The sequence below is a fragment of the Staphylococcus sp. ZWU0021 genome (assembly GCF_000798895.1).
GTDB classification, from domain to species: domain Bacteria; phylum Bacillota; class Bacilli; order Staphylococcales; family Staphylococcaceae; genus Staphylococcus; species Staphylococcus saprophyticus.
The window spans coordinates 173,014-288,356 of sequence record NZ_JTLN01000030.1; the positions used below are offsets into that span (position 1 = coordinate 173,014).

Consider the following 115,343-nt stretch of genomic DNA (forward strand, 5'->3'; position numbering starts at 1 on the left):
TTTTATAATAAGCTATTAAAAATAAATCCATTTGAAATTAATATCTGTTTTTTCTATATAAATATATTTAATAAGAAAGTCCAAATACATACGAAAACCAGTAAAGCCACACTATAACGAAGTGTCATTTTAAGTAATTCTGATTCTTTACCTACTTGTTGTACAGAGGCTGTTGCAATAGCGATTGATTGAGGTGAAATTAATTTTGCTGCAACACCACCCACGGTATTTGCAGAAACAAGTAACGCACCACTTGCACCAATATTGCTTGCTACCGCGGCTTGAATTGGCGCAAATAAAGTATTGTTATTCGTAACTGAACCAGTTAAGAATACACCAATCCAACCTAAAATTGGTGATAATAATGGGAAAATACTACCTGTTTTCGCAATTCCCTCACCTACTGCATTACTCAAACCTGCATAAGTCATTAATTTAGAAATAACTAAAATAAAACAAATCGTAATGATTGGTAACCATAACTCTTTAAATGCGTTCTTGAATAAACGCACACCATCTTTAAAATGTACTTTATTGGACATCAAAATTGTAATAACAATAACGATTAAAATAGCTGTTCCTGTTTGACCTATGATGTTTAACGGTAATGTGATCGCCTTATTAGCGATTTCACTATATGTACCTGGTAGTGCAATGTTGAACACGAATGATTCTAGCGCACCACCTGGAACAAACAACGCTTTAAAGAAAGATGCACTCCAAATCATTACAACTACTGTTAAAATGACGAATGGACTCCATGCATAAATAATCTCTTTAGGTTGATGTTTGCTGATTTTTGGAGGTTCTTCATCTTTATTAATTCTAAAGATATGTTTTGGCTGGAATTTTTTAGAAAATATTGCAAGTGCCATCATTGCACCTAATGGTGGTATGATATCTGCTAATTCTGGGCCTATAAACACCGTAATGATTGCTTGTAAAACAGTGAAAGTAATCGCAACTACAAGTATCGCTGGTAGTGTTTCTTTAATACCTTTAAATCCGTCTATAATCCATATTAATAAAAATGGAATAAGCATATTCATAAGCACAAGTGTTAAGGCAGACATAGAAGAAACTGCCATACCTGTCACACTATCGTGTAAACCTAATGTGTCTATAACTGTAACTGGTAAACCAATGGCACCAAAAGCACCTGCTGAAGCGTTTGCAATCAAACACAACATGGCAGCTTGCAATGGCGCAAATCCTAATTGTGTAAGTAATAAAGCACAAATAGCGATAGGTACACCAAATCCAGCAGCACCTTCTAAAAATCCATTAAATGCGAATCCAATTAATAGCAATTGAATACGTTGGTCCTGAGAAATGCTCGATATACTATCTTGAATCGTATCGAATTGACCAGTTTCATTCGTAATCTTATAAAGTAAAACTGCCATTACAACGATATAACCAATGGGTATAATCCCTTGGAAAAATCCTTCTACAACAGCACCTGATGCAATATTTACAGGTAGTTTAAAGAAGACGATAGCAATAATAACTGTAACAACAACAGTTGTGATTGATGCATAAATGCCTTTCATTTTAAAAATAGTTAAACATAAAAGAAATAAAACAATCGGCACTGCTGCAACAATTGATGATAACAGGACGTTATCAAAGGGGTTAAACGTATCTACAAACATTTTGACTCACTTCTACTTTCTACATATATTTATGATTGTGTATAAAAACGATTCCTTATTGTGAATTTTTTCACAATTAAATTATAGCATTTTTTCTACCAAATTCAATAAAAATTTAAAATATTATTTTTAAATGCGACAACTTATACCCTATAATTACATTTAATTTACATTGCTGTAAAGAATAAATTTAAATATAGTGAGTTTTGCTCGGGGTTTTTTATTCACGGATATCTTTTGTCTCACGTACGCAACATGGTAAAATAAGATTATTAACTATTAAGTAGAGGGATATTCATGATAAAACAAATTGAAATTACTGCAGTTCATGATTTAGAATCTGAGCTGGAGAAAGCTAGACACGAAGACTGTACACACTTTGTCTTAATAAATGACAGCATAGACATATATCAACCCATGCTTGAGGCTGTATCATTAAAACCGTGTACGATTGTAGCGGACTATACAGTGAAAAATCAATATATCAACGATTGCACATACTTCGGTAAATCAGACATTACATTTAATGATTGGATAGAAAATATTAATCATTTTCCAAATGTGATATATCATATAGAAACAACACAATCTATCTTAAATAATTACGATATTAATAATATATTCGATTTGGCTCTGATATCTTTAATGCAAGATGATGTCATTACAGATAGTCATGTCGTTTTTAACTTTAATTCTGAATTTATAACAAGTAGGCGCATTTGGCATGATATTAAAAATCTAACGCCATTAAATACTACAAAATTCAATTTAAACAAATTAGCTTATACGCATAATCACCCGTTGCCCTTTAAAAACAACGAAATATTAGCTCCTGATCAAATGCGTTTTACTGACAAATGTTTAAATCGCACGCATTTTAAATTACCACATTGGTTATTTAAAATGATTCAAAATCACTTTGTAAAGAAACACCAAAATATGAGCTACATATATGAAAAAGATAAATCAAACATTAAAGACCATATTGTATTCTTAGGTTTTGATTATGGTTTCAGAGGTAATTCTCGCTATTTGTTCAATCACTTTGCAAAACATTTTTCTAAGTTACCCATATATTTCATTACGAATGATGTAAATGGACCCAATTTTATAAAACCAGATGACCCTAAAGCCAAGTCTCTCATAGAAAGTGCCCAGGTTGTTATTTTGGAAAGCTATATTCCAGACAATTTAAAACCAAATGGTACCATTATCCAACTATGGCATGGCACACCAATAAAAAAATTGTTTTTAGACAGTATGGAACCAACGCAAAATCTTAACATTTATAATTATCGAGCACGTAAATATAATAAATGGTTACAGCAAGATTATTTTATCAGTGACTGTGCCCCAATTATTGAACACTTTAAATCTGCTTTTCCACAACAACAAACTCATATTTTAAATTGTGGCTATCCAAGAGTTAGATATTTAATGGACAAACAATCTGATAAACATTATATTTCTTTCATCAAACAAGAACTTAAATTGGATCCTGACAAAGAAACACTATTATATGTTCCAACTTGGCACTCACATTTTGATGAAGTTGATTTATTGCCTATAAGTGACGGGTTACTTAACAAATATAATGTGATATTCAAAGGACATATTGAAGATCAATCAGATTATATGCCTGAAAATGCAATCATTGCACCTACGCATATTGAAGTTCAAGATTTATTGTTAGTATCTGATATTGTATTGACTGATTATTCATCGATTATATTTGATGCCCTATCGATAGATAAAGTTGTATGTCAATATACACCAGATCATGAAAAATATGTAACAGAACGTGGTGTATATGATGACGTGATGCACGCATTATCAACTGTACGTTATAGTGATTCAAAAGCATTGTTAAATGATTTAATCAGTCATCAAATGAAAGATGTTCATCATACTGAATTTATTAATAAAGATAATCATGCCTTTGAAACAATTTCTCACATCATTCATAAATGTATTAAATCTAAGTAATTGAGACTATGTCATAACTAAATAACAAACAAAAAAGTGAGCCAGACTTCATTAAAAGACTGGCTCACTTTTTCTAAACCTAAATTCAATATTATTGTTGATAAGCAGGGTCCACTACTCTAACAGTACCTTGTTGATCAACTGTAGCTATTGTATATGTTCCAGGTTGCGCTTGATTTTGGAAACTGAAGATATAGCTATAATTTCCTTCGCTACCTTCAATTGCATAATCATTATATGGATTAGATTGTCCATTTAAACCATTCACTTCAGTTGTAGCATTATCTAAAGCATTTTGGAAATTCGGTAAGTTTTGTAATGCAGCTTGTGAATCAGGTGTACCAGATGTAATATTTTGTGCTACTGGCACTGCATTTTGACCTTGATACGGCGCTACGTATTGCGATGTGTTGGCACTAGAAGCACCATTATTTGCATCTGCACTTGCATTATCATTTGAATTACTACCATTAGCATCATTCATAGCACCATTCTCGTTGCCATTACTTTCTGAAGATGTGGCATTGTTAGCATTGTCATTGTTTCCTGATGCATTATCTCCATCAGCATTTGAACTTGAGCCATCACTATTTGCGTTACTGTCATTGTTACTTGATGAACTATCTGAACCTGACGCATTATCCGAGCTGTTTTCATCATCTCCATTATTGCGATCACTTGAACTACTGTCATCAGATTTACTATCTGAATTTTTGTCTGAATCTGAATTGTTATCTTTGTCTTTATCAGAATCATTGTTCTTTTTGTCATCGTTCTTAGAATCTTTGGACTTATCATCAGAAGATTGATTGTCTTTTGAACTATCATCCTTTTTACTGCTGTCATCATCACTACCATTTGAACAAGCAGCTAGTGCTAATGATAAAGTCAAAAACCCTGCTAATAATTTTTTCATATATGAAAACCTCCTTGAATTTATAATACTCATGACACAAAGGTTACTTAGTATGTATCACGCTATCATTTAGGGTTGATGAGAATTATTATGTTATTCACTATAAATTCAAAAATAAACATCTTTCATCAAAATTCTTTCAAAAGAAAATATAAATTTAACAAAATCAAAACAATTTTTAAGTTTATATTGATAGATTACACATCTTCGACAATTTAAATCATTACACATGTTAAATTAACATACCTAGGTCAGATGTCTCTCTCCATTATCAAGTCGGTATCTACAACATTCCCTGTATAAAATTGATGTTCACCTGTCACCGACAATCCTTGCTTTTTATAAAAATTAAAAGCCTGTGCATTATGTTCCCACACGCCTAACCATATTTTCTTTTTATTTAATTCACGCGCTTTCGCAGTGGCAAACTCAATTACTTGTTTGCCCCGCCCACCACCTTGGGCATGTGGTAAAAAGTAGATACGTTGAATCTCAAGATACGCATTCCCCTTTGGTTCAGTTTGTGCTTCATTAATGTTTAATTTAAAATATCCAACAATGTCACGATTTTCCTTATAGAAATAAATGAATGAATTGTCATCTTTTAACTCTTGTAGTAATTGATCTTTTGCATAAGCCTCATCAAAGTATGCGTCGAAATCTTCATCTGTATATTCACCATGCTCAAACGTCGTCCTAAACGTAGTGATACTTAATTCTCTTAATACTTTAACTTCATCTAGTTTAACCATTTCTATAGATTGATCCATTCCGCTTTCACCCCACATTATATTTTATTGTCATTATACTAAAGTCGAAGACAGGTTACTATTTTAAAAAGCACCTGACTCAGTTCTAACTTATTCACTCTATATAGAATAAATCTACGAATTTTATGTAATTTAAAAGTTTTTTTAAATTAAAACGCTTTCTTATAAATACTCTAGGTTTGGCTTATTGTGTAATATTCAATTACATGATAAAGTAGGTCTTGTTTTTTAATTGTTCGTAATTTTTATACATAAGGGAGTGCCATTCAGTAATGACTAACACATTCAAAGCCTTTGTAGTCGATGAACAAGACGGCAAAGTCGTGAATCAATATAAAGATATTTCAGTAGATGCTCTACCAGAAGGCGATGTACTTATTAAAGTAAAATATTCTGGAATCAATTATAAAGATGCGCTTGCTACAGTAGAAAATTCAAAAATTGTTTCTTCTTATCCAATGATTCCAGGTATTGATTTAGCTGGTGTTGTAGAACATTCAGATACACATGCTTTCGAAAAAGGCGATGAAGTCATCGTTACGGGTTATGACTTAGGGACTAGCCATTTTGGTGGTTTTAGTGAATATGCACGTGTTAAAGAAGAATGGATTGTACCATTACCAAAGGATTTAACATTAGAAGAAGCAATGATTTATGGTACAGCTGGATATACAGCTGGATTAGCTATTGAAAAGTTAGAACATAACGGACTTTCTATCGAAAAGAAAGATATACTCGTACGTGGTGCTACCGGAGGTGTTGGTACATTAGCGATTATGATGTTAGATTCAATTGGATTTGATGTTATTGCTAGTACTGGCAAAAAAGGTGCAGAGGACAAACTAAAAGCGCTTGGAGCTAAAGAAGTTATTTCCCGCATTGCTAATAGCGATCAAAAAGCACTTGGCAAACGAACTTGGCAAGGTGTCATTGACCCAGCTGGCGGAGAGAGTTTATCACAAATCGTGAAACAATTGGATTACAATGGTATGGTTGCTGTTATTGGTATGACAGCAGGTGCAAAATTTGATAGCTCAGTATTTCCATTTATCTTGAGAGGCGTAAGTATTATAGGTATTGATTCAGTTTATACTGAAATGAGACAACGCAAACATATCTGGCGCCGTTTAGCTAAAGATTTAAAACCAGATAACTTACATGATATTAAAAAAGTAATCCACTTTAATGATATTGAAGATAATATTAAACAAGTACTTGAAGATAATAATTCAGGTAGAATCGTCATTGATTTTAATGCTTAATCCTTAATCCTTAATCCTTAAAATAAACCTTAGTTTTCTTTTAAAAAGGAAATTAAGGTTTATTTTTTTATCGATTTAAACGCGTCCCTTTTTTATTCGTATATGAATAAAATGATATCTAATATAAATAGATATGAATAAATAAAAATCTTATATTTTAATATTTACAACCAAAATATGAAAGCGTATACTTATTGATATCGAAACTTATCAGGAGGGTTTTTATGGGAATTAAAGTAGATAAAAAACTCATCTTTTTCCTTGGTGCATTGGGAGGTTTACTCTATGGTTACGACATGGGAGTAATATCGGGTGCTCTATTATTTATAAAAGATGATATACCATTGAATAGTGTTACAGAAGGATTGGTTGTTGCATCTATGCTTGTCGGTGCCATCTTTGGTTCTGGTGCAAGTGGGCCATTATCTGACAGACTTGGCCGTAGACGTGTGGTATTTGTGATAGCTATTGTTTATATTGTTGGTGCACTTATCTTAGCATTAGCACCTTCAATGCCCGTATTAGTTATAGGTCGTTTAGTTATCGGATTGGCTGTTGGTGGCTCTACTGCCATTGTTCCAGTTTATTTATCTGAAATGGCACCTACGGAACAACGTGGTTCTTTAAGTTCTTTAAACCAATTAATGATTACGATTGGTATCTTATCTTCATATTTAATCAACTATGCTTTCACACCTATCGAAGGTTGGAGATGGATGTTAGGTCTTGCAGTTGTACCGTCACTTATTTTATTAATTGGTGTCGCATTTATGCCTGAAAGTCCTAGATGGTTACTTGAACATAGAAGTGAAAAAGCAGCACGTGATGTTATGAAATTAACATTTAAAGACAGCGAAATCGATAAAGAAATCGCAGATATGAAAGAAATTAATAGTATCTCTGAAAGTACATGGAATGTTTTAAAATCACCATGGTTACGTCCAACACTGATTATTGGTTGTATATTTGCTTTGCTACAACAGATTATCGGTATTAACGCCATTATATATTATGCACCTTCTATCTTTAGTAAAGCAGGATTAGGCGATGCTACTTCTATTTTAGGTACTGTTGGTATTGGTACTGTGAACGTTATCATTACGATTGTTGCAATTATGATTATTGATAAAATTGATCGTAAACGCTTATTAGTCATTGGTAATATTGGCATGGTTGCTTCATTACTTATTATGGCCGTATTAATTTGGACAATTGGTATTCAATCTTCTGCTTGGATTATCGTGGCTTGTTTAACGTTATTCATTATATTCTTTGGTTTTACTTGGGGACCTGTATTATGGGTAATGTTACCAGAGTTATTCCCTATGCGTGCACGTGGTGCCGCAACGGGTGCCGCAGCATTAGTATTGTCAATCGGAAGTTTATTAGTTGCTCAATTCTTCCCAATATTGACTGAAGTCTTACCTGTAGAACAAGTATTTTTAATTTTTGCAGTGATCGGGATTTGTGCACTAATATTTGTCATCAAATACTTACCTGAAACACGTGGTCGTAGTTTAGAAGAAATTGAAGCTGATTTACGTTCTAGAACAAATGCCACAGATGCAAATATTCATGAATCAAAATAATTTATAAACTGACACACATAAGGGTGAATCGCCATAATGCGACTCACCCTTTTTTATTGCCATACTATGCTTAAAATTTGATATACATACCACAAGAATGAGGTTCTGTAGTGATAAATCCATATTGTGCGTATAATTGATCTGCTGGATAATCAGCCATTAAACTAACATAAGTACCTTCTTCAGCTTCATTTTCTACATATGACATGATATGCGACATAATCGTTTTACCATAACCTTGTCCTTGAAACTCAGGGTTTACAGCAATATCAATAATTTGAAATGCTGTACCACCATCACCGATGACACGTCCCATACCTATCAAGTCTGTTCCATGATATATGGTCACATTAAAACATGCATTGCTAATGCCCTTTTCCGCAGCTTTTTGTGATTTCTCACTTAACCCTGCTACTTTTCGCAAATTTCTATAATCAACTACACTAGGTGCTTCATGCTTTATCTCTATCATCGTGCCACATCTCCTATAACTTATGTTTTCTATATTATGATATAGTCCGTAATAATTCTCAAACTATCCTTCATATAAATAATGATTTTTGTATAAAAAAATCGACAACGGTTTTTCCGCTGTCGTTTAAAAAGCATCATGTGCTGTAAGCTATAAATATTTTTTCATAACTACCTTATTAGATTCTTTGAAAATCTCATTATGGCTAGAAACATAGCCTTCTGCTTTTGCTTTTGGTTCTATATAAAGTTTAGCTAGGTTAGCTGCATTCGCAGCGTCACTAAATGCACTTGCAATTAAATGTGCTTTAGCTTCATGATAAATAATGTCACCACATGCATATAGACCATCGATGCTTGTAGCAGTATTACCAAAGCCCTTAATGCTATATTCATTAAACATATCTACTTTAGCAGAAGATTGTTCAAGTAATGTATTCTCTCTATCAAAGCCATGACTAATGATGACATCATCAAATGATTTTACAGTATGTTCCCCAGTTTCAATATTCTCTAAGATGACTTGCTCAATCTGCGTTTGCGTTTCATCACCAATTAATTGATGTATATGTGTATTCGGTAATTTTTTAACGTTTAATTGTTCCAATTTTTCTTTCATGACTTCATAACCTTTAATATCAGCTTTTCTATATATTAGCGTTACACTTTTAGCATAGCCACTTAAATCATTTGCCCAATCCAATGCTGAATTGCCAGCTCCTGAAATCAATACATGTTTGTCTTTGAATTTTTTTAATGACTGAACGACGTAATGTAAATTTGTCAATTTGTATCTCTCTGCATCCTTAATATCGAGTTGCTTCGGATTAATGATGCCGCCACCAATCGCAATAATAACTGATTTACTAGAAAATACATTACCTTTATCAGTTTCAACTTCAAAGTGTTGTTGTTCTATTTTCCTGATATCAATCACACGTTCTTCTAAATTTACTTCTGGTTCAAAATGCAAACCTTGCTTAACTGTATCTTGAATTACTTCAAAACAAGGTTTTGGAGCTAACCCACCAATATCCCAAATAATCTTTTCTGGATATACATGCATTTTACCACCAAGTTTATCCTGGATATCTATAATACGCACACGCATACCCCTTAAGCCTGAATAGAAACTAGCAAATAATCCTGCAGGACCTCCGCCAATTATAATAACATCATCCATAAAGCATCCTCCCAAAATTCAGCTTGTGTCTTTCCTACATTATGCTATAATTGATAACGATTATCAATGAAAACCTTTTAATTTTCAAAATTCTTAAAATTTAGGAGCTGTTAATCTGTGAAGAAATTGTTATTAATTTTAATTTGTTTGACATTATTTGTAGGCGCTTGCAGCACACAAGATTCAAGTAAAAAGAACGATAGTGAAAATAAATCCACTGAAAAATCTTTTAAGGATGATACAGCTAAAGAAGTTAAAATTCCTAAAAACCCTAAAAGAATTGCTGTTTTACACCCAACTTATATCGGCGCATTGGTAAAATTTGGCCATAAGCCGATTGCCGTACCAGAATTTGTAGAGAAAAACAAAGTATTAAATGATGCTACAAAAGGCATTAAGCGTATTGATAATACCAGTGTTGAACAAGTTACTAAACAAAAACCGGACCTTATCGTAACGACAATACAAGATAAAAATATTAAAAAATTACAGAAAATTGCTCCAACCGTAGCTTTTGATTCAGAAAAATCTACTTATAAAGACCATGCAAAAAAACTTGCCGCTTTAGTCAATGAAGAGTCGAAAGCTAAACAATGGATTAAAGACTGGGATAAACAAATGGCCGACGATAAAAAAGAATTGTCACCATTAATTAAAGGCAAGACTGTGTCAGTATTGCAACAAACTCCAAAAGGTACTATGGCATTTAGTGATCATTTAGGTAGAGGCACAGAAATCTTATATGATGGTTATGGTATGAAGCAACCTAAAGCGCTAGAAAAAGCAACTCAAGACAAATTTGCCACACCTATTAATCCTGAAAATTTCAAAGATTATATAGGCGATTTTGCAGTTATTGCGACAAATGGTGATCAACCTGCACCGTTCGAAAACACTAATTATTGGAATAATCTACTAGCAGTTAAAGATAATCAGGTGATTAAATTTGATGTTACAGAAACACAGTATAATGACCCTATTTCTTTAGAAAAACAACGTGATATTTTTTATAAAGCATTAAAATCAAAAAAATAATATAGTACATCTCGTTTCATTTTTACTAGTACTGTAGATAAAAATTATTTATAAAAAAGCAAAAGCTGCCAACAATGGTTTACGCATTGTTAGCAGCTTTTTAATTAATCCCTTGGGTCTTTCACTATTGCATTTCTTAATAAGAAGAATAATAGTATAAAGCCAGCAGTTAAAATCGTATGACCTATACCTGCATATCCCGCAAAAGATTCAGGCACAGTCAATCCAATGACTTGGTATGTACCTTTTGTAAACATCATACCTATTGTCGTTAATACGCCAATATTATAAACAATAAAGAACCAATTAAATAAATAATAACTACTTAGTTTAAATACTTTTACAACAGGCAATAAAATCAAATGCATAAACATCCCTAATATAAGGGTATGAGTATGTACTACAACGAGTTGTGTATCACCAGTGAAATGATGTGCAAGCGTCAATTCACGATAATAGAAACCACTGAGTAAGCCTAAAACTGTATAAATTAAAAAAGCATATAATACTCTACGCATAGATAATCCTCCTCAAGCATATTATATGACAATTATCTTAAAATTACAGTGACAATTCTTCAAACATATAGAAATACTACGACGTCTTTGCTTTACCTTATATATAACCACGTCTTGTTTATCACATAACTACAAATTAAAAACTAAGCATCCTATTTTTAGCGCTAGTATAGGATGCTTAGCCTTTATATTATTAATCCAGTTATGTTTTACTTATTTTCACTTTCTTCCACTTTATCGATCTTATCAACTTTGCGCTGTGAACCACCTTCCCAACTCACATTAAGATAAGCTTCAACATTTTTTTTAGCAACTTCAACACCTATAATTTGTGCCCCCATAGTTAAAATCTGTGCATTATTGCTTAATTGTGCACGTTCTGCAGAATAATAATCGTGTGCTAATGCTGCACGTATGCCTTTTATTTTGTTTGCAGTAATTGCTACACCAATACCCGTACCACAAATCAAAATACCGCGTTCGTTTTCACCTTGTTGAATGCTTTTTCCAACTTCAGCCGCTACATCAGGGTAGTCCGTTTCAGCACATTGATGACAACCAAAATCTTCAACTACATGTCCTAAATGCTCAACATGCGCTTTGACCGCTTCTTTTAAATCATATCCATTATGGTCTGCACCAATTGCTATTTTCATTAAAATTCCTCCTTAAATTTTCTTCATACCTTATATAAATGTTTTAAATGTATCTAGCATCAAATAGGCAGACATTGCGCCAGGATCTACATGTCCTTGGGAACGATATCCCAAACGTTTTGATCTTCCTTTATTCGATACAATATCTTTAGTACTTTCCATACCATGTTTTGCTTCACCTAACGCTACTTGAAATGCATCAGCAAACGATTCCCCTGATTGTTGTGCATGTTCTAATGATTTGTAAAAAGGTTCAAGTGTATCTATCATCGTTTTATCGCCTATTTTAGCTTTACCTCTATCCTGGATTCCTTTACAAAAAGCAATCCAATATTGATAGAGACCTTCATCATCTAAAGATGTCTCATTTTTAACAGCAACGGCACCTTTTAAATAGCCAGAAGCGTACAATGGTCCGACAGATGAACCGACAGCATCTAAGAAACGCTTACCAACTGCTACACTAATTTTTGAAATATCATCTTGGTCTGCCAATTCATTTTGAATTGTTTCTTTAACAGCTTGATAACCGATATCCATCGTTACGCCATGGTCACCGTCACCAATTTTTCTATCCAATTCGCAAAGTTCGTCTTTTTTATTTTCAAAAAGTTCGGTTAAAGCTAAAATATACGCTTTAAATGATTCATTTGTTAATGTCATAATGCGCTCCTCCTAAATGACTTTGAAATTTGGACAATCTATAGGATGATCTATACAGCGCTTCAATGTATCATCAACTTTCATCAATGTAATTGAAAATCCACCCATTTCCATTGAAGTAATGAAATTCCCTATAAATGTTCGGTATGTGTTGATATGATTATCTTTTAAAATTGCATCTACTTCTTTATTGGTAATATAAAGTTCCATTTGTGAAGTGGCGCCCAAACCATTGATTAAGACAACAACATCATCTTCAGCGTGATAGATGTCTTCTTTTAAAATATTTTGCATAATAACTTGAACCGTTTCTTTAGCTGTGCGAATTGTTGTTTTTTCAATACCAGGTTCACCGTGATGACCTAAACCGATTTCCATCTCATTATCTTTTAAATCAAAGCTTGGTTTACCTGTTTGCGGCAAATAACATGGACTCAAACCAATACCCATTGAACGCGTTTGATCGTTTGCCAATTGCGCAATACGTCTAACTTCTTCTAAATCATAACCAAAGTCTGCAGCCGCACCAGCCGCTTTATAAACTAATAATTCTCCTGCAATCCCCCTGCGATCATCTATATCTTTGGAAGAAGCGACGTCATCATTACCAATCACTGCCTTAGTCACAATATCATCTTCAATTTCCGTCATTTCACTCGCCATTTCAAAATTCATTAAATCTCCTGCGTAGTTTCCATAGATATAAAGTACGCCATGGCCATGATTTATTTCTCTTGTAACTGCCTGTATAGGTATTGGCGAAGGTGAAGCAAAAATATTTCCAACGGCTACACCATCTGCCATACCTTTACCAACATATCCTAAGAATGCTGGTTCATGACCAGAACCGCCACCTATCAATATGCTAACTTTTCTTTTGTCATTTCTCTTTTTGCCTATTAAAGCTCTCTTATGGAGTTCAGAACGTCTAATATATTCTGGATAAGCAATTAGATAACCAGACATTAGTTCCTCAATCACATTATCTGGGTTATTAATCATTTTTTTCATTTTAAAACGCTCCTTTTACGACGTTGTGTTTGACAATATTAATTTATGGTACTAGAACCACTTTTAGCGATTGATCTCCTTTTTTCATCAATTCAAATCCTTCTTCAAAATCTTTTAAAGGTAGTTGATGTGTGACAACGCCATCTGTAGAGAAGTCGCCTTTTTGAATACCATCTATAACCAATGGATAACAATAAGGTCCTAAGTGACTACCCATTAAATCTAATTCTTTACGGTCAGAGATAATACTCCAATCCACCGTGACTGGATCTCCAAAAACAGAAAATTCTACAAAACGACCTAATTTTCTAATTGCACTTAAACCTTGTTCTACAGACTTAGGATGGCCAGTTGCTTCAATATACGTATCACAACCATATCCTTCTGTCATATCTTTAATTTCTTTTACAACATCCACTTTTGATGGGTTCATAACAATATCAGCACCAAATGCTTTAGCTAATTCTAATCGATCATCTTTCATATCTAAGACGACTAATGTTTCCGCACCCGCTTTTTTAGCTACGCCAACCATACCTAAACCTAGTGTACCGGCACCAGATAGGACAACAAAGTCACCTAATTTAATATTGGCACGTTGAATGGCATGCAAGCTACATGCATATGGTTCAATTAAAATGGCTTTTTCAATAGGCATATCTTCTGGTACTTTGTAATTAATAGCCTCTTTAGTAAATTTCATATATTCCGCCATACCACCGTTAACATTGTTTTGGAATCCATAAAGATCATGTTTTTCACACATCCAATATTCGCCGCGGTTACAGAATCTACAATTCCAACAAGGTACGATTTGTTCTGAAATCACACGATCTCCAATTTCAAAATCTGTAACATCTTCTCCTTTTTCTACAATGCGTGCTATAAATTCATGTCCCGGAATCATAGGTGCTTTAATGTATGAAGGTTGCTTTTCATCACCCCAAAAACTTGGTGCACCGCCATAAGCCTTTATATCACCAGCACATATACCACATGCTTCAACTTTCACAACAATTTCTTTAGGATGTTCTATCGTTGGCGTTTCAACTGTTTCATATTTATATTCTCCAGGCGCGTATGCGACTACTGCGTTCATTGTTTCAGGATAATTTTTCTTACTCATCATTAACAGCTCCCTTATCATTTTTAGAAAACGCTTTCATCTATATGTGTAATTCTAATATACTTTTTCATTTATCACAAATATTTTTTCATTTATTTTCGTTTTGTTTTCTTTTTGTTTTCTTATATAGAATTTATGTTAATATAAAAGTGATACTAAAGAGGATGTGAAGCACATGAAAATGTATGCAGATGAACGCAGAGAACATATATATTCGTATATTAAATCTCATAAACGCGCAACAGTAAAACAACTATCTGATTACTTAAGTGTTACTGAAGCAACAGTAAGAAGTGATTTACGGAGACTAGAAAGTGAAAATAAATTAACACGTACACATGGTGGCGCTAAAGTCACAGAAAATATAGGCTCTAAATTTAACTTTTCTTATCGTTTAACACAAAAACACGGTGAAAAATATAAAATAAGTAAGTCCGCCTTAAAAAAAATCAAACCGCAACAATGTATTATGATTGATGCAAGTTCGACTACTTATGAACTCGCCAAATTACTTGCAGAAACTACGATGGAACTGACAATTATTACAAATGGTCTAGAAAATGCCGTACTATTAAAAGAAAATCCACATTTAACCGTTCTCGTAGTTGGTGGTTTTGTTTCACAAGATTCAAACGCGATAACTGGGAATATCGATTCTCAAATTCTAGAAATGTATCACATTGACTATTTCTTTTTATCTGCAAATGGTTTTACGTTAGAAAATGGATTAACTGATTTTTCATTACCTGAAGTACAATTAAAAAAACAAATGGTACAAGAAAGTGAAAACGTCATCGCTCTCATTGATAAAAGTAAATTTGGTGTTTCTTCAACACTTTCCTTTGCGAAAATATCTGATATTAATGAAGTCATTACGGATGAAAAACCAGAACATAAATGGCTTAAACATGTCCCGTTTTCAGTAACCGTTGCACAATAACAATAATGAAGTTTCACTGAATCGCACATGCATATGGTATATTTTTAATTTCAACATCTTACAAACGTGATCACTAAATAATTCGCGACATATAAAACGCCCTACAAAGTAGACATGCATAAATGCAAACTTTGTAGGGCGCTTTTCATTTCTATAACCCATATGATTCAATTTTCAGTTATACGCCACCTGACCAACCAACAGCTGTAAATATAAAAAGTACGATGGAACCAACTACTAGCCATACGATGAATAATGGTATCATAAATTTGAACCATGAGCCAAAGTTTGCTTTAGCAATCGCAATGGCACCTATCGTAGCACCTAAAGTAGGCGTAATTAAGTTACCTAGCCCACCACCAAAAGATAAAGAAGTTAATAAAATTTGATCATTAACACCTAATGTTTCTGTTACCGGTTGTAATATCGGTACCATGACACTCATTAGACCTGAACCTGACGGAACTAAGAAGTTAAAGACCGTTGCCACTAAAAATACGATTACGGAAACAATACCTAAAGATGCACCATCAAGTTGTGTTGTAAGTGTATGAACAATCGTGCTAAGAATTTGTCCTTTTTCCAAAATAACACTTATCGTATTCGCCATGATAATAGCAAACGCAACGACCAACATTGGCTTTGCACCTTCTAAAAATCCATCGACCATTTCGCTAGGGGTTTTGCTTTTTACAATATAAGCCAATACAAAACTTATTCCGAAAATAGTAATAAATACACCATTTCCGTATTTTTCTGTCCATCTAAACAAACCATTTCCTAAAGCTAAGACAATTGGCGTTAAGACAACTAATGCAACGACGATACTGTCTCTCCAATTGACTTGTCTATCCTCGGTAGCCATTTCATGATGCGCTGTTTGAGTTATATCTTGTCGCCATTCACTTGTATTCATCACACTCTTACTGGGATCTTTTATTACTCTTCTTGCATACCAAACAACATACAATAAAGTAACAATTAAGAATACGCCATACATAATCGCTCTTCCACCATAACCCGAATACAATGCAACCTCAGGATATACAATTTGTCCTATCTTTGCCATACCGGATGGAGATACTGAAAAAGCCATGTACAATGGTAAAAAGGTAATCGCTAATGCCATGATTGGATCTAGTTTCAATCGATTCACTAAAATGACACCTAATGTTACAAATACAATCATTTGATCTCCGCCAATAAAGAAACCAATAAATGCCATTAATGAAAATAAGCCAATAATAAGTGGCAATGCGCCGGCATGTTCAAAGCGATAAATCATATAATTCGTTAATTTTTTTACAGAATCAAGATATAATATACCTCCCATTGCGCCGCCGATAAACAGTAATAAGGTTACTGTTTGTGCTGATTGAATACCGCCGTTTAAAATGAGTGTTATAGCATAAATTGGATTCACTGGATTTTGATCAATAGCATGATATGTGCCTTGGATAATTGAACCATCTTTATTAGTATCAAATGCACCTGCAGGAATAATATAGGTCAAGAAACAAGCAAACATCATCATGATTAACATGATTAATAGAACGTGAGGTAATTCGAATTTTTTCTTAGTCTTTACTGCTATATGATCAGAAGTCTGATTTACATTTTGATTACTGACATTTTGATATGATGTTGTGCTTGATTCTGACATACGGATTCACTCCTTTTATAATATAAAAATAGACACAACTGTATATAACATAGATGTGTCTATCTATATAAGTACGTATATTTAATTATTGCGTTACATGTGACTGACTATATCTATTTTCTTTAAATGGAATACCTATGTGATCACGTAATGTATCACCTTGATACTCCTGAGTGTAATAACCTTTTTGTTCTAATATCGGTAAGACATGATTGATAAATTCATCATAAACCGCACCATAAATATGTGGTCCAAATATAAAGCCATCTGCTGCACCATCTTCAAACCATTCAATAATTAAATCGGCAACCTTTTCATATGTGCCCATGAATGGAGAACGGCGGACAGTCTCTTCTAAGGCAACTTCTCGTAAAGTAAGCTGATGTTCTTTAGCGCGAGCTGCGATCGCATCTGCAGTAGCACGGAAACTATTTTGTCCAACTTCGCCAAGCTCTGGGAATGGTGCGTCTAAATCATATTGACTAAAATCATGATGATCATAATATCTTCCTAAATAATCTAACGCCTCATCAATATTAGCTAATGATTTTATTTCCTCAAATCGAGATTCAACTTCATTTTCAGTTTCACCAATAATCGGTGCTAATATAGGGTATACTTTCACTTCATTAGGATTACGTCCAAATGCTTTTGCTTGCGCTTTGATACTATCATAATTGCTTTGAGCGATTTCTTTGGATTCACCTAACGTAAATACTGCATCCGCATATTTAGCTGCGTAAGCCTGACCTTTCGGAGATGCACCAGCTTGGAAAATGACCGGTTGACCTTGTTCAGAACGGCTTGCATTTAGTGGACCTTTGACCTGAAAATACTTACCTTTGTAATCTAAAGTATGCATTTTATCTTTATCAAAATACTCACCTTTTTCCACATCAAAAGTAAATGCATCGTCCTCATATGAATCCCATAAGCCTTGAACTACTTGAATATGCTCTTCGGCAATATCATATCTAATATCGTGTTCCGGATGGTCACCTTTACTATAATTATCTGCACTACCTGCAAGTGGTGATGTAACTACATTCCAACCTGCACGTCCATGGCTAATTCTATCTATTGTTGCTAACTGACGTGCTACTGTAAATGGTTCACTATAAGACGTTGAAATTGTCCCTACTAAACCGATATTTTTTGTAACTGGTGCAAGGGCAGCCAGCAATGTAAGTGGTTCATGTCGATCTAAAAAATGAGGTATAGATTTCTCATGTATATATAAACCATCGGCAACAAATACAAAGCTAAAACCTGCTGCTTCTGCTCTCTTAGCAATTTCCAATTGAAAATCAAAATTTGTACTCGCATCATCAGGCACTTCATTCGATTTCCAAGCATGCATATGACTACCTGGCCCGTTAAGCATAATTCCAAAATCTATTTTCCCTTTAGTCATACTATCCCTTCTTTCTCGTTAATCACATGCTTTGCAGGTGACATTTGTTTAACTGTTTTCATTCGTAATTCATGATTTTGAACCGGTATGTGTAACATAAATTCATCTATCAATCCATCGACATTTAATTGTTGCAATTGTTGTTTTACTTCGCTTGCTAAACCATCTAATACTTCAATTTTTTTAGTTTCAACTTCAAATGTTTCCGTACTTTGTTCTGTAAATGTGTCTAATTGTTGTTTCGTATTGACTGTAATTTTCCGACCGTCTTTAAAATGAAGTGCATAATTTGTGCGCCCTTCTTCTACCAAAGCCTTATCTGATTCACTTTCAGTTACTACTGTAGCTACACCCACGATAACTCTTCCCTCAGGATATTGTGCTTTATATGCTTTAATCGACTGATGTAACACGTCAATATTAGAATTAATGAAAAATGCATATACAAAACCTACTTTTTCGTCAGCAGCAAATTGTGCTGAATTTTCACTTCCTCCAAGTAAGTAAAGTTCTGGTGACGGAATTTCATTATTACGTATAGATGTTTGTAGCTGACTATATGCTTCTTCATCTGTGAAATCATTTTTATTAAAACGATTTAATAAGTGAAATTTTTCGTTAAAAGTTGTTTGCGGAGATTTTAATTCAGATTGTAATGCTTGGGTTGCTAAAGGAAAACCACCCGGCGCCTTTCCTATACCTAAATCCACTCTTCCAGGTGCAATATTGCTAATCAAATGAAATTGCTCAATCACTTTAAACGGACTATAGTGTTGTAACATAACGCCACCCGATCCCACTCGAATACGTTTCGTTTGATTTAGTAAATGTGTCACTAATATTTCTGGACTCGTTCCAGCGACTTCAGGTATATTGTGATGCTCTGCAACAAAATATCTTGTGTAATTTTCTGTATCGGCAAGTTGAGCTAATTCAACTGTACGTGCGATACCATCCCTAACAGTTTCATCAGTATCTATTGGACTTTGATCTAAAATACTCATTGATGTCATACATAAACCCTCCCAATCAATTTTCTGAATATTATATTAATAGTAATACTATGCCTGCCTCGCACATTTGTCAAGTATTCCTATCGTTTTAATAAGGATTAAAATAACAATAATGACAGGTCATTAATTCATGTTCATATCTGATTAATGACCTGTCTTATATAGTTTCATTTATTTATAAATATTGTTGGTTGGTATATTGAATAGACCTTACCAAAACTCACATATATGAATTTAAATAATCTATACTATAACGCTGTATAACCGCCATCGATTGTAACAACACTTCCCGTCACAAACGATGAAGCATCAGACGCTAAATATAATGCAGCACCTTGTAATTCTTCTGGAACCCCTGGTCTACCAAGTGGTGTAAATTTCATCCATGTATCAATCATATCTCCGCCTTGTGCGAAATAATCTTTTGTAAGTTCTGTCTTCATGTATCCTGGTGCAATAGAATTTACACGAATACCATGTTCAGCCCATTCACTTGCTAAACTTTTCGTAAACATAATGACAGCACCTTTCGATGTATTATAGGCAGCTTGAGGTTGTGGCGTATTCACTATAATACCTGACATTGAAGATGTATTAATAATTGATCCTTTTTTCTGTTCTATCATCACTTTACCAACTGCTTGTGAGACTAATACCATACTGTTAATATTCACATCCATATTTTTTACCCAACGATCGTATGGCATATCTTCAAATTTCACATGTTCATTAATACCTGCATTATTAAATAAAATATCAATACGGCCAAATGTATCCATGACATCTGTAACCATTTGTTCAACATCCGATACGCTTGTAACATCTACTTTACATGCGATTGCTTTGTTACCTGTTTCATTTTTAAATTCAGCAGCTGTCTCCTTGGCCAATTCTAAATTTATGTCAGCAATGACTAAGTTTGCGCCCGCTTCGGCTAACCCTTTACCCATAGCTTTACCTAATCCAGAAGCACCACCCGTAACAATTGCCACTTGGTTATCTAATTTAAACTTATCGAAAACACTCATATTGTAACCTCCATTATTTCCTTATGTTATTACTAATTGTAGGATAAAATAATTAATTAAGATAGTGCAAACGCTTACTAAATTTAAAATTAATAAAGTGAGACCGGCATCACAGTTTCTAAAAGTGATTCCAGTCCCACATTCACCTCATTAAACGTAATTTAATGTGACCATTCTAATGCATGTTCCGTCTCTTCATTTGTCTCAATTTCATCGATGTCTATCATTGATTCTGAAATATTTCTCGAATGATAACCGATACGTTCTAATATACCTATCATATCAAGATATAATAAACCACCTTCTGGTGTACACTCACCTGAACTTAGTCTCTTAATATGTTTTTTCCTTAAATCATGCTCTAAACGATAAGACTCATTACTTATTTTCACAATTTCATCTCGTTTGACCCTGTCATAGACATCAAACATATCGATTGTTTTGTCAAAAGATGTCGTTACATGATCATACAATCGATTGATACTCGCTTCTGCTTTTTCAGAAATTTGAACTTGATTCGTTTGTTCTTTTTTCTTATCTAATAAATAAGCTTCAGATAATCCTGCCACTTTCAATATTGTTCGGTTTACATCTTGAAGTACAGTCATTCTTTCCGCATCTTTTTTAGATAATTTCTTTTCAGATATCTTAGTTAAATATTGACGTACATTATCATTCATATTATCTATAGCCGCGTGTTTATGCATGATGTCTCTTTCTTTTTTATCATCATATTCATTTACATTCTTAAGCATAGAAAATGTCATGTGCCCAATATTTTGAATTTCTTCTTGAGCCTCTTGGAGAGCAATGCTCGGTGCTCTATTAATAAGATTTCTGTCTAAATTTCTAGGTTTATATTTTTCATTTAAATCTTCACCTGGAACAATTTTAGTCACTACCCATGCGAGTACAAAAATAAACGGTAATTGTATTAATGTATTGGTAACGTTGAATGTACCATGTGCAAAAGCAATAACCATTTCCGGTTTTAAGTTGAGCAGACTTTGCATCCATTCAATAGCCATTTGATACAGTGGCAGTATAATTAAGAATATAGATGCGCCTATAACATTAAACATGACGTGCACCGCTGCAACACGTTTAGCTGCCAGTGAGCCAGCAAGACTCGCTAATACTGCAGTGATCGTCGTACCTATATTATCACCAAGTAAAACTGGTAATGCGCCATGTAAACTAATCAAGTCATTTGCAAAAAAGCCTTGCAAAATACCGATTGTTGCACTTGAACTCTGAATAACTACAGTCAATATTGTTCCTGCGATAAGGCCATAAATTGGATTAAAAGACATATCCAACATCAATTGTTTAAAACCTTCTAAATCAGCTAAAGGTTTAACTGCGCCACTCATCAGTTCTAAGCCATAAAACAATGCACCGAAACCAAATAGGATCATCCCTATATTTTTCACTTTACGTTTTTGAATAAAGAATATTAAAAATGCACCAATAGCTAAAATAGGAAGCGCATAAGCACCAATGTCTATACCTATAATAAATGCTGTAACCGTCGTACCTATATTGGCACCCATGACTACTCCTATTGCTTGACGCATGGTCATAAACCCTGCACTTACTAGCCCAATTGTAATTACAGTAGTTCCCGAGCTACTTTGAATTAAAATCGTTACAATCATACCGGCAAGTACACCCATGATTGGATTACTTGTAAATGTATTTAAAATGTTTCTAAGACGATCACCCGCAGCTGCCTGTAGGCCATCACCCATTTGTTTAATTCCGTATAAAAATATACCTAAACCACCTATAAAAGTAAAAATAATCTCCATTACTGAAGAATCCATCATTACACCTCTTTGAATTATTTGTAAACCATGTTAATTGTATCTAATTTTTGTTAAGTCAATGTTAAACAAATATTAAAATATAAGGTCAGTTAGTCAATAAATTTGTAATCATATTGCAAGGAGATAATAAATTTCCTTAAAAGACTGGCGCAATCGAACTTTACCTTATTGATTATTTTAATTAATATTAAAAATCCGAATCGATTTTTTAGTATCGACTCAAATTTAAAACTTGCTTATTTTTATTGATGCCGCTTTACGTTTATGACTGTCATCATTTTATCAATTGAAGTGACACATAATGATAAGTGCTTTCCCCAATTTTTTACGTAAACAAAAAAAGAGCCTGGGCATCAATAGATGTCTCAGACTCAAAAATTTATTATATTTATTTTTATGACGGAATTTCAGTACGTTTACCACTATGTTTTCTTATCATAGCAGCACTAATAGAAGATACAATACCAAAGATGATAAATCCTACAAACATCCACATTGTAGCATTCATTTCTAACGGTTGATTCATATAAAGTAATTCTCTTAGGTACTCACCATAGTGTGTAAATGGATTCCAACTTACAATATAATCTTGATAGAACTTAGGTAGCATTTGTTTAGGGAACATAACTAATTGCATACTAAAGAACATTGCAATAAAGAATATTGGTATTGATTTCATACCTAACCAAGTCATTACGCCTAAAATAAGTCCAATAAATCCTAACAGTGCAATTGAGACAAATACGGCTATTTTATTAATGTCAGGAAAATCAAACCCTTGGACGGCAGACATAAAGTAAACATAGCCAAAGCCACCAATAAATGCTGTAAGTACACCCACACCTAATTGACCTAAAGATGCAATTAAACGGTGAGAAATTTTAATATTGTCAGATGTTCTAAAGGCAAAGAATAACAAGATTGATGCCACAATTGAACTGATCCACACTGGCATAAACATTAAGAAAGAAGCATTACCATTACCTTGATGATCTTTCACTTTGTGCACTTGTTTATCAGCTACTTTTACAGGATTTGTCAGTCCTTCAATTTCATTAGCACTCACTTTTACATCTTGCTTTTCTAAAGTATCTAAACTTTGTTGCGTGATTTGTTTATTTAAATTGTCACCAATACCGTTTAGTACATTAGATGAAATTTGAGATGCCTGCATATTTGCACCCTTATTAGTTATCGTTTTAAACTCTGCACGTTTAACTTTAATATCTTGAGAAGCACCTGATTTAGCCATTTGACTTTGCATTTGTTTGGCTTGTTCTGGTGGTATTTCACCTGATTTAACTTTATCTTGCATTTCTTGTTTTTTGCTATCCATCACTACTTTTTGAGTTTGACTCATAGCATGTTTTGAAAAATCTTTTTCGAAAATCGCTGCGCCATAATATTTTTGTTCGTCTAGTCCTTTTCGAACGTCTTTTTCATTATCAACCTTTACCCATTTTACTGTATCAGAATCACTATCTAAGAGTTTATCCTCTAAATTTTTCCCTATATTAATATCTTTATTTTATATAGAAGTACCTTCATCATGATTAACGATTGCTATTGGTAATTCCTTAGGTTTTGGATTATATGCTGGATAAAATGCAATTGAAAAAATTGCAAGTATGATTAGAATTGCAATAGGTGCAATCCATAATAATTTACTTTTAAAAATATTCATATTAACTTACCTCCTTCTTAAACACCTTGTTGATTAATAACTACTTTGTTTATTATAATGAGATTGTTTCAATAAACAATATGCAATGATAACCATTATGTCCGTTTTTGAACATTTTTACTTAAATTGTCTATTAACGTACAAGGAGTTGACAATATATGATTGAAGATCGACGCGTTCGTAAAACGAAACAAGCAATTAAAAATGCATTCATTAAATTATTAAATAAAAAAGATTTAGAAAAAATCACGATACAAGATATCACAGAATTAGCAGATATTAACCGTGGCACTTTTTATTTACATTATGAAGATAAATATATTTTATTTTCAGATATAGAAGATGAGTATATCAGTGATTTAGCAGATGATATGCTTTTCTACAAAGATATGACAAAAGGGCTCAACATTGAAGCTTTCGCTAAAGTCTTTTCAGAGAAAGTGCTAAAAAATATCATGGTTTATATCAATAAAAATATCGAATTTTATCAAATTATTTTTAAATTAGAGCGAAAGAGTCATATAGAAGAAAAAATATCAGAACTCAAGTTTGAGAATATGTCTAAGAATGTTAATGATGACCATAGCATTTCTGGTATACCGTTAGATTACTTTCATAGTTATGTTTTTGGTGCTACGATTTCTTTTATTAAACACTGGGTTCAAGATACAAATAGAAAGGAACCTGACATTGTCGTTGGCTACTTATTTAAAATTATTTTTAATGGTCCATTGCGCTTAATGGCAAACGGACAATTAAAATAATGAATTGTATGCTTGTCAATATCATGTTTCTTCGCTAACATTAAAAAGAATTTCAAAGAAAGGACATCATTGTCTTATGATAACTGCTTACAAGCATTCACAAACCCAAGAAATTGTTCATACTGAATTAGATCAAACCGCTTCATGGATAAATGTTGTTGATCCAAATTGGGAAGAAATAGAAACTTTAATCAATCGTTATGATATTCCTGAAGATTTCATTCGCGATCCACTAGATTCAGAAGAAAGCGCCCGTGTAGAATACGATGAGGATACACGCTACTCGCTTATCATACTAGATTTACCTGTTGTTAATGACACAAACTTGAAAGTATTGTCATTTATTACGATTCCTTTAGGTATTATTATCGGTAATAAAAAGATTATTACTGTTTGTAATGTAGAAAATGAATTTCTTGATAATTTTGCACGCCAAAATATTAACTTACATTTTCACAGTCGTTTTGCATTAAATATATTATTGACCATTTCAAATCACTATAACAGAAACTTGAGATTACTCAATAAAACGCGTCTACGTATAGAACGTGACCTAAAAAATAACGTCACAAACAAACAGTTATATAATTTAATGGAAGTAGAAAAAAGTTTAGTCTATTTTTTAGCCGCGCTAAAAGGAAACGAAAGCATAATCAAAAAATTATTTAGGTTGCCAGCCATTAAACGTTTTGATGAAGACGAGGATATATTAGAAGATTTAGTTATAGAAAATAACCAAGCATTAGAAACAACAAGACTTTATACAGATATCTTAGAAAGTATTACAACATCATATGCTTCCTTACTTTCAAATGAAATGAACAATACCATGAAGACATTAACGCTTTTTACAGTATTTTTAACTTTACCAACATTGGTATTTAGCTTTTTTGGGATGAACGTCCCATTACCAATCAATGATCACAGTTACATCTCATGGATTATTGTGATCTGTATTTCACTTATCATTGTATCAATTGTCGGCGCATTTTTATGGCGAAAACAAAAGTTATGATGCTTAATTAAAATGTAGTAATTAAATACACAATCCTCATTTTAAATATGATTTCGTATGAATGCTTTAGCACATATATGATCAAAAAGGTTTGTTCATTTTTAGAGTAATAAAGAAAACGGTAATTTCTATTTTATTTCAATAGAAATTACCGTTTTCTTAGTTTATGTTTTCAACTTGTAATCTATAACAACTTTTAGCTATTTTGAAATGGCTTTATTCCCTTTTCTATAAGATAGCCCATATGTTAATCCAAATGCTACGATAAAGGCGATTAACATGCCTATTCCATAATGTAACCAACCATTATGTTGGCCACTTATAGAAATAAAACCAGGGATTCCTGCCGTACCTAACGCGATTGCTTTCACTTTAAAGAAAGATATATAGGCTGCTCCTATACCTGAACCTACTATCGCACCAATAAAAGGATATCTAAGTTTTAAGTTAACACCAAACATAGCTGGTTCGGTAATACCTAATAATGCTGATATACCCGCTGCAGATGCGACGCCTTTAAGTTTTTTATTTTCTTTAACAATAAAGAAAGCTGCTAGTGCTGCTGCACCTTGCGCAATATTCGACATTGTCGCAATTGGGAAAATAAATGACCCACCTGTTGAAGCACTATCTGCAATCAACTGTGTTTCAATCGCAATAAAGCTATGATGCATACCAGTAATTACAATAGGCGCATATAATAATCCGAAAATCAGACCGCCAATCGCACCACCAAATTCATACAGCCATGTTAAACCATCTGACAACCAATAGCCTAATGTCCGTGTAATTGGTCCTACAAATGAAAATGTAACAAATGCAGTAACTAATATAGATAATAATGGCGTAAGTAAATTATCTAAGACAGTTGGTACTACTTTACGTAGTGCTTTTTCAATTGTCGCAAGAATATATGCAGCCACTAACATAGGAAGCACTTGCCCCTGATAACCAACTTGGTTAATGTCTAAACCAAAGAGATTCCAGTGAGGGATTGCCTTACCTTCTTCTACAGCTTTCGGATAATCATAGGCACTCATTAAATCGGGATGTACCAATATCATCCCTAAAGCTGCACCAAGAAAGGCGTTGCCTCCAAACCGCTTCGCAGCACTAAAACCTATTAATATAGGTAACAATGTAAATGGTGCATTAGCAAAGACATTGATCATCTCAGCTAGCCCTTTAAACTGGTTATGTACGTCAATTAATGATTGACCATCATAAAAAATACCTGGTGCTGTTAAAATATTATTAATACCCATTAATAGACCACCAGCTACAATTGCCGGTATGATTGGTACAAAAATGTCCGATAACATTTTGACAAATCGCTGAAATGGATTCATATTTTTATTACCTTGTGCTTTCACTTCAGAAGTTGTAGAAGCTTCTTTACCTGTTATGTTTTCTAATTCATTAAACACTTTATTCACAGTACCAGAGCCAATAATAATTTGATATTGACCACCTGTTGAAAACGTTCCCTTAACGACATCCATATCATTCAATACTTTCTCATCAACTAAACTTTCATCCTTAAGAACAAGTCGTAAACGCGTAGCACAATGCGCCATTGCGTCTAGATTGTCTTCTCCTCCTATTGCATTTAATAGTTCTTCCGCAGACTTTTTATAATTCAATTAAATCCCTCCTCATTAAATGGAACCGGTACCAAAAATCTTTATCCTTATTGTAACCGGTTCCAACTAAGAACGCAATATCCCACTTTAATTATTTATTATTACATCTATGGCAACTACAACATATTACCCTACTGTTTTTAATTCTTCATCTGATATACAACTAGCATAGGACTTAATTCTTTCAATAAAATAATCTTGTAATATTTGTATCGTTTGCTGATTTGTTTCTACGTTACCTAAATGAATTTTCCACGCTCGCGCAGGACATTCAGTGTCAAAAAATTCCTTATGCAATCTCACTGTTTCACGGTTTATAGGTAAATGATATTTGTTCAATATAAGTGCAGCCATTTTGAAACTAGCTTCTTCATTTCTCATAAATGCCTCATCATCTAAAACACCATTTATTTTAGATTGGCAACGTTCTATACCTACATAATGTGAATTAGCAAATGCGTTACCACAGTGCCATTCTATATATTCAGATGGATGAAACCAATAGCACGTATTAGCGTCTACATAGAGACATGCCCAGCCTTTCTCTAATTCATTTCTATTTATTCTGCGCTTCAACCACTCAATGTATGCTTTAGCCGTATAATTTTCAGCATCATCATGAAGTACTACGCCTAATACTTGTAATTTAGGTTCTGTGATCTTTTCTGTTTGTCTATAAAATTCAGAATAAATATGTTCCATTGTGAATCCTCCTTCGTATTTTTGAATTTGTTTTAAAAATTAACTCTCTTCATTCAGAAAAATTATCCAACCTTGAAATTGAATTGTGGTAAATTTAATTTTTAGCTTTAAATCACTTTGTAAGATTTAAATTTATTTATATTTAAAGGATTAAAATTTTCAACTTTTTATAATATAATGTATTTTGTTCAATATATTTATAGCATGTTATTTTATTATCAGGAGTTGCTTTTACGATGGATAATACAACTTTATGTATTCATGAGCATTTAAACACCATTACACGCCGTTGTATCAATCAAGTGATCTTATTGTTTTCACTGAGTAATCATTTAGACATAACTTTAAATGGAAGAAAAATCTCAGCTGGAAATAACATTATTATCATTAACCATAGTGATTTATATCAAATATCGAATGCACAACAAGTAGTTGAAATATGCATACCTATTAGACATTTTATAAAATTAGAAAAACACTTTTTCAATTCCAATTATAATTTTAAATTACTAAATTCTGAACCATATTTAAAATATCAAATTTTGACAATGGCGCAACAATTAAACCAATCATTTACTATTGATACTTCTCTAATGACAGAAATTATCACGAAATTAAACAAAGAAGCCAGAGTCGAATATGATGCGCCTTATATTCCAACGATAGACACTGAAAATAGTTTATTAAATAAAATTACTGAATTTATTAAAGCTAATATTTCACTACCTCTTTTATCTAAAGACGTGTCTAAATCATTCTATATCTCGGCATCTTATATTTCAATTCTGTTCAAAAAACATCTAGGCATGAGTTTTAAAAATTATATTACGAGCTTGAAAATTGCCCTTTCACTTTCCGAACTTGTTCAGAATAAGCAAACCATTTATCAGGTTTCCGAACAGTTTGGTTTTAATCATTATTCAAACTATACGCAACAATTTAAACATTTTATGCAAATGACACCAAATGAATTCAGAAAAAATGTTCAATCTAATCCTAAAATGATTGTTCAACTTGTTAATGAAGATATTAGCCCGTATCAAAGTGCTATAGATACTTATACCTCAGATAAACCGCAGACCATAAATCAAATCAACATTGAGTTAAATCAATTAACTTTTAATGATGCTATTAAATCACCTACTGTTTTTATACACGTTGATAATTTGATGGATATTGTGCAATCTGACTACAATACAAAGCTTAGCTTTAAAGATTTAACGAATGCCTATATTTTAATAAATAATAGTCGTAATTTAGCATTAGAAAACCTAAGTCTTACAGGTATGATTGACTTTATCGATGCTTTATTTTCAAATTATGTTGGTATTGCCATAAGAATTAAATCCTTAAATCAGTTTGATCTCATCGAAGATAGTATCTTTCAATTTTTAAAATATAAACCTGAGTACGTCAAACAAAATCGTGATTATAATTTCCTATTGTTACTAGATGCGACACATTTATCTCTAACAGATATTAATCGTTTATATATTAAAATCAAAAACTTCAATGTGAAGCTCAATATTAAAGTTGGCATCACAGTTGAAGGTGTCATAGAGCAGACACACTCATTAAAGAATGCGTCAAAATTATTAAATCGGTTTAATTTTGATTTTCATTTCATCGATATTGAGCAAGACAACGTACAAACATTACTTAACAAAAAAAGTACGCATTTCAATAACTCAATGAGTCATTTTGAATACTATAATAAACTCATCGAAGAAACACAAATTGATGCTTCAAAATTTGTTTATACGAAACTATCTAAAAAAGGTTTTTTACTTTATGACGGAAAACATCCCTTACAAATTACAGATTTAATGTGCCATATGCTTATCATGTTAAAAAGAGGCAGTGGCGTCGGCTATGAATTAATACGTAAAGAAAAATATGATATCGCCTTAATGAATAACCATGGTATTTATGAACCATTAATGTACTTATATCAATTTGTTAAACCTTTCATTAGTAAATATACAGCCATTCATCAAAACTATATTATTCTGCATGAAGATCATTCTATTCATCTTTTATTGTTTAACGCACCATATCAAAGATCATCAACACAAGATGTTCAAAAATTCATTTTAAAAGAAAAACATCTACCAGCTAAAACAACGTTGTTCATTCAAACATTGAACAGAGAGCATGGATTTGTTGATTATGCATTACCTTCTTCATTTAATGACACTTATATTGAAAGATCGTTATTACGCTATATTGAAGATTCCACAATTCCTAAAGCTGAAATAAGACACTTCTCTCGTTCAGATTCACCATTATACTTCACTTTACATCATGATGAATTGAAATATATACGTATTTTACCATCTTAGAATCACACTAATGTTAAACTTAACTTAATTTACATCCCAATGAATCTGTACAATTATAGATTATTAACAAGGTATCTGAATCATTTCATTTTGAATGGCAATGTTATAGAATGTTATTTGTAACAGAAACAAATAGTTCGAAAAGGAGCGTTGCACATTGAAAAATAGTAAAGTATTTGCTATATCGTTAAGTGTAATCATGTTAGTTATAGCTGTTGTATTGATTATAATGATGTTCACAAGTGGACAAAAAGAAACTTATTACGGATATATGAAAGATGCTACGACAGCTGATAAAGTCATAAGTGAAAAAGATCATAAAATTGAGAAGAATGTTAAGTTACCATCAAAGTCTGATTTTTCACCTAAAAAAGGAGACTTTGTTAAATTAGTAAAAGCTGACGGTGATGACACTTATAGTAAGATGGAAGTTGTAGATCATGACGATATTCCACATGGCTTAATGATGAAAATCCATGATATGGGCGGCATGAAGGGTATGTAAATATATATTCCACATATCAAATTCGATATACTAAAATAGCTATGAAGAAATCTATAGTAGTAGATTTTTTCATAGCTATTTTTACATTTATAGAAATATGTCTCACTCAAATTAATTATAAAAGCGTGAGAAGTAAAGTCAGTTTAGGAACTAAATGGCCTTCCACAACAGCTTTTTATAATTAAATCGATTTTAAATATGCTTGTCCTTTTTCTTTATCATAAGCATTCTCTCATTTTGCTATAACAATTGTAGACAATGCATTCCCCATGACATTTACGCATGTTCTAACCATATCTAATATACGGTCAACACCTATAATTAATGCAAGTCCTTCTGCTGGTAAGCCCATAGATGTCAATGTCGTTATCAATACGACTATAGAAACACCTGGTACGCCTGCCATACCTTTAGACGCTACCATCAAAGTAACCATCAACATAATTTGCTGCTCTATGGACATATCGATACCATACATTTGTGCTACAAATAATGCTGCGATTGATTGATATAATGCTGATCCATCTAAGTTAAATGTATAGCCGATTGGTACGACAAAAGAGGTAATGTCTTTCGGTGAGCCAAAGCGTTCCATTTTTTGCATTATAATAGGTAGCACTGATTCAGAACTAGAAGTTGAAAAAGCTAAGATTAATTCGTTTTTCAAGATTTTCATTAAAGCAAAAATACTGACACCACATATTTTTGCAACAATGCCTAATATGACTACTACAAAAAATATCATAGCGCCTATAACAACTAAAAATAATTCTAACAATGGAATTAGTGCTGATGCACCAAACGTCATAATCGTTGTACAAATAAACGCAAACACACCAATAGGTGCAAGTTTAAGTATCTTGTTTATCATCCAAAAAACAGCTTCTAATGTACCTGATAAAAAGAGCTTTACAGGTTCAGCTTTTTGACCTATTGTCGATAAGGCAATACCAAAAAATACTGCAAAGAATATAATTGGTAACAATTCACCACTTGTCAAAGCTCCAAAAATATTGGTCGGTACAATATTGACAATCGTATCTATAAAATGGTTGCCATATGTAGATTGTTCTGCAGCTTTTGCTGAACTTTCATAATGACTTATATCCCCTTTAGGTAACTTATTTGGCTCTAAGCCTGCGCCTGGTTTAAAAATATTAGCAAATATAATGCCTAATCCAATAGCAATTGTTGTTATAATTTCAAAATAAAGAATTGTTTTAAAACCATAACGACCCACTGTTTTAGATTCACCAACATCAGAAATAGATCAAGCTAGTGAACAAAATACTACTGGTATCACTATCATTTTTATTAAATTTAAAAAGATGTCCCCAAATGGTTTAATATAATTAGCGACGTCACTATGACCATAGAGCAATAACCCTACTATGACACCTAATACCAAAGCAATCATAACTTGCATTGGTAAACTTATTTTCTTAAATATTGTCATGATGTTTCTCCCCTTTTATAATATCGACTAATTATACCAAATTAAATCTTTTTACACATCTATTTTTTCTACATTTTAAAACTTTATACACTTAAAATAACATAATTTATTTTTGATTATTATTTAAGTTACATAATTAAACCTTTAAGACAATCAATACAAAGGCTTTAACAATAACATGATGTTTTTCTTAACTTTAACTCTTTTTAGTATATATAGTAATTATGCGATTGAATTGAAATTTTTCTATTTAATTTTATATTTGAGTAACATAAAAAAATCATACTTCTTATATATTTAAAAGCCAGAAATTCTAACAAAACAGTATATTTACAAAAAAGAACGAATCCATAATAAATGGATTCGTCTTTTTTAAATATTAACTTTTAAGCGTACTTGATAATCTACAGAAGTAACTCATATAATCATTTGATTTCTGTGTTATTCCTAATTTTAAAGGCCTTCATACTTCAGCTATTTTATGAGCTAATCCTTAGGTTTGTAATCTTGTTTAAATGCATTGTGCTTCGCATCTTTAACATTTTTATTCGTTTCACTATCAAAACCTTGAACTAATATGCCTTTATAAGTACTAATCGGTTGAACAACATAAGTGTATTTAGGATCATCCTTAAACTCTACTTTTTTATAATACAATCCTTTTTTAGCACTATAAAGTGTCTTTTCTGTTTTAATTTTTTCTGTTAAATGCTTTTCGTCCATATAATGGTCAACTAAGTCCAAATTTTTATGACCTTGATACGTTCTCATACCAAAGAAAAATACGATAGCAATAATCAATGATATGACCAATAGCCCTATGATTTTTAAAAATGTTTTCATCATTAAACTCCTTTTATTAAAACATAACCTTCTATAAACAATGATAAATCATAATTGTTGTAACTTTTTATACATAAAACGATATGTATATATTAAAATCCATAATGTTATTATTATGACTGATTACAATTCATTAATAAAGTATTAAAGCACTTTTGTAACAAAATCTTCTTAAATTCATTACTCATTATAAGTAAATTACGCCCTGTCATTTGTTAAGAATAAATCCTATCAAATGAGTTGGTTTTCTATATATTGTTTTGCATTATGTATTATATATAAAATATTATAACGAGGGGGTAAAAGAGGCGCACAACTGTTGCTTGACAATAGACAACGTTCATAATAAGGTTAACTTTCATAAGGGGTGATTTATAATGGAGGAAAAAGATAACACGCTAGAACGACAACTATGTTTTCTTTTTTATGTTTCTTCTAAAGAGATAATTAAGAAATATACATCTTATTTAAAAGAATTCGATTTAACATATACAGGCTACATTGTTTTATTGGCAATCGGAGTGGAAGAAAAATTAAATATTAAAACACTAGGTGTACGTGTTTTTCTAGATTCAGGTACACTTACACCATTATTAAAAAAACTAGAGAAAAAAGGTTACGTGACTAGAACACGTGAAATTGATGATGAGCGCAATTTACAAATAGCGCTTACAACAAAAGGTAAAGATATTAAAGAACCACTTTCTAATATATCTAAACAAGTCTTTAACGAATTTGATATGGAAGTTGATGAAGCGATTGACTTAAAAGAAACATTACAAAATTTTGTTAACAAGCATTTCCAACAAAATATTTAATTTACGATGGATAAGTTAAAGTTAGAAGTACATTTTATAATTATTTTTGACTTTACTTATCTTTTTTTAACTACCACTGTATTTCACTATTTTTGCCATATGTAGTTGTATAAATCTATTTACATATATTTATTTAATGAACGCCCTATTACAAGTGGTGTTTTTTTATGTCTAATGCTTTGACTTTGACTTTCTTTGACTATAGTATTATACTGTAGTTGTAAGGTTAAAGGAGAGGTGATTAGAGATGATACAAAATACCAGTAATCTTCCACAAGATTTATTAGAAGGTTTATTATCAGATCATCATGAATTCAAAGTAAACGTTTATCAGTCAGATAATCAATACACAGTTGAAGCTGAGCTTCCTGGTTATCAAAAAGAACATATTTCAATCAATTATGAAGATAAAACACTAACAATTACTGCAAAACATTCAGATGCACAGCAAGATGATATGACATATCTTATCAAAGAGCGTAGTACTGATGAACAAAGCAGACAATTTATATTCAAAAACATCGATACAAATGCTATTAAAGCCACAATGGATGATGGCATTTTATCTGTTATACTACCAATCAAACAAACAAAAACACAAATTTCAATAGACTAAATTTTTATAAAATATTATTTAAAGGAGAGATGTACGATGGCTTTTGATATGAGACCATTTAACAATTCATTTTTTGAAGGAAATCCTGGAGATTTATTTAAAGATTTTGGACGTCAGTTTTTTGAGCAATTCCCAGATAGTACAAGCATTAAATCAGACGTAAAAGAACTAGATAATGCCTATGTTGTGGAAGCTGAACTCCCTGGTTTTCAAAAAGAAAATATTAGTTTACAGTTTGAAAACAATGTTTTAACTATTGAAGGAAAACAAGTTATTGAAAACAATGAGGAAGATGAAGCAGGTCGTCTAATTCATCAAGAACGTAGTACGAGCAACGTCAAACGTCAATACCCATTTGAAAATGTTGATGAAAATGCTATTAAAGCTTCATATGAGAATGGCATGTTAAATGTAACATTACCTAAAAAAACACAAGAAGAACGTTCTTCATCTAATATTCAAATAGACTAACGATAATGAACGTTTACACGAGTTAATTTTTATAGTAAAAATCATAACGGTAGAGTCACTTTATTGGTGACTCTACCGTTTTTCTTTATGTTGATCTATTGGGTTTCCCCTACTTACACATAGGCTAATAATTAAGGACATATAAGCATATTAAAAAACCCATCTCCAAAAATTTATGGAAATGGGCAATAACTTTATTTAGCCTATTGGTAGTTTAGACAGCTAGATTTCTATTTTCGGATTCCTCTACGCGCATTAAATGATCAACAATACCAGTATAAAATTGTTCTAATTCTTCACCAGTGCGTTTATAATCTGTAGGATCCATACCAACAAAATCCATATGATCCCAATCCTTTTTAACTGGTAAGACTTGCCAAATACCTTTTTCATTAGCTGAACTAATATCTGTTACATTTTTATAGGCTTGTCCATTTGGATATAAGGCTGAAATAGTAGGTACAATACCATCATTTAATCTCAATTGGTGATTCTTATCTTTACCAATGATTCGACTTGTTAAATCCATTAGTGGATATTGTCTAATATTTGGAACATGTTTGCCAGATAATGTTGCATGTGAAGCTTCCCCAGCATATGACGTATAAACAATATTAGGGTTCAGTGAGGTATTTTGATTTAATTGTTCCGAACCTTCGGCTGTTAAGTCGGTTAATGCATTATCCTTTGTATCCCATAAAGGACTATTCTTTATACGTTTTGAGTATTCGATATAACTTTCATTCGCACGTTGATGGAAGCCCCATTGTACAAAGCCTAAATCTACGGTTGAGAATTTATTACCACCTACTTTGCCAATTGTATTAATAATATCTCTGGCAAATTGACGTACACCTAATTTATCTGAACCTTGTGTACCATTATGTGTTGCACCTAATGTTGTCATTGAAGAAATCATATTATCATGATTACCCTCGAAAAGCGGTGATATTTCTCCACCATGTTCTTTTTGATAATCAATTTCTTCTTGATTTCCAAAACGTAAATAGTGTTCAAGCAAACGAATCATTTGGCCACCCATACTATGTCCAACTAAATGAACTTTTTGACCTGGTTGCCATTCTGGCATCACGCCAGTATATGTACGTCCGTATCTATCATGACCATATTTTTCAGCATGTGCTTGACCATAATCTACACGACCGCCTTTGATATAATAATAAAGTTCCGTTGCTCTATCATGGTTACTACTGAAAGTACCAACTGTAGCTTCATGTACTTCATACCCTGACTTTTCAAATTGCTCTTTGATATGGAATTTATCCCCACCCCAATAATTAGGGTAAAAAACAGGTCTATTTTCACCTACACCACCAAAGAAACCGTGTACTAAAATCAGCGGGTATTTGTTTTTATATTCACCTTGTTTTGCAGTTTTTGAATCTTTAAGTAACTTATCCGCTTCTACTTCTTCAGCATCAGCACGTTTTCGAGGTGTAGCTGTTTCATTTTCAACTTTATCTTTTGCTTTATAAGGACTATCTTTCGCGTTTGGATCTAAATCTACTTTTTCTGTATCAAATTTTGTTTTTGTTTTTAAATTATTCTTATCGCCATTATTTTCTATACGTTGTGGTTCTTGTGTTGTTTCATCTTCTGTGAGGCTTTGTTGGTCTTGTTGCTCATTTTTTGTGTCTTCTTTTGAATTAATATCAGGCGCAGTTTCTGGTTTAGCTTTATCTTCTGATGAAGTTGGATTCGCTTTTACGTCTGCTTGATCATCTACTTTTTCATTTTTAGCATTTGATGTTTCTGTTGAATCTTCTTGAGTTTCAACTTCCAATGATTGACGTTTTTCTTTTTGTTCATCACTTAAATTAGATGAACTTGCTTGATGGTCTATCTCACTATCATTTTCATCAGCCGTTGATTGTTTATCTTCTGTGTTTTCATTTAGTTTACCTGTATCAACTTTATTATCTGATGAATGCTTATCAGATGCATTAGGAGTGCCCTGTTCATCATCTTTTGCTTGATTTAGTTCTATTGGTGGATTAAATTCTGTTTTTTCTGAATTTTCATCTTCTACTTTATTGCTATCTTCTTTCTTTTCTTGATTATCATTGTTTTGGTTTGATTCAGGAATTTTTTCCGTCTTTATATCTTCGGTCGAATTTTCTTGTTTAATTGGTGGTTGTTGAGATTTAGACTCTACTTTTGTAGGCGTATTTGAGCTATCATTGTTAGCTTGTGATTGATTTGTATTTTGAGGTTCATCTTGTGGTTGTGCTTGAAGATTTTTTGTTTGGTCATCCGTTGATTTGACATCAGGTTTTCATTTGTAACTGACGGCGATATTGCACGATTTGACTCGTCTTTCGCTGAAGTTTGTTCATTCTTTAATTCATTACTTGAAGATTCACTTGCAAATGACACATTTCCGCTAGCAATAAAAAATGTAGCCGCTAATACAGATACTGTGCCGATAGAATATTTTCTTATACTGAATCTTTGCCTCGAATTACCATTTTTTTGGATATTGTTTTTCTTCAAAAAATCCCTCTAAATTATTTTTTGTGAAACTACATCCCTTGTTAATAATTTTCCCCAAAAATTATAAATAACTGTATATATAAGATAACATATTTTATATTGAAGTAAATTAATTTCAATTATTAATACATTTCTTTAATGCATAATTGATTAAAATCTCATTTAAAAAGCAACTTTTGTATAGTTAAATGTAATTGCTAATCATTGGAAAAATTAAGGTTTATTTCTTTATAAAATTAAAAGTAAACCTAAATGCGATTTCGATATCATTTGTTGTGTTTATCAGTTTTATCTTATATAAAATCATCAAAAAAGGAATCCTCTTATTCAACTAATAAAAGGATTCCCTGACTCATATATTTATTAATGGAATGGTGGTTTTCCCAACACATCTTCATCAAATCTTTCTGGTATAAGTACTTTTCTCATGATAACACCTAAATCGCCATCTTCACTTTCATGTTCATTATAAATTTCATATCCACGTTTTTTATAAATATCTAGAAGCCACGGGTGTTTACGGGCTGAGGTACCTAAAGTTACAGCTGGTACTTTAAGTGTATCTCGTAAAAATGTTTCTTCTACATATTTTAACAATTTACTACCTATCCCTTTACCATCATATGAAGGCTTAGTTGCAAACCACCACACAAATGGATATATGGAAATACGTCGTTTACTTTCCCATGGAAAACGCACTGTTATAGTTGAAATGATTTCTTTATCATCTTCTAATACAAATGTAGTATTTTTTGTTAGATTATCTTTTACCAAAGCTAAATCAGCATTGACAGATGGCCAATCAATTCCCAATTCTCTTAATGGTGTAAAAGCCTCATGCATAAGTTGTTGTAGCGCTTCTGCATCTGACTCTGTTGCAATTCTTATATTGTAATCAGACATGTTGTCACTCCTATCATTCCCAAGCTTATTAAGTCATTAAAATAAAATGATTTTCATAAACTTACTTTTAAATTATATAAATACAATATGTCTTCTTTATAATCGAGTCAATTGATATGTTTTAGAATATAGATCTAATACATACGTGAAGGCAAAGCAATCACACTTTGCTATCATGTTTTCGTGAATCTACGTCAACATTAATTGCTGTTTATAGCGTCACAAGTGTTAAAGCTATTGTGTATACATTATGTATTTGTAAATCAATCAGTTACAGTACTATTGATTAAATTTTAGAAATACTATCTGTTTTCATAGATGCTCATTTTATGATTTACTATGCCAACTATCTCTTCTTCCATTCAAATATGCATAAACTAACCCTACGAAAATACCTCCACCGATAAAATTACCAATAAACGCGCAGACAATATTTTTCAATACATGTAACCATGCTACCGCGTCGAAATCATAAAAAACCATACCTAAATATAACCCAGCATTAAACACAACATGCTCGTATCCCATAAATACAAATACAATCACTCCACAAGCGATGAAAAATGCTTTGGATAAACCATCTTTAAATTGAATTGATACATAGATGCCGATATTAATAAAGAAATTACAAAAAATCGCTTTTACTAAAATCGCATACCAACTACTATCAATGGTTTTGCCGTCGACCATACTAGTTAAGCTACTGATCATTTCTGGTGTCATAATAGGTGTAAATTTCATTAATGCAAAAAGTATAAAACCACCGATTATATTAAATAAGAAACAAACCAACATAATACCTAACGCTTTATTCATACCAATGATTTTATAATACCAACCCACTGTCAGATACATAAAATTACTAGTTAATAATTCTGAATTAGTTAACACAATCAACACCAATGCTAAACTAAAAGAAATGGCGCCCATCAGATTCACTAAACCTTCATTCGTTCCTGCAAATTGTGTTTTGATACCTAGCATAAATACTGTAACAATAGCTAATAGAAATCCTGACATAATGGATTTTAGTGCATAGCGTCCTGGAGTTTGGCTAAACATGACTTCTTTCATTTGTACCTGATTATTAATATTTTCAATTGTTTCTTTTGACGTATATGTATCGTTTATAGACTTGCCATTATCAACCATAAATCATTCGCACCCCTTATCAATTTTTAAAAAATCAAATTTTGCTAACAATATTATTATAAGAGTTTATACCTATACTTAATAGTCGTTTTAGAACATTTTATTAAATTAATACATTGCACGTTTAAATAATATATCGTAAACTCTACTTGTAACTAAAATTTACACAAGCACTAGCAAAAGGAGTCTTAATCTTGAACACTCAATTTTCTGTGTCCATACACATTCTTACACTATTAGCCACTGAAAAAGAACCAGTGTCTAGTCAATATATAGCAGATAGCATCAATAGTAATGCCACACTAGTTCGTAAAATATGTCGTTATTTAAGAGACGGTCATTATATTCAAAGTAGTCAAGGTATCTCGGGATACAGTCTATCTTCTTCCGCAAATGACATTCACTTAGGCGACCTATACCAACTTATCTTTTCAGAAACAATGCATTTCGCAAAAATTCATAAAGATACCAATCAACATTGTCATGTAGGTAAAAATATTAGCCATGCGCTAGATGAAATTTATAGTGAAGTTGATACAACCATAATTAATAAACTAAACACGTATACAATCCAATCGGTCATTGATCATTTTTAAAAATGCTTACGTAACTTACTTTTTAATGGGTTATACACCATGGGGAATCATTGATATTATTTCATTTACAACTGGAGAAATGAAAAAACGTTATGGTCTCATTTATGTAGATAGAGATAATGAAGGACATGGTACTTTAGAACGTAAGAAAAAAGCTTCCTTTGATTGGTACCGTAATGTGATTAAAACAAATGGTGAGTCCCTCAATTAATATTATAAATAAAACAGCCTGAGACAAAATAGATGTCTCAGGCTGTTTTCAATTAGTCAGTAGATGACTGAATTAAAATATAAAGACTCACTTGTTTAAAGAAATGATTTTTCCATTCCCATGGAAACGAGACGCTCTAATGCATAAGCCAAAGCCTATATACCACATGAAATTTCTAGAAAGACATATACATGAGCATTAGTTCAGGTGAACCTTTATACAAGTCATCGTTGCCTTGATTGCATAGGTGGGAGTACGAAATCTCTATTAGAAAATTTGATTTCTGCCCATCCCCTTTTTGGTTAAACAACTATAGTATTATTGTTTAAATTTACTTAAAAAATGTAGACCATAGGCAAAAATACCATATCCAGCTAATGTACGTAAGAACCATTTAAATGTATGACTACTTAAGGTTTTTTCATTTAATAATACTGTAGGAATTAATGTACTAAATGAATACAAACCAAGTACTTTCATGTAACGTTTATTCAATACACACACCTCTTTTCAATACTATTATATCGAAAAACGCTAAATGATTACTATGCCAATTACAACATTTTTTTGAAGTTTTACTGTTATAAAGTTTCTAATAATGTCTCTAAGTTATCAAACGTACTATTCATACCTTCTTCGACACCCATATCTAATAATTGTTGTGCCGCTTTAGGGTCGGGTAATACAGCAACTGAAGTAAGCTTTGCTACACCATTATCGTTATCTTCAATATGAATCGTATTGTGCATACCAGCCATTTTTTGATCAATATTACCATCTTTATCTGCAAAATAATCATTATAATCAATCAGCGTGGGTTGTATCACTTCGGTATATTGCGTTACAGTATAGCTCGTACCTTGTGGTGCGCGTATAGCAAAAAAGGCATTCCCACCCGTTTGTACATCAGATTCATACACTTCTGTAGTGGCACCTTGTGGGTGAAACCATTTTTCAAATAAATTTTGGTCTGTATATGCTTTAAAAATTTGTTCTGCAGTAGCTTTAAATTCCCTCGTAAATATGATGTTATTTTCTACAATTTTTACACTCATTTATGATTCTCCTTCATTCATTATTATATATGATGTTATTGATTTAACTTTGGCATCTTTACGGTGACTTGTAAATTCAAACATATCAGCAAAATAAATCGTTGTACCATTTTCCAAAATCTGCGTACCATGCAATGCACCAGATTTACCGTGACTTATATTCATTTTCACATCTATGGATACAATAGTTTCTTTGTGGTCTTCAAGCTCTTGATAAAATGCGTCAAATCCAGTTAATTGAAATGCGTCTACTACTTCCCATTTAAAATCCTCTGCAACGATCGCTTGCAATTTGTCTTTATCCACAAGTGCTGAGCCAATTAAAAAATCTAGCATGACTCTTCTCTTAGGTGCGTTATCACATTTCAAATCACCAGTTAAGTGAAATGGCACATCAAATCCAATATCCTCTTTAAAATTCATGTTATGTTTTTTCAAGTTATCTTCCAATATATCCATTGCTTTCGGTCCTACACCATGTATTGCTAATAATGTCGTTCTATCATATCCAGCAATATCTTCTAATGTTTTTACCCCTATATGGTGTAATGCATTCGTCGCTGGTTTCCCTATTTTAGGTAAATCTATCGTCATTTTATCAACCCCTTCTTTTTAATAACTATACCCAATTTAAACATTAATCAAAATTTATACTATCTTTTATTATAAGATAGTGAAAAGAGGGATTATATGTCAATATCTGATCAAATGATGAAAGGATTGTTAGATGGAGCTATTTTAGGTTTAATTGCACAAGGCGAAACTTATGGCTATGAAATATTAGACAAATTAAAATCACAACAATTTCCAGAAATCAGTGATGGCAGTATTTATCCAGTATTATTACGCTTAAATAAAAAAGGTTATGTTACAAGTGTTTCTAAAAAATCGATGACTGGTGGACCTAAACATAAATATTACTCAATTACTGATACTGGTAAAAATGAATTAAATCAATTTAAAGCAAATTGGCATTATTTGAATAATGGTATGAATAATTTGATGAGGAGTGTAAACGATGTTAACTAAAAAAGCTGAAGATTTTTTACTAAAGCTGCGTATCGAATTATTATTTCGTGATAAAACGAAAAAGATGTTAACGCGATTGAAGAAGAATTACGTGACCATATTACCACTGCTGAAGCACAAAACGAAAATGTCGATGACTTATTGAATACACCTATAAAAAACTATGCCGACACATTTTCAAAGGAACTAAATTTAACACAAGGTATTTATAAATATATATTTTATTTCATTTCTTTCATGATTATTATGGTAGTCATTCCTAGGATGCTTGATAACTCATTTCAACTAACGTTAGCGCTCATGCTTTATATACTATTTATATTTATAGGTTCTTTAGTACTTATATTATTTGTCATTAAAAAATTAATTATGACATGGGGAGATAGTAAAAAGACTTATATTGCTGTCGGTTTTTCATCAGCTATCGTCTTCGGTATTTATATATTAAGTGAGTATTTATTACGACATTATCCAATATTTATTTTTTGGTCACCTAATCAAACTACTAATTTTATTATTGGCATAATACTTTTATTACTAACAATGGCCATTTGCTTGCTATTAAAGAAAAAATATTTTGCTGGTCTTATTTTAATCTTAAGTCTGCCTAACATAATAAGCCGGATATTTACTGGCGGCGATTACTCTAATAAAAATTTCTTAATCATTTCATCTATTGTATTAACAATTATCTCTTTATCTTTCATTGCTTATATTGTTGTACAATATTATCGTGACAAAAAATCAATCGACAATAATTAAATATAAAAAGCTACTCGATTAACAATTTGTTTCAAATATAGACCAAGCTACTGCATTAATTTTGTGTTAGTTTGGTCTATTTTTTTATCGTTTGCGTAATTCAATGTAATAAACATTACGGCTTTTTAATTTAGATTTTCTCATGTTTTTAATGTATTGGCATTTATTTGGACCGACTCCTACGGGAAAAGCACTAGCCGAAGACTACAGGTTATGGCAGTGCCAACGGAAAGCGTGCACAAAAAAACTGCCGACAAAGTCAAAGACTTTGTCGGCAGTCTGAACCTACTCGATAATCTAGTAGTTTTTTATATAGTTTAGTCTTCTAATGCGAATTCTAAACTCACTTGGAATTTCACATCTTTACCAATCATTACGCCACCAGTTTCAAGTGCTTGGTTGAACGTGATACCATATTTTTCACGGTTAATAGAACCGTTAACAATAAATCCAACCGTTGTTGCACCGTTCATTGGGTTTTTACTTTGGCCTTCATATGATAAGTCAAAAGTTTCTTCATTCGTTTCGCCTTTAATTGTTACATTACCTGTGATTGATTTTTCATCTGCTTTAGTAATTTCAAATTTGATTTCTGGATTATTTTCTACATCTAAGAAATCTCCACTACGTAAATGCGCATCACGATCATCTACACGTGTATCAATAGAGCTCGCATTAATTGTAAAATCACCTTTAATTGTACTTAAATCATTAATGTCGCCATCAATATTTGCATCAAACTCTGTAAATCTACCTTTAATATTTGAAATCATTAAATGTTTTACTGAAAATTCTACTACTGAATGTGCTGCATCGAAATTAAATTTTGTCATTATCACTATACCTCCAAAGTATTATAAGTTTTGTTTATACATTTATTATACCAAGTATATAAAATATATCAAACAAAAATCTTAAATATTTTCTTCTAAATTCATTATTCCCATTTCTGAATAAAGTATTCATTTGAAGATTCAAACAATTGTGAAGGTTTTATTGAAAATTATCATTCTTAATGAGCTAACATTTCCTCTTTAATTTCCTCGCTACTTAACGAATTTGGATAATATGTTGGCCAATTATCTAATTCTTTTAAAATTTTATCTTTATTATTGCCCATAAAAATATGGAAATGTGCAGCTTTTTTCGGTTCAATATTATGATCACTGAACTGTACATATTTAGGTAAATGACTATTTTGATCTACTAATTTAAAAGTATATCTCACACCTCTGTTACCTTTTTCATATTTTAAAATATCTTTGCCATCATATACATATTTCCCAGTTTCTTTTTTACCATCTTTTTCAAACGTTATTGTATCGTTTGAAATAGTAATATGACTTATATCTGTTTTATAACCTTTTTCATAATATGACTTATATGCTTTAGCAGACATGGAATCATCATCTTCTGCTTTATGTTCCATAACTTCATCCAAAGTGCCATCTTTTAAGTAAGGATAAACTGATTGCCAGTTGCCTTTATAATCACCCAATGTTCTATCTTTAACTTGGCTATCTTTAAAATAACCGTCAGAAATCGCTTTATCATGTTTACTTTGTTCCTTATCGTCTTCAGTTTGAATAGAATCACTTAATGCTTTATCCATATTTATAATATTTTTCTTCATCAATGATTGATAACTCAACTTATAATCTTGTTGCTGCGATTTATTTAAAGATTCCATATTATAAAATTTTAAAGGTTTTGCCTCTGTTTCTTTACGTATTGTGTCTGTCACTTTATTTGATACATTATCTTCATATAAAATATATTTAGCTCCAGAATCTTTAATTTCTTTCACAATGTTCGACAATGATTTTTGTGAAGGATCTTCAGCATTCATATTTTGTACACCTTTTTGAACAAAATCATATCTTTCTGCAAGATATCCAATAGATTCATGAGATATAAATATCGTATTACCTTCTTTATTTTCAGTAATAGATTTCAAATCTTTATCTATTTCTTTTAAATCCTTATTTAATTTTTCATAGTTTTTTTCATATGTTTTCTTGTGTTTAGGATCCTTCTTAATTAGTTCATCTTTAATCTCTTTAGCAAATGTCTGATCAAATTTAGGATCTAACCAAACATGAGGATCGTATCCGCCATGATGGTGATGTTCATCATGGTCATGTCCTTCTTCTTCATGACTATGTTGGTCCGTAAGCAATTGAGATTTATCTAATTTATCTTCAAGTGCTAATTTTTTATCATCTTTTTTAATTGTACTTGCTACTTTTTTAGCAACTGGATCTAAATTGTCACCAGTATATAGAAATAAGTCCGCTTTTGATGCATTAATTATATCTTTTTGTGTAGGTTCGTAATTATGTAAATCTGTTCCAGCTGGGTAGATAGAATTCACCTCTACGTGTTTACCACCTATTTGTTCAGCAAATGACTTCAAAGGGAAAACAGTTGTATTTATTTTTATTTTTTCATTCGATTTTGTATTATCGGACTCTCCTTTTCCACAACCGGCTAGAACTACCATGAATGCCAGAACCATAATACTAATGTATGTAATTTGTTTCAATTTTAAAACCTCCTAAATAGTAATTGTTACGATTTATTATTATATGCTTTCTTCCTCATAAAAACAATACTAAATATAAAATTTTCGTAATTATTACGATTTAATGCTGAGAAAAAACACAGACAAGTAAAATCAAAAATGTGATTATACTTGTCTGTGCTCATTTCAACTTTTAGTTAAATTTCTACTCTTTTTCTAATATTTTTTTGTAATTCTCAAAATCATAAGGATCTTCTACTTTTTGGCCATGGACGAAAACAGTAGGCGCTGTTTCAATATGGTTATCTTTATATTGCTTTTGATCCTTTTTTGCAGCTACCCAAGATTTACTATTTTCTTGTTTATAGTCGTCTTTGATTTCTTTTTTAAGCGTCGTATTAATTTTAAGTTTATCTATTTGTTGATCAACTATTTGATTTGTAATCCATGCTTTTTCTGAATTAGGTTGTTGTTTAAACATTAATTCTTGAAATTTTAAATATTGTTCTGGTGCTAGCCTTTGTACAGCATGACCTGCTCTTGAACCAATAATAGAATCATCACCTAAAAATGCCATATTAACAAATTGATAGTCCACTTTATCTGTATCAATATAGTGCTTTTTCAATTTTGGCATTACATTTTTTTCGACTTTTTTACAATATGGGCACTTAAAATCGCCATACTCAATAATCTTTATTTTCCCATCAGACGTTGTTTTATCATCTTTATGTGTATCTTCTGGGTTGGTACAAGCAGTTGCTAATACAAGTGTAAGCACTAGCACGATTGATAACCATGCTTTTTTCATTTATTACACCTCAATTTCATTTACTCGTTATTCGTCTAAATCCATATTTTCTTCTTTATAGTCTGGGTCATGTTTCTGTATATAGCCTTTTGAATTAAAATCTTTTTTAAATGTTGTTTTACCATCTTTATATTCATAAGCATAATAATGAATCTCTTCATCATTCTTAATAGGTTTATAGGCAATGATTACAAATTTGCCTTTTTCATATACATATATATTGGCATCTTTTTTGTCAAATTTGCGTTCAATATCACCTTTGTGTTGTTCTGCAAGTTTTTTCTGATAATGTTGTTGTTTATTTACTGCTTTATCTATTTTATCTGCATATTTACCACTACTACACCCAGCAATCATTAATGTAGAGATGACAATTAGCGTTATAATCTTTTTCATACTTTATTTCACTCCTAAAACAATCCTCTTTTTAAATTAAATACTTTGATATACATTATAACCGTAAGTAATATCATACACTGAATTAGCAAAATGTACTATAATATTTTTAAAGTATATAGCCTACCAATGTGATACACTATTTAATAAAAATATTTTTAATATTGCAATCTGTTTTTTTGTAAAACATGGCATTTAATAGTAAATTTGGTATACTACTTATAAGTTGTCCAACTCAATTTCAAAATAAACGTTGCCATTTAAGGAGGCAAAATATATGTTCTTTGTGAATCTTACCCCTGAAGAATTCCAAACATTCACACAAAATCACTTTTCACATTACACACAATCACGTGTTAATTATGAAGCTCAATACAATGCACACTTGTTAGGTGTTAAAGACGACAATGACGAAGTCATTGCTGCTGGTATGTTTACAGAAGCACGCGCGCTAAAATTCTTTAAATATTTTTATAGTCAACGTGGACCTATCTTAGACTATACCAATTTGTCACTAGTTGATTTTTACTTTAGCGAATTAACAAAATATCTTAAACAACATAATTGCCTATACGTATTACTTGATCCGTATATCTTAGAAAACTTGAGAAATGCTGATGGCGAAATCAAGAAATCTTACGATAATCGAATGCTTATAAGCACTTTAGAAAAACTAGGTTATAAACATCAAGGTTATCCTGTAGGTTATTCAAAAACGAGCCAAATACGTTGGCTATCTGTCTTAGATTTAAAAGACAAATCAGAACAACAATTACTTAAAGAAATGGATTACCAAACGCGACGTAATATCAAACGTACTGAAGAAATGGGCGTTAAAGTACGTCAACTTCCTATAGAAGAAACCGATCGTTTTTTCAAACTATTTAAGATGGCTGAAGAAAAACATGGCTTCAGCTTCCGTGACGAACCATACTTTGAACAATTACAAAAAGATTACCAGGGCTTTGCTTCAATACAATTAGCATATATTGATTTAAGCGAATACGTTAACGGCCTTAAACAAAAACTAGACACATTAAATCATCAAATGAAAGACGTGGAAGCTGCATTACAAGAAAGTCCAAATTCTAAAAAACAAAAAACGAAACAAACACAACTTAATCAACAAATTGTCAGTACACAACGCAAAATTGATGATACTAATAAGACAATTACGACGGATGGCCCAGTCTTAGACTTAGCAGCTGCTATCTATATTTATAATGATTATGAAGTATATTATTTATCTAGTGGTTCTAATCCAGACTATAATGCCTATATGGGTGCTTATAAGCTGCAGTGGGAAATGATTAAATTTGCAAAGAATCACAATATCGATCGTTATAATTTTTACGGGATCACTGGTGACTTTAGTGAAGACGCCATTGATTATGGCGTTCAACAGTTCAAAAAAGGCTTCAATGCAGATGTTGAAGAATATATTGGAGATTTTGTTAAGCCAATCAAACCATTACTCTACAAACTAGGAAAACGAATTGGAAAATTATAGCCTCATTGTGTAACTATGAAATAAAAAAGGTTTAGGACATGTTTTGATGTCCTAAACCTTTTTTCATGTACTAAGTTATGCTTTTACAAAATACATTTCTCTATTATGGAACTAAATGTATTTCAATTGCTAATGCACCCAAATGAAGTTCGTCAGTTTGATTATATATTTGATAGATAGATGCTAATTTTTGAGATAATTGTATCTCATCACTAAAACCTACTTCTTTATTTGAATAATGTTGTAGTAATGCTTGGAACGAATCGTACACTTTAACATTACCCACTTTCACCTTCACTTGTTCACCTGTTGCTAAATTAGTAAATTCTATGAAATCGCCTATTTGCACTGCTTGTCTTTTCTCATCATTCAATCTAACTTCTACAGTTTTTGTACTATTACTTACTAACCGAAATGGTTCTTCATATAAACGCATCGAATGTTCTATAAAGCCTTTCACCCTTTTCCTATAAATCTTATGATGTAACATTAAAAATACCATAATCCTATCATTTAAAACACTAAATTCGTCTTGCTCGATAATAATATAAAAACTGTCGGCAGCATACACGCTGCAGACAGTTTCGGTCTTTTAATAATTATTTGCTTTGTTGTTGTTCGAGTTCTTGTTGCTCTTGATTTATTTTACGTTTACTTTTAAGCATAAATACACTGATTAAACTGATAATAGAAATGATTACAGCAAACCAAAATGCTGCGTGATAACCACTTAACAATGCTTCATGTTGTATTTGCATTGCCATTTCTTTTTTATCCATTCCTTTATAATCACTCATATTAGGTGAAAAGTCTTTTGCTACTTGACTCATAATTGTTATTAAACCTGCCGTCCCTATGGAAGCTGATATCTGTTGAACTGTATTAGTCATAGATGAGCCATGCGCATTCATCTCTCGTGACAATTGGTTCATTGTATGCGTCATAAGTGGCATTAAACCAAGTGCTATACCAATCATTCTAATAGCGTAAATTGTCGCTAATATAGCTGATGATGTGTTTTCATCCATAAATATAAAGTATGAACTTGTTACAACGACAATCAGCATACCTATAAATGCAAGTATTTTTGCACCATATTTTTCATATAGGAAACCTGAAGCCACTGACATAATACCCATCACAATTGCACCAGGTAATAATATTAAACCAGACTGTAATGCTGTATCTTTCATAATATTTTGCACAAACATTGGTAATACTGTTTCCGAACCTATCATAGCAATCATCGTAAAGGCCATGATAACAATTCCCACTGCAAATTGACTATTTTTAAATACTGAAAAATCAAGTAACGGGGTTTCTAATCTTGTTTGACGGAAAATGAATAACACGACTAATATTAAGCCGCCAATAACTGTTGTCAGTACAACAGGATCATTCCATCCATCTCGAGATAAAGAACTTGTCCCATAAAGTAAACCACCAAAGCCTAAGACTGATAAGGCTATAGATAATATATCAATAGGCGCTTTCCTGTTGGTACCAACATTTTTCACAAATTTTATTGCACCAAGAAATGTTAGCGCTGCAATCGGCGCAACGACATGAAATAGTGAACGCCAATCAAAATACTCCACTAAATAACCTGAAAGCGTTGGACCAATGGCAGGCGCTAAACCGATAACTAAACCAAAGGTCCCCATGTATTTACCACGTTCATGTGGTTCGAAAACATCTAAAATTGTAGTCATCATTAATGGCATCATAATACCTGATCCCATTGCCTGCACAATTCTTGCACATAATAAAACCGTAAAATTCGGACTAAATCCTGCAATGATTGTACCGATAAAGAATATAAAAATTGCAGTTAAGAAAACTTGTCTTGTTGAAAAACGTTGTATAATCATTGCTGATAACGGAACAACAATGCCGTTTGTTAATAAAAAGGCAGTTGTAAGCCATTGTACTTGCGTATAATCTATATCAAAATCTTTCATTATACTCGGTAATGCGGTTGTTAACAGTGTTTCATTTAATAGTCCAAAGAAACCACCAAACAACATCATTAGAATCATAATTATTTTTGTTTTTTGAGTCATTTTTATCTCCTATTTACACATTCGTCTTTAGCATATTTATTTGTCGCATTTATGCATTATACATATAAAATGTTTATCTGACATTAAAATAACTCAAAAAAATGGTAATTTTTACAAATTAGGTTATTAGATAAAAAATTAATCGTAAATCGTAATAATTACTATTTACAAAACGTACTTTTTAATTCATAATCAATTTCTATAAAGGAGGTTTTATGTATGAAATTAGACTTACAAACAGCACGTAGAAATTTAAATAGTCCTAATATCAAAACACGTAAACGCGCACGCAAAATTATTCAACAACATAAGCGTAGTAAATAATTTATCTTCATAGCATGTCGCTGTCATTTTAAACATGCCACGTTATTTTTAATATCCAACTATTTTTTCCACAATTAAAAGAGTCTAAGACATCTATTTTTGTCTCAGACTCTTTTAAACATATGCATAATAATTATCTTCCTTTAGATAACCTATTTGATTAGCTATCCTTGGTGCCCTACTACTACAAACTCTTATTAAAATTATTTTTTCTGACTGGTTTGCTTTTTAAAGGCTATTTACTATTACTTTCAATTATAAGTAATATTTGTCTATAACTTGTAAGTCATCTGTAAGTTCATATATTAATGGTGCACCTGTTTTAATTTCATATCCAACGATATCTTCATCAGAAACATTCTCTAAATACTTAATCAATGCACGTAATGAATTACCATGAGCTGATACTAACACTGTTTTACCATCTAAAAGTTGTTGAGAAATTTGATCGTTCCAATACGGTATCACTCTTACTAACGTATCTTTTAGGCTTTCAGATTCAGGCATGACACGTCTATCCAAATGTTCATATTTACGGTCATTTAAATAACTTTCTCGTTGTGCTTCATCTTGTTTTGGCGGTGCAACATCATATGAACGTCTCCAAATATGTACTTGATCTTCACCAAACTTTTTACGTGCATCATCTTTATTTAGTCCTTGTAAACCACCATAATGTCTTTCATTTAATCTCCAAGATTTAATTATAGGAATAAATAATTGATTAGATTCATTTAATAAGTGATAAGTTGTTTTAATCGCACGTTCGAGTAAAGATGTATAAACTATATCGATTTCAATGCCTTGTGCTTTTAATTTTTTACCAGATGTTATGGCTTCATTTTCGCCCTGTTCTGATAGATCAACATCTGCCCATCCTGTAAATAGGTTTTCTGCATTCCACACACTTTGTCCATGTCTACATAAAATTAATTTTGGCATAATATTCCTTCTTTCATTAAGTGAAATTAAATTTTTTGCGATATTTACAGTAATATTACAATTCGCATATGCATAACATATCCCATAAATACTTTAATAATCGCATTTATGCTGTCGTCTTTGCTTTGATATATTAAAATTATAACAATTTACAATAGCTTTTGAAATAATTGTAGTCCTTTATTCACAAAAGATACTTTCTTTTTATTTTACTGTAACCTACGTTATAAAATTAGGTGTTATAGTTGTAATCGTTGAAAAAAAGCAAAGCAAATAAGGCAGTAAATTAAATAAATAGTACTTTAAACAAATTAGAACACAAACCTGTTCATTCATTATATTAAAACAGACAGGTACATTCATTAGGAGGATTTTTAAACTATGAAAAAATTATTATTAGCATCTTTCGCATCAATTACAATTGCAGCTACTGGATACGGCGTAACATCAACAGCGGATGCTGCAGAAACACCAGTACAACAATCATCTCAATCTAATAGCGATGTATACAGCCAATTTATCGAAGCTGGTGGAACTAAAGCATTATGGGACAATATTGTAATGCCTGAATCAAGTGGTAATCCTGATGCAGTAAATGAATTAGGATATAGAGGTTTAGGACAAACGAAAGAAGCTTGGGGAAAAGGCTCAGTTGAAGAACAAACTAAAGGTATGATTAAATATGCTGAAGACCGTTATGGTTCAATAGATGCAGCAATTGACTTCCGTTTAGCTAACGGTTGGTGGTAAGTATCATGTCACGAGAGTGACTTTAAAATAAATAACTTAGACTAATGAAAACAGCAATTTCTATTGTAATAAAATAGAAATTGCTGTTTTTTTACGATGATATCAAATCATTTTTGATTCTAATTAGGCCTGTATTTAAAGCTACTCAAGAAAGCAATAAATGCCTTTGTAAGAGCATAACTGATTTTGATAACATCATTTTTATATACAAAATAACTGATAGTTAAAATATGAATATTTAGATCTCAAACGCTTTTACAGTCAAGTCACATATTGACACGCTCATTTTTCATTGTATGGAAACAGGTTCTGGATGTACATAAACTGAAGAAATACCTTTTTCATGCATGTGATGTTCTACTTTGTCACAAATATGATGTGCTTCTTCCAAAGATAAATCAGATTCCACTACAATAGTGACATCTACAAAGATGCTACTGCCATGATATCGACCTTTAATTGACTGAACATCAATAACCTCTTCTATTTCTAAGACATAATTTTTATATGCATCTAATTCTTGCTCATTGAATCCATCGCTCAAAGTGAAGATAGATTCTTTAAAAATTCCAAAGCCTGTATATATTATAAGTAGGCCTAAGATTGTCGCTAATATTATATCCACAATTGGAAAGCCGATTTGTGTAAATACTAAGCCAATAGCCGTACCAATACTGACCAAAGCATCAGACAAGTTATCTTTTGCTGCAGAATTTAGAGAACTACTATTTGTACGTTTAGCTAATTTTTGATTAATAAAGAAGACTATGATCATGATGACACCACTGATAACACTGACATAAATCGTGATTGCATTTGGTGTTGCATGTGCCCCTGAAAAAATTCGAGGGAAATTTTCTATAACAACTTGAATACCAACAAACATGATAATAAATGAAACAAGCAGTGTGGAAATATTTTCTGATTTTAAATGACCGTATGGATGATTTTTATCCGCAGGTTTTATTGAAATTTTCAATCCTATAATTACAGCTAGCGAAACGATAATATCCGTCATATTATTTAAACTATCCGCTCTTACTGCTGCTGAGTCATATACATAACCAACAAAATACTTTACTATAGACAGAATGATATAAACAATTAAACTAAGATATGCGCCTTTTTGAGCGATTTTTAAATTCTCACTTTGTGTCATGTCTGTTTCCACCTTAATTGATATTGGATAATATATTATGACGCATCAAAACAACATTTACAACATTTTTTATTATAAAATTATTTAATATAATTATTTTAATTATTTATTTAGCCTTTCCTAAAAATCACTATCAAATTGCATAAAAATAAAGGAAACAATTAAGAAATTAATTATTAGAAATTGATTTCTTGGTTGTTTCCTTCAACTAAAAAGACTAAATAAAGTTGGTGTTCCCTTTTATAACAGGAACTTTGTATCACTCGTCTCTTAATATATATTTTGATAAGACAAAGGTAATTGGAATCGTGATAATTAATCCAGCAAACGGTGCAATGACCGATGATATATGAAACCATTGTACAAATACGTATAATAAACCTGTTTGCATTCCCATGTTTACAACCTGTGTCAACGGAAATTGTATAAATTTTCGCCATGTAGGTTTTACTTTATAAACAAAATAGCAGTTCAAATAATACGAAATAATAAAGCTGACTACAAACCCACTTACATGACTGATTAAATAATTAATACCTAATAATTTTAATAATATTAAATAGACCACATAATAATTAAACGTATTTATGCCACCTACTATGATGAATTTAATTACTTCATATTGTGTTTTACTTAAGCTCATTCATTTACTCCTTTATAACCAAACATTATCTATCTTGTATCTCAATTGTGTGATTTAAATGATTCGTATTGTGATTCATTGTAAATATGCTACATTAAATTTATTCATAATCTATTGTATTATATAACAATGTTGATATCATGCAACATACATTGCATTTCTACAAGAAATTTTCCCATTGCATTTATCTTTACGTATGGGATAATAGTCTAGTTAAGAAATTATCCGTTTTTTCACACTATACTTTAATCCGATTTTTAAGGAGTATTATATATGGACAAAACTTCAAATCCCCGATTACCCATCATGATCATCATTATGTTGGGAATCATGACTACCTTTGGTCCTTTAACGATAGATATGTATGTGCCATCGCTTCCAAATGTACAAAATGCTTTTGACACAACGGCTTCACAAGTACAACTCACTCTTTCATTTGCAATGATTGGTCTTGCAGTTGGACAATTTATCTTCGGACCACTATCAGACGCTTATGGTCGCAAAAAAGTAGCATTAATTATTATTTCATTATATGTCATCGCTTCATTAATAGCCGTGTTCACGACTTCGCTGTCTATCTTACTTACACTTCGTCTCATACAAGGGTTAACTGGCGGTGGCGTCATCGTCATTGCTAAAGCATCCATTGGCGATCAACATAAAGGAAAAGCGTTAGCTAAAGGCTTAGCGTCTCTACTTGTTGTTAATGGCATTATCAGTATCATTGCGCCATTAATTGGAGGATATGCACTAACTATCGCAAATTGGAAAGCAATATTTTTAATATTAACCATTATAAGTTTTGCAATTTTGTTATTTGCCTTTTTTAAAATGGAAGAAACAAGAAGTAGACATCTCTCAAAACTTAACTTTTCAGCTATTTTTAAAGATTTTGGTTCCTTATTAAAGAAACCAGCTTTCATTATACCTATGTTACTACAAGGGTTAACGTATGTGATGTTATTTAGTTTTTCATCAGCTGCGCCTTTTATCACTCAAAAAATTTATGACATGACGCCACAACAATTCAGTATTTTATTCGCAATTAACGGTATCGGGTTAATTATAGTGAGTCAGTTAACCGCTACATTAGTTGAATATATAAATCGTTATTTGTTATTAATACTACTAACCTTGATTCAAATAGCTGGCGTTATTCTAATTTGCTTTACGCTTATATTCCACTTACCACTTTGGGTATTAGTCATTGCTTTCTTCTTAAATGTTTGTCCTGTTACTGGAATCGGACCTTTAAGTTTTACTTTGGCAATGGAATCTAGAACTGGCGGTAGTGGCAATGCATCAAGTTTACTTGGTTTATTCCAATTTATATTAGGTGGTATAATGTCGCCACTTGTGGGATTAAAAGGAGAATATAGTGTCATGCCTTATATAATCATTCTGATTATAACGACGATTTTCATTGTATTACTCGAAATCTCATTAAAATCATTTACGTTCAAAAACAGTTCTAATTAAAAAATCAAATAATGAGAGGCTGCGACAAACATAGATGTCGCAGCCTCTTTTTATATTAGGTAATAGATGACTGAATTGAAAATGCAAAGTCTCACTTATTTAAAGAAAATATTTTTTCATTTTATAGAAACGAGTCATTCTGATGCATCAGCAAACGCATATATTGCCACATAAAAATGCTAGCAAGATTTATGCATGAGCATGAGCGTTAGCTTAGTTATACCTTTAACCAGGTCATCCTTGCATTGATTGCATAGGTAGGACTACGAAAACGCTATTAGAGACTTGGATTTCTGTCCCACTTGTGATTACTTTCTATTTTATTAAACAATAGGTAACCATATTTCTGTGACATAGTCATCTTCTCTAATGGCCCCTTCTTTGTATAATTCAAAAAATGGTGCATGTCTTATTTCATAATCCAATTTAGGTAAAATATCTTTGTTAATTTGTTGCATCGCTTTTTTAATTGACTCTGGTACTGGCCCTTTAGCATCAAATACTAAGTATCTGCCACCTTCCAATTCTATGTTTCGCCATTTGTCATATTTATGTTCACTGGTTACGCCTATCAAATAATGTATCTCTCCACTATCATGGGGCTTGCAAACACCAAGTAAGCCCGGCAATTGATTATTTCCTAGCTCTAGTAATTGATCTTTTTTTCCACTATCATCAAATTCCATCCAAAACATAAAAATATTTTCTTGTGCTTTTTGTCCAGTGGCATATATCTTTTTCTCACCAATAACAGATAACGTTGGCAACTCTTCAATTATATAATTCATTCGCATTCCCCACCCTCTTTTTTGCTATTATAACCAAAACATATATAGAATATCCATGACAAACTATTACTTCGAAATTCAAGCATCTTAATAGGCAATCTTTATGAATAGATATATAATAATAGCAATTAACTTCATTCACACTTTTGTTGAGTAAAATTTACTAGGAGATTTTCATCATGAATTCAAATATTTTATCAGTAAAACCCATCAGCCAATTGTTTCCAATTCCGATGATCATGGGTTGTGAGGGTGTTTCTGCAGCAATGATTTTACAATTTAACCACCTTAACATACCAGCCACTGAAATTATGCGTCACTGGCCGAGACATAGAAATAACCCATATAAAGGATACGTAGGACATCATTTATGGATAAAACTAGGTTATCATCAGACTATTTTTCCAACTGCTCTCGTTCCACATCTTAGACGCTATTCAAATCATGTCGTTGATAGCACTGGTCAATCCTTAACTGATTTATGTCACATTATAGACCAAGGACAACCCGTTGTTATTTATCATACCGTACTGGGTAAAAGACCTTACCGTCGTACTTATAAATTAGATAACCAACCAACAAAGTTAGTAGCTAATATTCACGTCACCGTTCTCGTTGGTTATGATGCTCAACACTATTATTATATTGATCCCTTGTGGTCCCACTTAGGAAAATCATTTATCTTACCAGCTATAATACCGACCAAATATCAATTGATGAAAATCAAAAAATCAAAATTAGAGCAAAGTTATGATGCGCCTGGCCGCATAAGTTTTCATTTATCATAAAACTGCTAATAAAACGAGCGCCCAATCAAACATAAAATGATAAAATCACTTATGGTTGATCGGGCGCTAGTTCTCTTTTTTTACTAAACGACAATGAAATTAAACTCATTATCCTATTTATAGTTTCTGCATGTTTTAAATCTGAATGATATTTAGCGCATGATCTATTTCACGAGTCACATCATCTGAACGCCACTCTCGTTGATATCCAAGACACGGACAAATATAAGTGACACCTTGTTCATCAAAACGATTTCTAAAATGTACATGTCCCATAATACTATAACGGATTGGATACTTTTTATAAATTTCATCAAAATCAGATGTTCCAATAAAAGCATTGAAATAATCAAATAATCGATGTGGCATCGGCACTGCAAACTTCGGATGTGTCACAATATGGGTCATTAAAATAATTTGCTTGTCTTTGACTTTTTCTATATCTTTAATGGCTTGATTTGCTGCAATTCTCGATAATTTTCTATCGTCCATGGGCCAATCAATTTTCACCTTATCTTGCCACGTTGCACCATAGTATTTTCTACGTGCAATGCGTTCAAGTGAAAATTCAGGACTTGCATATGAATAATCATACCACCCCGTATTTCCCACTATTGCCCAAGCGTCATTTAAATGGTATGGTTTACCGATTAAACAGGCTTCCATCCCCATATACTCTTCTAAGATTTCAGCTGATGTAGCATTCGTATCAGCAGACCAGAAATCATGATTGCCCGGAATAAATAAAACTTTTATTTGAGCTTGTGCTTCTACTGATTTAATAAAAGCTTGAGTTAACTTGTAATTATTCGAAATATCTCCAGCAATTAATAATAATTCTACTTGATTACGCTGTATTGCCTTGATGAGTTCGTATTCATAATCCTTTGGCTTTAGAGATTTATGCCTATCAATATGTAAATCCGAAATAACACCAATGTTCATATTTATCACATTCCTCTATTAACTTAACATCACCATTATGACATATTCCGTTAAATAGTATTAAATGATGCGCCTAATCAATCCTTTGAAATACTTATTAAATTTAGTGACATTCTATATATGACTATCTATGATTTTTATATAATGATAAGATATAATAATCAAAAAAATAACTAGGAGTCTTTATGCTATTACTAGAAGCTTTTCTAATCTTTATTATTGCTGTGATAATCAGTTCAATTATTCACAATAAATTCCCTAAAGTGCCAATGGCATTTGTTCAAATTGCGTTAGGTGTCTGTCTTTATGTCCTTCCTATCCCCTTGCATTTTGAATTTGATTCAGAAGTATTTATGATGGCTGTCATCGCACCATTACTATTTGTTGAAGGCACACATGTATCAAGAACTAAGCTGTTAGAATATCGTAAACCTATCATTTTGATGGCTATGGCGCTTGTATTTACTACCGTTATTGGCGTCGGCTACTTTATTGCTTGGATTTGGCCGGAACTTCCTATGCCAGCAGCATTTGCAATTGCTGCAATCCTCTGTCCAACGGATGCCGTTGCAGTTCAAGCAATCACTAAAGGTAAAATCCTACCAAAAGGGGCACTATCTATACTTGAAGGTGAGTCTCTGTTAAATGATGCTGCTGGTATTATTTCGTTCAAAATAGCAGTGACTGCTTTAGTAACAGGCGCATTCTCTGCATTTGATGCAATTGAACAATTTATTATTTCTACAATATTAGGGGTTGTAATAGGGATTGTTATCGGCATGTTAATTGTACGTTTGCGTATTTATTTATCAATGAATAAAGGGCTTAAAGATGGTAATACAATGATTTTCATTCAATTACTGACTCCCTTTGCAGTCTATTTTGTCGCTGAAATGTTACACGCGTCCGGTATTATCGCAGTAGTCATCGCTGGTTTAATTCATGGATTTGAAAGAGATCGTTTGATACGTGCTCAAACAGAGTTACAAATGAACTACAATCAAATTTGGAGTACCTTAAGTTATGTACTTAATGGCTTTGTTTTCGTAGTGTTAGGTTTCATCGTGCCAAAGGTCGTTTCTGAAATTATTAATAAAGAACCAGAAAATATTAAATTTTTAATTACCACAACGTTACTTATCGCTCTAGCCATTTATGTATTTCGTTTTATTTGGGTGTTCATCTTATTCAAACAATTTTACTATCCGAATAACATTCAATCCTATTTAAATGACAATCAAGAAACACCGCCAAAACGGGTGCATTACGCATTTATCATGACAATGTGTGGTATTCACGGTACGATTTCGCTATCTATGGCACTAACCTTGCCCACTTTACTAGCACAGCAACAAACGTTTACTTATAAAAATGACTTACTATTTATTGCTTCTTTGATGGTAATTATTAGTTTAGTCATGGCACAAATCGTTCTCCCATTAATTACACCGTCTGAACAACGCAAAGCATCAACTTCTATGAGTTATGTTGCTGCCAAAGTCCTTATTGTTCAAAATGTAATTAAACACTTTAAAGTTAAATCTAAAGAAGATGAGTCTATAAACTATAATACTGTTATATCAGAGTATTTTGATGAATTATTCTTTTTACTGCAAATGTCACCAGAAGATAATAATGCTAAAGAAATGAAGCGTCTTGAAGATATTGCCAATGAAGAAGAATCTGAGACGTTGGAACGCTTAGTTTCTCAAAACAAAGTAGACCGTCAAACTATTTTAAATTATCGTTCTGCATTAGAAACTTCTAGACAATACAAGGAATCATCTGCACTTCATAAATTCAAAGTAGTATTACAGATGCTCATTTTGAGAATTAGAGCTAAAAAACATGCAGACACATCACAGATAAAACAATTTAAATCTAATTTCCAAGAAGTAAAGAAAATCATGCGTATTGTAAATCACAACGTTGCATTACGCTTAAAGTCTGAACAAACAAGTGACAACGTATTAGAAGTAAATATTGTTTTAAACCAGTATTACAATAGATTACACAGAATTAGAAAAAATCAAAATAAAAACAATCAAACACCCGCTTCTATTACAGAAGCGCATAAACTTGAAGGTTTGTACATGCAAAGAGCATTCTTAGATAAACTTGTACAAAATAATAAATTGGATGCACATATCGCTTCACAAGTTCGTGAAAATATAAATTATAATGAGATTGTTTGGGCATCAAAATAAAGCAATGTAATAGAAATCAATTTTTTTAAACGCTTGCTTAATTAGACGCTCGTAGATAGATAGTGTCACAACATTAAAATCATCTCTATATGCTGATTGCGTTCTAGTGTAGGTTGTTAAGTCCTCGATATCAACTTCACACTTAAGGTACTACTTTAATTTAGTCATAAGGCTATACTAAAGTGGTGCCTTATTTTTATACTTATGGATAAATATAATGCTTCCGATTTTTACTACTTTAAAAATACTTAAAAATCTCATTCAATTGTGTTAAAGTTATATTTATATCAACACTAATTTGGAGGGATGAATGATGCGTATAAAGTGGCTATTCTTATTATCGATTCCCCTTTTCCTAACTGCATGCAATAAGTCACAACAAACTCATAATCATGATCAAGGCATTTTCAATATGATATTCGTACAACCCATCGATAAGTTATTACATGCCTTAGGCCATTTGTATGGAGAAAATTATGGTTTAGCAATCATTACCATTGTTTTACTAATACGTGTGCTCTTACTCCCCTTTATGGTATTGCAAGTTAAAATATGCACATGATGCGTGAAAAAACTGAAGTGGTACAGCCTCAAATTGATACATTGAAAGAAAATGTAAAGCTTGCTAAAACTCAAGAAGAAAAACTAGAAGCAAATAAACTTTTGATGGATACATATAAACAATATGATATTAACCCTTTAAAAAATATGATTGGTTGTTTACCTATATTAATTCAGTTGCCTATCTTATATGGTTTAATTATCACTTTAAAATTCCCGAGTGATGGAGGCATTGACAGCCATCCACATTTTCTTTGGTTTAATTTAACTGAGCCAAATCTATGGATTTCTTTAATTGCAGCAGTGGTTTATTTTTTCCAAACTTTAGTAAATGCCATTCACTACCCAAAAGATCAGCGAAAAACGCACTATGTTTTAATGATACTATCTCCCATATTTATCACTTATATTTCGTTACAATCTGCTTCCGCTTTAGGACTTTATTGGACAGTAGGTGGTTTATTCTTAATCATACAAATGCATTTTGCACATGCATATTATGGCAAAATTGTACGCAATGAAGCTTCATTACTTCAAGATGAATTAAAAGAAGAAACGAAATCATAAAATCGTTTATACTTTAATACAATGTATCTCCCATTTCTAATTACATACAATTTTGAATTGAAAAATTTCTTTTTCAAAAATAATGATGCTATAATAATATCAATTTAGTATGTAAGGGAGGCATTCTATGGAATTTACAATCAGAGCTTTAACTGAAGAAGATCGACATAGCAAAGCAAATGTCCATTACGAAAGTTGGTTGAGCACTTATAACCATATATCTGTAAATGACTATCTAGAAAATCTTGATAAAGCACAATTTATTAAGAAGTCCTCCTTGCATAACTTACCTACGTTAGTAGCAATTGTTAAAAATGAAATCGTAGGTTTTATCACTTATGGTAAAACAGAATCCATTTCAGAATCAGATGACTGGAGCGAAATTTATGCATTATATCTATTAGAAGCTTATCAGCGTCATATGATTGGTTACGCTTTAACGCAACGTGCATTAGAATTATCCTATCCTGATAATGTGACGCTATGGGTAGTTGAAGAAAACACAAATGCCATTCATTTCTATGAACAAATAGGCTTTAAAGCAACTGAGCATAAAAAGCCAACATACTTTGGTAAAACCTATAATGAAGTCCGCATGGATTATACACGTACAGAACATGATCATTAAAAAAGCGGCGCAAAATCATTGCTTGATCTACTTTTCCAATAAACAAATAATGAGACCGGGGCATCTATACATGTCTCGGTCTCATTATTTGTTTATTTTATTTAGTGTGTTTCACCTAAAGCGACTTTTATATCTTCTCCTGATTCAACAATTGCTTCTAAAGCAGCATATAAACCAATTCGAATCGTTTCTAATGACATAGACGGTTTTTCTGGTTTATCAGTAACTTGTTCAGGAACAAATGGTACATGAATAAAGCCAAATTTTATTTTTGGAAACGCTGTTGCTTGTAAATAACCTAGCTGATATAAAATATGATTACAAACAAAAGTGCCAGCAGTATTAGATAACCTTGATGGAATACCCTGTGCTTTAATCGCTTCTGTTATTCGTTTGACTGGCAAATTAGAAAAATATGCTGCATTTCCATCAACTTGTATCACTTCATCAATCGGTTGATTACCTTCATTATCGGCAATGCGTGCATCATCCACATTAATCCCAACACGCTCAGGTGTTAATTCATATCTCCCACCAGCTTGTCCTATAGCCAAAACGATATCATATTCATAACGCTTCATTTGAGATAGAATGACATCTTTACTTTTGTGAAAAACAGTAGGTATTTCTAACTTATCTATCTTATGTGCGCCAATTTCATCAGGTAATAATTTCACAGCTTCTAATGCTGGGTTAACGCGTTCTCCACCAAATGGATCGAAACCAGTTATTAAAATTCTCATATAAATGTTCCCTTCTTAACCTTATTTTTTCTAAAACGCCCATACATACATTAAAGCGATATGTACTATAATCATTATTATTGCAATGGGTGCTTGCGCTTTAATCACACCAAACTCTTCTTTCATTTCTAGCAAAGCTACGGGTAACGTATTAAAATTAGCTGCCATTGGCGTTAATAATGTGCCACAAAATCCTCCTGTCATTGCTAATGCGCCTGCAATAACTGGATCACCACCTTGTGCAATAACAAATGGTATACCAATACTTGCAGTTATCACAGTAAATGCTGCAAATGCGTTCCCCATAAGCATGGTAAATAACACCATGCCTAAGACATAGGCTGTTGCACCAATTAAATGATTACCTTCTGGTAGTATTGTCGAAATGCCTTTAGATATCACATCTCCCACACCACTAACCGTAAACAGCACACCTAAAGCTGCAAGAAATTGTGGTAGTATGCCCACCGTGCCAATTTGTTGTGTTAATCGATCGCTATCATAGAAAATATATTTCACTTTAGGTTTAATCACCATATATGCTGCAATTAGTCCCAATATAGAGGAAATGCCCAAACCAATTGCGCCACCCAATGGCGTCCAGTTTGAGACAGCAATAGCAGCAATCGCTAATATAAGTGCTGGTATAAATAATTTATTACCATATTTTTGTGCACCCATATCTCCTTCTTTTTCTGTAACATGAACAATATTTTTAATGGTAACTTGTTTAAATAAAGTCAATCCGCCCATCATTAATATGAATATGCCATTAAAGACATTAGGTATATAAGGTCCAGCGATAAATGTAATTGCTAATAAAATCCAAAATAATGCCGTACCATACTTTTTATGATGCTTAGAAGATTTAAGTATTCGAAACGCAGTATAAAGTAATTGGAGACCTATTAATATGTAAAAAATTTCTAAAATATGATTTAAAATACTTTCACTCATCCTTATTCACCCGCTTTGTACCATATTTCTTATATAAATATTTATCAAACCGTATATTATTTATCCATACAATTAAAAATACGATAATGGATATCGGTACAGACGCTAATACAAGTTGAACTGCGTCCACTTTAATACCTAAGGATTGAAAAGTACCAACCATCAATAATATACCAGCTGCACCAACAAATAAATTTTGACCAAAGAAATTACCATAGTTTTCCATTGCCGATGTCTGAGCTTTTATTTTCTCAATATCTTTGGCATCAATTTCTTTTTCATTTAAATTATAACGCGTCCTTAGTGCGCCCTATACCATCGGATTTATCAATGGACGTACGAACTGTGGATGACCACCTATACGAATTGATGCTACTCCAGCAAGTTCCCTAATAATTAAATAAATCGTCAGTAATCGACCACTCGTCACTTGCTTAACCTTGCCAATCATATTAGAGGCTTGTTTCTTCAATCCAAATCTTTCAATAAGTCCGACCATCGGCAACGTCAATATAAATAATGTAACTAAACGATTATCTACAAACGCTTTTCCTAATGTATCTAATATGGCATATAAATCTAAACCTGAAACAAGTCCTGTCACGACAGCTGCAATTAAAATAACTGCAATGGTATCTATTTTAAGTAAAAACCCTAAAATGATAATTATAATACCTATTAATTTTAGCCATTCCATAAAATCCCTCCTTCAGTTATATTATAGTTTTCTTCTGTCTAAAAACAATGAATTTTCAGATTTTTTAAATGAAAAAACGTGCTTTTCACAAATTTTTATTAATAAAAAAAACATGGAGATAGGAATCACATTTCATCATAATGATTTCCATCTCCATGCTTTATATTTTATAACCATTTTAATTGTGCATCTTCTACATTTTTCGAAGGTAGTAGTGTTTCTATCACTAATATAATAGTACAAATTATTGAAACAATGTTTAAGAAGACTGCTATACTGTCAACTTGGATAATATCAAAGACAATATTAACTACCACAGATAGAATAATTAATATGATCGCTGTTGTCCGTTTTCGACCAGCATCATAAAATCTTCGCAAGGTCACTGCAGCCATCGGGACAATGTTAGCTAATCCAAACAACCCTATTAAAGCTGACAATACTGCTGCTACAATGAATATACCGACAATAAAACTAAACGCACCAATCAACGCAATGATAAAAATACTGATAATATGTACCAATACTGGCGTCCAAAATTCTAAACGATTCGATTTACCTTTAAAATCTATATATCTTTTCCAATAATCTTTATACGCCTCTATCATAGCATTACCTCTCTAATTTAATTATATGGTTCCTCATTTGTATATAATCTTAATATATCGTAATACCCACATCACACTCAACCCATAGATGATAATCGGAAATTAAATATATGATTTTATGAGTTTCTCTAACACAAATGGTAATTCTTCAAAAGCACTTTTTTTATGCAATCGTTCACTCACTTTATGCGCATCTTTGCCAATAGGACCACAAAGTAATGTCGGCGCACTAATTTCTTTAATCGCCTCAAATGGAATCGTATACGTTGCATTAAAATTCGGTGTGTTCTTTTCGTAAGTTATCATTTGAGACATATCTCCAGCAAAATTTAAATAACTACTATCACTGATACCGTTAAAATAATGTATACGTTTACTCTGACATTGAAATTTTTCTTCAAATGTCTCTTTAACTAATGCGATGGTTTCCTCAATTTTTTGATCGTATGAAACATTTACAGCAGGATAATATGGTGTCGCAAAAAATGTCACAACTGCAGGTGCGATATTGCGACAAATTTGCATTAAGCGGTCTGTCACACGAATGCTCTGCATATGAAGCCCCGGCGTTTCTTTGATAACCTGTTGTATTTCTTTATCGATGCGTGATTCGCCATAATGTTTAATCGCATATTGTTTTAACTGATCAAAGGTGAGGACGTTGATTTTTGTCTCAAATTCAATGTCTTCGTTCTCTAATATTTTTAACCAATCACTTTCACAACGCTCTGTCGCACGAATGACCGTATCTATAAATTGTCTATATAAATCCGCTGGCTTTTGCTTAAATAGAAACATGTTATATAACCCCATTGTCCTAAATGGCGTTTGAACATCATACGTTTGTTTAATGTCTTTCGTCATAAGCGAAACAGGCAATGGTGTCGTTTCATTTTCAAATTCTTCTTTAAATAAATGGTTATACTCAATTGCTTGATTCATATAACTCATCATAAAATTAGAACTCAGACCATCTAATGGGTTACCTACATGTGTTTCTTTTCCGTAGCACAATACCCCAGGCATAATTTTACCTATAGAGCCAGAATAGATATAATGTTGTTCATCTGCACTTGCTTGTTGAAACGTTGGCTCACTATTCAAATGTAGTTGAATGTCTAATTGAAATGTTTGTTTTATTGAAGCTATCGTTTCCACTGCTTTTCTCATACCTGATGAATTTACTTCTTCATCTGGCACAGTTACTAATATCAAATTGATATCCCATACTTCTATACTTGCTAATTCGATTAATGATAAATGCAACATTAACCCAGCCTTCATATCCATCACGCCCCGACCAAAGAGGTAGGTGTCATTTTTTAAATCTTCAATAGCATCTGTACTTAAATAACTGCTGTATTGTGTGAAATCATATTTTAGTTTATCTGGGTCAAACGCATCTTCACGAAATGAGCCATAATCATCTACATCTACTGTATCGAAATGACTAATTAACACAATCGTTTTAGTTGTCGTGGGCGCCTTATAAAAGGCTACAACGGCCTCTTTATTATCTTCTGTAGTCTCAAGTAAAATTTGTGACTGATTTTTTTCAAAATAAGGAATCTGTAATAATAATTGCTTTATAAAACTCGGAAATGTTAATTCACCTTCCGTATTCGTCACAGTTTGATGATTTACTAAACGTTTTAATAAAATCAATCTGTCTTCATATGTTTGCCATAATAATTTAGTCAATTGATCACCCCCATATGTAAGCGCTTACTAGATTATAAACCGTTTTGAATTTCATAATCAATGCATTTAGTATTAAAATTTTTCAATACACTTATTTAACTATTAATTCTTAAATTTTCTTGATAATAAAAATAGAGCGGAACAGCAATCAAATCTTCTAGAAATGATTTCTCTGTCCCGCTCTAATAACAATGACGTTCTATGAAAGATAAGCTTCCAGGATCAATTCATATCACAGTTTGCATTCTATTTTAATTATTAAATTGATGTTTAGGCACGAGTAATAGAACAGCTAAAAATGCAATAATAGCTAATGCTGCATTAAATAACAAACCATACATGGCACCTACATGTATATTCGCAGTGGTTGTCATAACCGTAAATATTGTTCCTGACAACGCAACACCAAACGAATTACCTAAAGAGGACGCCATTTTATAGACACCAGAAGCGACACCTACTTTGTCATCAGGCGCTGTCGTAACAGCAGTGTCTGTAGATGGCGTTGCATACATACCTAATCCGATACCATAAATTAAGTAACCAAGTATACACATAACGATATACATCGGTGTAGGTAGGAATGTGAGTGAAATTAAAATAATACCAACAGCATTTAACCCTGCACCGATTAACATTGGACGTTTAGGTCCAATGTGTTGAAGTATTTTTTCTCCGACTCTAATCATTACAAGTACAGCCACAAGATAAGTAATCGTCATTGCGCCAGATTGGAATGATGTAAAATGAAGGCCTGATTGAAAATAAGTATTCGCTACAATTAAAGTACCGGCAACGGCATTTAATAAAAAGTTCGATACTGTTGCACCCGTGTAACCTTTATTTTTAAATATCCTAAAATCAATCAGCGGATTGTGTATTCTTGTTTCATAAAATAAGAATCCAATAACTGCAACAATAAAAATGAACATCAATGACAAAATGAGTGGTGAAAATAAACCATAATTTGAAGCTTGTGTAATAATCAAATTGACACTCAACATTGCAATAATTAAAATAATAAGTCCAATCGTATCAAATTTGGCGCGTTTCGTTTCTTTTGTTTGAACCGCCTTTGTTTCTGGCGCATGCTTCATTAAATACATCGCTGCGAGTGCCACAATAATAGAGATAATAAAAATTGATCTCCAACCTACAAAGGTAGACACCATGCCACCGAATAATGAACAAATACCTGTACCGCCCCATGAACCAATAGACCAATAGCTCAGGGCGCGTTGACGTCGGCTTCCTATGTAATACTCGTTAATGATTGCTAACGTTGATGGCATAATACACGCAGCAGATAAGCCTTGTATGGCTCTACCAACTACTAACAATGGTATAAATCCAGGAATAATAATCAGTAATGAACCGACAATACTTAAAATCAATCCTATATATGTCATTTTAACTCTACCATATCGGTCAGCTAGCCCACCAGCACCGACAACAAACAGCCCACACAATAATGCTGTGATACTTACTGCCACGTTAATTGTGCCATAATTTGTATCAAACGATGACTGAAGATCTGGTACGATATTTACAAGAGATTGTGCAAATAACCAGAATGTAATAACTCCTAAAAATATACCTACAAGAAGCCTATTATCTCCTTCAAATGATTGTGATGACTCCATATTCTTTTTTCCTCCTATATCCCCCAAAAAGCATTGCATCACTTCAAAAAAGATATACACGTTTTTAAACTCAAATTAAACATATTCTAAAAAAGTCTATATCTATTTCAAAATGAATCTTTTAAAATGAAATTAAGCTTTATTTATTTGTGAAAACATCAGACAATTATTTATTATATAATTTCTTTCGTTTTCACAAAATATTTAAAAACCCAATATTAACAAAATAACACTTAGCTATAGATATTGCTAAAAAACAGCGTTAAATGTATATTTGTAAACTCAAAGAGTAATATTCTCTTTAAAATTCATCGAATTATACTAAAATTTTATCGCTTAAAATGATAATTACTTTTCTGCAATAACATATAGCTAAAAAATTTCTGTATACTATATTAAGACAAACTATGATAAGGGTGCATTATGTTAAATTTATTTATACTACTTCTTGAACGTGTGGGCTTAATCATACTTATTGCCTATATACTAATGAACATCAACCATTTTAAAACAATGATGAATGAGCGCGAGAAACGACGTTCACAATGGCAATTAATTATTATTTTTGGTTGCTTCTCTATGATTTCAAACTTCACTGGTATACAAATCCGAGGCGATGAAATAATTAATGGAACTGTTTATAACCATCTAGACCCTGATGCTTCTTTAGCAAATACACGTGTTTTGACTATTGGCGTATCAGGACTTATCGGTGGTCCATTTGTAGCATTAGCAGTTGCCGTCATTTCAGGTATGTATCGTGTTTACATTGGTGGTGCTGATGCATATATTTACTTGATTTCATCTATTTTCATCGCTTTAATTTCTGGCTATTTTGGCTATAAAGCGATGCGTGCTAACCGTTATCCTACGATAGTCAAAGGTGCGTGCATTGGTGGTACAACAGAAATAATTCAAATGCTTTGTATTCTTTTATTTTCTGATAATACTGAACATGCGTGGACATTAGTAAAACTCATCGCTATCCCTATGATTTCGATTAATTCCATCGGTACAGCAATATTTTTATCTATTATTTTATCTACTATTAAACAAGAGGAAGAAACGCGTGCGATACAAACACATGATGTGTTACAGCTTGCTAACCAGACATTGCCTTATTTCCGCTCTGGTTTGAATGAGCAATCAGCGAAAAAAGCAGCAGAGATTATACTTAATTTAATGCGCGTATCTGCGGTAGCAATTACCAACCGTAAAGATATTTTGACTCATGTTGGCGTAGCGAGCGACCATCATGTTGCCCAAAAAGCAATTATTACTAATTTATCTAAACGAGCCATTCAATCTGGCACTTTAAAAGAAGCATATTCTAGTGAAGAAATCGGTTGTAACCACCCAGGATGCCCTTTAGAAGCAGCAATCGTAGTACCTCTACGCGTCAAGAATGATGTTGTCGGGACATTAAAATTATATTTTACAAATAAATATGATGTTAACTATTCAGATAAACAATTAGCAACTGGACTTGCTGAAATATTTTCCAGTCAACTTGAATTAGGTCAAGCTGAAACACAAAGTGCCTTAATACGTGATGCTGAAATTAAATCACTTCAAGCACAAGTTAATCCACATTTTTTCTTTAATGCAATTAATACCATTTCTGCATTAATACGTATTGATAGTGAAAAAGCACGTGAATTACTTTTACAACTCAGTCAATTTTTCAGATCTAATTTACAAGGTGCGCGTAATAACACGATTTCTTTAGAAAAAGAATTACAACAAGTAGAATCCTATTTATCTCTAGAACAAGCTAGATATCCGGACCGCTTCAATGTGTCGTTTGACATAGATCGTACTTGTTACGGCGCACTTGTACCGCCTTTTGCTATACAGATACTTGTTGAGAATGCCATTAAGCATGCTTTTAAAAATAGGAAATACAATAACGAAATTATCGTAAAAGCACACAAAGCTCAAACAGGTTTAGTCATTTCCGTATCCGATAATGGTCATGGTATCCCTTATGAAAAACTTGATAAAATTGGTAAAACCAGTGTCCATTCAGAATCTGGTACAGGCAGCGCGTTAGAAAATTTAAATCGCAGATTAGATGGATTGTTTGGTTATGAAGCAAGTCTTCAAATTCATTCCGATCACCAAGGCACACAAGTGAGTTGTACGATTCCGTACCATAATTTAGAGGAGGAAAAAATTGAGAGCAATCATTGTAGATGACGAACCCTTAGCACGTAATGAACTTCACTATTTGCTAAATCAAATAAACCATTTTGAAAAAATTGATAAAGCAGAAAATGTTTCTGAGACATTAGAACTATTACTTTATGATGATTATGATGTTATTTTTCTTGATATTAATTTAATGGACGAAAGTGGTCTTGATCTTGCCAACAAAATAAAGAAAATGAAACATGCGCCTTTTATCATCTTTGCCACAGCGCATGATACTTTTGCTGTAAAGGCTTTTGAATTGGATGCCATCGATTATATCCTTAAACCTTTTGAGCAACAACGTATTGCACAAGCAGTTCACAAAGTAGAACAAGCTTTGGGGCAAACTACCGAACATCATAGTGATAGTTATACAACAGCTTCTATGGATACTCAAAACAACGAAAAAACAAAAACAAGTAAAGTGCTCCCTATTGAGGTAAATGAACGCATTCATATTATTAACTTAGATGATATTATTGCAGTTTCGGTCAACAATGGTATTACTACAATCAATACAACACTCGACGATTTCGAAACTTCAGAGCCTTTGAGTCATTATGAAAAGAAAATTGAAACGCAAAATTTCATGCGTATCCATCGTGCAACATTAATTAATAAATCCCATATTCAAACCATTGAACATTGGTTCAATTATACGTATCAACTTACCATGACAAATCAATTAAGGTTTCAGGTTAGCCGCTCCTATATGAAAACTTTCAAACAAATGATGGGGCTTAATTGATAGTCACATTTCAATTTATGCATTTCAGCTCTAACGTGTCGTAAGTCACATCAAAAACGCTCCATCGTAATCGCTTTCATTTTATAATTAACTCAAGATCATTTTGGGAGGCAATTTTAAATGGGAGTAGAAAAAGAACAACGCAAAACGCACAATAAAATCTCTAAAACATATAATTTTTTCCATCAAGCGCTTGTTATAGCGATTATTATGTTTATTTCAAACATCATCGAAAGTTTCATGCCGGTGCCAATGCCAGCTTCAGTAATAGGACTTGTCCTATTATTTATTGCTTTATGTACTGGTATTGTAAAACTTGGCCAAGTAGAAACTGTTGGAACCACATTAACGAATAACATTGGTTTCTTATTCGTACCAGCAGGTGTTTCAGTCATTAATTCATTAGGCATATTAAGCACAAGTCCAATCCTAATTATATTATTAATTATCATTTCAACATTGCTCTTGTTGTTATGTACAGGATTTTTATCTCAGTTGCTTATTACAAAATCCTTTATTCCGAAAAATTCAAAACAAAAAAATTGGCGGAGGATAAATTATGATTGAACATTTAGCGATTAATACACCTTATTTTGGTATTCTACTATCACTTATACCTTTTATCATCGCAACTTTTTTATTTAAAAAGACAAATGGCTTTTTCTTGTTCACACCATTGTTTGTCAGCATGGTCGTCGGCATTGCCTTTTTAAAATTAACTGGTATTGATTACGCAAATTATAAAATCGGTGGCGATATCATTAATTTCTTCTTAGAACCAGCAACAATATGTTTCGCTATACCTTTATATAAACGTCGCGATGTCTTGAAAAAATATTGGAAACAAATCCTAGGCGGCATCACATTAGGTACAACTGCTGCACTTGTTTGTATCTATCTTATCGCCGAAGCATTCCAATTTTCTAATGGCATCATAGCATCTATGTTACCTCAAGGTGCGACAACTGCCATTGCATTACCCGTATCTGCAGATATCGGCGGCATCAAAGAGTTGACATCACTAGCAGTTATTTTAAATGGTGTGATTATATATGCTTTAGGATCTAAATTAATTAAGTTATTTAATATAACAAATCCTATTGCACGTGGTTTAGCACTTGGTACAAGTGGCCATTCGTTAGGTGTTTCTTCTGCACAAGAATTTGGTGAAACTGAAGCATCTATGGCATCTATTTCTCTAGTTATTGTTGGTGTGATTGTTGTAATCGTAGCTCCAATATTAGCAACATTACTATTATAATTTAATAACCCGCACACGTATAAAGTTAAATGACGTGTGCGGGTTTATTTTTTAAAAACTTAAATCTATACACGTATATTTTCTTACCTTACTGCACCCATTACAATTTAACCGCTAACTATATACTATTTTTATAATTTATCAGAAAATTTAAATTACTTATTTTCATATCCTTGTAATCTGATAAGATTTATTGTATTATACACCTACTATTAATATTTGGAGGTTAAGATTTATGACATTATTTTTACTAGAAGCAAACGATTTGGCTTTTGCCTCAAATAAAAAAGAATTAGAAGATAAAGCTGCTCAATTAACAACTGGTGATGTACCTACTTTAATTGAAGTTCAAGCTACTGAAGACTTAACACATGGTTACTTTATTGTAGAAGCAAATAATGATACTGAAGCAAAACAATTTCTAGAAGATGCTTCAATTAATATAAATTTAGTTAAAGAAGTGCGTCTAGTTGGTAAAGAACTGGATGAAGTTAAAAAAGGCGATCCTAAAATTGACTACCTTGTAACTTGGAATATCCCAGAAGGTATTACAATGGATCAATATTTAGCACGTAAGAAGAAAAATTCAGTTCACTACGAAGAAGTACCGGAAGTACAATTCCAACGTACGTATGTTTGTGAAGACATGACAAAATGTATTTGTATGTACGATGCGCCAGATGAAGACGCTGTACGCCGTGCTCGTAAAGCTGTAGATACACCAATCGATGACATCGAAAAAATATAAAGAACTACTTTCTCAATAGAATTGAGATTAGTAGTTCTTATGCATTAGCTTTAGCTAATGTAATCCTTATATATTTCTCAATAGAATTGAGATTAGTAGTTCTTAGGGAGAGGGACAGAAATCATTTGTTTTAATAAAGATTTCGTAGTCCCACCCCGGCAAGGATGACTAGGGTTGAATAAGCTTAATATAAGCGCAATTCAATCCAGTCATCTACTGCCTTTTTACAAAGTGATTAATCACTAGATTTTCTAAAAAGTAAATTCATAAACAACCACTTCACGGGCTATGTACTTGCATAGCCCTTTAGTGTAAACACAATTCTTATTAAAACGATAAGAATAATTGAGGTGTCTACCGTGATTCATATTAATCGAGTTCATCATCAATTTGGAGAGAATACTGTCATTAACGATTTCGAACTAAATATAGATAAAGGAGAAATCATTACTTTTATTGGGAAAAGTGGATGTGGCAAATCAACTTTATTAAATATTATTGGAGGTTTCTTAACACCCTCATCTGGTTCTGTTAATATCAATGGTCAAATTAAACAAACGCCATCTCCAGATTGTTTGATGATATTCCAACATCATAATCTTTTTCCATGGAAAAATATCTATGACAATATACGCATTGGTTTAAATAAGCGTATGAGTAATGAAGAAATTAACCATCATTTAAAAAGTGTCGATTTAAATAATAAAGGCTCAGCATTCCCTGAATCATTATCTGGTGGGATGAAACAACGTGTTGCACTTTGTAGAGCACAAGTACATCAACCGAAAGTTATTTTAATGGATGAACCACTTGGTGCTTTAGATGCATTTACCCGTTATAAACTACAAGATCAATTGATTCAATTAAAGCATCAAACTGACGCTACTATTATTCTTGTCACACATGATATAGATGAAGCATTATATCTTTCTGACAATATTATTTTACTTGGAGAGGGTTGTGAAATTATCGATCAATATAAGATTAAGCAATCACATCCTCGTAATCGCAATGATAGCCATTTATTAAATATCCGTAATACTATCATGGAAAAGTTTGCCTTAAATCATTATATGGCAGAACCGGAATATTATTTATAAGGAGGCAGCATATTGAAAAAATTATTAATCCTTTCTCTAATATTCCTAGTATTACTTTCTGCTTGTACACAAAGTAATAGTCAAAAACAATCCGATAAAAAAGAAACTATAAAAATTGGTTATTTACCTATTACACATTCAGCAAACTTGATGATGACCCAACAAATACAGCAACAAACCAAAAACGCGAATTACAACTTAGAACTAGTAAGATTTAATAATTGGCCTGACCTGATGGACGCTTTAAATAGTGGCAAAATCGATGGTGCATCTACCTTAATCGAACTTGCGATGAAATCTAAAGAGAAAGGTTCAAATATTAAAGCAGTTGCTCTAGGCCATCACGAAGGTAATGTCATTATGGGACAAAATAACGAAACAATTTCAGACTTCCATAATCACGAAGATTATAGCTTTGCGATACCACATCGGTATTCGACACATTACCTACTATTAGAAGAAATGCGAAAACAACTTCATTTAGACTCTGATACCTTTAGTTATCATGAAATGGCACCTGCAGAAATGCCCGCAGCTTTAAGTGAAAATCGTATTTCAGGATACTCAGTAGCTGAACCTTTTGGTGCCTTAGGAGAAAAACTAGGCAAAGGACATACGCTAAAACATGGTAGCGATGTGATACCTGATGCATATTGCTGTGCACTTGTGCTCAGAGAGGATTTAATCAATCAACACCATCATACAGCACAAGCTTTTATGACTGATTATAAAAAAGCTGGTTATAAAATGAACAATAAAAAGCAAAGCGTAGAAGTCATGAGTAAACATTTTAAACAAGATAAAAAAGTTTTAAAACAATCAGCAGATTGGACTTCTTATGGAGATTTAACAATTGAAAAAGAAGGCTATAATAAAATCACTCATTTAGTCAAAGAACATAAATTATTTAACACACCTGACTATAAAGATTTTGTTGATCCAACATTATACAAGGAGGGCTAGTACGCATTGACACATGCATTAACTAAAAAATTCACTTTACCTATTATTAGTTTCATCATTTTCTTATTTATATGGCAATGCGTGATTTGGATAGGAAATTATCAACCTATCCTCTTACCTGGTCCTTTACTTGTTGCTAAGAGCATTTGGCAGTTCATCATTTCCGGGGAAATATTTTCTCATTTGTTTATTAGTTTATTTCGTTTCATAGTCGGATTTGTTCTTGCCATTTTAATCGGTGTTCCTATCGGATTTTTATTAGGTCGTGTAAATGCACTATTCCATGCCATCGAACCACTTTTACAATTAATTAGACCTATATCACCTATCGCTTGGTCACCTTTCGTTGTACTTTGGTTTGGTATCGGTAGCTTACCAGCTATGGCAATTATTTTTATCGCTGCTTTCTTTCCGATTGTTTTTAACACAATTAAAGGCATTAGACATATTGAACCTCAATATTTAAAAATCGCTTCAAATCTTAACTTAACAGGTTGGCAATTATATAAAAATATCTTATTCCCTGGTGCCTTCAAACATATTATGGGTGGTATTCATATGGCTGTAGGTACGAGTTGGATATTTTTAGTTTCTGGTGAAATGATTGGTGCCCAGTCTGGATTAGGCTTTTTGATAGTAGATGCAAGAAATATGTTGAACTTAGAAGATGTATTAGCCGCAATATTTTTTATTGGTTTGTTCGGCTTCATTATAGATAGATTTATTAGTTATTTAGAAAAATTAATTCTAAAACGATTCGGAGAATAAAGGAGACGTTATTATGAGTTTACAAACACTTATCGAAAATGAATTAGATCCATATTTAATTGAAATAGATGAAGGTACACACTATCCTAAACAATTTATTCAAACTTTATTTAAAGAAGGTTATTTTAAAGAAAATGATTTGAAAAATAATTTAGAAATTATTGAAGAAGTATCCAAATCTTGTCTAACTACAGGATTTTGCTTATGGTGCCAACTCGCATTCTCAACATACTTAGAAAATGCTGACCAAGCGCATTTAAATCATGATTTACAACAATCATTATTAAATGGTGATATATTAGGCGCAACTGGTTTATCAAATCCTATGAAATCATTTAATGATTTAGAGTCTTTCAATTTATCTCACCATTATCAAGAGGGAAAATTTTACGTAAACGGTAGACTTCCAGCAGTAAGCAATATCGGTTCTGATCACTACTTTGGGGCCATTTCAAAGTCTGAAACTGATGATGAATTAGTAATGTTTATTGTACATGCCAATCAAGATGGTATTATACTTGATGAGAAGTCGAATTTCTTAGGTGTCAATGGTTCAGCAACATTTGCGATAACGATGGATGATGTACTGATTCCTGACACGCAAATCATCACGCATGACGCAAAATCATTTGCCTCAGATATTCGACCAAAATTTGTAACACTACAAGTTCCTATTGCCCTAGGTTCCGTTCGTGCTTCACTTGATTTAATTCATAAATTCTCTGACGCACAAAATGGCATCAATAAATATTTAGAATACGACATTTCAGATTTTGAATCACGCTATAAACAGATCAAGCAAGACTTTTATAATCTTGTTGCAAAAAATGATTTGGATAATCAATTTGGCGAACTTATTCGACTTAAAAAAGAAGCTGGATATTTACTATTAGAAGTTAATCAGGCGTCTATGGTCAATGGTGGTTCAAGAGCATACTCTCCTAAAGCACCACAAGCACGTAAGTTGAAAGAAGGATTTTTCTTTGCAGCATTGACACCTACCTTAAGACATTTAGGTAAATTAGAAGAAGAATTTAAATCATTTAATTATACTGTAAATTAGTTTAAACTTTTCTAATATACGTAAAAAAGAGTCTGGACATAATAGTTGTCTCAGACTCTTTTTCGTTTAGGCAGTAGATGACTGAATTGAAAAATTTGATTTCTGTCCTACTCCCTCAAGACATAGACAAACATTGCGCAATAAATGTGCAGGGTTTGTCTATTTTAATTTTTTTCTTATTTTTGATTCCTAATTGTCTTTGTATAAGTAATATTTTAGTAAAATAACAGGTACTTTAGATGGACTGCTATTAATATGACAATATTTGTCTTCGATAAGTTCATAAATAAAATCTAAATATAATGCTAAATAGACTATAATTAACAAATGATTTTTTGGAACTAATATGTAGATAGGAATCAATCCCTATTAATGTGTTTAATTTATATATTATAATTTAGGCAGTGATTTATGCCGACTCCTGCGGGAATAGCACTAGCCGAAGACTACAGGCTAAGGCAGTGCCCGCGGAAAGCGTGCATAAAAAAACTGCCAACAAAGTCGGAGACTTTGTAGACAGTCTGAAGCATCCCCCTATGAGGATGCTTTTTTGTGACTCATATCATTCCAATTTGATTTTCTATATTCCTTCTATGAACCACTTGATTGCACGTTGTATCGCTTTATCCCAATATGCGTAATCATGTTCACCAGGTCCATCTTCAAATATGTTTGGTATTTGGCGTTTATTTAAATATTGTACAAACTGCTGATTGTCTCGGTATAAATCATCTTCTGTACCACACATGATAAGCAATTCGGGAATTTCTTTTTGTTTCTTAATCGCTTCATCCACTAAATAATACGGATCTAAGTTTGTATTTGCTACTTGTGCATTTGGACCAGCAATTGCAAATCCAGAATAATCATACCAATCATAATCAATCAAACCTTGTGCGTTAAATGCAGCAGATAAAGGACAAGCTTTCGCAAAACGATGACCTTCTAACAGCGCATATTTGATTGTGCCATAGCCACCCATCGAATGTCCCGCAATAAAATTGTCCTCTTTGCTAGTCGAGAGTGGTAATATTTGATGCGCATAATCCAATACTTCAAGTATATAATCATAATATTTATGACCATACACCATATTACTATAACCACTATGATCTGCATTCGGCATGATTACTGCTAATTGATGCTCATTTGCATACCGTTCAATACTCGTATAACGCATATACGACGTTTCGTCACTTGAAAGTCCGTGTAAAAGCAATAACGTTTTCAACGCTTTCGGTTGTGCATTTGAATCAAAATAAGTAGCGTCTTCAGGTAAAATCACTATAAAAGGATGATGCATACCAATCGTCGTCGAATTATAGTTTATTGATAATATTGCCAAAGTCAGTCACAACCTTTATTAATTAATACTTTGTGTTTCGTGTTTTTTCTTCTTATGCGTTTTATTAGATGGATCTAAACGTTTTTCCAAAAATCTTAAGAAGATATCAATTAAAATTGCAATTAAAGCAATTGGAATTGCACCAGCTAAAATAAATGTTGTTCCGTCTGTTGCATTCGTACCTCGAATAACAATGTCACCTAAAGTTGGCGCACCTATGAATGAGCCGACTGCAACAACCCCGATGGCTACAACAAGCGCAATTCTCAGTCCACCAAGAATGACTGATAAAGATAATGGTAATTCAATCATACGCAAGACTTGATTGCGCGTCATTCCCATACCTTTACCGGCATCTTTAATATTTTCATCGACACCAACAATACCAGTAAATGTATTTTTTATAATTGGTAATAGTGCGTATAAGAATACCGTTACCACTACAGTTGTAGGACCTAGTCCCATCACTAACATTAATATTGCTAACATCGCAATAACAGGTACAGTTTGAATGATGTTTGCAATGGTAATAATTGTCCAAGACAATTTTTTATATCTTGCAATGACGATACCAATAGGAATACCTACAATAGCTGCAAATAGAACACCATAAACAGACATAAGTAAATGCTTAATAAATAAATCCCATAGGTAGCCAAAGTTTACTGAATAATATTCAATTAATTGTTGAAATAAATTACCTTCCATTACTAATGACCACCTTTCTTATCATTTTCAAAATAGTTATGTGCTTTTAAGAATTTTTCAGCGACGACTGCAGGCTCTTGACCTTCACCATCAGCTTGATAATTAAGTTTCTGCATTTCACTCGTTGAAATTTTATTGTGTAATTTTTCTATTGTTGGTTTTAATTCTGGATGCTGTTTTAATAAATTATTTGTCGCCACTGAACTTGCGTCATAAGGTGGGAAGAAATGTTTGTCATCTTTCAATACTTTTAAATCATATGCGGCAATTCGACCATCCGTTGAATACCCGACTGCTACATCTAAATTATTCGAATTCAATGCATCATATACTAATCCGATTTGCATTGGTCGTACTGTATTAAAATCAAAGCCATATGCTTTCGTAAATCCTGGATAACCATCGCCTTCACGGTTTAACCATGAACTATCGACACCTAGTTTCAATTTATCGCTATGCGCTTTTAAATCAGACACAGTTTCTAAATTATATTTTTCAGCAGTTGCTTTAGTTACCATAAATGCATAAGTGTTTGCAAATCCATATGAATCAAAAAATGTTTGATCAAATTTCTTTTGGAAACCATCTTGTGTCGCTTTCATAGCTTTTTTTGGATCTTTAATAGGATCTTCATTTAATGCACCTGTTAAATCCGTACCATTATAACGGGCACCTGATAAGTTTGCATCACCATTTACGAGTGCGTTATGTTGAATGGTACTCGATCCTAAGTTGTTAATTAATGATGGTTTGATTTTTCCTTCTGTATCATGTTCTATTAATAGTCTCAACATATGAGACATAATTTGTGACTCGCTCGTTGCAAGTGCTGTGATTTTGACCTCGTTGTCTGAGCTATTTCCACCTAAACCGGGTAAACTACATCCAGATAACACCGTCAGACACAGTACAAGCACGATACAATACTGTTTTATCTTTTTCATAATGTCCTCCTTAAATTATCTGGATACTTTTAATCCTTTGGGTACTGCCCATTTTTCTACTAATGATAATAGTACATCCACTATTAATGCTAATGCTGTAACTAATACAGCTGCACTCACAATCATTAATGGGTCATATAAGTTCAATCCATTAAATACAAAGTCACCTAAGCCACCTGCACCTACATAACTTGCAAGTGTTGCCCAACTAATGACATAAACAGATGATAATCGAATACCACCCAAGATTAATGGTAAAGCTAATGGTAATTCAACGTCTTTCATTAATTGAAAGCGTGTCATCCCCATACTGATTGCTGCTTCTTTAAGATTACTATCAATATTCTTAACACCTAATACTGTGTTATTTAATATTGGTAGTAGTACATAGATAAATAATGCGACAATGGCCGGTAATTTTCCAACACCAAAGATTGGTATCATTACAGCTAATACTGCTAATGTTGGTATCGTTTGTAATACACCAGCAATTGTGAGAACAATGTTTGAAGTTCTTTTCATTTTGGATAGTATAATACCTAATGGTACTGCGACTACGATTGCAATTAACAAAGCGATCATTGAGATATAAAAGTGTTCGACTGTTTTGGAAATCAGTTGCCCACCATATTGCTCTATGAATTGTTTCATTACTTATCAGCTCCTACATTATCGGGCTCAACAATTGCGTCTTGTGTAGCATCATCGTCTTCATCTGTTTCTCCCCAGATACTGTCATACACGATATCTACTAAGTTTGCTCTCGTAACCAATCCAATTAACGTTTCTTCATCACTATCCACTACAGGTACGTTTCTTACATTTCTTTTCAATATTGTACGAACTGAATCTTGTAATTTACTGTCTATTCTTACGCGATAGATATCGCGTTGCATTGTATCAATCAGTTCTTTATTTCCACGTAAACCTTGATTGATATCTTCAATATCTAAATATCCAAGTAATCTACGATTGTTACCCACAACAAAGATGGTATCAACACGACGATCTCTCATAATCTTAACTGCTTCATTTAATGAGCTATCCGCATGAACTGTTACAGGTTTAATCATCGCATCTTTAACTGTACGCATGTTAGGTCTATCTTGAATCAATCTATTTTGACCAATAAAGTCTCGTACGAAATCGTTTTCAGGATGTCTTAAAATATTGTCTGGCGTATCAAATTGTATGACACGTCCCTCAGACATAATGCAAATTTTATCTGCCAGTTTAATAGCTTCATCCATATCATGTGTAACGAAAATGAAGGTCTTACCTAACTTTTGTTGTAGTTCTTTAACCAAGTCTTGCAACGTATCTCTCGTAATTGGATCTAACGCGCCAAATGGTTCATCCATTAAAATGATATCTTGTTCTGCTGCTAACGCACGCACAACACCGATACGTTGCTGTTGTCCTCCTGAGAGCTGTGAAGGATATCTATCTAAAAATTCTTCTGGTAAATCCACTAATTTTATCAGTTCTTTAGCTTTTTTCTCTTTCTTTTCTTGAGACCATTTTAAAAGTTTAGGTACTAATACGATATTTTCTCTAATCGTCATATGTGGCATCAATCCAATTTGTTGTATCACATACCCAATTTTTCTACGTAGCTCAACTGGGTTCATTTTGCGAACATCTTTGCCATTTATAGCTATTTGCCCTTCAGTTGCTTCAATCATTCTATTGATCATTCTTAAAGCAGTTGTTTTACCACTACCACTTGTCCCTATAAATGCAATAAATTCACCGGCTTCAATCTCAAGTGAAATATTATCTACAGCTTTCTTTCCTCCACCATAGACTTTAGATAAGTTTTTAATACTTAACATGAGTCAATTCCTTTCTATGTACATATTCAATTTAAAATATTTCATAATAAATATAGGACTATCTGTGGATGTTATACAAATACTAAAAAATAAGTAAAAACATGAGCACACATAGCCCTACTTTATTCGTGTGTAAACAATCAAAACAGAATAATCAATTTAGCTTTGATTTTATCATCCTATATATAACAAGATACATTAATAAATAACATTAAACAATTTATAACCAAATATTTGGTTATATAAAATATTTTTAACACCTTTTTATTCAATCGTTTCAAACTCATTCAAAAATTTTATTTACGTTTTATACCAATAAGATGTCCAAGTTCTTTGGGTTGTTTTTTTATTGAAGCATGTTGTGCATAATCATCAATTGCTTTTTGTATATCAGTAGGAAAAGCATCAGGCTTATGCAATTTAGTATTCATTCCCATTAACATAACCTCATAAGTTGCACACTTATCATTTGCTTCATCACTTAATGTCATAAACACATGTAATCTTTTGGCGTCGTAATCAAATAACTCAACTGAAGCAGTAATCGCTTCATTTACTTTAATTTCTTTTAAATACATAACGTGGTTTTCTAAAGTAAAGACAGTGTAGTCCAACGTTTCAATTGTTTGCACATCTAACCCTAAAAATGCGAGCCATGCATCCGTTGCATCACTAAATACACGATTATATTCTGCGTCATTCATATGCCCATTATGGTCGACCCAAGCTTCATTTACATGCGTCTTGTATTCATATAATTTGTTTGTCATTTTATTTCACCGATTGTTGTGTTTTCTTTTTCATAGAGGGTGTATCTTCTGGCCAATATGACTCAGCAAGTTGTTTTACTTTTACTAAGAATTCATTACGTTTTTGGTCAAGTTCCGCCATTGTTTGTCCTTGAGAAGATGATTCACAGCCATTGACCACTTCTTCATACAGGTCCTGTGTTAATTCTGGTGCTACTAATTTAGTCCATGGTTTTTTTAAAGCTGGACCAAATTGTTTCAGCATGTGACGCATACCGCCTTCACCACCGGCCAAATGGAAAGTCATGAATGGACCATATTGTGCATAGCGCAAACCTGCAGCATGTGTAAATGCTTTATCAACTTCTTCCGTTGTCGCTATACCATCATTAACAATGTGCAATGCCTCTCTCCATAGTGCTTCCATTAATCTATCTGCTACATGTCCTTCAATCTCATGTCTAACATGAAGTACATCCATACCAATGCTTTCGTAAATTTCTTCAGCTTTTAATGTTGTTGCTTCCGTTGTTGCTTTACCAGGAACGATTTCAACGAGCGGTAAAATATAAACTGGATGAAATGGGTGGGCTACAATCAATCTCTCAGGATGTTGTAAATTTTGTTGCAATTCTGATGGCATAATACCAGAAGTACTCGAACCAATCGTTGCATCTGTTTTCGCATAAAAATCAATTTCTGTCAGCACTTGATCTTTTAAAGATTCAATTTCTGGAACATTTTCTTGTATATGATCTGCATCTTTAACCGCTTCTTCCAAATAAGGTGTAAATGTTAAATTATCGATTGCAGCGCCTTCTGCTAAACCTAATTGTTCTGCATATGGCCAATTTTGTTTCACTTGTTTTAACATTCTTTCATATGCGCCTTCACTTGGGTCTGTAGCAATGACTTCATGCCCATGAGCTAACATTCTAGTAATCCATCCACTTCCGATAACGCCTGTACCTACAACTGCAAACTTCATTATGCTCCTCCTTGTGGATCTCTTAATTGATATTTTTTACGTGCTTCTGCCGGGGTCATTGGTTCTATATCTAATCCGTTCAATATTTCGACAGCTTTTTCAACTAATTGCTCATTTGTTGCCTTAACACCTTTGGCTAAATATAAATTGTCTTCTAATCCAACACGAACGTTGCCGCCACGCTTTGCTGCTTCTTCAACCGTTGGAAATTGCATTCTTCCAATACCAAATGCTGACCAGTGGGCATGCTCCGGTATACGCGTTTTAAAGTATTCTATCGTTTCTGGATCATTTTCAGCTCCCCAAGGTATACCTAAACAAAATTGGAACATTGGTTCACCATCAATTAATCCTTCACTGATTAATTGCTTAGCGAATGAAATATGACCACTGTCAAAGCACTCTAATTCAGGCTTAACACCAGCCTCTTTTACAAGTTGAGCTTGTTTTCTTAACCAATCAGTTGGACTTAAATAAACTGTATCTCCCATGTTGACACTACCACAATCTAAAGTACACATTTCAGGTAGTAAGCTGCCTATCGGTTCATGTCTTTCTTCTGGTGTTTGTATATCAGATCCTTCTGCAGCGAGATATGGATCTTCAAGGTTTGGAATAAAATCTCCGCCACCACCTGACGTAATATTTATAATAATATCTTCATCTGCAGCTCTAATAAGTCGTACGGCTTCTTTGAAAAATTCAACATCGTGGCTAATACCACCTGTCTCTGGATCTCTCGCATGAATATGTGCAACTGTCGCGCCTGCTCTTGCACATTTTATTGCTGATTCAGCAATCTCTTGAGGTGTTACAGGAACACACTTATTCTTTGCTGTAGTATCTCCAGCACCTGTTAAAGCTGCTGTTAGCATCACTTTTTTCATTGATTATAAACCTCCACAGAGTTATTTAACACATCGCTAAGTGTACCAACCAGACGGTTTAGTTTCAAGTTTTATAAATATAAAAAATAAGGATAAACAACATTCAAAAGTTGATTATCCTTATACTATCAGTGGTTTACATGAATTAAACATTTTATTATTTTTTTATTAATTTAGAACATTTAGCCATTGCTTTCTTGATTTTTATTGGGGTGCGTATATTCGGTTAATCTATTCAAAACTTGTTCTCTCATGTTTTCATCAAGTCCATCTAGTCCAAATATTTCTGAAAGCCACAAACCATCCACTGCCAGACGAATAATTGTAGCGTCTACTTTGTCTAATCCATCATTTTCAATATTAGTTTGCCACTCTTTATAAGTGTCCTGTAAAGGTAATAACAAATTGCTATTAATACCTTGTGCAGCAAGCATTCCTGAGGTAATCGATCCATTTTCTGAACGATGAGATCTCGTCGCTTCAATAAACGCCCGTGCCCATTTCCCTTGGTCTTGTTTATCTGCATGTACATGTCCATTCACATTTTCTCTATATAATTCATCGGCATGATCAACAAGACCTTGAATTAATGCAAACTTGTTTTTAAAGTGATACAATAGCCCACCTTTACTGACACCTGCCTTTTTGGCAACGGCATCTAGCGTTAAATATTCACTACCTTGCTCATCTACAATTGCTGCAGCAGCTTGTAGTAATTGTATCCTCTTGGAAACTCTCGGCATTCATACACCTTCTTTCTCAAAATACGTTTCAAAATATGACTTAACCGTAGTTTTATATTCGAGCAAACTATATACGATATATGATAAAGTTGCAACTTCATTTTTGGATGCTAAACTAAAATGTGTGCTATTTTATCATAACTCAAGCGTTAACCTTCATAAGGCAATCCGCTTTGTATTTTTGCATACGTCGTTCACATGATAACTTCTTTTACTTATACAAATGCTTTCAAGTATTTAATCATTCATGCCTTTGCCATCCAATATATAATCAATATATTTTTCTACTCGATTTTCACGTGTTGCCGCTCTCTTTGCCTGACCAATATGATACATATATTGCCTTTGTCTACCAGGCGTTAAGTTATTGAATGCTTCTTTTAATTCTGGCATTGCATCTAATTTTGCTTGTAATTCTTCAGGCATATCATAGTCTTCAGTTTTTTTCATAGGTACTTTCTTACCTGATTTTTCTATTCTAATCGCTTCTTCAACATACCATTTAATCTCGTCTCTACGTTGATTAACTTCATCTAAACTTTCGAAACGTAATTGTCTTGCTGCTTGTACATTTTTAGTTTGTTGTATAAGTGATTGATAAGGATCTTCCATAATAGCACCTTTTTCAAAAAGTAATGCGCAATAATGCTTAAAGTCTTGTATGATAACGACATTTTTATCATCTAACGTGTAGCAAGGATGCATCCATTTATAATCTTCAGTTAATTCCGTTTCATTTATAATTTCACGTAAAATTTTAAATTCCTCTTGCCATTGTTTCAATCTATCAATAAATGCATTTACTTTAATATTTTCTTTTTCATTAGTCATAAAAATTACACCTCTTAATAATTTTTTTATTAACTTTATTCTACTATGAAAACCTTTTATTTATCTATAATTAGCTTTTTCAAAAACTTAACTCTTGTTTTCCGATAAGTTTACTATGAATTAAGGGATAATTATGTTATAATTTTTTTATTATTTTTAAAAATACATATAATTTAGAGATGATTGAATGCAACAAGCAACAAACTTAAAAAAAGTATTAGGCTTTACGGATGTAATGGGTATTGCTATAGGTCAAATTATCGGTGCTGGCGTCATGTCGCTAACAGGCATTGGCATACAAATGACCGGAAGTGGTATCACACCCGCATTTATCTTATCCGCAATCATTACATTACTAACGATGTTCCCAATTGCCATATTAGGATCCACATTACCTACGACTGGTGGTATGTATCAGTATACAAGTCGTTTATTGTCCCCTAAAATCGGGATATTTTGGTTATTATTATTCATCTTTTTACAGGTTACATTATCTTTATATGCTTTATCATTCGCACAATACTTAGAAGGACTCTTACCAGGTATTCCTGTTAGACTTGTTGCTTTTGCCTTACTTACCATTTTATTTATTGTTAATATCATTGGTATTAAGTCAGCATCTATCATTGGTAATTTAATGGTTGTCATTCTAATTATTGCTTTGTCTTGTTTTATCATTTTCGGTCTGCCACATGTGGATTTTGGTGTTTTTAATATGCATGCCATGCTTCCGGATGGATTCACAGGATTCTTTACTGCCGTTGGGCTTGTTTCGTTTGCAACTGGTGGCGCGCAAGTTGTTGCTGAACTAGGTGGAGAAATGAAAAATCCAAAAAGAGATATTCCAATAGTCATTATCATTGCAACTATATTTGTAGGTTTGTTATACGCTTTTATCGCTTCTATTGCTGTAGGGGTACTACCAATTCCAGAGGTTGCTGGCAGACCATTAACGAGTGTTGCGCAAGAAGTCTTGCCGACCCCAGTATTCATCTTCTTCATGGTTGGGGGCGCAATGTTCGCATTAGCGACTACACTCAATTCAACGTTTACTTGGGTAACTAAAAGTTTATTAGTTGCAATACACGATGGTTATTTACCTAAACGTTTAGGTAGTGTGAACAAACGATTTGGTACACCTCATTGGCTTTTATTACTTTTCTACATTATTGGTGCATTACCTATTATTACAGGTATGTCACTAAATGTTGTAGCACAGTTAGGTACTGGGATTTCATTAATTGTTTTTGCTTTTCCAGCTTTAGCTTCTACGCAACTACCCAAAAAATATCCAGATGCTTATAAGCAATCGCCATTTAAAGTACCCTATCCAATACTTGTAACGATGGCAATCATTGCTATTATTGTGCTATTGTATCAATCTTATTTATTAATTTCTGATTTAAAAATAGGTTATATTATTGGTACATTAATTTATATTTTACTTTCCGCTATTATTGCGCAAGTTTCTAATAAGAAAAATAAAATTGCACTTAGCGATATTCATTTTAATACAGCCCAATCAATAGAAAAATCAACTTTATAAATTAAAAAAAGGACTTACATCCTCTCTTCTACATTGAGAATGTAAGTCCACTTTTATATACAAAGCACTGTTCATTTTATAAGTGTAATTGATTTACCTTAGGCTCTATTAAATTTAGTCATTTGCTTTAGACTAATGATTAAAATAAAAGCTACGAATGCGATGGCTGCAGTGAAGTACGTAGTTGCTAAAACATCTATTTTAGAAACAACTAGACCACCGACAATACCACCAATGCCGATACCCGCATTTAAACTAGACATATTCCAACTCATCACTTGGCTTGTATCACCTTCAACATGTTCTATAATACCACTTTGAACAGCTGGATTTGTACTCCATTGCATGATATTCCATATGAAGATAATCATTAATAATACGCCTGTCACTGATAAGAATAAATTCAACAGTAACATCATCGTGATAAATATAATAGTGGCAATCGTTAGCCAACGTTTACTCGTCAATTTATCTGAAAGGAACCCACCCATCGATGTTCCAATAACACCTGCAACACCATTGATTAATAATACAATCGATACGAAAGATAAGTCATGACCACTTGATAACATAAGTGGATTAATATAAATAAATGTCACAGAATTTGCAACTAGCAATAAGAATGTGATAGCTAAAAACTTAGCGACTTCTCCTGGTCTAAGTATTTTAGAATAATTACTTTCACGCTGCTTAGTACTAGACTCTGTATTTACCGTTTGATATTGAGGTTGTGGTACATAGAAATACATCAATATACCTACTAACACACTTACAAAGACAATAAATAAGAATGTATATCTCCATCCAACTAAGTCACCGATAATTGTCCCAATTGGTACACCAAGTACATTTGCGCCACTAAAGCCTGAATAAACAATACCTATCATTTTCCCTCGATGTTGTGGCGCAGTTAATAAAGCTGTTAGCGCTAATATTTTAACCACGATAAGTGCTGCTGCTGCAGATGATATGATGCGTCCAAATACTAAAATAGAAAAATTAGGTGCAAAAGCAATGATCATATTTCCGACAATAAAAACAAGCAATGCATATAATAATACAGGTCTTGGAGAAAACCGATTCGTTATTTTCACTAATATAGGTCCTGCAATGGCAAATGTGATGGCATAAAGCGTCACTAACTGTCCAATAATCGCTTCCGAAACATGCAAGTCAATGCTCATCAAATTCATAATCCCTGCAACCATCATTTCAACCATACCTACGATAAAGATACTCAAAATAAAGGTGGCAATTCTCATAATCGACATCTTTTCACTCCTCCCTTAAATTAAGATGTAAATTTTTACATAACTATTACATTATAAACCATACGTCAACACATTTGAACACTTCTGAATTTGCTCTCACAGCAAATATCCAACCATACAAAAAAAGAACCTGAGACATCAATAGATATCTCAGATTCGTGTTTATATTGAAACATAACAATAAAGCTCTGCTCAATTCTTTTTAAAATTTTTATTAAAATGCTGAACAGTGCTTTTTATACTCGCCGTCTATCCAATATTTATGCGTCTTCTTGGTTTAAATGTCTACTTATCAGTTGATCGCGGTGATTAAAGAATTGTTTATAACTTAAATAAGTCGCAATAAGCGCAGACATAATCGTCGCAGTTGTGTGAATAAAGACAACCATTAATTGAAATTTAACAGCTTGTAACGGCTCTACGCCTCCAATAATTAAGCCGGTCATCATACCTGGTATCGAAACAATACCATACGTTTTAACGGAATCAATTGTTGGTACAATCGCCGTTTTCACACTATTACGTATCGTTTCTTTAGAAGATAATTTGGGATTCGCACCAAGTGCTAACTTAGATTCAATTTGGCTCATTTCTTTCACAAATTCTCTATCTAAATTTTGATAGGCTAAATTTATAGCAATTAAACCATTACTACCTAGCATACCTGCAATCGGTATCACTTCATTAGGCTTAAACTCTATCGCCCCTGTTAAAACGACACCAACTAGAGGTAACGCTACACCAACAAAAATGGCAACAAACGAAATCCAAAATACATGATGCATTACTGGAGATGCTCTACTAATTGTATTCCACGAAGCATTAATAATAATGACTAGTACAAATACGATTAATAGCCATGTTTGATTCACACCAAATATAAAATGCAATAGAAAGCCGAGAATAATTAATTGAATAATTGCTCTAACCGTCGCAATTAATAAATCTTTAATAATATGTAATTTTTCTTTGTAAGAAACAATAATCGGAAAAAGTAAGAGGAGACCCGTTAATGCTAGTGCAGTTGTACTCATGATAAACGCTCCTCCTTATCGATTTTGCCATCCACAATTCTAATTTTCTTTTTAAAATGTCTATTACTTTGATCATTACTATGTGTAATCCATAAAATAGCAACGCCTTCATCAGCCAATTTAAAGATTAAGGATTCTATTTTTTCACTATTATGCACATCCAAAGCACTTGTCGCTTCATCTAGAAGCAATACCTTTGGTGTGTACATGAGTTGTCTCGCTATCGTAATACGTTGTCTTTCACCACCGGATAAATGTTCAACACGTGTATTAAAATTATAATGACCTAAACCTACTGTTTTCAATAAACGTTTAGCTTGTTTACGATCGAATTTATCTTGTCTAACTTCTGCTGGAAAAGCTAGATTTTCTCCGATAGTTCTATCAAATAAATCACTTTCTTGTAATAGATAACTTACATTCATACGTAGTTGTTCTGGGTTTATTTGTTCGTAAGGCTTATCATTTAAATATAGTTCTCCTTTTGTTGGGCTAATCAAATTACTAATCAAACGCAACAATGTACTTTTACCACTTCCGGAAGGCCCTACAATTGCTATCGTATCGCCTGCCTCAATTTTTAAATTTATATCATTGATAATATCCCGGTTATCTATCTTATATGTTATGTTTTTTAGTTCTAACATAGAAGCCCACCTTTTTTAATTTCTCGCATTACTATTCCCTAACTTTTCAATTTTAATAGCTTGTTTCATCAATAAGCTCAAAAATCATTTATTTTAAAATAACGATAGCTATAAATGATATGAGATTATTTAATGCATGTAATGTTATTGAAACAGCCAAATTCATTCCGCTCTTCACATATACAAAGGCTAAACCAGCCCCAATGATGAGATAACTACCGATTTCAAATGGTGATGTTGCACCTAACACATGCACACTTGCAAATAATATCGTTGAGAGTATCGAGGCAACAGTATATGTTATCTTTTTGCCTAACTCATGAATAATTAAATGTCTAAATAATAGTTCTTCGATGATTGGTGTGAGTATGACAATATCTATAAATAGAAATGGTAACATCCAATTATTTTCAAACATTTTTTCTAAAAGCATTTGATTTTGAGTTTCTGTATATTGCAATCCTTTAGGTAAAAATTCCATCATCCAATCATATAAACTATTTAATCCAAGTGTGACAATATAAGTCGCCACGATGATAAACAGATATTTAGGGATTGCATGAATGCGTTGGTTGGAAATCGGTATTAAACGATCTTTTAAATGCATTGCATAAAAACTAACTAATATAACGATTTCGGCAAGCAAGCCACCCATAATTAGTATGTTTTCATCAGTTACAAAATCTTCATTTTTAAAATTAAATACTGAATAGACAATATATATAGCAGCAAATAACAAGAGTGGCATGATGTTATTCGCTAATAAATAAATTGGAATAAGCCAAAAATCTCTTTTTACAATTTTTTTGTTATCCCAAACACTTTTATCTTGCTGATTATTATTTTTTAATTCGGTTGATTTCTCAGTCATATGACACCTTCCTAATTCGTACATATACTAAATATATCATGTCTACTTATAGTGTATATACAAATTATTAAATTTTTTATCAACTTCCTTTCTAAAATATTATAATCTCAAATAACTTACGTATTCAACTCACTATATTATTGTAATATGTTCATTTTGTTGTACTATATAATTAACATAAGGGGGGCTGATTTTTATGACTATATTAACTACATTACAATTTATCGTTAATATTATAATTGTATTCTTTTTATTTAGTGTTCTGGTAATGGGGGCAGTGTTACTTTTTAAAGATAAACGACAAAAGCAACATAGTGTGCTACGCAATTATCCACTACTTGCACGCATACGTTATTTTGGAGAAAAAATTGGGCCTGAATTACGTCAGTATCTATTTTTGGCTGATACCAAAGGTAAACCATTTTCAAGAAATGATTTTACAAATATTGTCGTTGCGGGTAAATATAATTCTAGAATGACAAGTTTTGGAACACAACATGATTATGAAGATGGTTTTTATATACAAAACACGATGTTTCCTTTACAAACAGCTGAGTTACATATCGACCAATCACCTATGATTTCTTCTTTTATTTATAAAATTGATAACGAACGCTTGTTTAACCGTGATGAACATAGAACAAAAGTTGAAATAGATCCTTACTATTTATCAGATGAAGACCAAATTATATTAGGTGCTCAACTTGAGCATCCATTTAAAATAAAACGTTTAGTAGGTCAATCGGGTATGAGTTATGGCGCTTTAGGTAGCCGTGCTATCACTGCCCTTTCAAAAGGGCTGGGTCAAGCTGGTACATGGATGAACACGGGCGAAGGTGGTTTATCGGAACATCATCTATCTGGAAACGTTGATATTATATTTCAAATTGGACCAGGCTTATTTGGTGTTCGTGATAAAGCAGGAAAGTTTGACCAACAAGCCTTTATCGATTTATCCCATAATCAACATATTAAAGCATTTGAAATCAAATTAGCACAAGGCGCCAAAACACGTGGTGGCCACATGCAGGGCAACAAAGTCACAGAAGAAATCGCTTCTATAAGAAAAGTAGAACCTTGGCTGACAATAAACTCACCTAACCGTTTTGAGCATATCGACAGTCCAGATGCCTTATTGAATTGGGTCCATGAATTACAACAAACCGGACAAAAACCTGTTGGCTTTAAAATGGTCATTAGCAAAGTATCTGAAGTAGAAAACCTTGTTCGTACAATGGTTGAAAATCAGCAATATCCTAATTTCATTACCATCGACGGAGGAGAAGGCGGTACTGGTGCAACATTCCAAGAATTAGAAGATGGTGTCGGCTTACCTCTATTTACAGCGCTTCCTATTTTAACAGCATTATTGGAAAAATATGGTATTAGAGATCAAATTAAAGTTTTTGCATCAGGCAAATTGATAACGCCAGATAAGATAGCTATCGCATTAGGACTTGGCGCAGACTTGGTAAACATCGCCCGTGGCATGATGATTAGTGTTGGGTGTATTATGAGCCAACAATGTCATATGAATACTTGTCCAGTAGGTGTGGCAACGACTGATCCTAAACGTGAAAAAGGATTAATCATCGATGAGAAAAAATATCGTGTCACTAATTTTATTACAAGTTTACATGAAGGCTTGTTTAATATTTCTGCAGCTGTAGGCGTAGATTCCCCTACAAAAATTACAAAAGAACATATTATCATTAAAAGTAAAGATGGTGGTATCCAATCTATACAAGACTATAAATTAAAATTGATTGAACACGCTTAACTGATTAAGTTCGCTAAAGTTAAAATAAATAATAAGCATTGAACTACTCAATACTTTTGCAATTCACATGATTTAATCCAAGCTAAGCCAAAAAAAATCTCAAACGTTAAAGTAATCACTTTAACGCTTGAGACTTTTTTATTTTATAGATTACTTTAATTTAGAAATAGCTTCATTTAACAATGACTCAATTTTATCTTGTTCATCTTTTAAGGGGTTAAATTCAAATTTTTCGTTATTAATAAATACAGTGGGTATCCCTTTAATACCGCGTTCAAATGTTTCTTCATTGATTGCTAAAGAGCGTTCATCTGCATCTTTTTGAGGTGTTAAATTAAATTCATTTGCCATTTTATCTTCAACAGTGGCAAAACTTACTTTCCATTGATCTTGTGTATCGTATAATTGGCGAATAATTGCTAATGTTTCTTCAGGATTGTCATAATTTAAATGAATGTTTGCAACCGTTCCTTTTAATAATGCTTGTTTTGTTTTATCAAAATGTTTAACGACATGTTGCACTTCACCTGACTCAATATAAGGTGTGAGTGCATGATCTGCTGCTTTAAAATAGTTCTTGCAGAACGGACATGCAAAATTGATAAACGACTCAATTGTTATTGGCGCATTTTTCGAACCAAATGTTAGATGTTTAACTTCTGTCATAATTAATCCCTCCACTTTATCTATAATACTATTGAAACATGACACATTACATATTGCACTCATTTAGTCTTAGTATTTTAGTAAGGATTAACAATCATTGTTGTTTCTTATGATTTGAATTTGTATTCAATCAAAAAACTATATTATTAAATTCTAAATGGTAAAATATAGATACACATAAATTTTTAAGGGGGAATTCTTATGAATGATTCAGTGAAATTACTAAAATCACTAACGGATGTCGATGGCATTGCTGGACACGAAATGGCAGTCAAAGCATTAATGAACGATTATTTAACACCCGTAAGCGATGAAATTATCGAAGACAATCTTGGTGGTATTTTTGGTAAAAAATCAGCCACTAATGGAGATAAAACATTAATGGTTGCAGGTCATCTAGACGAAGTTGGTTTTATCGTTACTAAAATTGATAACAATGGTTTCTTAAAATTCACACCCATTGGCGGTTGGTGGAACCAGGTCATGCTTTCGCAAAAGGTAACGATTACAACAGATGAAGGTAAAAAAATCAGAGGTATCATCGGTTCAAAACCCCCTCACGTATTATCACCAGAGGAACGTAAAAAAACAATTGATATGAAAGAAATGTTTATTGATATTGGTGTTAAGAGTAAAAAAGAGGCAGAACAATTTGGCATCGAAATCGGTAATATGGTGACGCCATACAGTGAATTCGAAACATTGGCTAATCAAAAATACTTAACTGCTAAAGCATTTGATAACCGCTATGGCTGTGCACTTGCCATAGATGTATTACAAAATTTAAAGAATGAAGCGATAGATATCAACTTGGTGGCTGGCGCAAATGTACAAGAAGAAGTCGGTCTGCGTGGCGCCAAAGTTGCTGCCAATAAAATCAAACCTGATTTGGCAATTGCCGTTGATGTTGCCATTGCTTATGATACGCCAGGTATGTCAGGTCAAGTCAGTGATACGGCTATTGGTAATGGACCGGTTGTGATTATTATGGACGCATCCAACATTGGTCATGTTGGTTTCACAAAACATATTAAAGACGTGGCTAAAAAACATAATATTACTGTTCAATTAGATACCACTGCTGGTGGCGGTACTGATGCCGGCAGCATTCATGTCGCTAATGAAGGCACACCAACCGTCTCTATCGGGGTTGCATTGCGTTACATGCATTCTAATGTGTCCGTTTTACACACAGATGATTATAAAAATTCGGTAGCGCTTGTAACTGAGATTGTAAAATCATTAAATAATGATGTTGTCGATCAAATTATCTGGTAATATTCGCTAACCTAGTTATAAATTAAAATCCACACAGAGACTGAGTTAATCAGTTACTGTGTGGATTTTATTACATTTCACATTCGTTCATAAAAACAGCTACCAAATTATTTCGTTGTATTTTTCCAACTATCATCACTTAACATTTCTCCTGGCCATGTATACGCCATAACACCACCATCTATTGTGATAGACTCACCCGTTATAAATGAACTGTCATCAGACGCAAGGAAGGCTACAAGTTTGCCAACTTCTTCAGGTGTTCCTAATCTACCTAATGGTGTAACCCATTTTTGATTATCTCTAAATGCTTTACCCGCTTCATCTTCAGCCGTACCTGTTAATTTATCTACAAGTGGTGTTTCAATCGTACCTGGTGAAATAGCATTTGCTCTAATATTTTCACGACCATATTCAATCGCAGTCGAACGCGTGAAATTAATGACCCCACCTTTGGCTGCATTATAACCTGAACGATTTAAATCTGCAGCTAATCCAGAAAATGATGCCGTATTGATAATCGAACCGCCCTCATCCATCATAAGCGGTAGTAAAAACTTAGTCATTAAAAATGTACCTCTTAAATCAACACCTAATATCTTATCGAATACTTCAACTGGATATTCATGAATACGCCCCGCCGCATTATCAACACCAGCGTTATTAAAGAGCACATCTATTTTTCCATGCTTTTCTTTAATTGCTTGAGCAAAGCGTTCAACTGCGTGCGCATCGGACACATCTACGATATAACCTGAAGCTGTATTGCCTGCATTATTGATTTCTTTGACAGTGTCATGCACTTTTTCTGAAATATCCACTGCCAATACATGCGCACCTTCATTCGCTAATACTTTTGCTGAGGCAGCACCAATACCTGTACTTGCACCTGTCAAAATAGCGATTTTGTTATTTAATCTTCCCATCATTCATCACTTCTCCTATCTAAAAAATGTATTTCCAGTTCTGTAAAAACGTTTTTTTACATAATTCCCTTTTTCTAGAAAATTGAAACTTGATTACGCTTTTTGATACTTTTTTACATGCATATGTGTAAATTTTTTCTTAAGCACATATTTATTTTCAGAATATTTGTTCAATTAAAAAGATTATTCTGATATACTTTCGATAACTTAATTAGGAGGTAGTACATATGACTTCAAATACAAAGCATAAACCGACACTCGTATATAGATTTTTAAATATTGTAGAAAAAGTTGGTAATAAACTACCTGATCCAAGTATTTTATTTTTCTTGATGTGCTTAGGACTTGCTATTATCACATGGATTGTTTCACTATTTCACATCACCGTAAAACACCCTGGTACTGGAGATACAATTGCTATTAAGAGTATTTTAAGTAAAGACGGTCTAATGATGATATTAAATGATGCTGTGAAGAATTTTTCTGAATTCCCAGCTCTAGGTCTCGTATTAGCTGTTATGCTTGGTGTAGGTGTCGCTGAAAAAACAGGTTATTTTGACAAATTAATGGTTCAAATTGTACATAAAGCACCTAAAAAATTTATCGTTCCAGTCATCATACTTATTGGAATCTTAGGTAATGCAGCTGGTGATGCTGCACCTATCGTTTTACCCCCGTTAACTGCCATGGTATTTATTAAATTGGGATATCACCCTATTGCAGGATTAGCGATGGCATACGCATCAGCCATTGGTGGGTTTTCAGCAAATATCATGATCGGTATGTCAGATGCCTTATTATATGCATTTACTGAACCTGCGACTAAAATTGTTTCTGACAATGTTCATGTCAATGTGGCCATGAATTGGTATTTTATTGCTGCAAGTGTACTTGTTTTACTCCCCGCCGTTTATTGGGTAACTATGCGCTTTGTTATTCCAAGATTAGGTTCATACGACGACTCAAATTCTGATATTCAAGTTGATGATGAAAATACTGGACTGACAACAGAAGAAAATCGCGCTGTATTTTGGGCAAATATAAGTTTTTTCATCATGATTGCGTTACTTATTATTTTAGCTATACCTCAAGGCAGTTTTTTAAGAAATGCTAAAACAGGTAGCTTACTTAACGATGCCCCTATTATTAATGGCGTTGGGCTAATTATCCTTGTTTTATTCTTAGTACCTGGTTTAGTTTATGGTTTAATGATGAAGGAATTTAAAAACTCTAAAGATTTAGGTAAAATGTTAGCTGATTCTATGTCGTCGATGGGTTCATTTATCGTCATCGTATTTTTTGCAGCACAACTACTAGCATTTTTAGAATGGAGTAATTTAGGCGTTATCGTTGCTGTTAAGGGAGCCGCCTTATTACAAGGTCAAAATGGCATCATACTTATCTTAGGCATTATTTTGTTAAGCGTAATCATCAATTTATTGATTGGTAGCGCTTCTGCCAAATGGGGCATTTTAGCACCTATTTTTATACCTATGCTCATGCTTGTAGGTTTCCATCCTGCTTTCACACAAATGCTTTATCGCATCGGAGATTCAATAAGTAATCCGATTACACCGATGATGCCCTACCTACCACTGTTATTATCATATGCACAAAAATATGATAATAACATGAAGTTAGGCTCATTATTATCGAGTCTAATGCCTTATACAATTGTGTTAAGTATCGTATGGCCTTTATTTATGATTATCTGGTATTTATTAGGTTGGCCATTAGGTCCAGGCGGTCCTTTACAGGTTAAATAAACAATTATAACCAAGCATACAAGTAGCGATGTTACTGTATGCTTGGTTTTTTTCATCATTATCATTCAAACAATTGACTTATTTGTATTTACATTGGACAATATGAAAATTTTTAATCACAAATTTTATTTTTTAATGTAATATATAGGAAAGAACAGGGTAAACAAAATAGAGCATATGATAGAACCTCATTTTTTACATAGGAGGCAAACATGGAACGTATAGGATTAATTGATATCGGTTCAAATACAATCAGGTTAGTTATTTTCGAATTTGATAAAAAAACAGGTCTAAACGAATTATTGAACATTAAAACACCAGCAAGGCTAAGCCAATATTTAACAAAAGATTTGGCGATGAACAACGAAGGTATTGAAGTATTAACTAAGACATTAAGCAGTTTTAAAACTGTAGCAGATAAGTTTGAAGTAACTGAATTACATCCCATTGCTACAGCGGCAATTAGACAATCAACAAACAGAGACAAAATTATTGAAAACATCAAAAAAGAACTGAATATAAAAATCAAGTTAATACCTGAAGAAGAAGAAGCATTTTATGGTTTTTATGCCATTACTCATACCACAGACATCCAAGATGGTGTTTCTGTCGACATCGGTGGCGGTTCTACAGAAGTTACACTTTTTAAAGACAAAAAGTTAATAGAAGCACACAGTTTTCCATTTGGTGTCGTCACTTTACAGCGTAAATTCTTTGACGGTAAAGATCATAATGATAAATCTTCAATCAAAGATATGGAGAAATTTTTATCTAAACAATTTGATCAACTCGCTTGGTTAAAAGACCAAGAAGTCGCTTTAGTTGGGATAGGCGGTTCAGCTCGTAATGTTGCACGCATCCATCAATCTGAACATTCATACCCTATTGGCGGTGTCCATAATTATACAATGACGGACGATAATATCGATGAGGTATATTCTATACTTAAAAAAAGTTCTCGTGATGAATTGAAAGACATCGATGGTTTAAGTAGAGATCGTGTAGATATTATACTGCCTGCTGTCTCCGTCTTTAAAGTACTGTTTAATAAAATAGAAGCTTCGCAGTTTACATTTTCTCGTAAAGGTTTACGCGAAGGCTATGCCATGAATATTATTAGTGAGCGTTATCCAACAGAATTTAAAAAAGAAAACATTAGAAAAGATGCCCTTTTCCACTTAGCTAATGAATATGGCATAGAGGAATCGAGCGCAAATCAACGTGTTAAATTGGCACAGTCTTTATTAAAACAACTTATCAATTTAGATAAAATTGAGGTATCAGATGACGAAAAAACATTATTTGCCGAGGGTGCTTACCTGTATTACTTAGGTAGATTTATTGATTCAGATTCTAGTTCACCGCACACATATTATATTATTGCTAACTCTATGATTGATGGTTTCAAACATGAGGACCGCGTTAAATTAGCATTGCTTGCAAGTTTTAAAAATAAATCACTGTTAAAATTCTTTAGTCATGAGACGGAATGGCTACGTGGTAAAGAATTGGATAATGTTCAATCACTTGGTGGCATTATAAAATTTGTTAATGCGCTCAACATCTCTCATACAAGTGCTGTTGAGTCGATAGATTTAAAAGAAAAAGATGGCGAGTATACATTATACGTTTACTATAATGGTGCACCAATTGCTGAAGAATATCAGTCACTTCGTCAAAAAAAACATATTGAGAAAATTTTAAAAGAAAACCTTTCTATTATCTTTACAAAATCTTAAAATTCATATGATACGGTATACGTAGCAAAATATGTATTTTAGACTACAACGAGGTGTATAAAGCGTTATGCATAGAAATTTGGGAGATAAAGACTTAAATTTACCGCAATATTATAATAATAGAGAGCTTAGTTGGTTAGATTTTAACTACCGTGTATTACAAGAAGCACAAGATAAGAACAACCCACTATTAGAACAACTTAACTTTATCTCTATATTTAGTTCGAATTTAGATGAATTCTTTATGGTTCGCGTAGCGGGCTTACAAGATCAAGTCAAAATGGGATACGATAAACCTGAAAACAAAGCACAATTAACACCTAAGCAACAACTCGTTCAAATTAAGCTAAAGAACAAGGAAATTGTTGATTTACAATACAAGCGTTATAACGAATTAATTGATGACTTAAAACAATATCAAGTAGAAATCATAAAACCAGAACAACTACCTGACGATTTATTGCCTCAACTTGAATCAGAATTTAAGTATGGCATCTTGCCAACACTAACGCCCTTAGGGATTGATGCTTATCATCCTTTCCCTAAATTAAATAATAAAAGCTTGAATATTTTTGTAGATATCGATACAGAAGATGATATTAATTCTGCTATCGTTCAAATACCTTCACTTATTTCTCGATTTTATTCATTTAACAAAGGTGATAAACAATATATCATTTTGATTGAAGATATTATCACCTACTTCATTAACGACTTATTTTCAGGATATACGGTCTTGAACACATTTACGTTTAGAATCACACGTAATGCTGACTTAACTATTCATGAAGATGGCGCAGAAGATTTATTAATAGAAATTGAGCGCTTCTTAAAAGAGCGTAAACGTGGTACTGCTGTACGTTTAGAAGTAGATGGCCGACAAGCGACACATGAGGATATTGTGTGGATTATCAACCAACTAGATGTGCACGATAATGACGTCTATTTTGTAGATGGGCCTCTCGATTTAACCATGTTGACTGATTTAGTTGACCACCTATCCAATAAGCTGAAATATTTGAAATATAATAAATATGTCCCACAAATACCTCAATCTCTAGGAAATCACAATATTTTTGATTTATCTTTAAAAAGAGATATCTTCTTCCACCACCCATATGAATCATTTGAACCTATTGTTGATTTTATACGGGAAGCAGCTGAAGATCCAAATACTATTGCAATAAAACAAACACTCTATCGTGTAAGTAAGGATTCTCCTATTATTAATAGTTTGAAAAATGCAGCTGAAAATGGCAAACAAGTCACTGTGCTTGTCGAATTAAAAGCACGTTTTGATGAGGAAAACAACGTACATTGGGCAAGAATGTTGGAAGAAGCAGGTTGTCATGTTATTTATGGTATGACACATTTGAAAACACATAGTAAAATTGCACTCGTTGTTAAGCGAATGAATAATAAATTAACTTCATTCATTCATTTAGGTACTGGTAACTATAATGATAAAACAGCGAATATTTATACCGATATGGGACTGATTACAACGAATGCTGAAATTGCTGAAGATGCGATTAATTTCTTCAATTATTTAAGTGGCTATTCAGTAAAACCTGAATATAACAAATTGATTGTCGCACCTTTCGATATTCGTGATGTCTTTTTAGCTAGAATAGATAACGAAATCAAATCACATCGTGAAAATGGTAACGGTAAGATTATCATGAAAATGAACTCATTAACGGATAAAGATATCATTCTTAAATTGTTTGAAGCATCCTGTGCAGGAGTAAAAGTTCAATTGATCATTCGTGGTATTTGTTGTCTCAAGCCAGGTGTTCCAGGAATCAGTGAAAACATTGAAGTCGTAAGTATCGTTGGTAGATTCCTAGAACATTCACGCATCTATCATTTCCATAATAATGGCGACGACATCATATATCTTTCTTCCGCCGATGCAATGACTAGAAATATGATTAAACGTGTAGAAATTTTATTCCCAGTTGAAGATAAAAATATTGCGAAACGTTTATTAGATTATATGAACTTACAACTCTCAGATAACCAAAAAGGACGTTACCAAGATGAATTAGGTCAATATCATTATATTGAAAATAATTTATCACCTTTAAATTCTCAAGCATTTCTAATGAAAGAAGCTATGGATTATGGCCAACAATTAAAAGAGGATAATACACGCCCACAAGTTATGTCTGTTAACGAGCGTAAAGGCTGGTTTACTAAAATACGTAAGCAATTCAGAAAGTAATTTGTTAGTAAGATAGCTTAGACAAAGCAGTCATTTTAACTAGTCCACAAAGAGTCAGGAACATTCAAAGTTGTTCCTGACTCTTTTTTATTTATATTTCATCAATCATTTTTCTAACTTACAATTAAAATAAGCAATCATGCTAATTTGTAAAAATATTATCGTTCACTCTGTGTAAACCCATTTTTGAATCGAGTCAATGGTTCTAACTACAATAACCAATATCATCATATTATATCGGCGAATCAGGCGATTTCATCTATTTTTTGCTATAATTAATGTAGCGTGAAATTTATATTTCGTACTGTTATTAAAATGATACGGAGGTATTAATATGAACGATTTAGCAACACTTAAACAAGATTTCCCTCTCATAGATAGTATGCAAAATTATAAGCCTATTTTTTGGGAAAACCCAAATTTTCGTAAACCAGCGTCATTAACATTTACTTTAAAAGATATGGAAGATGCTGCGCAACGACTTGAACGATTTAGTAGTTACATAAGCACTGTATTCCCAGAAACTGAAAATAATCATGGCCTTATTGAATCACCTTTAAAACACATACCTTTTATGCAAAATACTTTGACAAACATAGAGTCCTTACCCATTGAAGGTAAGCTATGGCTAAAATGTGATAGTCACCTCGCTATATCTGGATCAATTAAGGCGCGCGGTGGTATCTATGAAGTACTTAAATTAGCTGAAACGATAGCGATGCAAGATGGCGATTTAAAAGAGACAGCTGATTATCGTATACTGGCTGAGCAAAAATATCAAGATCTGTTTAGTAAATATAATGTTGCCGTTGGTTCAACCGGTAATTTAGGATTAAGTATCGGTATTATGAGTGCAAAACTGGGCTTTAAAGTGACGGTTCATATGTCTACAGATGCACGTCAGTGGAAGAAAGATCTTTTGAGGTCACGTGGTGTGGAAGTCATAGAACATCAGTCAGATTATCAGTACGCTGTAGCAGAAGGAAGAAAACATGCTGAAAACGATCCTACCTGTCATTTTGTGGATGACGAAGGTTCATCTGACTTGTTTTTAGGATATACAGTCGCTGCATTAAGATTAAAAGCACAATTAGCTGCTGAAAATATACAAATAGATGCTGAACACCCTCTATTTGTCTACATACCTTGTGGTGTCGGTGGTGGCCCAGGAGGAGTGACATTCGGTCTAAAACAAGTCTTTGGAGAACATGTTTATTGTATTTTTACTGAACCAACACATGCCCCTTGTATGCTATTAGGTATGATGACGCAATTACACGATAAAATTTCAGTTAAGGATATTGGCATTGATGGAAACACAGACGCGGATGGTTTAGCAGTTGCGCGTCCATCTCGCTTAGTCGGGCAAATTATGAATACGTTACTCTATGGTATACAGACCGTATCTGATAGCGAAATGTATCGTTATCTATATCTTTTAAGTGAAAAAGAAGATATCTTTATTGAGCCCTCTGCCGCGTCAGGGTTTGCTGGCATTAAATCAGCAATAACATTAGCCAAACAACAGGGTATCCAAATGAATCAAGCAAATCATATTGTATGGGCAACTGGTGGTAATATGGTGCCTAAAGAAGAAATGCTAAAATATGTTAATCATGGTAAATCTTGCTTATAGTATTAATCCCTTGCACTTTTTTAAATGCAAGGGCAATTTTATACCGCTTAACCAAAAACATTTTCAGAATATTTATTGAATTCTAAAAATAAATGTGTTAAAGTATTCTTTATCAATTTACTTTAGTTCGGTAGAGAAACAAAGTATATGCAAAGGATGGTTTTAATATGGATGCAGCAACAATCATTAATAACAAAGAAAAAGAACTTAACTTTTTAAAGCATTTTCAACAAGCTGACTTTAACTTAGTAGATTTTAGCTTTATTGAATCTCTAGCTTGGCAAACATTGAATAAAGATGATTTACAGCAAATGACTGAAAGAAGTTTCTGGCAACATGACCATCATATCTTTGCATTACGTAATGATTTCACCGACCAATTATTGCGTTATTACAGTAATTATCCTCCGCGTCATCAAAAAGTAGTTTATGCGGGACCGATTGTTCGTGATAACCATGTCTATACGCAATTGGGTATCGAACATTACAACCCTACCATAACGGATATGCAAGAAGATTTTATGACGTTTTATAAATATATACAACAATATCTTAATGACGATATCGATTTTGTCATTTTAGGACATTATCAACTTATCGATTTACTGTTAACTACTAAAGAACAAACAACAACGATTTTAAAATTAGTACAAGAGCGTAATATTTCAGAACTTTCATCCGAACTTGGCACTTCTCATCCGCTTGTTCAATTATTGACAACAAAAACAACGGATCAATTAGATTTACTTAGTCAACTCTTTCCTTACGATCATCGTACAATACAAGCTTTGCGCCGTTGGGAACAGTGGTTTAAGTCATTAAATGTAAAAGATATACATTTAGATATCACACCACAACCGCCTCGTTCATATTACAAAGGTGCATTTTTAAAATGTTATCTAAAAAATGATAAAAACCACCAACTTACTGGAGGTTTCTACAAAGGTGAATTAGATGGTTTTGGATTAGGTTTTATATTATAAATAAAAGGAGTTCTTATTATGCTTACAGTAGCTATAGCCAAAGGTCGATTATTAAAAAGCTTTATTACTTATTTAAAACAAGCTAATGAACAAGAACTAGTAGATGCATTAGAAAAACGAGAACGTCAATTATTAATTTCTGTAGGATCTATTCAAATCGTATTAGTTAAAGGTAGCGATGTCCCTATTTATGTAGAACAAGGTGTAGCTGATGTCGGGATTGTTGGTAGTGATATTTTAGAAGAAGGAAATTATACAATTAATAATTTGGTAGATTTACCATTTGGAGATTGTCATTTTGCTTTAGCTGCTAAACCAGAAACTTCTTCTTTCAATAAAATTGCTACGTCGTATGTAAAAACTGCACGTGCCTACTTCGAAGCACAAGGTATAGATGTAGAATTGGTAAAACTATCAGGTTCTATTGAATTAGCTTGTCTCGTAGAAATGGTGGATGGAATAGTAGATATTGTGCAGACTGGTACAACACTAAAATCAAATGGCTTAGTTGAAAAAGATACGATTAAACCCATTAACGCGAAACTTATCACAAATAAACAATCCTATTTTAAAAAATCATCTGAAATTGATGCTTTTTTATCAACACTGGAGGTGTCACTCATTGATCATAGATAAAACGCTATTTTTGAAAAAGTATTTAAACCAATCTTCCTTAAATGAAGACCTATACCCCATCGTAAAGGATATTTGCGAAAACGTCAGACTTCACGGAGATGATGCCCTCAGAAATTATAATCAACAGTTTGATCAGGTAGAGACTTGCAATTTAGAAGTCGCTTACCAAACTTTAGAAAATGCCTATAATCGCCTAGACAGTGATTTACGTGAGGCCTTACAACAAAGTCACGCGCGTATTCAATCTTACCAAGAATCCATTAAATGGACTAAGCAACAAGGCACATCAGATTGTTATGAATTGTACCATCCTTTAGAACGTGTTGGCGTATATGTACCAGGTGGTAAAGCCAGTTACCCATCAACCGTCTTAATGACAGTAACACTGGCAAAGGTAGCTGGTGTAAAAAATATATCTGTAGTCACGCCCCCACAACTAAATGGTATACCAGATATCGTATTAGCCGCCTGTTATATCGCAGGTGTCGATAACGTTTATCAAGTTGGAGGTGCTCAAAGTATTGCTGCCCTAGCTTACGGTACAGAAACATTGCCAAAAGTTGATAAAATTGTAGGACCTGGTAACCAATTTGTTGCCTATGCTAAGAAATACCTCTTTGGTCAAGTAGGAATTGATCAAATCGCGGGCCCTAGTGAAATTGCATTAATTATTGATGACTCTGCTGATTTAGACGCCATCGCATATGATGTATTTGCACAAGCAGAGCACGATGAACTTGCAAGAACTTTTGTCATTAGTGAAGATGAAGCATTATTAAAACAACTTGAACAAAAAATACAGCACATACTTCCTCAAATTGAACGTCAATCAATCGTTCAAGCAAGTTTAAATGATAACCATTTTTTGATACATGTGAATAACTTTAGCGAAGCGTGTGATTTAATGAATCAAATTGCACCCGAACATGCTTCAATACAAACAGTTTCGCCACATGATTATCTAAATCATGTCCGTTACGTCGGCGCACTATTCTTAGGTTATTATTCACCCGAAGTTATTGGTGACTATGTCGCTGGCCCAAGTCACGTACTGCCAACCAATCAAACAGCTCGATTTACCAATGGTCTATCTGTTAATGATTTTTTAACACGTCATTCAGTGATAGATTTATCAAAAGATACATTCGATACCGTAGAACTGACTGCGCGTAAATTAGCCCATGTTGAACAATTATATAATCACGAACAATCCATAGAAATTAGAACATCAAAGGAGTTTAACGATGATAAGAATTAACAAAAATGAAAGCCCACTTCGCCCTTTAACAGAAGCACAACTCACATCGATTATACATCATGCTTCATTTAACTTTTATCCAGATGAAGAATATGAACGATTTAAGGCAGGTTATGCGCGTTATTATAATCTATCACCAGACCAAATTATTGCAGGTAATGGTTCTGATGAATTAATTCAAAAATTAATGCTTATCATGCCAGAAGGTCCAGCATTAGCACTTAATCCAGATTTCTTTATGTACCAAGCCTATGCCGACCAAGTTCATCGACCAATAGCGTTTGTAAATGCAGATAACGACTTAACATTTAATCTAGAAAATATATTAAGTCGCATTGAAGCAGTGCAACCCGCATTCTTTATTATGAGTAATCCACACAATCCATCTGGCAAGCAGTATAATCTAACATTTTTAACTGCAATTGCAGATAAAATGAAAAATATTGGTGGTTATTTTGTTATTGATGAAGCTTATTTAGATTTTGGGGATGCCTACACGCTTGAATTGCAACCACATGTTCTTCAAATGCGTACCCTTTCAAAGGCATTTGGTATTGCCGGTTTACGTTTAGGCGTGTTAATTGGAACACCTGAGACGATTCAACTTATACAAAGTATTGAACATCCTTATCCATTAAACACACTCACTTTACACATTGCACTTTTCATGTTTGAACATATTGATAAGACACGCACATTCATTGAACATCAGCGTGCATTAGCTGTTAGATTAAGACAAATGTTCCAAGATAATGTTAGCGATATAATGAAAGTCTTCCCTTCATCAACTAACTTTGTCTTAACAAAAGGATCCGCAGCGCAAAGTCTTGGCCTTTATATTGAAGATCATGGCTTCTTACCTAGACGTTATGACGAACCAAACATGAACGATTATGTAAGATATTCCATCGCCACAGACGACCAGTTAGACCAATTAGAACAGCTCATTAAATCATGGAGGTCACAATATGATATTTCAAAAGAAACGTAAGACTGCAGAAACAGAGTTATCAATCATTTTAGCCGATGACAAACGAACAAGTGAAATTAACACAGGGGTTGGTTTCCTAAATCATATGCTCACACTCTTTACGTTTCATAGTGGGCTGTCAATTATAATTGAAGCAAATGGAGATACCGAAGTAGATGATCATCACGTAACAGAAGATATTGGCATCGTACTAGGTCAGCTATTATTAGACATGATTCGAGAACGCAAATCTTTCCAAAGATATGGTGTGAGTTACATCCCTATGGATGAAACTTTATCTCGTGCTGTAGTTGATATTAGTGGACGCCCTTATTTATCGTTTAATGCCACTTTGAGTAAAGAAAAAGTAGGCACATTTGATAGCGAATTGGTTGAAGAGTTCTTCCGTGCTTTGATCATCAATGCACGTTTAACTACGCATATTGATCTACTTAGAGGCGGCAATACGCATCATGAAATTGAAGCCATATTTAAATCATTTGCCCGTGCATTAAAAATGGCACTTTCAGAAAATGATAATGATAACATCCCTTCATCTAAGGGTGTGATTGAGTGATTGCGATCATTGACTACGGATTAGGTAATGTAAAAAATGTTCAACGCGCAGTTCAGTATTTAGGATACGATGCGATATTGACCGATAAGTATAACGAAATTGCAAATGCTGATGTCGTCATCTTACCCGGTGTAGGTCACTTTAAAGATGCCATGCAAGCAATTAACGAGCGCGGTTTAGCAAATATAATCACATCCATTACGGATAAACCAGTGATTGGTATCTGTCTCGGTATGCAACTATTTTATCGTTGGAGTGCAGAGGGTGATGTCGAAGGGTTAAATATTTTCCCGGGAAATATAATTCCAATACAGTCCCCTTATCCTGTACCGCATTTAGGATGGAATAATCTAATAAGTAAACATCCTTTATTATTACATGATGTTTACTTTGTCCATGCGTATCAAGCTGAAATGTCACAACATGTGGTTGCTTACACAGAATACGGCACAAAAATCCCAGCAATTGTGCAATATCAAAATTATATCGGCATTCAATTCCATCCAGAAAAAAGTGGTGATGATGGATTAGCAATACTTAATCAAGCACTGAAAGGCGGATTTCAAGATGATCAAACTATGGCCAGCAATTGATTTAATCAATGCTACTAGCGTGCGACTTACTGAAGGTAAATACGATTCAGAAGTTAAAATGGCGCGTAGCGCAGAAGAAAGTGTACTTTTCTACAATCAGTATCAGTGTGTAGACCGAATTCATATCGTCGATTTAATTGGTGCAAAAAATCAAGTATCCATCGAGAGTGACTATATCAATCAATTACGCTCACTGACTGATAAACCTATGGAAGTTGGCGGTGGTATTAGAGATAGAAATACCATTGACACTTACTTTAATAATGGTATTGATTATTGTATCATCGGCACCAAAGGTATCGAAGATTTAGCGTGGTTATCGCACATGACACAAGCATTTCCAAATCGTTTATATCTATCCATTGACGCTTACCGTCGACAAGTCAAAATTAATGGCTGGGAAGAAGATGCTGGCCTCGATATCTTTGATTTATTACAACAAGTAGAATCTCTCCCACTCGGTGGTATCATTTACACAGATATTTCTAAAGATGGCAAACTCGAGGGCCCTAATTTCGAAATCACACAACAATTAGTTCAAGCAACTCAAAAACCAATTATTGCTTCTGGTGGTATTCGTCATCAACAAGATTTAGCCCAATTAGAATCCATTGGCGTTCATGCAGCCATTGTTGGCAAAGCTGCACACAACGCTACCTTCTGGGAGGGATTGTCATGATTAAAAAACGCATTATTCCATGCTTAGATGTCAAAGATGGTCGCGTCGTCAAAGGCATTCAATTTAAAGGCTTGCGTGATATTGGCAACCCTGTAGATTTTGCACTTTATTATAATGAACAAGGTGCTGATGAACTTGTTTTCTTAGACATTTCACGTACAGAAGCTGGACATGATCTTGTACTTGATGTTATTTCGGAAACAGCAGAAAAACTTTTCATTCCATTGACAGTTGGCGGTGGTATTTCAACCATTGACGATATCTCTCAATTGTTAAACCACGGTGCAGATAAAGTATCCTTAAATTCAAGTGCACTTAAAAATCCAAGTTTTATAAAGGAAGCCAGCGAAAAATTTGGACGACAATGTATATGTATCGCCATAGATAGCAATTACGATAGCGAACTAAATGATTATTTTTGTTACACACACGGTGGTAAACAGCGAACGGATAAACGCGTTTATGATTGGGTTCAAGAAGTTGAAGCCCTAGGCGCCGGTGAACTTCTCATTACAAGTATGACGCACGATGGTATGAAACAAGGTTTTGATGTCTCACACTTACATGAAATTGAAAAACTTGTGAATATTCCCGTTATCGCTTCTGGTGGTGGCGGAAATCCTGAACATTTCGTTGACTTGTTTAAAGAAACAAACGTTTCAGCGGGACTTGCGGCAAGCATATTACACGATAAAGAAACAACTGTGAATCAAATTAAATCATCAATGAAACGAGGAGGTATTCCAGTAAGATGACTACTCAAGAGCCTGATTTTGACAAAGGACTTATTCCTGTTGTATTACAAGATGTACGTAACAAGCAAGTACTTATGCTAGGATATATGAATGAAACTGCCTATCAAAAAACACTCACTGAGGGGATTGTTACATTTTACTCTCGCTCAAAAGAACGTTTATGGACTAAAGGTGAAACTTCAGGTCACACACAAATAGTGAAACATATCCATCTGGATTGTGATCAAGATACATTGCTTATTGAAGTACTTCCAAACGGACCAACCTGTCATACAGGTAGTCAAAGTTGTTTTAATACGTCCGTACCTTTTAATGTGCAACAACTTGAACAAACAGTTGCAGCAAGTGCGCAGGCAGATAAAAGTAATTCGTATACTCAATATTTATTAAAAGAAGGACTTGAAAAAATAACTAAAAAATTTGGTGAGGAAGCATTTGAGGTGGTGATTGGTGCAATGAAAGGCGACGTTGAAGAGGTGACGAATGAAACCGCCGATGTTATGTATCACCTTTTTGTATTATTACATGCTTTAAATATTAAATTTGAAGATGTTGAAAAAGTACTAGCAAAACGTCATCAAACAGCCAATAATTTTAAAGGCGAACGAAGTGATATTGATCACTGGTAAGCGTCAAAATAAACTAAGCACGTCATAGATATCAAATTATATAAATTCGATGACTATGACGTGCTTAGTTTTTACTTATGCTTTAAAAGTTCTTTTTTAAATAGTTCAGCTTGTTTCTCTACTGAAATTAAATCTGCATAAATTGCTTCATCCATAGAATAATAAATAACATTACCGTTTTGAACAGCTTTATTATTTTTCCAAGTATTTGATTTCACAAAATCATTATTCGGTTTCTTACCATCTTTAGTAGGAAGGAGTAAATAATCTCCCGAATACGTATTGAATTTCTCTTTTGGAACTTTCATAAACTTCTCTTTTGGCATTGCTTGCTTAGCTTCTGGGTCCTCTTTCAACTTAAACCCTTCATATATAGCTTCACTTCCGCGGCCGAATCTAGGGCCAAATTGATAAATATCTTTTGCTTGAATATCCATAATTGAAAAAGTATTATCTTTACCAATTGCTTTCTTAATTTCTTTACCATCTTTAGCTAGTTTTTCTGATAGTTTATCAGCTTGTTTTTTAGCTTTAGCTTCTTTGTTTACTAATTTCCCAATTTCAATATGTGTATCTTTATAGTCCATATCCTGTACTTTAATAGGTACTGTCAGTGCAATTTTAGCTAATTTTTTATTATTCTTGTTCTCTTTATATGTAATAATTAAATCTGGTTTTAATTTTGCCGCCGCTTCAACATTTTCAGGATCAATTTTTTTAACCTTACTCATATCTAAATATTTAGAATCTGGAAATACATTTGTGATAGCGACAGGTTTAACACCTAATTTTTTAAAGTTTCCATAATTAGCGGTTAACACAAGTACTCTTTTTGGATTTTTAGGTATTTTTACTTTACTACCATCATCTGTAGTATAAGTCTTTGTACCTTTGTCATCTTTTGACTCTGAATTTTTCGAACCATTACCGCAAGCTGCTAAAAACAATAACTAACATAACATCAAGCATAAAATTTTTTTCAAAACGATAACCTCTTCTCTTGTTTATTACTACCATTTTAATCGAAAACGATTATCAATTGCAATAGAATAAAATGAACTTTTAAAATAATTAGTTGCTTCTAATTTATAAAAAAATAATTTACCAAATACTTTTATAGTTATATTTTTGCTATTATATATTAAAGGAGTTGTTATTTATATTCAATCAATTTTTAGGTATTGATCATGTTCAGTTAGCTGCACCACCTCACAATGAATCGTTAGCAAAGGCTTTTTATTCTGATAAATTAGGTTTTAAAGAAATAGCAAAACCCTCCAATCTCGCGAAAAATGGTGGCGTTTGGTTTCAAGTTGGTGACCAACAACTACATATTGGTGTTCAAGATGACTTTAAACCAGCAACAAAGGCCCACCCAGCCTTTTTAGTACAGAACGCTTCAGATATACGGAAAGAACTTGAAGCTAAAGAAATTGAAATCATCTATGGTGATGAACTTGAAGGCGCCAATCGTTTTTATATCTATGACCCATTTGGTAACAGAATTGAAATTATAGGATGGTTATGATATTTCAAACTAAAAAACCAGAACGAGACATAATGGTGACTCGCCCTGGTTTTTTTATGTGCACCCATGAGTTGAATACGTGTTATTTATAACAACTACACTTCAAGATACATTAAGTCTTCATCATAATACCTATGACCATCAAAGATTGATTTAGGTTCCCTACCATAACGCTTAAACCCTAATTTTTCATACAAACGAATGGCTTGTGTATTCTCAGATAATACACATAAGCCAATGATTTTCACAACACCAACCACACTAACATCGTTAATGATATGTTGTATCATTTGAGCTGTAATACCTTGACCTCTATATCGGGGATCACAATAGACAGTCACTAAGTTACCTTTATGTTTTACCTTTTCCATTCTCTCACTATAAAATGTAGCGATACAAATAAGCTCCCCACTATCAAACGTGCCTATCGTAAAATGCGTATCATTTAATTTAAGCCGTGCTTTAAATTCATCTTCCGGCAATGACTTTTCACGTTCATATGTTGATACAAATCCCTTTGGATCCGTCTGTAACGATTTTAATCGAATGGCTCGGTACTGTTTTACATCTCTTTCGGTAAGGTATCGCATTTCCATTTTTCTCACTTCTTTCACGAATACATTCAAGCTAAACTATTAGTAAGATGAACAAAATCAAAAAGTCCTGATAAAAATTTCATAGTCTTCGCTCTTATTAAATAACGCGTTAAATGAATCTCATTTGCGTAATACATGAGCTAGCGTTTTTATATTTGTAACTTAGCATGTAGATTACAGTCCATATAAATTAATTTGGCCGAGACACTTCTTATTGATGTCCCGGCCTTCTAATATTTCATTTATGTTTAAACAGGTCTCACTGTCACTTCATTCACATTGACATGGCTTGGTTGCTGTAATGCATAAATTGCTGCTTCTGCAATATCTTTAGGATCTAATTTTTTGCGTGCTCCCCAATCTGTATCTCCACTTAATGGTGTATCAACCATCCCAGGAGAAATACTTGTCACACGTACGCCTGTTTTCGCTAATTCTTTTTCTAGACCTTGTGTAATACTGTGTACAGCTGCTTTGGATGCACTATAAAGCGTGCTTTTTTTAGTAACTTCAAATCCAGAAATTGAGGCAATATTGATAATGTGACCACTAGACTGATTTAGCATAGATGGTAGCACAGCATTAATTGTATATAAGGTACCTTTGATATTCACATCAATCATTGCTTCCCATGCTTCAACGTCACCCTCAGTTATTGCTGATGATAACATTAAGCCAGCACTATTCACTAAAATATCAATCTGACCAAATTTTTCTTTTGTTTTTTCAACTAATTCTGTTACTTCTTCTTTGTGTGTAACATCCACAATACTTGTCTCAACTACTGCTTGTTTATTATCTTGTATACGTTTAGCCACTTCTGCTAAGCGCGACTCATCTCGTCCTGTTAAGACAACTTTGACTCCTTGATTAGCTAATGTTTCGGCTATACTTGCACCGATACCACTACTCGCTCCTGTTACGACTGCCACTTTATCTTGTAATTCAACCATGTATATCTTCCTTTCTATTTATACTTCTCTATATTTATTTAAATATTTCTCTAATTACGATTATTGTATCATGGCGTTTTCATTTTCTTGAAAGTTTTGCTTTTGATTAGCTTGTCAATATCCATATTTCAATATAAAGTGGGTATATAATAAAGTATATATTAATAATGTTTATTGTAGCGTTAAGGGAGGGGCATATATATTATGAATTTTGATGAAAAATTAGAAGCATTAAGAAAATCAATAGATCGAACAAGTTTCCAATTTCATTTTGAAGATTTATTCGACAAAGATGAATGGATTCAAATGCCTATATTAGAACGACAACAATTAGAAAAAACTTTCCGTAAATATGTAGCACAACATAATCACTTACGTATTCCTTATGCATCTGAAGAACATATTCGTATGCGTATGTACAACTCTTTATATGATTTTAATGAAATCAAGCATAATTTTAAAGATTATGTTTAATTGTCATCATTAAATACTATAACTAAAAGCCTATGTTACTGGATGGACAGTAAACATAGGCTTTTTAAAATACTTTAGGGCGTTTCAAATAAATCATGAAAGTTAATACGAGGGAGAAAAACTTTAATAATAATACCCGTTTGCTATATTCATAAATTGTGAATACAACAAAACTTTTTAATTACTTGATGCATACAGTGTATTAATG

General features: G+C 32.9%; 109 protein-coding genes and 6 pseudogenes (1 of these 115 running past the window's edge). 51 read left to right on the plus strand and 64 right to left on the minus strand.

Annotation, left to right across the window (positions count from 1 at the left end):
* Positions 1–53: 53 nt before the first annotated feature.
* Positions 54–1,655 (minus strand): L-lactate permease, encoded by a 1,602-nt coding sequence (locus tag L987_RS09935; RefSeq protein ID WP_011302489.1) that lies wholly within the window; start codon positions 1,653–1,655, stop codon positions 54–56.
* 297 nt (positions 1,656–1,952) lie between these two features.
* Here L987_RS09935 and L987_RS09940 point away from each other — a divergent pair, with 297 nt between their 5' ends.
* The gene (locus tag L987_RS09940) at positions 1,953–3,641 is read left to right on the plus strand and encodes a CDP-glycerol glycerophosphotransferase family protein (protein WP_011302488.1); all 1,689 of its coding nucleotides are present in this window, start codon (positions 1,953–1,955) and stop codon (positions 3,639–3,641) included.
* 91 nt (positions 3,642–3,732) lie between these two features.
* On the opposite strand, the gene L987_RS09945 is transcribed toward L987_RS09940, so the two are convergent.
* Together L987_RS09945 and L987_RS09950 are read right to left on the minus strand one after the other, a co-directional pair.
* Entirely contained in the window at positions 3,733–4,557 is an 825-nt protein-coding gene (locus L987_RS09945; RefSeq protein ID WP_011302487.1) for a hypothetical protein, read from the minus strand.
* A gap of 251 nt (positions 4,558–4,808) precedes the next feature.
* Positions 4,809–5,327, minus strand: a complete 519-nt coding sequence (locus L987_RS09950; protein ID WP_047504472.1) for a GNAT family N-acetyltransferase — start codon at positions 5,325–5,327, stop codon at positions 4,809–4,811.
* Between the two features lie 272 nt (positions 5,328–5,599).
* Between L987_RS09950 and L987_RS09955 the strand changes: the two genes are divergently transcribed.
* Both L987_RS09955 and L987_RS09960 read left to right on the plus strand, forming a co-directional pair.
* The gene (locus tag L987_RS09955; RefSeq protein ID WP_047504475.1) at positions 5,600–6,589 is read left to right on the plus strand and encodes an acrylyl-CoA reductase family protein; all 990 of its coding nucleotides are present in this window, start codon (positions 5,600–5,602) and stop codon (positions 6,587–6,589) included.
* 224 nt (positions 6,590–6,813) lie between these two features.
* A complete protein-coding gene (locus tag L987_RS09960; RefSeq protein ID WP_011302484.1) occupies positions 6,814–8,178 on the plus strand; it encodes a sugar porter family MFS transporter in 1,365 nt (454 codons plus the stop codon).
* Between the two features lie 70 nt (positions 8,179–8,248).
* Here the strand turns inward: L987_RS09960 and L987_RS09965 are convergent, their stop codons facing one another.
* Positions 8,249–8,650 (minus strand): GNAT family N-acetyltransferase, encoded by a 402-nt coding sequence (locus L987_RS09965; RefSeq protein WP_011302483.1) that lies wholly within the window; start codon positions 8,648–8,650, stop codon positions 8,249–8,251.
* Between the two features lie 150 nt (positions 8,651–8,800).
* Positions 8,801–9,832 (minus strand): NAD(P)/FAD-dependent oxidoreductase, encoded by a 1,032-nt coding sequence (locus L987_RS09970; RefSeq protein WP_002482481.1) that lies wholly within the window; start codon positions 9,830–9,832, stop codon positions 8,801–8,803.
* A 117-nt stretch (positions 9,833–9,949) separates the two neighbouring features.
* Here L987_RS09970 and L987_RS09975 point away from each other — a divergent pair, with 117 nt between their 5' ends.
* The gene (locus L987_RS09975; protein ID WP_011302482.1) at positions 9,950–10,867 is read left to right on the plus strand and encodes an ABC transporter substrate-binding protein; all 918 of its coding nucleotides are present in this window, start codon (positions 9,950–9,952) and stop codon (positions 10,865–10,867) included.
* A gap of 104 nt (positions 10,868–10,971) precedes the next feature.
* On the opposite strand, the gene L987_RS09980 is transcribed toward L987_RS09975, so the two are convergent.
* From L987_RS09980 to L987_RS10000, 5 genes are all read right to left on the minus strand, one after another.
* Positions 10,972–11,385 carry a DUF2871 domain-containing protein gene (locus L987_RS09980; RefSeq protein ID WP_011302481.1) on the minus strand — a complete coding sequence of 138 codons (414 nt, stop codon included), beginning with the start codon at positions 11,383–11,385 and terminating at the stop codon, positions 10,972–10,974.
* 209 nt (positions 11,386–11,594) lie between these two features.
* Complete coding sequence (rpiB, locus tag L987_RS09985; protein WP_002482477.1) at positions 11,595–12,041, minus strand: ribose 5-phosphate isomerase B; 447 nt, start codon at positions 12,039–12,041, stop codon at positions 11,595–11,597.
* A 30-nt stretch (positions 12,042–12,071) separates the two neighbouring features.
* The gene (gene dhaL, locus L987_RS09990; RefSeq protein WP_047504479.1) at positions 12,072–12,704 is read right to left on the minus strand and encodes a dihydroxyacetone kinase subunit DhaL; all 633 of its coding nucleotides are present in this window, start codon (positions 12,702–12,704) and stop codon (positions 12,072–12,074) included.
* Positions 12,705–12,716: 12 nt separating this feature from the next.
* The gene (locus L987_RS09995; protein WP_011302479.1) at positions 12,717–13,715 is read right to left on the minus strand and encodes a dihydroxyacetone kinase subunit DhaK; all 999 of its coding nucleotides are present in this window, start codon (positions 13,713–13,715) and stop codon (positions 12,717–12,719) included.
* 43 nt (positions 13,716–13,758) lie between these two features.
* Positions 13,759–14,841: an MDR/zinc-dependent alcohol dehydrogenase-like family protein gene (locus L987_RS10000; RefSeq protein ID WP_047504482.1), complete on the minus strand. Its 1,083-nt coding sequence runs from the start codon at positions 14,839–14,841 to the stop codon at positions 13,759–13,761.
* Positions 14,842–15,016: 175 nt separating this feature from the next.
* On the opposite strand from L987_RS10000, the gene L987_RS10005 reads away from it, so the two are divergent.
* Entirely contained in the window at positions 15,017–15,781 is a 765-nt protein-coding gene (locus L987_RS10005) for a DeoR/GlpR family DNA-binding transcription regulator (RefSeq protein ID WP_002482473.1), read from the plus strand.
* Positions 15,782–15,959: 178 nt separating this feature from the next.
* On the opposite strand, the gene L987_RS10010 is transcribed toward L987_RS10005, so the two are convergent.
* The 6 genes and pseudogenes from L987_RS10010 to L987_RS10035 all read right to left on the minus strand — a co-directional run bounded on the left by L987_RS10010 (position 15,960) and on the right by L987_RS10035 (position 24,412).
* A complete protein-coding gene (locus tag L987_RS10010; protein ID WP_011302477.1) occupies positions 15,960–17,444 on the minus strand; it encodes a Na+/H+ antiporter NhaC family protein in 1,485 nt (494 codons plus the stop codon).
* A gap of 85 nt (positions 17,445–17,529) precedes the next feature.
* Positions 17,530–18,858, minus strand: coding sequence for an LLM class flavin-dependent oxidoreductase (locus L987_RS10015; protein ID WP_002482471.1), 1,329 nt, complete (start codon positions 18,856–18,858; stop codon positions 17,530–17,532).
* Entirely contained in the window at positions 18,855–19,871 is a 1,017-nt protein-coding gene (locus L987_RS10020) for an LLM class flavin-dependent oxidoreductase (protein WP_047504485.1), read from the minus strand. Before L987_RS10020 ends, L987_RS10015 begins: the two co-directional genes overlap by 4 nt.
* Before the next feature lie 248 nt (positions 19,872–20,119).
* A complete protein-coding gene (locus tag L987_RS10025; protein ID WP_011302475.1) occupies positions 20,120–20,899 on the minus strand; it encodes an SDR family NAD(P)-dependent oxidoreductase in 780 nt (259 codons plus the stop codon).
* A 161-nt stretch (positions 20,900–21,060) separates the two neighbouring features.
* Positions 21,061–22,725, minus strand: coding sequence for a Na/Pi cotransporter family protein (locus tag L987_RS10030; RefSeq protein WP_047504488.1), 1,665 nt, complete (start codon positions 22,723–22,725; stop codon positions 21,061–21,063).
* Between the two features lie 397 nt (positions 22,726–23,122).
* Positions 23,123–24,412, minus strand: a pseudogene (locus tag L987_RS10035) (YhgE/Pip domain-containing protein).
* Positions 24,413–24,570: 158 nt separating this feature from the next.
* Here L987_RS10035 and L987_RS10040 point away from each other — a divergent pair.
* On the plus strand, positions 24,571–25,176 hold the full coding sequence (locus L987_RS10040) for a TetR/AcrR family transcriptional regulator C-terminal domain-containing protein (protein WP_047504491.1): 606 nt from the start codon (positions 24,571–24,573) through the stop codon (positions 25,174–25,176).
* Between the two features lie 76 nt (positions 25,177–25,252).
* Entirely contained in the window at positions 25,253–26,191 is a 939-nt protein-coding gene (locus L987_RS10045) for a magnesium transporter CorA family protein (protein WP_011302469.1), read from the plus strand.
* A 200-nt stretch (positions 26,192–26,391) separates the two neighbouring features.
* On the opposite strand, the gene L987_RS10050 is transcribed toward L987_RS10045, so the two are convergent.
* Positions 26,392–27,834 carry a sucrose-specific PTS transporter subunit IIBC gene (locus L987_RS10050; RefSeq protein ID WP_011302468.1) on the minus strand — a complete coding sequence of 481 codons (1,443 nt, stop codon included), beginning with the start codon at positions 27,832–27,834 and terminating at the stop codon, positions 26,392–26,394.
* Positions 27,835–27,960: 126 nt separating this feature from the next.
* Positions 27,961–28,536, minus strand: a complete 576-nt coding sequence (locus L987_RS10055) for a peptidoglycan recognition protein family protein (RefSeq protein WP_011302467.1) — start codon at positions 28,534–28,536, stop codon at positions 27,961–27,963.
* 236 nt (positions 28,537–28,772) lie between these two features.
* On the opposite strand from L987_RS10055, the gene rsp reads away from it, so the two are divergent.
* Together rsp and L987_RS10065 are read left to right on the plus strand one after the other, a co-directional pair.
* Positions 28,773–30,878 (plus strand): AraC family transcriptional regulator Rsp, encoded by a 2,106-nt coding sequence (rsp, locus tag L987_RS10060; RefSeq protein ID WP_011302466.1) that lies wholly within the window; start codon positions 28,773–28,775, stop codon positions 30,876–30,878.
* 157 nt (positions 30,879–31,035) lie between these two features.
* Positions 31,036–31,383, plus strand: a complete 348-nt coding sequence (locus L987_RS10065) for a DUF4889 domain-containing protein (RefSeq protein WP_011302465.1) — start codon at positions 31,036–31,038, stop codon at positions 31,381–31,383.
* Positions 31,384–31,615: 232 nt separating this feature from the next.
* Here the strand turns inward: L987_RS10065 and L987_RS10070 are convergent.
* Positions 31,616–32,839, minus strand: a pseudogene (locus L987_RS10070) (cation:dicarboxylate symporter family transporter).
* 486 nt (positions 32,840–33,325) lie between these two features.
* Entirely contained in the window at positions 33,326–33,682 is a 357-nt protein-coding gene (locus L987_RS10075; RefSeq protein ID WP_011302462.1) for a DUF3139 domain-containing protein, read from the minus strand.
* Between the two features lie 377 nt (positions 33,683–34,059).
* Between L987_RS10075 and L987_RS10080 the strand changes: the two genes are divergently transcribed.
* From L987_RS10080 to L987_RS10090, 3 genes are all read left to right on the plus strand, one after another.
* Positions 34,060–34,500 (plus strand): MarR family winged helix-turn-helix transcriptional regulator, encoded by a 441-nt coding sequence (locus tag L987_RS10080; RefSeq protein WP_047504496.1) that lies wholly within the window; start codon positions 34,060–34,062, stop codon positions 34,498–34,500.
* Between the two features lie 247 nt (positions 34,501–34,747).
* Positions 34,748–35,116, plus strand: a complete 369-nt coding sequence (locus L987_RS10085; RefSeq protein ID WP_011302460.1) for an Hsp20 family protein — start codon at positions 34,748–34,750, stop codon at positions 35,114–35,116.
* Between the two features lie 36 nt (positions 35,117–35,152).
* On the plus strand, positions 35,153–35,587 hold the full coding sequence (locus L987_RS10090) for an Hsp20/alpha crystallin family protein (protein WP_011302459.1): 435 nt from the start codon (positions 35,153–35,155) through the stop codon (positions 35,585–35,587).
* 214 nt (positions 35,588–35,801) lie between these two features.
* On the opposite strand, the pseudogene lip reads toward L987_RS10090, so the two are convergent.
* The 4 genes and pseudogenes from lip to L987_RS10105 all read right to left on the minus strand — a co-directional run.
* A pseudogene (gene lip, locus L987_RS10095) lies at positions 35,802–37,790 on the minus strand (YSIRK-targeted triacylglycerol lipase); the annotation flags it as partial.
* Positions 37,760–38,101: a YSIRK-type signal peptide-containing protein gene (locus tag L987_RS14310; RefSeq protein WP_048787340.1), complete on the minus strand. Its 342-nt coding sequence runs from the start codon at positions 38,099–38,101 to the stop codon at positions 37,760–37,762. The gene L987_RS14310 and the pseudogene lip, both read right to left, overlap by 31 nt.
* 363 nt (positions 38,102–38,464) lie before the next feature.
* Positions 38,465–39,004: a GNAT family N-acetyltransferase gene (locus L987_RS10100; RefSeq protein WP_002482453.1), complete on the minus strand. Its 540-nt coding sequence runs from the start codon at positions 39,002–39,004 to the stop codon at positions 38,465–38,467.
* A 327-nt stretch (positions 39,005–39,331) separates the two neighbouring features.
* Positions 39,332–40,156, minus strand: coding sequence for a formate/nitrite transporter family protein (locus tag L987_RS10105; protein WP_047504499.1), 825 nt, complete (start codon positions 40,154–40,156; stop codon positions 39,332–39,334).
* Between the two features lie 194 nt (positions 40,157–40,350).
* Here L987_RS10105 and L987_RS10110 point away from each other — a divergent pair, with 194 nt between their 5' ends.
* Both L987_RS10110 and L987_RS10115 read left to right on the plus strand, forming a co-directional pair.
* A complete protein-coding gene (locus tag L987_RS10110) occupies positions 40,351–40,752 on the plus strand; it encodes an Rrf2 family transcriptional regulator (RefSeq protein WP_047504503.1) in 402 nt (133 codons plus the stop codon).
* 22 nt (positions 40,753–40,774) lie between these two features.
* A pseudogene (locus L987_RS10115) lies at positions 40,775–40,963 on the plus strand (family 1 glycosylhydrolase); the annotation flags it as partial.
* Positions 40,964–41,281: 318 nt separating this feature from the next.
* Here L987_RS10115 and L987_RS13935 read toward each other — a convergent pair.
* From L987_RS13935 to L987_RS10130, 3 genes are all read right to left on the minus strand, one after another.
* A complete protein-coding gene (locus L987_RS13935; protein ID WP_011302453.1) occupies positions 41,282–41,458 on the minus strand; it encodes a hypothetical protein in 177 nt (58 codons plus the stop codon).
* Positions 41,459–41,544: 86 nt separating this feature from the next.
* Entirely contained in the window at positions 41,545–42,018 is a 474-nt protein-coding gene (locus L987_RS10125) for an SRPBCC family protein (protein ID WP_011302452.1), read from the minus strand.
* Positions 42,019–42,612, minus strand: a complete 594-nt coding sequence (locus L987_RS10130; protein ID WP_011302451.1) for a helix-hairpin-helix domain-containing protein — start codon at positions 42,610–42,612, stop codon at positions 42,019–42,021.
* A 96-nt stretch (positions 42,613–42,708) separates the two neighbouring features.
* Between L987_RS10130 and L987_RS10135 the strand changes: the two genes are divergently transcribed.
* Both L987_RS10135 and L987_RS10140 read left to right on the plus strand, forming a co-directional pair.
* On the plus strand, positions 42,709–43,047 hold the full coding sequence (locus L987_RS10135; RefSeq protein WP_011302450.1) for a PadR family transcriptional regulator: 339 nt from the start codon (positions 42,709–42,711) through the stop codon (positions 43,045–43,047).
* Positions 43,048–43,284: 237 nt separating this feature from the next.
* Positions 43,285–43,809, plus strand: a complete 525-nt coding sequence (locus tag L987_RS10140) for a hypothetical protein (RefSeq protein WP_231558589.1) — start codon at positions 43,285–43,287, stop codon at positions 43,807–43,809.
* A 317-nt stretch (positions 43,810–44,126) separates the two neighbouring features.
* On the opposite strand, the gene L987_RS10145 is transcribed toward L987_RS10140, so the two are convergent.
* The 4 genes from L987_RS10145 to L987_RS10160 all read right to left on the minus strand — a co-directional run bounded on the left by L987_RS10145 (position 44,127) and on the right by L987_RS10160 (position 47,540).
* On the minus strand, positions 44,127–44,642 hold the full coding sequence (locus L987_RS10145) for a YceI family protein (RefSeq protein WP_041784764.1): 516 nt from the start codon (positions 44,640–44,642) through the stop codon (positions 44,127–44,129).
* A 179-nt stretch (positions 44,643–44,821) separates the two neighbouring features.
* Positions 44,822–46,354, minus strand: a complete 1,533-nt coding sequence (gene adcA / locus L987_RS10150; RefSeq protein WP_047504507.1) for a zinc ABC transporter substrate-binding lipoprotein AdcA — start codon at positions 46,352–46,354, stop codon at positions 44,822–44,824.
* Between the two features lie 184 nt (positions 46,355–46,538).
* Entirely contained in the window at positions 46,539–47,144 is a 606-nt protein-coding gene (locus L987_RS10155; protein WP_002482443.1) for a DsbA family protein, read from the minus strand.
* Between the two features lie 27 nt (positions 47,145–47,171).
* Positions 47,172–47,540: a cystatin-like fold lipoprotein gene (locus L987_RS10160; RefSeq protein ID WP_037537751.1), complete on the minus strand. Its 369-nt coding sequence runs from the start codon at positions 47,538–47,540 to the stop codon at positions 47,172–47,174.
* A 277-nt stretch (positions 47,541–47,817) separates the two neighbouring features.
* Between L987_RS10160 and L987_RS10165 the strand changes: the two genes are divergently transcribed.
* Positions 47,818–49,050: an aminoacyltransferase gene (locus L987_RS10165; protein WP_011302445.1), complete on the plus strand. Its 1,233-nt coding sequence runs from the start codon at positions 47,818–47,820 to the stop codon at positions 49,048–49,050.
* A gap of 103 nt (positions 49,051–49,153) precedes the next feature.
* Here the strand turns inward: L987_RS10165 and L987_RS10170 are convergent, their stop codons facing one another.
* Together L987_RS10170 and L987_RS10175 are read right to left on the minus strand one after the other, a co-directional pair.
* On the minus strand, positions 49,154–49,486 hold the full coding sequence (locus tag L987_RS10170; RefSeq protein ID WP_078072995.1) for an ASCH domain-containing protein: 333 nt from the start codon (positions 49,484–49,486) through the stop codon (positions 49,154–49,156).
* 163 nt (positions 49,487–49,649) lie between these two features.
* On the minus strand, positions 49,650–51,113 hold the full coding sequence (locus L987_RS10175) for an MDR family MFS transporter (RefSeq protein ID WP_047504511.1): 1,464 nt from the start codon (positions 51,111–51,113) through the stop codon (positions 49,650–49,652).
* Between the two features lie 219 nt (positions 51,114–51,332).
* Between L987_RS10175 and L987_RS13770 the strand changes: the two genes are divergently transcribed.
* Positions 51,333–51,437 (plus strand): putative metal homeostasis protein, encoded by a 105-nt coding sequence (locus L987_RS13770; protein WP_011302442.1) that lies wholly within the window; start codon positions 51,333–51,335, stop codon positions 51,435–51,437.
* Positions 51,438–51,692: 255 nt separating this feature from the next.
* Here the strand turns inward: L987_RS13770 and L987_RS10180 are convergent, their stop codons facing one another.
* On the minus strand, positions 51,693–52,379 hold the full coding sequence (locus L987_RS10180) for a 2,3-diphosphoglycerate-dependent phosphoglycerate mutase (RefSeq protein WP_011302441.1): 687 nt from the start codon (positions 52,377–52,379) through the stop codon (positions 51,693–51,695).
* A 381-nt stretch (positions 52,380–52,760) separates the two neighbouring features.
* Between L987_RS10180 and L987_RS10185 the strand changes: the two genes are divergently transcribed.
* Complete coding sequence (locus L987_RS10185) at positions 52,761–53,129, plus strand: hypothetical protein (protein WP_011302440.1); 369 nt, start codon at positions 52,761–52,763, stop codon at positions 53,127–53,129.
* Between the two features lie 289 nt (positions 53,130–53,418).
* Here L987_RS10185 and L987_RS10190 read toward each other — a convergent pair whose 3' ends face one another.
* Entirely contained in the window at positions 53,419–54,288 is an 870-nt protein-coding gene (locus tag L987_RS10190; RefSeq protein WP_047504514.1) for a cation diffusion facilitator family transporter, read from the minus strand.
* Between the two features lie 259 nt (positions 54,289–54,547).
* On the minus strand, positions 54,548–54,931 hold the full coding sequence (locus L987_RS10195; RefSeq protein ID WP_011302438.1) for a GtrA family protein: 384 nt from the start codon (positions 54,929–54,931) through the stop codon (positions 54,548–54,550).
* A 273-nt stretch (positions 54,932–55,204) separates the two neighbouring features.
* On the opposite strand from L987_RS10195, the gene L987_RS10200 reads away from it, so the two are divergent.
* Positions 55,205–56,410 carry a multidrug effflux MFS transporter gene (locus L987_RS10200; RefSeq protein ID WP_011302437.1) on the plus strand — a complete coding sequence of 402 codons (1,206 nt, stop codon included), beginning with the start codon at positions 55,205–55,207 and terminating at the stop codon, positions 56,408–56,410.
* 323 nt (positions 56,411–56,733) lie between these two features.
* On the opposite strand, the gene L987_RS10205 is transcribed toward L987_RS10200, so the two are convergent.
* Positions 56,734–57,198: a GyrI-like domain-containing protein gene (locus L987_RS10205; RefSeq protein WP_011302436.1), complete on the minus strand. Its 465-nt coding sequence runs from the start codon at positions 57,196–57,198 to the stop codon at positions 56,734–56,736.
* 179 nt (positions 57,199–57,377) lie between these two features.
* On the opposite strand from L987_RS10205, the gene L987_RS10210 reads away from it, so the two are divergent.
* Entirely contained in the window at positions 57,378–57,986 is a 609-nt protein-coding gene (locus tag L987_RS10210) for a C39 family peptidase (protein WP_047504518.1), read from the plus strand.
* A gap of 135 nt (positions 57,987–58,121) precedes the next feature.
* On the opposite strand, the gene L987_RS10215 is transcribed toward L987_RS10210, so the two are convergent.
* The gene (locus tag L987_RS10215; RefSeq protein WP_011302434.1) at positions 58,122–58,931 is read right to left on the minus strand and encodes a metallophosphoesterase; all 810 of its coding nucleotides are present in this window, start codon (positions 58,929–58,931) and stop codon (positions 58,122–58,124) included.
* 185 nt (positions 58,932–59,116) lie between these two features.
* On the opposite strand from L987_RS10215, the gene L987_RS10220 reads away from it, so the two are divergent.
* The 3 genes and pseudogenes from L987_RS10220 (at position 59,117) to L987_RS10230 (ending at position 62,894) form a co-directional block, all read left to right on the plus strand.
* Positions 59,117–61,138, plus strand: a complete 2,022-nt coding sequence (locus L987_RS10220; RefSeq protein WP_011302433.1) for a cation:proton antiporter — start codon at positions 59,117–59,119, stop codon at positions 61,136–61,138.
* A gap of 313 nt (positions 61,139–61,451) precedes the next feature.
* Positions 61,452–62,266, plus strand: a pseudogene (yidC, locus tag L987_RS10225) (membrane protein insertase YidC).
* Positions 62,267–62,393: 127 nt separating this feature from the next.
* Positions 62,394–62,894: a GNAT family N-acetyltransferase gene (locus L987_RS10230; protein WP_011302430.1), complete on the plus strand. Its 501-nt coding sequence runs from the start codon at positions 62,394–62,396 to the stop codon at positions 62,892–62,894.
* Between the two features lie 101 nt (positions 62,895–62,995).
* Here L987_RS10230 and pcp read toward each other — a convergent pair whose 3' ends face one another.
* The 6 genes and pseudogenes from pcp to L987_RS10260 form a co-directional block, all read right to left on the minus strand.
* A complete protein-coding gene (gene pcp, locus L987_RS10235; RefSeq protein ID WP_002482427.1) occupies positions 62,996–63,637 on the minus strand; it encodes a pyroglutamyl-peptidase I in 642 nt (213 codons plus the stop codon).
* A gap of 30 nt (positions 63,638–63,667) precedes the next feature.
* Positions 63,668–64,594, minus strand: a complete 927-nt coding sequence (locus tag L987_RS10240) for a DUF979 domain-containing protein (protein ID WP_011302429.1) — start codon at positions 64,592–64,594, stop codon at positions 63,668–63,670.
* A pseudogene (locus L987_RS10245) lies at positions 64,587–65,291 on the minus strand (DUF969 domain-containing protein). The gene L987_RS10240 and the pseudogene L987_RS10245 overlap by 8 nt, the downstream one beginning before the upstream one ends.
* Positions 65,292–65,458: 167 nt before the next feature.
* Positions 65,459–65,899 (minus strand): DUF805 domain-containing protein, encoded by a 441-nt coding sequence (locus L987_RS10250; protein ID WP_011302426.1) that lies wholly within the window; start codon positions 65,897–65,899, stop codon positions 65,459–65,461.
* 102 nt (positions 65,900–66,001) lie between these two features.
* Complete coding sequence (locus tag L987_RS10255; protein ID WP_011302425.1) at positions 66,002–67,600, minus strand: M20/M25/M40 family metallo-hydrolase; 1,599 nt, start codon at positions 67,598–67,600, stop codon at positions 66,002–66,004.
* Positions 67,601–67,851: 251 nt separating this feature from the next.
* Positions 67,852–69,243 (minus strand): MFS transporter, encoded by a 1,392-nt coding sequence (locus L987_RS10260; RefSeq protein ID WP_011302424.1) that lies wholly within the window; start codon positions 69,241–69,243, stop codon positions 67,852–67,854.
* Positions 69,244–69,666: 423 nt separating this feature from the next.
* Here L987_RS10260 and L987_RS10265 point away from each other — a divergent pair, with 423 nt between their 5' ends.
* From L987_RS10265 to L987_RS10305, 9 genes are all read left to right on the plus strand, one after another.
* Positions 69,667–71,442, plus strand: coding sequence for a sensor histidine kinase (locus tag L987_RS10265; RefSeq protein WP_011302423.1), 1,776 nt, complete (start codon positions 69,667–69,669; stop codon positions 71,440–71,442).
* The gene (locus L987_RS10270; RefSeq protein ID WP_011302422.1) at positions 71,420–72,184 is read left to right on the plus strand and encodes a response regulator transcription factor LytR; all 765 of its coding nucleotides are present in this window, start codon (positions 71,420–71,422) and stop codon (positions 72,182–72,184) included. The genes L987_RS10265 and L987_RS10270 overlap by 23 nt, the downstream gene beginning before the upstream one ends.
* 120 nt (positions 72,185–72,304) lie before the next feature.
* Positions 72,305–72,751: an antiholin-like murein hydrolase modulator LrgA gene (lrgA, locus tag L987_RS10275; protein WP_011302421.1), complete on the plus strand. Its 447-nt coding sequence runs from the start codon at positions 72,305–72,307 to the stop codon at positions 72,749–72,751.
* Entirely contained in the window at positions 72,744–73,445 is a 702-nt protein-coding gene (lrgB, locus tag L987_RS10280) for an antiholin-like protein LrgB (RefSeq protein WP_002482419.1), read from the plus strand. The genes lrgA and lrgB overlap by 8 nt, the downstream gene beginning before the upstream one ends.
* A gap of 235 nt (positions 73,446–73,680) precedes the next feature.
* Positions 73,681–74,193, plus strand: a complete 513-nt coding sequence (locus L987_RS10285) for a DUF4242 domain-containing protein (protein ID WP_002482418.1) — start codon at positions 73,681–73,683, stop codon at positions 74,191–74,193.
* Between the two features lie 359 nt (positions 74,194–74,552).
* Positions 74,553–75,293 (plus strand): ABC transporter ATP-binding protein, encoded by a 741-nt coding sequence (locus tag L987_RS10290; RefSeq protein WP_002482417.1) that lies wholly within the window; start codon positions 74,553–74,555, stop codon positions 75,291–75,293.
* Positions 75,294–75,305: 12 nt separating this feature from the next.
* Complete coding sequence (locus L987_RS10295) at positions 75,306–76,256, plus strand: ABC transporter substrate-binding protein (RefSeq protein ID WP_011302420.1); 951 nt, start codon at positions 75,306–75,308, stop codon at positions 76,254–76,256.
* A gap of 6 nt (positions 76,257–76,262) precedes the next feature.
* Positions 76,263–77,024 carry an ABC transporter permease gene (locus L987_RS10300; protein ID WP_002482415.1) on the plus strand — a complete coding sequence of 254 codons (762 nt, stop codon included), beginning with the start codon at positions 76,263–76,265 and terminating at the stop codon, positions 77,022–77,024.
* Positions 77,025–77,037: 13 nt separating this feature from the next.
* A complete protein-coding gene (locus tag L987_RS10305; RefSeq protein ID WP_011302419.1) occupies positions 77,038–78,087 on the plus strand; it encodes an acyl-CoA/acyl-ACP dehydrogenase in 1,050 nt (349 codons plus the stop codon).
* A gap of 580 nt (positions 78,088–78,667) precedes the next feature.
* Here the strand turns inward: L987_RS10305 and L987_RS10310 are convergent.
* The 10 genes from L987_RS10310 to L987_RS10355 form a co-directional block, all read right to left on the minus strand.
* Positions 78,668–79,432 carry an alpha/beta hydrolase gene (locus L987_RS10310; RefSeq protein ID WP_011302418.1) on the minus strand — a complete coding sequence of 255 codons (765 nt, stop codon included), beginning with the start codon at positions 79,430–79,432 and terminating at the stop codon, positions 78,668–78,670.
* Positions 79,433–79,450: 18 nt separating this feature from the next.
* Positions 79,451–80,140, minus strand: a complete 690-nt coding sequence (locus L987_RS10315) for an ABC transporter permease (protein WP_011302417.1) — start codon at positions 80,138–80,140, stop codon at positions 79,451–79,453.
* Between the two features lie 2 nt (positions 80,141–80,142).
* Positions 80,143–81,084 (minus strand): osmoprotectant ABC transporter substrate-binding protein, encoded by a 942-nt coding sequence (locus tag L987_RS10320; RefSeq protein ID WP_047504523.1) that lies wholly within the window; start codon positions 81,082–81,084, stop codon positions 80,143–80,145.
* A 15-nt stretch (positions 81,085–81,099) separates the two neighbouring features.
* Positions 81,100–81,735 carry an ABC transporter permease gene (locus tag L987_RS10325; protein ID WP_002482410.1) on the minus strand — a complete coding sequence of 212 codons (636 nt, stop codon included), beginning with the start codon at positions 81,733–81,735 and terminating at the stop codon, positions 81,100–81,102.
* Positions 81,735–82,919: a betaine/proline/choline family ABC transporter ATP-binding protein gene (locus L987_RS10330; RefSeq protein ID WP_002482409.1), complete on the minus strand. Its 1,185-nt coding sequence runs from the start codon at positions 82,917–82,919 to the stop codon at positions 81,735–81,737. The genes L987_RS10325 and L987_RS10330 overlap by 1 nt, the downstream gene beginning before the upstream one ends.
* Positions 82,920–83,215: 296 nt before the next feature.
* Positions 83,216–83,689, minus strand: a complete 474-nt coding sequence (locus L987_RS10335) for a thioesterase family protein (protein WP_011302415.1) — start codon at positions 83,687–83,689, stop codon at positions 83,216–83,218.
* Between the two features lies 1 nt (position 83,690).
* On the minus strand, positions 83,691–84,656 hold the full coding sequence (locus L987_RS10340; RefSeq protein WP_011302414.1) for a 3-hydroxyacyl-CoA dehydrogenase NAD-binding domain-containing protein: 966 nt from the start codon (positions 84,654–84,656) through the stop codon (positions 83,691–83,693).
* Positions 84,656–85,543: a 3-keto-5-aminohexanoate cleavage protein gene (locus L987_RS10345; protein ID WP_011302413.1), complete on the minus strand. Its 888-nt coding sequence runs from the start codon at positions 85,541–85,543 to the stop codon at positions 84,656–84,658. The genes L987_RS10340 and L987_RS10345 overlap by 1 nt, the downstream gene beginning before the upstream one ends.
* Positions 85,544–85,725: 182 nt before the next feature.
* Positions 85,726–86,286: a TetR/AcrR family transcriptional regulator gene (locus tag L987_RS10350; RefSeq protein ID WP_002482405.1), complete on the minus strand. Its 561-nt coding sequence runs from the start codon at positions 86,284–86,286 to the stop codon at positions 85,726–85,728.
* A 237-nt stretch (positions 86,287–86,523) separates the two neighbouring features.
* The gene (locus L987_RS10355; RefSeq protein WP_047504526.1) at positions 86,524–87,117 is read right to left on the minus strand and encodes a YdeI/OmpD-associated family protein; all 594 of its coding nucleotides are present in this window, start codon (positions 87,115–87,117) and stop codon (positions 86,524–86,526) included.
* 187 nt (positions 87,118–87,304) lie between these two features.
* On the opposite strand from L987_RS10355, the gene L987_RS10360 reads away from it, so the two are divergent.
* Positions 87,305–88,663, plus strand: a complete 1,359-nt coding sequence (locus tag L987_RS10360) for an APC family permease (protein WP_011302410.1) — start codon at positions 87,305–87,307, stop codon at positions 88,661–88,663.
* A 98-nt stretch (positions 88,664–88,761) separates the two neighbouring features.
* Here the strand turns inward: L987_RS10360 and L987_RS10365 are convergent, their stop codons facing one another.
* The 4 genes from L987_RS10365 to L987_RS10380 all read right to left on the minus strand — a co-directional run bounded on the left by L987_RS10365 (position 88,762) and on the right by L987_RS10380 (position 92,486).
* Entirely contained in the window at positions 88,762–89,934 is a 1,173-nt protein-coding gene (locus L987_RS10365) for an MFS transporter (RefSeq protein WP_011302409.1), read from the minus strand.
* Between the two features lie 260 nt (positions 89,935–90,194).
* Positions 90,195–90,968, minus strand: coding sequence for an ABC transporter permease (locus L987_RS10370; protein WP_011302408.1), 774 nt, complete (start codon positions 90,966–90,968; stop codon positions 90,195–90,197).
* Positions 90,965–91,615 (minus strand): ABC transporter ATP-binding protein, encoded by a 651-nt coding sequence (locus L987_RS10375; protein ID WP_002482400.1) that lies wholly within the window; start codon positions 91,613–91,615, stop codon positions 90,965–90,967. The genes L987_RS10370 and L987_RS10375 overlap by 4 nt, the downstream gene beginning before the upstream one ends.
* Positions 91,616–91,703: 88 nt before the next feature.
* Positions 91,704–92,486, minus strand: a complete 783-nt coding sequence (locus L987_RS10380; protein ID WP_047504529.1) for a CPBP family intramembrane glutamic endopeptidase — start codon at positions 92,484–92,486, stop codon at positions 91,704–91,706.
* 196 nt (positions 92,487–92,682) lie between these two features.
* Here L987_RS10380 and L987_RS10385 point away from each other — a divergent pair, with 196 nt between their 5' ends.
* A complete protein-coding gene (locus tag L987_RS10385) occupies positions 92,683–94,266 on the plus strand; it encodes an FMN-binding glutamate synthase family protein (protein WP_047504532.1) in 1,584 nt (527 codons plus the stop codon).
* Between the two features lie 150 nt (positions 94,267–94,416).
* Here the strand turns inward: L987_RS10385 and L987_RS10390 are convergent, their stop codons facing one another.
* The gene (locus L987_RS10390) at positions 94,417–94,932 is read right to left on the minus strand and encodes a thioredoxin domain-containing protein (protein WP_047504534.1); all 516 of its coding nucleotides are present in this window, start codon (positions 94,930–94,932) and stop codon (positions 94,417–94,419) included.
* Positions 94,933–95,133: 201 nt separating this feature from the next.
* Here L987_RS10390 and L987_RS10395 point away from each other — a divergent pair, with 201 nt between their 5' ends.
* Positions 95,134–96,210, plus strand: coding sequence for a M42 family metallopeptidase (locus tag L987_RS10395; protein ID WP_047504537.1), 1,077 nt, complete (start codon positions 95,134–95,136; stop codon positions 96,208–96,210).
* A gap of 107 nt (positions 96,211–96,317) precedes the next feature.
* On the opposite strand, the gene L987_RS10400 is transcribed toward L987_RS10395, so the two are convergent.
* Positions 96,318–97,136, minus strand: coding sequence for an SDR family oxidoreductase (locus L987_RS10400; RefSeq protein WP_047504902.1), 819 nt, complete (start codon positions 97,134–97,136; stop codon positions 96,318–96,320).
* 227 nt (positions 97,137–97,363) lie between these two features.
* On the opposite strand from L987_RS10400, the gene L987_RS10405 reads away from it, so the two are divergent.
* From L987_RS10405 to hisIE, 13 genes are all read left to right on the plus strand, one after another.
* On the plus strand, positions 97,364–98,902 hold the full coding sequence (locus L987_RS10405; RefSeq protein WP_047504540.1) for an AbgT family transporter: 1,539 nt from the start codon (positions 97,364–97,366) through the stop codon (positions 98,900–98,902).
* 212 nt (positions 98,903–99,114) lie between these two features.
* A complete protein-coding gene (ppx, locus tag L987_RS10410; RefSeq protein ID WP_002482393.1) occupies positions 99,115–100,641 on the plus strand; it encodes an exopolyphosphatase in 1,527 nt (508 codons plus the stop codon).
* A gap of 67 nt (positions 100,642–100,708) precedes the next feature.
* Entirely contained in the window at positions 100,709–102,868 is a 2,160-nt protein-coding gene (locus L987_RS10415; protein ID WP_011302400.1) for an RNA degradosome polyphosphate kinase, read from the plus strand.
* Positions 102,869–103,202: 334 nt separating this feature from the next.
* Complete coding sequence (locus tag L987_RS10420) at positions 103,203–104,504, plus strand: D-serine ammonia-lyase (protein ID WP_047504544.1); 1,302 nt, start codon at positions 103,203–103,205, stop codon at positions 104,502–104,504.
* Positions 104,505–104,671: 167 nt separating this feature from the next.
* Positions 104,672–105,487 (plus strand): ATP phosphoribosyltransferase regulatory subunit, encoded by an 816-nt coding sequence (locus L987_RS10425; protein WP_011302398.1) that lies wholly within the window; start codon positions 104,672–104,674, stop codon positions 105,485–105,487.
* 18 nt (positions 105,488–105,505) lie between these two features.
* Positions 105,506–106,123, plus strand: coding sequence for an ATP phosphoribosyltransferase (gene hisG, locus L987_RS10430; RefSeq protein WP_002482389.1), 618 nt, complete (start codon positions 105,506–105,508; stop codon positions 106,121–106,123).
* Positions 106,113–107,381 carry a histidinol dehydrogenase gene (gene hisD / locus L987_RS10435; protein ID WP_225310466.1) on the plus strand — a complete coding sequence of 423 codons (1,269 nt, stop codon included), beginning with the start codon at positions 106,113–106,115 and terminating at the stop codon, positions 107,379–107,381. Before hisG ends, hisD begins: the two co-directional genes overlap by 11 nt.
* Positions 107,368–108,372, plus strand: coding sequence for a pyridoxal phosphate-dependent aminotransferase (locus L987_RS10440; RefSeq protein WP_011302396.1), 1,005 nt, complete (start codon positions 107,368–107,370; stop codon positions 108,370–108,372). Before hisD ends, L987_RS10440 begins: the two co-directional genes overlap by 14 nt.
* On the plus strand, positions 108,350–108,928 hold the full coding sequence (gene hisB / locus L987_RS10445) for an imidazoleglycerol-phosphate dehydratase HisB (RefSeq protein WP_011302395.1): 579 nt from the start codon (positions 108,350–108,352) through the stop codon (positions 108,926–108,928). Before L987_RS10440 ends, hisB begins: the two co-directional genes overlap by 23 nt.
* Entirely contained in the window at positions 108,925–109,521 is a 597-nt protein-coding gene (gene hisH / locus L987_RS10450) for an imidazole glycerol phosphate synthase subunit HisH (RefSeq protein WP_011302394.1), read from the plus strand. Before hisB ends, hisH begins: the two co-directional genes overlap by 4 nt.
* Positions 109,496–110,200, plus strand: coding sequence for a 1-(5-phosphoribosyl)-5-((5-phosphoribosylamino)methylideneamino)imidazole-4-carboxamide isomerase (gene hisA / locus L987_RS10455; RefSeq protein ID WP_011302393.1), 705 nt, complete (start codon positions 109,496–109,498; stop codon positions 110,198–110,200). The genes hisH and hisA overlap by 26 nt, the downstream gene beginning before the upstream one ends.
* On the plus strand, positions 110,197–110,955 hold the full coding sequence (hisF, locus tag L987_RS10460) for an imidazole glycerol phosphate synthase subunit HisF (RefSeq protein ID WP_002482383.1): 759 nt from the start codon (positions 110,197–110,199) through the stop codon (positions 110,953–110,955). Before hisA ends, hisF begins: the two co-directional genes overlap by 4 nt.
* Positions 110,952–111,584 (plus strand): bifunctional phosphoribosyl-AMP cyclohydrolase/phosphoribosyl-ATP diphosphatase HisIE, encoded by a 633-nt coding sequence (hisIE, locus tag L987_RS10465; RefSeq protein WP_011302392.1) that lies wholly within the window; start codon positions 110,952–110,954, stop codon positions 111,582–111,584. The genes hisF and hisIE overlap by 4 nt, the downstream gene beginning before the upstream one ends.
* 71 nt (positions 111,585–111,655) lie before the next feature.
* Here hisIE and L987_RS10470 read toward each other — a convergent pair whose 3' ends face one another.
* Positions 111,656–112,531 carry an ABC transporter substrate-binding protein gene (locus tag L987_RS10470; RefSeq protein WP_011302391.1) on the minus strand — a complete coding sequence of 292 codons (876 nt, stop codon included), beginning with the start codon at positions 112,529–112,531 and terminating at the stop codon, positions 111,656–111,658.
* Positions 112,532–112,743: 212 nt separating this feature from the next.
* Between L987_RS10470 and L987_RS10475 the strand changes: the two genes are divergently transcribed.
* Positions 112,744–113,112: a VOC family protein gene (locus L987_RS10475; protein WP_047504906.1), complete on the plus strand. Its 369-nt coding sequence runs from the start codon at positions 112,744–112,746 to the stop codon at positions 113,110–113,112.
* A gap of 95 nt (positions 113,113–113,207) precedes the next feature.
* On the opposite strand, the gene L987_RS10480 is transcribed toward L987_RS10475, so the two are convergent.
* Complete coding sequence (locus L987_RS10480) at positions 113,208–113,708, minus strand: GNAT family N-acetyltransferase (protein WP_011302390.1); 501 nt, start codon at positions 113,706–113,708, stop codon at positions 113,208–113,210.
* Between the two features lie 248 nt (positions 113,709–113,956).
* The gene (locus L987_RS10485; protein ID WP_002482377.1) at positions 113,957–114,661 is read right to left on the minus strand and encodes an SDR family oxidoreductase; all 705 of its coding nucleotides are present in this window, start codon (positions 114,659–114,661) and stop codon (positions 113,957–113,959) included.
* Positions 114,662–114,865: 204 nt separating this feature from the next.
* Here L987_RS10485 and L987_RS10490 point away from each other — a divergent pair, with 204 nt between their 5' ends.
* A complete protein-coding gene (locus L987_RS10490; protein WP_002482376.1) occupies positions 114,866–115,135 on the plus strand; it encodes a DUF1413 domain-containing protein in 270 nt (89 codons plus the stop codon).
* A gap of 202 nt (positions 115,136–115,337) precedes the next feature.
* On the opposite strand, the gene L987_RS10495 is transcribed toward L987_RS10490, so the two are convergent.
* Positions 115,338–115,343, minus strand: the 3' end of a protein-coding gene (locus L987_RS10495) for a hypothetical protein (RefSeq protein ID WP_011302389.1). It continues 186 nt past the right edge of the window; only the last 6 of its 192 coding nucleotides appear in the window; the start codon falls outside the window, past its right edge; its stop codon occupies positions 115,338–115,340.

Bases quoted from the DNA above. Each gene is read 5' to 3' on its own strand.
- L987_RS09935 (WP_011302489.1), bottom strand. From the start codon at position 1,655: ATGTTTGTAGATACGTTTAACCCCTTTGATAACGTCCTGTTATCATCA.
- L987_RS09940 (WP_011302488.1), top strand. From the start codon at position 1,953: ATGATAAAACAAATTGAAATTACTGCAGTTCATGATTTAGAATCTGAG.
- L987_RS09945 (WP_011302487.1), bottom strand. From the start codon at position 4,557: ATGAAAAAATTATTAGCAGGGTTTTTGACTTTATCATTAGCACTAGCT.
- L987_RS09950 (WP_047504472.1), bottom strand. From the start codon at position 5,327: ATGGATCAATCTATAGAAATGGTTAAACTAGATGAAGTTAAAGTATTA.
- L987_RS09955 (WP_047504475.1), top strand. From the start codon at position 5,600: ATGACTAACACATTCAAAGCCTTTGTAGTCGATGAACAAGACGGCAAA.
- L987_RS09960 (WP_011302484.1), top strand. From the start codon at position 6,814: ATGGGAATTAAAGTAGATAAAAAACTCATCTTTTTCCTTGGTGCATTG.
- L987_RS09965 (WP_011302483.1), bottom strand. From the start codon at position 8,650: ATGATAGAGATAAAGCATGAAGCACCTAGTGTAGTTGATTATAGAAAT.
- L987_RS09970 (WP_002482481.1), bottom strand. From the start codon at position 9,832: ATGGATGATGTTATTATAATTGGCGGAGGTCCTGCAGGATTATTTGCT.
- L987_RS09980 (WP_011302481.1), bottom strand. From the start codon at position 11,385: ATGCGTAGAGTATTATATGCTTTTTTAATTTATACAGTTTTAGGCTTA.
- rpiB (WP_002482477.1), bottom strand. From the start codon at position 12,041: ATGAAAATAGCAATTGGTGCAGACCATAATGGATATGATTTAAAAGAA.
- dhaL (WP_047504479.1), bottom strand. From the start codon at position 12,704: ATGACATTAACAAATGAATCATTTAAAGCGTATATTTTAGCTTTAACC.
- L987_RS09995 (WP_011302479.1), bottom strand. From the start codon at position 13,715: ATGAAAAAAATGATTAATAACCCAGATAATGTGATTGAGGAACTAATG.
- L987_RS10000 (WP_047504482.1), bottom strand. From the start codon at position 14,841: ATGAGTAAGAAAAATTATCCTGAAACAATGAACGCAGTAGTCGCATAC.
- L987_RS10005 (WP_002482473.1), top strand. From the start codon at position 15,017: ATGAAAATGTATGCAGATGAACGCAGAGAACATATATATTCGTATATT.
- L987_RS10010 (WP_011302477.1), bottom strand. From the start codon at position 17,444: ATGTCAGAATCAAGCACAACATCATATCAAAATGTCAGTAATCAAAAT.
- L987_RS10015 (WP_002482471.1), bottom strand. From the start codon at position 18,858: ATGACTAAAGGGAAAATAGATTTTGGAATTATGCTTAACGGGCCAGGT.
- L987_RS10020 (WP_047504485.1), bottom strand. From the start codon at position 19,871: ATGACATCAATGAGTATTTTAGATCAAAGTCCAATAGATACTGATGAA.
- L987_RS10025 (WP_011302475.1), bottom strand. From the start codon at position 20,899: ATGAGTGTTTTCGATAAGTTTAAATTAGATAACCAAGTGGCAATTGTT.
- L987_RS10030 (WP_047504488.1), bottom strand. From the start codon at position 22,725: ATGGATTCTTCAGTAATGGAGATTATTTTTACTTTTATAGGTGGTTTA.
- L987_RS10040 (WP_047504491.1), top strand. From the start codon at position 24,571: ATGATTGAAGATCGACGCGTTCGTAAAACGAAACAAGCAATTAAAAAT.
- L987_RS10045 (WP_011302469.1), top strand. From the start codon at position 25,253: ATGATAACTGCTTACAAGCATTCACAAACCCAAGAAATTGTTCATACT.
- L987_RS10055 (WP_011302467.1), bottom strand. From the start codon at position 28,536: ATGGAACATATTTATTCTGAATTTTATAGACAAACAGAAAAGATCACA.
- rsp (WP_011302466.1), top strand. From the start codon at position 28,773: ATGGATAATACAACTTTATGTATTCATGAGCATTTAAACACCATTACA.
- L987_RS10075 (WP_011302462.1), bottom strand. From the start codon at position 33,682: ATGAAAACATTTTTAAAAATCATAGGGCTATTGGTCATATCATTGATT.
- L987_RS10080 (WP_047504496.1), top strand. From the start codon at position 34,060: ATGGAGGAAAAAGATAACACGCTAGAACGACAACTATGTTTTCTTTTT.
- L987_RS10085 (WP_011302460.1), top strand. From the start codon at position 34,748: ATGATACAAAATACCAGTAATCTTCCACAAGATTTATTAGAAGGTTTA.
- L987_RS10090 (WP_011302459.1), top strand. From the start codon at position 35,153: ATGGCTTTTGATATGAGACCATTTAACAATTCATTTTTTGAAGGAAAT.
- L987_RS10100 (WP_002482453.1), bottom strand. From the start codon at position 39,004: ATGTCTGATTACAATATAAGAATTGCAACAGAGTCAGATGCAGAAGCG.
- L987_RS10105 (WP_047504499.1), bottom strand. From the start codon at position 40,156: ATGGTTGATAATGGCAAGTCTATAAACGATACATATACGTCAAAAGAA.
- L987_RS10125 (WP_011302452.1), bottom strand. From the start codon at position 42,018: ATGAGTGTAAAAATTGTAGAAAATAACATCATATTTACGAGGGAATTT.
- L987_RS10130 (WP_011302451.1), bottom strand. From the start codon at position 42,612: ATGACGATAGATTTACCTAAAATAGGGAAACCAGCGACGAATGCATTA.
- L987_RS10135 (WP_011302450.1), top strand. From the start codon at position 42,709: ATGTCAATATCTGATCAAATGATGAAAGGATTGTTAGATGGAGCTATT.
- L987_RS10140 (WP_231558589.1), top strand. From the start codon at position 43,285: ATGATTATTATGGTAGTCATTCCTAGGATGCTTGATAACTCATTTCAA.
- L987_RS10145 (WP_041784764.1), bottom strand. From the start codon at position 44,642: ATGACAAAATTTAATTTCGATGCAGCACATTCAGTAGTAGAATTTTCA.
- L987_RS10155 (WP_002482443.1), bottom strand. From the start codon at position 47,144: ATGAAAAAAGCATGGTTATCAATCGTGCTAGTGCTTACACTTGTATTA.
- L987_RS10160 (WP_037537751.1), bottom strand. From the start codon at position 47,540: ATGAAAAAGATTATAACGCTAATTGTCATCTCTACATTAATGATTGCT.
- L987_RS10165 (WP_011302445.1), top strand. From the start codon at position 47,818: ATGTTCTTTGTGAATCTTACCCCTGAAGAATTCCAAACATTCACACAA.
- L987_RS10170 (WP_078072995.1), bottom strand. From the start codon at position 49,486: ATGCGTTTATATGAAGAACCATTTCGGTTAGTAAGTAATAGTACAAAA.
- L987_RS10175 (WP_047504511.1), bottom strand. From the start codon at position 51,113: ATGACTCAAAAAACAAAAATAATTATGATTCTAATGATGTTGTTTGGT.
- L987_RS13770 (WP_011302442.1), top strand. From the start codon at position 51,333: ATGAAATTAGACTTACAAACAGCACGTAGAAATTTAAATAGTCCTAAT.
- L987_RS10180 (WP_011302441.1), bottom strand. From the start codon at position 52,379: ATGCCAAAATTAATTTTATGTAGACATGGACAAAGTGTGTGGAATGCA.
- L987_RS10185 (WP_011302440.1), top strand. From the start codon at position 52,761: ATGAAAAAATTATTATTAGCATCTTTCGCATCAATTACAATTGCAGCT.
- L987_RS10190 (WP_047504514.1), bottom strand. From the start codon at position 54,288: ATGACACAAAGTGAGAATTTAAAAATCGCTCAAAAAGGCGCATATCTT.
- L987_RS10195 (WP_011302438.1), bottom strand. From the start codon at position 54,931: ATGAGCTTAAGTAAAACACAATATGAAGTAATTAAATTCATCATAGTA.
- L987_RS10200 (WP_011302437.1), top strand. From the start codon at position 55,205: ATGGACAAAACTTCAAATCCCCGATTACCCATCATGATCATCATTATG.
- L987_RS10205 (WP_011302436.1), bottom strand. From the start codon at position 57,198: ATGAATTATATAATTGAAGAGTTGCCAACGTTATCTGTTATTGGTGAG.
- L987_RS10210 (WP_047504518.1), top strand. From the start codon at position 57,378: ATGAATTCAAATATTTTATCAGTAAAACCCATCAGCCAATTGTTTCCA.
- L987_RS10215 (WP_011302434.1), bottom strand. From the start codon at position 58,931: ATGAACATTGGTGTTATTTCGGATTTACATATTGATAGGCATAAATCT.
- L987_RS10220 (WP_011302433.1), top strand. From the start codon at position 59,117: ATGCTATTACTAGAAGCTTTTCTAATCTTTATTATTGCTGTGATAATC.
- L987_RS10230 (WP_011302430.1), top strand. From the start codon at position 62,394: ATGGAATTTACAATCAGAGCTTTAACTGAAGAAGATCGACATAGCAAA.
- pcp (WP_002482427.1), bottom strand. From the start codon at position 63,637: ATGAGAATTTTAATAACTGGTTTCGATCCATTTGGTGGAGAACGCGTT.
- L987_RS10240 (WP_011302429.1), bottom strand. From the start codon at position 64,594: ATGAGTGAAAGTATTTTAAATCATATTTTAGAAATTTTTTACATATTA.
- L987_RS10250 (WP_011302426.1), bottom strand. From the start codon at position 65,899: ATGATAGAGGCGTATAAAGATTATTGGAAAAGATATATAGATTTTAAA.
- L987_RS10260 (WP_011302424.1), bottom strand. From the start codon at position 69,243: ATGGAGTCATCACAATCATTTGAAGGAGATAATAGGCTTCTTGTAGGT.
- L987_RS10265 (WP_011302423.1), top strand. From the start codon at position 69,667: ATGTTAAATTTATTTATACTACTTCTTGAACGTGTGGGCTTAATCATA.
- lrgA (WP_011302421.1), top strand. From the start codon at position 72,305: ATGGGAGTAGAAAAAGAACAACGCAAAACGCACAATAAAATCTCTAAA.
- lrgB (WP_002482419.1), top strand. From the start codon at position 72,744: ATGATTGAACATTTAGCGATTAATACACCTTATTTTGGTATTCTACTA.
- L987_RS10285 (WP_002482418.1), top strand. From the start codon at position 73,681: ATGACATTATTTTTACTAGAAGCAAACGATTTGGCTTTTGCCTCAAAT.
- L987_RS10305 (WP_011302419.1), top strand. From the start codon at position 77,038: ATGAGTTTACAAACACTTATCGAAAATGAATTAGATCCATATTTAATT.
- L987_RS10315 (WP_011302417.1), bottom strand. From the start codon at position 80,140: ATGGAAGGTAATTTATTTCAACAATTAATTGAATATTATTCAGTAAAC.
- L987_RS10320 (WP_047504523.1), bottom strand. From the start codon at position 81,084: ATGAAAAAGATAAAACAGTATTGTATCGTGCTTGTACTGTGTCTGACG.
- L987_RS10325 (WP_002482410.1), bottom strand. From the start codon at position 81,735: ATGAAACAATTCATAGAGCAATATGGTGGGCAACTGATTTCCAAAACA.
- L987_RS10330 (WP_002482409.1), bottom strand. From the start codon at position 82,919: ATGTTAAGTATTAAAAACTTATCTAAAGTCTATGGTGGAGGAAAGAAA.
- L987_RS10335 (WP_011302415.1), bottom strand. From the start codon at position 83,689: ATGACAAACAAATTATATGAATACAAGACGCATGTAAATGAAGCTTGG.
- L987_RS10340 (WP_011302414.1), bottom strand. From the start codon at position 84,656: ATGAAGTTTGCAGTTGTAGGTACAGGCGTTATCGGAAGTGGATGGATT.
- L987_RS10345 (WP_011302413.1), bottom strand. From the start codon at position 85,543: ATGAAAAAAGTGATGCTAACAGCAGCTTTAACAGGTGCTGGAGATACT.
- L987_RS10350 (WP_002482405.1), bottom strand. From the start codon at position 86,286: ATGCCGAGAGTTTCCAAGAGGATACAATTACTACAAGCTGCTGCAGCA.
- L987_RS10355 (WP_047504526.1), bottom strand. From the start codon at position 87,117: ATGACTAATGAAAAAGAAAATATTAAAGTAAATGCATTTATTGATAGA.
- L987_RS10360 (WP_011302410.1), top strand. From the start codon at position 87,305: ATGCAACAAGCAACAAACTTAAAAAAAGTATTAGGCTTTACGGATGTA.
- L987_RS10365 (WP_011302409.1), bottom strand. From the start codon at position 89,934: ATGTCGATTATGAGAATTGCCACCTTTATTTTGAGTATCTTTATCGTA.
- L987_RS10370 (WP_011302408.1), bottom strand. From the start codon at position 90,968: ATGAGTACAACTGCACTAGCATTAACGGGTCTCCTCTTACTTTTTCCG.
- L987_RS10375 (WP_002482400.1), bottom strand. From the start codon at position 91,615: ATGTTAGAACTAAAAAACATAACATATAAGATAGATAACCGGGATATT.
- L987_RS10380 (WP_047504529.1), bottom strand. From the start codon at position 92,486: ATGACTGAGAAATCAACCGAATTAAAAAATAATAATCAGCAAGATAAA.
- L987_RS10385 (WP_047504532.1), top strand. From the start codon at position 92,683: ATGACTATATTAACTACATTACAATTTATCGTTAATATTATAATTGTA.
- L987_RS10390 (WP_047504534.1), bottom strand. From the start codon at position 94,932: ATGACAGAAGTTAAACATCTAACATTTGGTTCGAAAAATGCGCCAATA.
- L987_RS10395 (WP_047504537.1), top strand. From the start codon at position 95,134: ATGAATGATTCAGTGAAATTACTAAAATCACTAACGGATGTCGATGGC.
- L987_RS10400 (WP_047504902.1), bottom strand. From the start codon at position 97,136: ATGGGAAGATTAAATAACAAAATCGCTATTTTGACAGGTGCAAGTACA.
- L987_RS10405 (WP_047504540.1), top strand. From the start codon at position 97,364: ATGACTTCAAATACAAAGCATAAACCGACACTCGTATATAGATTTTTA.
- ppx (WP_002482393.1), top strand. From the start codon at position 99,115: ATGGAACGTATAGGATTAATTGATATCGGTTCAAATACAATCAGGTTA.
- L987_RS10415 (WP_011302400.1), top strand. From the start codon at position 100,709: ATGCATAGAAATTTGGGAGATAAAGACTTAAATTTACCGCAATATTAT.
- L987_RS10420 (WP_047504544.1), top strand. From the start codon at position 103,203: ATGAACGATTTAGCAACACTTAAACAAGATTTCCCTCTCATAGATAGT.
- L987_RS10425 (WP_011302398.1), top strand. From the start codon at position 104,672: ATGGATGCAGCAACAATCATTAATAACAAAGAAAAAGAACTTAACTTT.
- hisG (WP_002482389.1), top strand. From the start codon at position 105,506: ATGCTTACAGTAGCTATAGCCAAAGGTCGATTATTAAAAAGCTTTATT.
- L987_RS10440 (WP_011302396.1), top strand. From the start codon at position 107,368: ATGATAAGAATTAACAAAAATGAAAGCCCACTTCGCCCTTTAACAGAA.
- hisB (WP_011302395.1), top strand. From the start codon at position 108,350: ATGATATTTCAAAAGAAACGTAAGACTGCAGAAACAGAGTTATCAATC.
- hisA (WP_011302393.1), top strand. From the start codon at position 109,496: ATGATCAAACTATGGCCAGCAATTGATTTAATCAATGCTACTAGCGTG.
- hisF (WP_002482383.1), top strand. From the start codon at position 110,197: ATGATTAAAAAACGCATTATTCCATGCTTAGATGTCAAAGATGGTCGC.
- hisIE (WP_011302392.1), top strand. From the start codon at position 110,952: ATGACTACTCAAGAGCCTGATTTTGACAAAGGACTTATTCCTGTTGTA.
- L987_RS10480 (WP_011302390.1), bottom strand. From the start codon at position 113,708: ATGGAAATGCGATACCTTACCGAAAGAGATGTAAAACAGTACCGAGCC.
- L987_RS10485 (WP_002482377.1), bottom strand. From the start codon at position 114,661: ATGGTTGAATTACAAGATAAAGTGGCAGTCGTAACAGGAGCGAGTAGT.
- L987_RS10490 (WP_002482376.1), top strand. From the start codon at position 114,866: ATGAATTTTGATGAAAAATTAGAAGCATTAAGAAAATCAATAGATCGA.